General features: G+C 67.0%; 106 protein-coding genes (1 of these 106 cut by a window edge). 63 read left to right on the plus strand and 43 right to left on the minus strand.

Annotation, left to right across the window (positions count from 1 at the left end; genetic code table 11):
- The 12 genes from F2Q65_RS19895 to glmS all read left to right on the plus strand — a co-directional run.
- Nucleotides 1–694, plus strand: a 694-nt coding sequence (locus F2Q65_RS19895) for an ATP synthase subunit I (RefSeq protein ID WP_246156017.1), incomplete at its 5' end; no start/stop codon positions are given.
- Between the two features lie 10 nt (nt 695–704).
- Nucleotides 705–1571, plus strand: coding sequence for a F0F1 ATP synthase subunit A (atpB, locus tag F2Q65_RS06150; RefSeq protein ID WP_150091493.1), 867 nt, complete (start codon nt 705–707; stop codon nt 1569–1571).
- A 91-nt stretch (nt 1572–1662) separates the two neighbouring features.
- On the plus strand, nt 1663–1896 hold the full coding sequence (atpE, locus tag F2Q65_RS06155; RefSeq protein WP_150091495.1) for a F0F1 ATP synthase subunit C: 234 nt from the start codon (nt 1663–1665) through the stop codon (nt 1894–1896).
- An 87-nt stretch (nt 1897–1983) separates the two neighbouring features.
- Nucleotides 1984–2454, plus strand: coding sequence for a F0F1 ATP synthase subunit B (locus F2Q65_RS06160; protein ID WP_150091497.1), 471 nt, complete (start codon nt 1984–1986; stop codon nt 2452–2454).
- A gap of 9 nt (nt 2455–2463) precedes the next feature.
- Nucleotides 2464–3003 (plus strand): F0F1 ATP synthase subunit delta, encoded by a 540-nt coding sequence (locus F2Q65_RS06165; RefSeq protein ID WP_150091499.1) that lies wholly within the window; start codon nt 2464–2466, stop codon nt 3001–3003.
- Between the two features lie 19 nt (nt 3004–3022).
- Nucleotides 3023–4564: a F0F1 ATP synthase subunit alpha gene (atpA, locus tag F2Q65_RS06170; protein ID WP_150091501.1), complete on the plus strand. Its 1542-nt coding sequence runs from the start codon at nt 3023–3025 to the stop codon at nt 4562–4564.
- A gap of 144 nt (nt 4565–4708) precedes the next feature.
- Nucleotides 4709–5575 carry a F0F1 ATP synthase subunit gamma gene (gene atpG, locus F2Q65_RS06175; protein WP_150091503.1) on the plus strand — a complete coding sequence of 289 codons (867 nt, stop codon included), beginning with the start codon at nt 4709–4711 and terminating at the stop codon, nt 5573–5575.
- A gap of 104 nt (nt 5576–5679) precedes the next feature.
- Nucleotides 5680–7056 carry a F0F1 ATP synthase subunit beta gene (gene atpD, locus F2Q65_RS06180; protein WP_150091505.1) on the plus strand — a complete coding sequence of 459 codons (1377 nt, stop codon included), beginning with the start codon at nt 5680–5682 and terminating at the stop codon, nt 7054–7056.
- Nucleotides 7057–7084: 28 nt separating this feature from the next.
- Nucleotides 7085–7510, plus strand: coding sequence for a F0F1 ATP synthase subunit epsilon (locus F2Q65_RS06185; RefSeq protein ID WP_150091507.1), 426 nt, complete (start codon nt 7085–7087; stop codon nt 7508–7510).
- Nucleotides 7511–7703: 193 nt separating this feature from the next.
- Nucleotides 7704–8192, plus strand: a complete 489-nt coding sequence (locus F2Q65_RS06190; protein WP_150091509.1) for an FKBP-type peptidyl-prolyl cis-trans isomerase — start codon at nt 7704–7706, stop codon at nt 8190–8192.
- A 67-nt stretch (nt 8193–8259) separates the two neighbouring features.
- A complete protein-coding gene (gene glmU, locus F2Q65_RS06195; protein WP_211353969.1) occupies nt 8260–9654 on the plus strand; it encodes a bifunctional UDP-N-acetylglucosamine diphosphorylase/glucosamine-1-phosphate N-acetyltransferase GlmU in 1395 nt (464 codons plus the stop codon).
- 35 nt (nt 9655–9689) lie between these two features.
- Nucleotides 9690–11522: a glutamine--fructose-6-phosphate transaminase (isomerizing) gene (gene glmS, locus F2Q65_RS06200; RefSeq protein WP_150091511.1), complete on the plus strand. Its 1833-nt coding sequence runs from the start codon at nt 9690–9692 to the stop codon at nt 11520–11522.
- Between the two features lie 263 nt (nt 11523–11785).
- Here glmS and F2Q65_RS06205 read toward each other — a convergent pair whose 3' ends face one another.
- The 4 genes from F2Q65_RS06205 to F2Q65_RS06220 all read right to left on the minus strand — a co-directional run bounded on the left by F2Q65_RS06205 (nt 11786) and on the right by F2Q65_RS06220 (nt 13980).
- Complete coding sequence (locus F2Q65_RS06205) at nt 11786–12124, minus strand: TusE/DsrC/DsvC family sulfur relay protein (protein WP_150091513.1); 339 nt, start codon at nt 12122–12124, stop codon at nt 11786–11788.
- 117 nt (nt 12125–12241) lie between these two features.
- Nucleotides 12242–12928 carry a type I-MYXAN CRISPR-associated protein Cas6/Cmx6 gene (cas6, locus tag F2Q65_RS06210; protein ID WP_150091515.1) on the minus strand — a complete coding sequence of 229 codons (687 nt, stop codon included), beginning with the start codon at nt 12926–12928 and terminating at the stop codon, nt 12242–12244.
- Nucleotides 12929–13004: 76 nt separating this feature from the next.
- Complete coding sequence (locus F2Q65_RS06215; protein ID WP_150091517.1) at nt 13005–13736, minus strand: hypothetical protein; 732 nt, start codon at nt 13734–13736, stop codon at nt 13005–13007.
- 52 nt (nt 13737–13788) lie between these two features.
- Nucleotides 13789–13980 carry a sulfur relay protein DsrC gene (locus F2Q65_RS06220; RefSeq protein WP_150091518.1) on the minus strand — a complete coding sequence of 64 codons (192 nt, stop codon included), beginning with the start codon at nt 13978–13980 and terminating at the stop codon, nt 13789–13791.
- Nucleotides 13981–14497: 517 nt separating this feature from the next.
- On the opposite strand from F2Q65_RS06220, the gene dsrA reads away from it, so the two are divergent.
- From dsrA to F2Q65_RS06320, 20 genes are all read left to right on the plus strand, one after another.
- The gene (dsrA, locus tag F2Q65_RS06225) at nt 14498–15754 is read left to right on the plus strand and encodes a dissimilatory-type sulfite reductase subunit alpha (protein WP_150091521.1); all 1257 of its coding nucleotides are present in this window, start codon (nt 14498–14500) and stop codon (nt 15752–15754) included.
- An 89-nt stretch (nt 15755–15843) separates the two neighbouring features.
- Nucleotides 15844–16917, plus strand: coding sequence for a dissimilatory-type sulfite reductase subunit beta (dsrB, locus tag F2Q65_RS06230; RefSeq protein ID WP_150091523.1), 1074 nt, complete (start codon nt 15844–15846; stop codon nt 16915–16917).
- A gap of 80 nt (nt 16918–16997) precedes the next feature.
- On the plus strand, nt 16998–17390 hold the full coding sequence (gene tusD, locus F2Q65_RS06235) for a sulfurtransferase complex subunit TusD (RefSeq protein WP_150091525.1): 393 nt from the start codon (nt 16998–17000) through the stop codon (nt 17388–17390).
- Between the two features lie 30 nt (nt 17391–17420).
- On the plus strand, nt 17421–17831 hold the full coding sequence (gene tusC / locus F2Q65_RS06240) for a sulfurtransferase complex subunit TusC (protein ID WP_150091527.1): 411 nt from the start codon (nt 17421–17423) through the stop codon (nt 17829–17831).
- A gap of 49 nt (nt 17832–17880) precedes the next feature.
- On the plus strand, nt 17881–18189 hold the full coding sequence (gene tusB, locus F2Q65_RS06245; protein ID WP_150091529.1) for a sulfurtransferase complex subunit TusB: 309 nt from the start codon (nt 17881–17883) through the stop codon (nt 18187–18189).
- A gap of 40 nt (nt 18190–18229) precedes the next feature.
- Nucleotides 18230–18562, plus strand: coding sequence for a TusE/DsrC/DsvC family sulfur relay protein (locus tag F2Q65_RS06250; protein ID WP_150091531.1), 333 nt, complete (start codon nt 18230–18232; stop codon nt 18560–18562).
- 204 nt (nt 18563–18766) lie between these two features.
- Nucleotides 18767–19510 (plus strand): respiratory nitrate reductase subunit gamma, encoded by a 744-nt coding sequence (locus tag F2Q65_RS06255; protein ID WP_150091533.1) that lies wholly within the window; start codon nt 18767–18769, stop codon nt 19508–19510.
- Nucleotides 19511–19567: 57 nt separating this feature from the next.
- On the plus strand, nt 19568–21103 hold the full coding sequence (gene dsrK, locus F2Q65_RS06260; protein WP_150091535.1) for a sulfate reduction electron transfer complex DsrMKJOP subunit DsrK: 1536 nt from the start codon (nt 19568–19570) through the stop codon (nt 21101–21103).
- Between the two features lie 107 nt (nt 21104–21210).
- Entirely contained in the window at nt 21211–23172 is a 1962-nt protein-coding gene (locus F2Q65_RS06265) for an NAD(P)-binding protein (protein WP_150091537.1), read from the plus strand.
- 44 nt (nt 23173–23216) lie between these two features.
- The gene (locus F2Q65_RS06270; RefSeq protein ID WP_211353970.1) at nt 23217–23696 is read left to right on the plus strand and encodes a sulfur reduction protein DsrJ; all 480 of its coding nucleotides are present in this window, start codon (nt 23217–23219) and stop codon (nt 23694–23696) included.
- Nucleotides 23693–24481, plus strand: coding sequence for a sulfate reduction electron transfer complex DsrMKJOP subunit DsrO (gene dsrO, locus F2Q65_RS06275; protein ID WP_150091539.1), 789 nt, complete (start codon nt 23693–23695; stop codon nt 24479–24481). The genes F2Q65_RS06270 and dsrO overlap by 4 nt, the downstream gene beginning before the upstream one ends.
- Before the next feature lie 66 nt (nt 24482–24547).
- Entirely contained in the window at nt 24548–25780 is a 1233-nt protein-coding gene (gene nrfD, locus F2Q65_RS06280) for an NrfD/PsrC family molybdoenzyme membrane anchor subunit (protein WP_150091541.1), read from the plus strand.
- Nucleotides 25781–25922: 142 nt separating this feature from the next.
- Nucleotides 25923–26420 (plus strand): tol-pal system-associated acyl-CoA thioesterase, encoded by a 498-nt coding sequence (gene ybgC, locus F2Q65_RS06285; protein ID WP_150091543.1) that lies wholly within the window; start codon nt 25923–25925, stop codon nt 26418–26420.
- Nucleotides 26410–27102 (plus strand): protein TolQ, encoded by a 693-nt coding sequence (gene tolQ, locus F2Q65_RS06290; RefSeq protein WP_150091545.1) that lies wholly within the window; start codon nt 26410–26412, stop codon nt 27100–27102. Before ybgC ends, tolQ begins: the two co-directional genes overlap by 11 nt.
- A gap of 47 nt (nt 27103–27149) precedes the next feature.
- Nucleotides 27150–27590 (plus strand): protein TolR, encoded by a 441-nt coding sequence (gene tolR / locus F2Q65_RS06295; protein ID WP_150091547.1) that lies wholly within the window; start codon nt 27150–27152, stop codon nt 27588–27590.
- A 10-nt stretch (nt 27591–27600) separates the two neighbouring features.
- Nucleotides 27601–28824, plus strand: coding sequence for a cell envelope integrity protein TolA (gene tolA, locus F2Q65_RS06300; protein ID WP_150091549.1), 1224 nt, complete (start codon nt 27601–27603; stop codon nt 28822–28824).
- A gap of 15 nt (nt 28825–28839) precedes the next feature.
- Nucleotides 28840–30195 carry a Tol-Pal system beta propeller repeat protein TolB gene (gene tolB, locus F2Q65_RS06305; protein ID WP_150091551.1) on the plus strand — a complete coding sequence of 452 codons (1356 nt, stop codon included), beginning with the start codon at nt 28840–28842 and terminating at the stop codon, nt 30193–30195.
- A gap of 67 nt (nt 30196–30262) precedes the next feature.
- Entirely contained in the window at nt 30263–30829 is a 567-nt protein-coding gene (gene pal / locus F2Q65_RS06310; protein WP_246156019.1) for a peptidoglycan-associated lipoprotein Pal, read from the plus strand.
- 11 nt (nt 30830–30840) lie between these two features.
- Nucleotides 30841–31881 carry a tol-pal system protein YbgF gene (gene ybgF, locus F2Q65_RS06315; protein WP_150091555.1) on the plus strand — a complete coding sequence of 347 codons (1041 nt, stop codon included), beginning with the start codon at nt 30841–30843 and terminating at the stop codon, nt 31879–31881.
- A gap of 112 nt (nt 31882–31993) precedes the next feature.
- Nucleotides 31994–32332, plus strand: coding sequence for a DUF3127 domain-containing protein (locus F2Q65_RS06320; RefSeq protein WP_150091557.1), 339 nt, complete (start codon nt 31994–31996; stop codon nt 32330–32332).
- A 153-nt stretch (nt 32333–32485) separates the two neighbouring features.
- Here the strand turns inward: F2Q65_RS06320 and gatB are convergent, their stop codons facing one another.
- The 4 genes from gatB to F2Q65_RS06340 all read right to left on the minus strand — a co-directional run bounded on the left by gatB (nt 32486) and on the right by F2Q65_RS06340 (nt 36642).
- On the minus strand, nt 32486–33934 hold the full coding sequence (gene gatB / locus F2Q65_RS06325) for an Asp-tRNA(Asn)/Glu-tRNA(Gln) amidotransferase subunit GatB (RefSeq protein ID WP_150091559.1): 1449 nt from the start codon (nt 33932–33934) through the stop codon (nt 32486–32488).
- 26 nt (nt 33935–33960) lie between these two features.
- The gene (locus tag F2Q65_RS06330) at nt 33961–34386 is read right to left on the minus strand and encodes a gamma-butyrobetaine hydroxylase family protein (protein WP_150091561.1); all 426 of its coding nucleotides are present in this window, start codon (nt 34384–34386) and stop codon (nt 33961–33963) included.
- Between the two features lie 16 nt (nt 34387–34402).
- Nucleotides 34403–35494: a ferrochelatase gene (gene hemH, locus F2Q65_RS06335; RefSeq protein ID WP_150091563.1), complete on the minus strand. Its 1092-nt coding sequence runs from the start codon at nt 35492–35494 to the stop codon at nt 34403–34405.
- A gap of 218 nt (nt 35495–35712) precedes the next feature.
- Nucleotides 35713–36642: an alpha/beta fold hydrolase gene (locus tag F2Q65_RS06340; RefSeq protein WP_150091565.1), complete on the minus strand. Its 930-nt coding sequence runs from the start codon at nt 36640–36642 to the stop codon at nt 35713–35715.
- Nucleotides 36643–36729: 87 nt separating this feature from the next.
- Here F2Q65_RS06340 and F2Q65_RS06345 point away from each other — a divergent pair, with 87 nt between their 5' ends.
- The 4 genes from F2Q65_RS06345 (at nt 36730) to F2Q65_RS06360 (ending at nt 40526) form a co-directional block, all read left to right on the plus strand.
- Complete coding sequence (locus tag F2Q65_RS06345) at nt 36730–37113, plus strand: DUF6394 family protein (protein ID WP_150091567.1); 384 nt, start codon at nt 36730–36732, stop codon at nt 37111–37113.
- A gap of 41 nt (nt 37114–37154) precedes the next feature.
- Nucleotides 37155–38873 (plus strand): potassium channel family protein, encoded by a 1719-nt coding sequence (locus F2Q65_RS06350; RefSeq protein WP_150091569.1) that lies wholly within the window; start codon nt 37155–37157, stop codon nt 38871–38873.
- A gap of 103 nt (nt 38874–38976) precedes the next feature.
- Complete coding sequence (locus F2Q65_RS06355; RefSeq protein ID WP_150091570.1) at nt 38977–39528, plus strand: hemerythrin domain-containing protein; 552 nt, start codon at nt 38977–38979, stop codon at nt 39526–39528.
- Nucleotides 39525–40526, plus strand: coding sequence for a hypothetical protein (locus tag F2Q65_RS06360; protein WP_150091571.1), 1002 nt, complete (start codon nt 39525–39527; stop codon nt 40524–40526). The genes F2Q65_RS06355 and F2Q65_RS06360 overlap by 4 nt, the downstream gene beginning before the upstream one ends.
- Here F2Q65_RS06360 and F2Q65_RS06365 read toward each other — a convergent pair.
- From F2Q65_RS06365 to thrC, 3 genes are read right to left on the minus strand one after another with little or no spacing between them, the layout of a single operon-like run.
- Nucleotides 40523–40795 carry a hypothetical protein gene (locus F2Q65_RS06365; RefSeq protein WP_150091572.1) on the minus strand — a complete coding sequence of 91 codons (273 nt, stop codon included), beginning with the start codon at nt 40793–40795 and terminating at the stop codon, nt 40523–40525. The two genes, F2Q65_RS06360 and F2Q65_RS06365, sit on opposite strands and share 4 nt — an antisense overlap.
- On the minus strand, nt 40792–42381 hold the full coding sequence (locus F2Q65_RS06370) for an alpha-isopropylmalate synthase regulatory domain-containing protein (RefSeq protein WP_150091574.1): 1590 nt from the start codon (nt 42379–42381) through the stop codon (nt 40792–40794). The genes F2Q65_RS06365 and F2Q65_RS06370 overlap by 4 nt, the downstream gene beginning before the upstream one ends.
- A gap of 24 nt (nt 42382–42405) precedes the next feature.
- Complete coding sequence (gene thrC / locus F2Q65_RS06375) at nt 42406–43794, minus strand: threonine synthase (RefSeq protein ID WP_150091576.1); 1389 nt, start codon at nt 43792–43794, stop codon at nt 42406–42408.
- Nucleotides 43795–44356: 562 nt separating this feature from the next.
- On the opposite strand from thrC, the gene F2Q65_RS06380 reads away from it, so the two are divergent.
- From F2Q65_RS06380 to F2Q65_RS06395, 4 genes are all read left to right on the plus strand, one after another.
- Nucleotides 44357–44614 carry a DUF4212 domain-containing protein gene (locus F2Q65_RS06380; protein WP_150091796.1) on the plus strand — a complete coding sequence of 86 codons (258 nt, stop codon included), beginning with the start codon at nt 44357–44359 and terminating at the stop codon, nt 44612–44614.
- 12 nt (nt 44615–44626) lie between these two features.
- The gene (locus F2Q65_RS06385; protein ID WP_150091578.1) at nt 44627–46426 is read left to right on the plus strand and encodes a sodium:solute symporter family protein; all 1800 of its coding nucleotides are present in this window, start codon (nt 44627–44629) and stop codon (nt 46424–46426) included.
- Nucleotides 46427–46669: 243 nt separating this feature from the next.
- Nucleotides 46670–48535: a putative nucleotidyltransferase substrate binding domain-containing protein gene (locus F2Q65_RS06390; RefSeq protein ID WP_150091580.1), complete on the plus strand. Its 1866-nt coding sequence runs from the start codon at nt 46670–46672 to the stop codon at nt 48533–48535.
- 1 nt (nt 48536) lies between these two features.
- Nucleotides 48537–49226, plus strand: a complete 690-nt coding sequence (locus tag F2Q65_RS06395) for an exonuclease domain-containing protein (protein WP_150091582.1) — start codon at nt 48537–48539, stop codon at nt 49224–49226.
- 36 nt (nt 49227–49262) lie between these two features.
- On the opposite strand, the gene lgt is transcribed toward F2Q65_RS06395, so the two are convergent.
- The 3 genes from lgt to F2Q65_RS06410 all read right to left on the minus strand — a co-directional run bounded on the left by lgt (nt 49263) and on the right by F2Q65_RS06410 (nt 51262).
- Nucleotides 49263–50135, minus strand: coding sequence for a prolipoprotein diacylglyceryl transferase (gene lgt, locus F2Q65_RS06400; protein ID WP_150091584.1), 873 nt, complete (start codon nt 50133–50135; stop codon nt 49263–49265).
- Nucleotides 50136–50248: 113 nt separating this feature from the next.
- Nucleotides 50249–50890 (minus strand): tetratricopeptide repeat protein, encoded by a 642-nt coding sequence (locus F2Q65_RS06405; RefSeq protein ID WP_150091586.1) that lies wholly within the window; start codon nt 50888–50890, stop codon nt 50249–50251.
- A 9-nt stretch (nt 50891–50899) separates the two neighbouring features.
- Nucleotides 50900–51262, minus strand: coding sequence for a hypothetical protein (locus tag F2Q65_RS06410; RefSeq protein ID WP_150091588.1), 363 nt, complete (start codon nt 51260–51262; stop codon nt 50900–50902).
- 384 nt (nt 51263–51646) lie between these two features.
- Here F2Q65_RS06410 and F2Q65_RS06415 point away from each other — a divergent pair, with 384 nt between their 5' ends.
- The 4 genes from F2Q65_RS06415 (at nt 51647) to F2Q65_RS06430 (ending at nt 59078) form a co-directional block, all read left to right on the plus strand.
- Nucleotides 51647–53383 carry a sensor domain-containing diguanylate cyclase gene (locus F2Q65_RS06415; protein WP_150091590.1) on the plus strand — a complete coding sequence of 579 codons (1737 nt, stop codon included), beginning with the start codon at nt 51647–51649 and terminating at the stop codon, nt 53381–53383.
- A gap of 347 nt (nt 53384–53730) precedes the next feature.
- Nucleotides 53731–54822 (plus strand): efflux RND transporter periplasmic adaptor subunit, encoded by a 1092-nt coding sequence (locus F2Q65_RS06420; protein ID WP_150091798.1) that lies wholly within the window; start codon nt 53731–53733, stop codon nt 54820–54822.
- Between the two features lie 15 nt (nt 54823–54837).
- On the plus strand, nt 54838–58089 hold the full coding sequence (locus F2Q65_RS06425; protein WP_150091592.1) for an efflux RND transporter permease subunit: 3252 nt from the start codon (nt 54838–54840) through the stop codon (nt 58087–58089).
- A gap of 440 nt (nt 58090–58529) precedes the next feature.
- Nucleotides 58530–59078 (plus strand): REP-associated tyrosine transposase, encoded by a 549-nt coding sequence (locus tag F2Q65_RS06430; RefSeq protein ID WP_150091594.1) that lies wholly within the window; start codon nt 58530–58532, stop codon nt 59076–59078.
- Between the two features lie 205 nt (nt 59079–59283).
- On the opposite strand, the gene F2Q65_RS06435 is transcribed toward F2Q65_RS06430, so the two are convergent.
- The 6 genes from F2Q65_RS06435 to F2Q65_RS06460 all read right to left on the minus strand — a co-directional run bounded on the left by F2Q65_RS06435 (nt 59284) and on the right by F2Q65_RS06460 (nt 65363).
- On the minus strand, nt 59284–59526 hold the full coding sequence (locus F2Q65_RS06435; RefSeq protein WP_150091596.1) for an acyl carrier protein: 243 nt from the start codon (nt 59524–59526) through the stop codon (nt 59284–59286).
- The gene (locus F2Q65_RS06440) at nt 59523–60755 is read right to left on the minus strand and encodes a dihydrolipoamide acetyltransferase family protein (protein ID WP_150091598.1); all 1233 of its coding nucleotides are present in this window, start codon (nt 60753–60755) and stop codon (nt 59523–59525) included. The genes F2Q65_RS06435 and F2Q65_RS06440 overlap by 4 nt, the downstream gene beginning before the upstream one ends.
- A complete protein-coding gene (locus tag F2Q65_RS06445) occupies nt 60752–61741 on the minus strand; it encodes an alpha-ketoacid dehydrogenase subunit beta (RefSeq protein WP_150091600.1) in 990 nt (329 codons plus the stop codon). The genes F2Q65_RS06440 and F2Q65_RS06445 overlap by 4 nt, the downstream gene beginning before the upstream one ends.
- Nucleotides 61738–62757: a pyruvate dehydrogenase (acetyl-transferring) E1 component subunit alpha gene (gene pdhA / locus F2Q65_RS06450; RefSeq protein WP_150091602.1), complete on the minus strand. Its 1020-nt coding sequence runs from the start codon at nt 62755–62757 to the stop codon at nt 61738–61740. Before pdhA ends, F2Q65_RS06445 begins: the two co-directional genes overlap by 4 nt.
- Nucleotides 62754–64565, minus strand: a complete 1812-nt coding sequence (acsA, locus tag F2Q65_RS06455) for an acetate--CoA ligase (protein WP_150091604.1) — start codon at nt 64563–64565, stop codon at nt 62754–62756. The genes pdhA and acsA overlap by 4 nt, the downstream gene beginning before the upstream one ends.
- A gap of 219 nt (nt 64566–64784) precedes the next feature.
- A complete protein-coding gene (locus tag F2Q65_RS06460) occupies nt 64785–65363 on the minus strand; it encodes a superoxide dismutase (RefSeq protein WP_150091606.1) in 579 nt (192 codons plus the stop codon).
- A 159-nt stretch (nt 65364–65522) separates the two neighbouring features.
- On the opposite strand from F2Q65_RS06460, the gene F2Q65_RS06465 reads away from it, so the two are divergent.
- The 3 genes from F2Q65_RS06465 to grxD all read left to right on the plus strand — a co-directional run bounded on the left by F2Q65_RS06465 (nt 65523) and on the right by grxD (nt 69309).
- Entirely contained in the window at nt 65523–67106 is a 1584-nt protein-coding gene (locus F2Q65_RS06465) for a hydantoinase B/oxoprolinase family protein (protein ID WP_150091608.1), read from the plus strand.
- Between the two features lie 21 nt (nt 67107–67127).
- A complete protein-coding gene (locus tag F2Q65_RS06470; RefSeq protein WP_150091610.1) occupies nt 67128–68906 on the plus strand; it encodes an N-acetylglutaminylglutamine amidotransferase in 1779 nt (592 codons plus the stop codon).
- Between the two features lie 73 nt (nt 68907–68979).
- Nucleotides 68980–69309: a Grx4 family monothiol glutaredoxin gene (gene grxD, locus F2Q65_RS06475; protein ID WP_150091612.1), complete on the plus strand. Its 330-nt coding sequence runs from the start codon at nt 68980–68982 to the stop codon at nt 69307–69309.
- 65 nt (nt 69310–69374) lie between these two features.
- On the opposite strand, the gene rnt is transcribed toward grxD, so the two are convergent.
- Nucleotides 69375–70025, minus strand: a complete 651-nt coding sequence (gene rnt / locus F2Q65_RS06480; RefSeq protein WP_150091614.1) for a ribonuclease T — start codon at nt 70023–70025, stop codon at nt 69375–69377.
- Nucleotides 70026–70268: 243 nt separating this feature from the next.
- Between rnt and F2Q65_RS06485 the strand changes: the two genes are divergently transcribed.
- Nucleotides 70269–71147 carry a TraB/GumN family protein gene (locus F2Q65_RS06485; RefSeq protein ID WP_170265564.1) on the plus strand — a complete coding sequence of 293 codons (879 nt, stop codon included), beginning with the start codon at nt 70269–70271 and terminating at the stop codon, nt 71145–71147.
- 104 nt (nt 71148–71251) lie between these two features.
- Nucleotides 71252–72001, plus strand: a complete 750-nt coding sequence (locus F2Q65_RS06490) for an MlaA family lipoprotein (RefSeq protein WP_150091618.1) — start codon at nt 71252–71254, stop codon at nt 71999–72001.
- 24 nt (nt 72002–72025) lie between these two features.
- On the opposite strand, the gene F2Q65_RS06495 is transcribed toward F2Q65_RS06490, so the two are convergent.
- The 4 genes from F2Q65_RS06495 to F2Q65_RS06515 all read right to left on the minus strand — a co-directional run bounded on the left by F2Q65_RS06495 (nt 72026) and on the right by F2Q65_RS06515 (nt 76826).
- A complete protein-coding gene (locus F2Q65_RS06495; RefSeq protein ID WP_150091620.1) occupies nt 72026–72631 on the minus strand; it encodes a class I SAM-dependent methyltransferase in 606 nt (201 codons plus the stop codon).
- A 555-nt stretch (nt 72632–73186) separates the two neighbouring features.
- Entirely contained in the window at nt 73187–73453 is a 267-nt protein-coding gene (locus tag F2Q65_RS06500; protein ID WP_150091622.1) for a hypothetical protein, read from the minus strand.
- A gap of 618 nt (nt 73454–74071) precedes the next feature.
- Nucleotides 74072–75664: a GTPase family protein gene (locus F2Q65_RS06510; protein WP_150091624.1), complete on the minus strand. Its 1593-nt coding sequence runs from the start codon at nt 75662–75664 to the stop codon at nt 74072–74074.
- Nucleotides 75654–76826: a GTPase gene (locus F2Q65_RS06515; RefSeq protein WP_246156024.1), complete on the minus strand. Its 1173-nt coding sequence runs from the start codon at nt 76824–76826 to the stop codon at nt 75654–75656. Before F2Q65_RS06515 ends, F2Q65_RS06510 begins: the two co-directional genes overlap by 11 nt.
- Nucleotides 76827–77251: 425 nt before the next feature.
- On the opposite strand from F2Q65_RS06515, the gene F2Q65_RS06520 reads away from it, so the two are divergent.
- The 4 genes from F2Q65_RS06520 (at nt 77252) to hypE (ending at nt 81274) form a co-directional block, all read left to right on the plus strand.
- The gene (locus tag F2Q65_RS06520) at nt 77252–78544 is read left to right on the plus strand and encodes a nickel-dependent hydrogenase large subunit (RefSeq protein WP_150091626.1); all 1293 of its coding nucleotides are present in this window, start codon (nt 77252–77254) and stop codon (nt 78542–78544) included.
- A gap of 103 nt (nt 78545–78647) precedes the next feature.
- A complete protein-coding gene (locus F2Q65_RS06525) occupies nt 78648–78893 on the plus strand; it encodes a HypC/HybG/HupF family hydrogenase formation chaperone (protein ID WP_150091628.1) in 246 nt (81 codons plus the stop codon).
- Nucleotides 78894–79016: 123 nt separating this feature from the next.
- Nucleotides 79017–80219 carry a hydrogenase formation protein HypD gene (gene hypD, locus F2Q65_RS06530; protein ID WP_150091630.1) on the plus strand — a complete coding sequence of 401 codons (1203 nt, stop codon included), beginning with the start codon at nt 79017–79019 and terminating at the stop codon, nt 80217–80219.
- Entirely contained in the window at nt 80216–81274 is a 1059-nt protein-coding gene (gene hypE / locus F2Q65_RS06535) for a hydrogenase expression/formation protein HypE (protein ID WP_281291002.1), read from the plus strand. The genes hypD and hypE overlap by 4 nt, the downstream gene beginning before the upstream one ends.
- A gap of 67 nt (nt 81275–81341) precedes the next feature.
- Here the strand turns inward: hypE and F2Q65_RS06540 are convergent, their stop codons facing one another.
- The 5 genes from F2Q65_RS06540 to F2Q65_RS06560 form a co-directional block, all read right to left on the minus strand.
- Nucleotides 81342–81695: a glycosyltransferase family protein gene (locus F2Q65_RS06540; RefSeq protein ID WP_150091632.1), complete on the minus strand. Its 354-nt coding sequence runs from the start codon at nt 81693–81695 to the stop codon at nt 81342–81344.
- A gap of 35 nt (nt 81696–81730) precedes the next feature.
- Complete coding sequence (locus F2Q65_RS06545; protein ID WP_150091634.1) at nt 81731–82726, minus strand: MBL fold metallo-hydrolase; 996 nt, start codon at nt 82724–82726, stop codon at nt 81731–81733.
- Nucleotides 82727–82732: 6 nt separating this feature from the next.
- A complete protein-coding gene (locus F2Q65_RS06550; RefSeq protein ID WP_150091636.1) occupies nt 82733–83074 on the minus strand; it encodes a 4a-hydroxytetrahydrobiopterin dehydratase in 342 nt (113 codons plus the stop codon).
- Nucleotides 83075–83295: 221 nt separating this feature from the next.
- Nucleotides 83296–84180, minus strand: a complete 885-nt coding sequence (locus tag F2Q65_RS06555; RefSeq protein WP_150091638.1) for a universal stress protein — start codon at nt 84178–84180, stop codon at nt 83296–83298.
- 11 nt (nt 84181–84191) lie between these two features.
- Nucleotides 84192–85673 (minus strand): SulP family inorganic anion transporter, encoded by a 1482-nt coding sequence (locus F2Q65_RS06560; RefSeq protein ID WP_150091640.1) that lies wholly within the window; start codon nt 85671–85673, stop codon nt 84192–84194.
- A 305-nt stretch (nt 85674–85978) separates the two neighbouring features.
- Between F2Q65_RS06560 and F2Q65_RS06565 the strand changes: the two genes are divergently transcribed.
- Both F2Q65_RS06565 and F2Q65_RS06570 read left to right on the plus strand, forming a co-directional pair.
- Entirely contained in the window at nt 85979–87016 is a 1038-nt protein-coding gene (locus F2Q65_RS06565) for a type IV pilus twitching motility protein PilT (protein WP_150091642.1), read from the plus strand.
- Nucleotides 87013–88461 (plus strand): class I adenylate-forming enzyme family protein, encoded by a 1449-nt coding sequence (locus F2Q65_RS06570; protein ID WP_170265566.1) that lies wholly within the window; start codon nt 87013–87015, stop codon nt 88459–88461. The genes F2Q65_RS06565 and F2Q65_RS06570 overlap by 4 nt, the downstream gene beginning before the upstream one ends.
- Here F2Q65_RS06570 and F2Q65_RS06575 read toward each other — a convergent pair.
- The 3 genes from F2Q65_RS06575 to F2Q65_RS06585 are packed head-to-tail and all read right to left on the minus strand — an operon-like array spanning nt 88458 to nt 91039.
- Entirely contained in the window at nt 88458–88874 is a 417-nt protein-coding gene (locus tag F2Q65_RS06575) for an acyl-CoA thioesterase (protein ID WP_150091646.1), read from the minus strand. The two genes, F2Q65_RS06570 and F2Q65_RS06575, sit on opposite strands and share 4 nt — an antisense overlap.
- 4 nt (nt 88875–88878) lie before the next feature.
- Complete coding sequence (locus F2Q65_RS06580) at nt 88879–89712, minus strand: alpha/beta fold hydrolase (RefSeq protein ID WP_150091648.1); 834 nt, start codon at nt 89710–89712, stop codon at nt 88879–88881.
- A 10-nt stretch (nt 89713–89722) separates the two neighbouring features.
- A complete protein-coding gene (locus tag F2Q65_RS06585; protein ID WP_150091650.1) occupies nt 89723–91039 on the minus strand; it encodes a sigma-54 interaction domain-containing protein in 1317 nt (438 codons plus the stop codon).
- Nucleotides 91040–91307: 268 nt separating this feature from the next.
- Here F2Q65_RS06585 and F2Q65_RS06590 point away from each other — a divergent pair, with 268 nt between their 5' ends.
- The 5 genes from F2Q65_RS06590 to F2Q65_RS06610 are packed head-to-tail and all read left to right on the plus strand — an operon-like array spanning nt 91308 to nt 96913.
- Nucleotides 91308–92849 (plus strand): cytochrome c family protein, encoded by a 1542-nt coding sequence (locus tag F2Q65_RS06590; protein ID WP_211353971.1) that lies wholly within the window; start codon nt 91308–91310, stop codon nt 92847–92849.
- On the plus strand, nt 92846–94069 hold the full coding sequence (locus F2Q65_RS06595) for a hypothetical protein (protein WP_150091652.1): 1224 nt from the start codon (nt 92846–92848) through the stop codon (nt 94067–94069). The genes F2Q65_RS06590 and F2Q65_RS06595 overlap by 4 nt, the downstream gene beginning before the upstream one ends.
- A 2-nt stretch (nt 94070–94071) precedes the next feature.
- Nucleotides 94072–94791 carry a hypothetical protein gene (locus F2Q65_RS19625; RefSeq protein ID WP_211353972.1) on the plus strand — a complete coding sequence of 240 codons (720 nt, stop codon included), beginning with the start codon at nt 94072–94074 and terminating at the stop codon, nt 94789–94791.
- Nucleotides 94788–96149, plus strand: a complete 1362-nt coding sequence (locus tag F2Q65_RS06605; RefSeq protein ID WP_150091654.1) for an NAD(P)/FAD-dependent oxidoreductase — start codon at nt 94788–94790, stop codon at nt 96147–96149. The genes F2Q65_RS19625 and F2Q65_RS06605 overlap by 4 nt, the downstream gene beginning before the upstream one ends.
- 14 nt (nt 96150–96163) lie before the next feature.
- Nucleotides 96164–96913, plus strand: a complete 750-nt coding sequence (locus tag F2Q65_RS06610; RefSeq protein ID WP_150091656.1) for a c-type cytochrome — start codon at nt 96164–96166, stop codon at nt 96911–96913.
- A gap of 14 nt (nt 96914–96927) precedes the next feature.
- Here F2Q65_RS06610 and ptsP read toward each other — a convergent pair whose 3' ends face one another.
- The 10 genes from ptsP to F2Q65_RS06660 form a co-directional block, all read right to left on the minus strand.
- The gene (gene ptsP, locus F2Q65_RS06615) at nt 96928–98673 is read right to left on the minus strand and encodes a phosphoenolpyruvate--protein phosphotransferase (RefSeq protein ID WP_150091658.1); all 1746 of its coding nucleotides are present in this window, start codon (nt 98671–98673) and stop codon (nt 96928–96930) included.
- Nucleotides 98670–98939, minus strand: a complete 270-nt coding sequence (locus F2Q65_RS06620) for an HPr family phosphocarrier protein (RefSeq protein ID WP_150091660.1) — start codon at nt 98937–98939, stop codon at nt 98670–98672. Before F2Q65_RS06620 ends, ptsP begins: the two co-directional genes overlap by 4 nt.
- Nucleotides 98940–98994: 55 nt before the next feature.
- Complete coding sequence (rapZ, locus tag F2Q65_RS06625) at nt 98995–99861, minus strand: RNase adapter RapZ (protein WP_150091662.1); 867 nt, start codon at nt 99859–99861, stop codon at nt 98995–98997.
- Between the two features lie 62 nt (nt 99862–99923).
- Nucleotides 99924–100370 carry a PTS IIA-like nitrogen regulatory protein PtsN gene (ptsN, locus tag F2Q65_RS06630; protein WP_150091664.1) on the minus strand — a complete coding sequence of 149 codons (447 nt, stop codon included), beginning with the start codon at nt 100368–100370 and terminating at the stop codon, nt 99924–99926.
- A 274-nt stretch (nt 100371–100644) separates the two neighbouring features.
- Nucleotides 100645–101034 (minus strand): ribosome hibernation-promoting factor, HPF/YfiA family, encoded by a 390-nt coding sequence (gene hpf / locus F2Q65_RS06635; protein WP_150091666.1) that lies wholly within the window; start codon nt 101032–101034, stop codon nt 100645–100647.
- A gap of 53 nt (nt 101035–101087) precedes the next feature.
- A complete protein-coding gene (locus tag F2Q65_RS06640; RefSeq protein WP_150091668.1) occupies nt 101088–102581 on the minus strand; it encodes an RNA polymerase factor sigma-54 in 1494 nt (497 codons plus the stop codon).
- Between the two features lie 112 nt (nt 102582–102693).
- The gene (gene lptB, locus F2Q65_RS06645; RefSeq protein WP_150091670.1) at nt 102694–103422 is read right to left on the minus strand and encodes an LPS export ABC transporter ATP-binding protein; all 729 of its coding nucleotides are present in this window, start codon (nt 103420–103422) and stop codon (nt 102694–102696) included.
- Complete coding sequence (gene lptA / locus F2Q65_RS06650) at nt 103419–103961, minus strand: lipopolysaccharide transport periplasmic protein LptA (protein WP_246156026.1); 543 nt, start codon at nt 103959–103961, stop codon at nt 103419–103421. Before lptA ends, lptB begins: the two co-directional genes overlap by 4 nt.
- Nucleotides 103962–103985: 24 nt before the next feature.
- A complete protein-coding gene (lptC, locus tag F2Q65_RS06655) occupies nt 103986–104615 on the minus strand; it encodes an LPS export ABC transporter periplasmic protein LptC (RefSeq protein WP_150091672.1) in 630 nt (209 codons plus the stop codon).
- Nucleotides 104616–104625: 10 nt separating this feature from the next.
- Nucleotides 104626–105147: a KdsC family phosphatase gene (locus tag F2Q65_RS06660; RefSeq protein WP_150091674.1), complete on the minus strand. Its 522-nt coding sequence runs from the start codon at nt 105145–105147 to the stop codon at nt 104626–104628.
- 229 nt (nt 105148–105376) lie between these two features.
- Here F2Q65_RS06660 and F2Q65_RS06665 point away from each other — a divergent pair, with 229 nt between their 5' ends.
- The 3 genes from F2Q65_RS06665 to F2Q65_RS06675 form a co-directional block, all read left to right on the plus strand.
- A complete protein-coding gene (locus F2Q65_RS06665) occupies nt 105377–105940 on the plus strand; it encodes a hypothetical protein (RefSeq protein ID WP_150091676.1) in 564 nt (187 codons plus the stop codon).
- 36 nt (nt 105941–105976) lie between these two features.
- Nucleotides 105977–111283: a response regulator gene (locus F2Q65_RS06670; RefSeq protein ID WP_150091678.1), complete on the plus strand. Its 5307-nt coding sequence runs from the start codon at nt 105977–105979 to the stop codon at nt 111281–111283.
- A gap of 238 nt (nt 111284–111521) precedes the next feature.
- Nucleotides 111522–112258, plus strand: partial view of an ABC transporter ATP-binding protein gene (locus tag F2Q65_RS06675; protein WP_150091680.1) — the 5' portion only. 166 nt of this gene lie beyond the right edge of the window; 737 of the gene's 903 nt are visible here — the first part of the coding sequence; the start codon lies at nt 111522–111524; its stop codon lies beyond the right edge, outside the window.

The raw sequence follows: 112258 nt of genomic DNA on the forward strand, positions 1-112258 counted from the left end.
GCCAACAGTGTCGGGTGTAAACGCCACCCCCCCCCGCGGTGGGGCCGGGGGGGGGCGGGGATTCTTTAACCCGCCCTACCGTGCTTGCCAGTACCTCCACCAGGACCGCCCAACAGGACCGCCCATCGGAACCACCGATCAGCCCGGCGGCAACGGCCACCCGATCTGCGGAATCGATTGCTACGAACCGATCGACCACGGATTGACCCGGGCGCGCTGCCTCCCGTATACTCGCAGCCCTTTACAGGAGGCAGCCATTTACACCAACGCGGATTCCGTTGGTCTGCCCGACCGGGTGCAGCTCAAGCGCCTGTTGCTCTGGCAGGTCGTCTTCGCCCTGGCAGCAACCCTGGCTGCGCTGCCGTTCGGGCTGGCAGTCACCGCCTCGGCGGCCGTTGGTGCAGCGGTCTGTCTCCTGGCCAATTGGGTATTTGCGCTCCGGGTTTTCAAGCGCTATCGCGCGCAGCAACCCGGCGAGATCGTGTTGCGCATGTACGGCGCGGAGATCATCAAGATCGCGATGATTCTCGCCCTGTTCAGTGTCGCGTTCGCCACGATCGACTCGCTGAACCTTCCGGCCATGCTCGGCGCCTATTTTGCAGTGCAGGTGCTGCCTGCACTCTTTGCTTCCCGGCCAGATTCACGGCCAGACGCTCGGACGGCGAGCGACGGATCGAAACAGACACGCGAATGAGACTGGAACGATGGCCTCTGAAACCCTGACCGCGCAGCAATACATTCAGCATCACCTGACCAACCTGACGCTGGGCTTCCATCCCACCGAAGGCCTCACCATCGCCGGCAATGCCGAAGAGGCTGCGGCCATGGGCTTCTGGGCCCTGCATCTGGATAGCCTGGCCTGGTCAGTCGGCCTTGGCTACCTGTTCTACCGGCTGTTCCGCAAGGTGGCGGAAAATGCCACCGCCGGTGTCCCCGGCAAGGCGCAGAACTTTGTCGAGTGGATCATCGACTTCGTCAACGAGAACGTCCGTGGCTCCTTCAGCGGCAAGAACGATATTGTCGCCCCGCTGGCGCTGACGATGTTTGCGTGGATCTTCCTGATGAACCTGATGGACCTGGTACCGGTGGATCTGATCCCCTGGGCCTTTGGTCAGTTCATGAGCCTGTTCGGCGCCGATCCGCACCATGTCTATATGCGCGTGGTGCCCACCACCGATCCGAACATCACCTTCGGCATGGCGCTGGCCGTGTTCCTGATGGTGCTGTACTACAGCGTCAAGATGAAGGGCTTCGGCGGCTTCATCGGCGAGCTCACGCTGCATCCCTTCGGCAAGTGGGGTATGCCGGCCAATATCGTGCTCGAGGGCATCAGTCTGCTCTCCAAGCCGCTCTCGCTGTCCCTGCGACTATTCGGCAACATGTACGCCGGCGAGATGATCTTCATCCTGATTGCGCTCATGTACGGTCACAATCTGATCCTGGATCTGGGCGGCGGCGTGCTGCAGCTGGCCTGGGCCATCTTCCACATCCTGATCATCACGCTGCAGGCGTTCATCTTCATGGTGCTGACCATCGTCTATCTGGACATGGCTCATCAGACCGAACACTAGGTCAGCTGTCGACCCCGGGCCCGGTTTCGGGGTCGACCCTGTTCGCAAGCCCTTTCCTTCATTTCAACCAACGCTCCTCGAGGAGAAAACAATGGAAATCGCAGAAGCTCTGGTCATCGTTGCCGCTGGTCTGATGTTGGGTCTCGGTGCCATCGGCGCCGGCGTCGGCATCGGTGTGCTGGGTGGTCGCTTTCTGGAAGGTGCCGCTCGTCAGCCGGAGCTCATCCCGATGCTGCGCACCCAGTTCTTCATCGTCATGGGCCTGACCGACGCCCTGCCGGTCATCGCCATCGCGATGGGTCTATATGCGATGTTCGCCCTCTAGTCGAGCGCCCGATCCACTGATCACCGATCCAGATCGAGCTCGCGGACGAGCCGCCGTGGTCGGATCGTCCCAGACAGAGGCATACGGATGAACATCAATATCACTTTGATCAGCCAGATGATCGCCTTCGCGGTGTTCGTCTTGTTCTGCATGAGGTACGTCTGGCCGCCGATCACCAAGGCGCTGGACGAGCGCGCGGCCAAGATCGCCGAGGGACTGGCTGCTGCCGAACGCGGGCAGCAAGAGCAAGAGCTCGGCCAGCAGAAGGCGCTGGACATGATGCGCGAGGCCAAGACCAACGCATCGGACATCGTCTCGCAGGCGCAGAAGCGCTACAACGAGATCATGGACGAGGCGAAGCGCGATGCCCAGGCGGAGGCGCAGCGGATCAAGGCCGCAGCCCACGCCGAGATCGAGCAAGAAGCCAACCGTACCCGCGAGGAACTGCGCGAGCGCATGGCCACCCTGGCGGTGGCTGCCGCGGAAAAGATCCTCGAGAAGGAGGTCAACGCCGACGCCCACAAGGCGATCGTCGAGACCTTCGCCAAGCAGATCTAAGGCAAGTCTATGGCCGGAGACAGCACAACCATCGCTCGGCCCTACGCCGAGGCCGCGTTTGAGGTGGCCAAGTCCACCAGCGCCCTCGACGCCTGGAGTGACGCGCTCAACACCCTCGCCGGTATCGTCGATGATCCGCTCATCTCGGACCAGGTGGGCAACCCGAACGTCCCTCGCGAGACGCTGCGTGATCTCATCTTCGCCGTGGCCGGGGATGGCTTGACCGTCGAGATGCAAAATCTCGTGCGGCTGCTCGCAGACAACAAGCGTTTGGCCGTCATCCCGGAAGTTGCGCGGCTGTTCGACCAGCTCAAGACTGCCGCCGAGGGCCTTCGGCATGTCGCCATCACGTCCGCGTTCGCCGTGTCGGATGACGAGCAGAAGTCTCTGGCCAACGCCCTGCGCTCCCATTTCGGTTCCGAAGTTGAACTGACGGTCGAGCAGGATTCGGCGCTGATCGGCGGCATCAAGATACACGCCGGCGACATCGTCATCGACGGCTCGATTCGCGGCAAGCTCGAGCAGTTGTCGAACGAATTGCAATTCTGATTCTCAACGGAACACCGCCATGCAACTCAACCCCTCTGAAATCAGCGATCTGATCAAACAGAAGATCGAGCAGTTCGACCTCAAGACCGAGGCGCGGGCCGAGGGCACCATCGTCAGTCTCACCGACGGTATCGTGCGCATCTACGGCCTGTCGGATGCCCAGTACTACGAGATGCTCGAGTTCCCGAACAACACCTTCGGGCTGGCCTTGAACCTCGAGCGCGATTCCGTCGGCGCCGTGGTCCTGGGCGACTACACGCATCTGTCCGAGGGTGACTGGGTGCGCTGCACCGGTCGCGTGCTCGAGGTGCCGGTGGGTGAAGGCCTGCTGGGTCGCGTGGTCGACTCCCTGGGAGCGCCGGTGGACGGCAAGGGCCCGGTCAAGGCCACCGCCACGTCACCCATCGAGAAGATCGCCCCCGGCGTCATCGCCCGTAAGTCCGTCGACCAGCCCATGCAGACCGGCCTCAAGGCCATCGACGCCATGGTTCCGGTGGGACGTGGTCAGCGCGAGCTGATCATCGGCGACCGCCAGACCGGCAAGACCGCTGTGGCCATCGACGCCATCATCAACCAGAAGGGCACGGGTGTTAAGTGCATCTATGTGGCCGTGGGACAGAAGAACTCCTCTGTGGCCGCGGTGCAGCGCAAGCTCGAAGAGCACGGCGCCATGGAGCACACCATCATCGTGCATGCCGGGGCGTCGGACTCTGCCGCCATGCAGTACATCGCACCCTATGCCGGTTGCTCCATGGGCGAGTATTTCCGCGACAAGGGCGAAGATGCGCTCATCATCTACGACGACCTGACCAAGCAGGCCTGGGCCTATCGTCAGGTGTCGCTGCTGCTGCGCCGTCCGCCGGGTCGCGAGGCCTATCCCGGTGACGTCTTCTACCTGCACTCCCGTCTGCTCGAGCGCGCCGCGCGGGTCAACGAGGACTATGTGGAGAAGGAGACTGGTGGCAAGGTCAAGGGCAAGACCGGCTCGCTGACCGCGCTGCCGATCATCGAGACCCAGGCGGGTGACGTGTCGGCGTTCGTTCCGACCAACGTCATCTCCATCACCGACGGCCAGATCTTCCTGGAGACGGACCTGTTCAACGCTGGTATCCGCCCGGCCATCAACGCCGGTCTGTCGGTGTCCCGTGTCGGTGGTGCTGCCCAGACAAAGATCATCAAGAAGCTCGGTGGCGGTATCCGTCTGGCACTGGCCCAGTATCGCGAGCTGGCGGCCTTCTCGCAGTTCGCCTCCGATCTGGACGAGTCCACCCGCAAGCAGCTGGCCCGCGGAGAGCGTGTGACCGAACTGATGAAGCAGTTCCAGTACTCGCCGATGACCGTGGCGCAGATGGCGGTGTCGCTGTTCGCGGCCAACGAGGGTTACCTGGACGACGTCGAGGTGAAGAAGGTTGTCGACTTCGAGCGTGCACTGCAGGGCTATATGTCCAGCAGCCAGAAGGAGCTGCTCGAGAAGATCGACGCCAAGGGTGACTACAACGACGAAATCCAGCAGGGCCTGCACGCCGCGATCAAGGATTTCAAGGCCAACAACACCTGGTAGACGGCTGGCGGCCATTGCCCCTGCCGTGCGCACGCTTGCAGCCGGGCAATGGCCGTGACCTTGAACCCGAATAGATCAACCATGCCGAAATTTCCTCTGCGAGGCCCAGCGGGCCGCTCGTCGCCGGAGGCTGGGAGCTAACACATGGCAGGCGCCAAAGAGATTCGCACCAAGATCGCGAGCATCAAGAGCACGCAGAAGATCACCGGTGCCATGGAGATGGTGGCCGCGTCCAAGATGCGTCGCGCGCAGGATCGCATGAACGCATCGCGGCCCTATGCGGAGAAGATGCTGCAGGTCATCCGCCATCTGGCCAAGGCGTCGCCGGAGTACCGGCACAGCTTCATGGCCCAGTCGCGGGAGATCAAGCGTGTCGGCTACATCGTGGTGTCGTCCGATCGCGGCCTCTGCGGCGGACTCAACAGCAATCTGTTCCGCCGTCTGGTGGTCGAGATCCGAGAGAAGCAGAACGAAGGCATCGAGACCCGCTTCTGCACCATCGGCAGCAAGGCGCTGGGTTTCTTCCGCCGTTTTGGCGGCAAGGTCGAAGCCCAGGTCACACAGCTGGGTGACAAGCCGCATATCGAGGACCTGATCGGCACGGTCAGGGTCATGCTGAACCTGTTCGAGCAGGGCGAGATCGACGCCGTCTACATCGCCTACAACGAGTTCGTCAACACCATGACCCAGCGGCCGACCATCCGTCAGCTTGTGCCGCTGAAGGCGGACGATGAGATGCGCCCGTCCGGCCCGGTATGGGACTACATTTACGAGCCCGATGCACGCCTGGTACTGGATAACCTGCTGTTGCGCTACATCGAATCCCTGGTCTACCAGGCGGTGGTGGAGAACGGCGCGTGCGAGCAGGCCGCGCGCATGGTTGCCATGAAGGCCGCCTCGGACAACGCCGGCAACCTGATCGACGAGCTGCAGCTCGTCTACAACAAGGCGCGCCAGGCCGCCATCACGCAAGAGATCTCCGAGATCGTCAGTGGCGCGGCCGCGGTGTAAGCCGGCAAGTCGCGCGGGTGCCGGTAGTCCGGCCGACAGATGATCGACTCACAGTCAGCAACCAAATTTCGTTCAGCCGCAAGGCAGAAGATGAGGAAACAGTTATGAGTTCCGGTAAGGTGGTGGAAATCATCGGCGCCGTCGTCGACGTCCAGTTCCCGCGCGGCGAGATGCCCAAGGTCTATGACGCGCTCAAAATCGACTCCACCGGCCTCACCCTCGAGGTGGAGCAGCAGCTCGGTGACGGTATCGTGCGCACCATCGCCATGGGCACGACCGATGGCCTGAAGCGCGGCGTCGATGTCAGCAACACCGGCGCGCCCATCAGCGTGCCGGTCGGCAAGGCCACCCTTGGCCGCATCATGGACGTGCTCGGCAACCCGATCGACGAGATCGGCGACATCGGCAACGAGGAGGCCTGGCCGATCCACCGCGAGGCACCCAAGTTCGAGGATCAGGCCAGCTCCACCTCCATCCTGGAGACCGGCATCAAGGTGGTCGACCTGATCATGCCCATTGCCAAGGGCGGCAAGGTCGGCCTGTTCGGCGGCGCCGGCGTGGGCAAGACCGTGACCCTGATGGAGCTGATCCGTAACATCGCGGTCGAGCACTCGGGCTACTCGGTATTTGCCGGTGTCGGCGAGCGGACCCGCGAGGGTAACGACTTCTACCACGAGATGAAGGAGTCGAACGTTCTCGACAAGGTGGCCCTGGTCTACGGCCAGATGAACGAGCCCCCGGGCAACCGTCTGCGCGTGGCCCTGACCGGTCTGACCATGGCCGAGTACTTCCGCGAGGAAGGCCGCGATGTGCTGATGTTCATCGACAACATCTATCGTTACACCCTGGCCGGCACCGAGGTGTCCGCACTGCTGGGCCGCATGCCCTCCGCGGTGGGCTACCAGCCGACACTGGCTTCGGAGATGGGCGCCCTGCAGGAGCGCATCACCTCCACCAACACGGGTTCCATCACCTCGTTCCAGGCCGTGTATGTGCCCGCGGACGACCTTACCGACCCGTCGCCGGCCACCACCTTTGCGCATCTGGACGCCACCCTGGTGCTGTCGCGTCAGATCGCCGAGCTGGGCATCTACCCCGCCGTTGACCCGCTGGACTCCACCAGCCGAATCCTGGACCCGAACGTGGTCGGCCAGGAGCACTACGACACCGCTCGTGCGGTGCAGGGTACCCTGCAGCGCTACAAGGAGCTGAAGGACATCATCGCCATCCTGGGCATGGACGAGCTGTCCGAGGAAGACAAGCTGACGGTGGCCCGCGCCCGCAAGATACAGCGCTTCCTGTCGCAGCCGTTCTTCGTCGCCGAGGTCTTCACCGGTGCGCCGGGCAAGTTCGTGTCGCTGAAGGACACCCTCGCCGGCTTCCAGTCCATCGTCAATGGCGACCACGACGCCCTGCCGGAGCAGGCGTTCTACATGGTCGGCTCCATCGACGAGGCCATCGCCAAAGCCGAGAAGATGTGACGATCGCAAACAGAGGGGGGACATTGCGATGGCAATGACCGTACATGTGGATATCGTAAGCGCCGAGGGCGCCATCCACTCCGGCCTGGCAACCATGGTGTATGCCCCCGGAGAGATGGGAGAGCTCGGCATCGCGGCGCGCCATTCGCCCTTGATTACCCGTTTGCGACCCGGTGACGTCAGGGTCGAGAACGATCATGGCGAAATGGAGCACTTCTACGTCTCCGGCGGCATGCTCGAGGTGCAGCCGGACGTGGTCACGGTGCTGGCCGACACAGCCGTGCGCGCCGAGAACATCGACGAGGCCAAGGCCCTGGAGGCCAAGCGCCGCGCCGAGGATGCCCTGGCCGGCCAGACCGCGGAGTTCGAGTACGCCAAGGCTCAGGCCGAACTGGCGGAGGCCATCGCCCAGTTGCGCGCCATCGAGAAGCTGCGGAAGATGAAGGGACGCTGAGTCCGGAGCTCGCGCACCTCGGCCGAGACAGGTGGCGTACGCCACCCGTCCGGCCGCCAAGACCCTCGCCCTGGCGGGGGTTTTTTATGTTTGGCCGGCAAGATCGGTTATCCTTCGACTCCTCCGCCCTGGCGCTCATCGACAACAGCCGCGGTGCGCCATGACCCATCCACGACAGCCGTCCGAGGATCCCATGTCAGATATCGTACGTGCGGGCAAACTGGTGACCCTGACCTACAGCATTCGTGAGCTCGGTGGAGAGGTGCTGGAGCAGAGCGATCTGCCGGTGAGCTATGTGCAGGGTGGACATAATGAACTCATCGGCGGCATGGACCGCGCGGTGGAGGGCAAGCGGGCCGGCGACCAGGTGGAGCTGACCCTGACACCGGAGCAGAGCGGCTTCGGCCCACATGACCCGGCGCTGACATTCACCGACGATCTGGACAAGGTGCCGCCGCAGTTCCGCCATCTGGGGGCGGAGGTGCAGATGCAGAACGAATCCGGCGACGTGCGTACCTTCCATGTCACCCGGATCGGCGACGGCAAGCTGACGGTGGACGGCAATCACCCGCTGGCCGGCAAGGACCTGCTGGTGACCATCCGCATCAATGAGGTGCGCGATCCGACGGCGGAAGAGCGGCTGCAGGATCAGCAGAGCAAGCAAGCCCCGACCCTGCATTGAGCCAACCCGCGAAACCCGAAGTCCCGTTTGCAATGGGCATAATCCCGCGTTAGGAACCGGTGTATCAATGAAACTGGGAGTTGTCATCCTCGCCGCAGGCAAGGGCACGCGCATGCGCTCGGCGGTGCCAAAGGTGCTGCATCCGCTGGCCGGCCGGCCGCTGCTGCGGCATGTGCTGGACGCGGCAGAGGCCCTGGGCGCGGCCCGCGTCTGCGTGGTCTACGGACACGGTGGGGCACAGGTGCCAAGCACCCTGGCGGACGCCGACTGCGTCTGGGTGGAACAGGCCGAGCGCCTCGGCACCGGCCATGCGGTGCAGCAGGCGATGCCTGAAATGAACGGCATGGATCGCGTCCTGGTGTTGTACGGCGACGTGCCATTGATCGAGCCGGAAACCCTGAACCGACTGGTAAGCGATAGCGCCGCCACGTCGCTGGGGGTGCTGACCATGCAGCTGCAGGACCCCACCGGCTATGGTCGCGTGGTGCGGGACAAGCGCGGCCAGGTGTTGCGCATCGTCGAGCAGAAGGACGCCAGCGAGGCCGAATTGGCGATCACCGAGGTCAACACCGGCATCATCGTCGCCGATGGCCGGCGTCTGGCCGACTGGCTGGGCCAGATCCGCAACGACAACGTGCAGCGGGAATATTATCTGACGGATGTCATCGGCTTTGCGACCGCCGCCGGCGTCGAGGTGGTGACCACCCAGCCGGACAGCATCCAGGAGGTGGCCGGCGTCAACGATCGCATCCAGCTGGCGGAGCTGGAGCGCTACCATCAGCGCCGCGTCGCCGACGGCCTGATGCATGCCGGCGTCACCCTGATGGACCCTGCCCGGATCGATGTCCGCGGCACGCTGGAATGTGACCGGGACGTGCTGATCGATGTCAATCTGGTCTGCGAGGGCGACGTGCGCATTGGCCACGACGTGCGCATCGGCCCCAATTGCCTGCTGAAGGACTGCGAGATCGGTCCGGGCGCTCAGATCCTGGCCAACTCCATGATCGAAGGGGCCAAGGTGGGCGCCGGCGCCAGCGTCGGCCCGTTCGCGCGGTTGCGCCCGGGGGCGGACATCGGCCACGGCTGCCGCATCGGCAACTTTGTCGAGATCAAGCAGGCAAGCATCGGCACCGGCAGCAAGGTCAATCATCTGAGCTATGTCGGCGATGCCGAGGTGGGCGCCGACGTGAATGTCGGCGCCGGCACCATCACCTGCAACTACGATGGCGCCAGCAAGCACCGCACGACCATCGGCGACGGCGCCTTCATTGGCTCCAACACTGCCCTGGTGGCGCCGGTGACCATCGGTGCCGGGGCCACCCTGGGCGCCGGCTCGGTGATTGCGCAGAACGCACCGCCGGAGCGACTGACCCTGACCCGAGCGCCCCAGCGCACCATCGAACACTGGCAACGGCCCAGAAAGAAATTGTCTGACAAGGGTCCGAAGGACCAGGATCACTGAGCCCGGCACGCGGACCGGGACGAGGAACACTCATCATGTGCGGTATTGTCGGCGCCATCTCGCAACGCCCCGTGGCGGCCATCCTGCTGGAAGGCCTGCGACGGCTGGAATATCGCGGCTATGATTCCGCGGGCCTGGCAGTGCTGGATGCAAACGGCAGCCTGCAGCGCCTGCGGGTGCTGGGCAAGGTGTCGGGGCTGGCCGAGGCCCTGGACGCCACGCCAGTGAACGGCCTGCTCGGCATCGCCCACACCCGCTGGGCCACCCATGGCGAGCCGTCCACCGAGAACGCCCACCCCCATATCTCCCATGACCGCTGCGCCGTGGTGCACAACGGCATCATCGAGAACCACGAGCGATTGCGGGCCGAGCAACTGGCCGCGGGCCATCGGTTCCTGTCGCAGACGGATACCGAGGTGGTGGTGCACGCCATCCACGATGCCCTGGCCGCGGGGCAGACGCTGACCGAGGCCGTCCGCCAGACACGGCTGCATCTGCAGGGGGCCTATGCCCTGGGCGTCATCGACGGCCAGCATCCGGACTGCCTGGTGGCCGCACGGCAGGGCAGTCCGCTGGTGATCGGCGTGGGCTTTCAGGAGTACTTCATCGCGTCCGATGTCTTCGCCCTGCTGCCGGTCACCAACCGCTTCATCTTTCTGGAGGATGGTGACCTGGCAGAGCTCCGCGTCGACGGGCTCGCCATCTGGGACGCAAACGGCGATCCGGTGGAACGCCCGGTGCGGACCTCCACGGTGGCGGCGGACTCCGCCGAGCGGGGCCCCTATCGGCACTTCATGCAGAAGGAGATCTTCGAGCAGCCGCGAGCCATCGCCGACACCCTGGAGGGCCGGCTGGCCAGCCGCACCGTGCTGCCGGAGGCCTTCGGTGTCGAAGCCGAAGCGATACTGTCGGGCACCCGTGGCGTCACCATCGTTGCCTGCGGCACCAGCTACCACGCCGGTCTGGTGGCCAAATACTGGATCGAGGCCGTTGCCGGGCTGCCCTGCCAGGTGGAGGTGGCCAGCGAATACCGCTACCGCAAGCATGTGATCCCCGACGGCCACCTGTTCGTCACCATCTCCCAGTCCGGCGAGACCGCCGATACCCTGGCGGCCCTGCGCCTGGCCAGGCAAGGCGGGTACACCAGCACGCTGGCCATCTGCAATGTGCCGGAGAGCTCCCTGGTGCGGGAATCCGACCTGGTCTTGCTGACCCATGCGGGGCCGGAGATCGGCGTCGCCTCCACCAAGGCCTTCACCACCCAGTTGACGGCGCTGCTGCTGCTGACCGTCAACCTGGCCCGTCATCACGGGCTGGATGCGGAGCAGGAAGCCGCAGCCGTGCAGCTGTTGCGGTCATTGCCGTCGCAGATGGAGCAGGTGCTGTCACTGGACGCCCGCATCGCCGAGTTGGCGGAGCAGTTCGTCGACTGCCAGCATACGCTGTTCCTGGGCCGTGGAGAGCAGTACCCCATCGCCATGGAGGGCGCGTTGAAGCTCAAGGAGATCTCCTACATCCACGCAGAGGCCTATCCCGCTGGCGAGCTGAAGCACGGTCCCCTGGCGCTGATCGACGAGGACATGCCGGTGGTGGCCGTGGCGCCGAACAACGCCCTGCTGGAAAAGCTCAAGTCCAACCTCGAAGAGGTGCGCGCCCGCGGCGGCAAGCTGTTCGTGTTTGCCGACGACCAGGTGCCGATGCAGGAAGAGGCCGGCATCACCGTGGTGCGGTTGCCGCAGACCGACGACCTCATCGATCCCATCGTCTTCTCCATCCCGATGCAGCTGCTGGCCTACCATGTGGCTGTGCTGAAGGGCACCGACGTCGACCAGCCCCGCAACCTGGCCAAGTCCGTCACGGTGGAGTGACGCGCCTCAATCCAGCCGCCCCTGCCCGGGACCACGACTCCAGCAGCGCCTTCAACAAGGCGCCCCGGGCATCCTGGTAGAACTGCAGGTCCACCCAGGGCAGCGCTGATTTATTCGGCGCTTCCCGTGCGGGGCAGGAAGCCCCGCCAGATTCAGTGGCAGAAGCCACTGAGATTGAGCGGCTAAGGTGAGGTGGCCAAGGTGAGTGGCCGGGGGCGGGGGAAGGACGCGCGGCGCCAGGCGGCGCCGGCTTGCGGACGCTGTCAGTATCCGCCCTTGCGGTGGACCTCCGGCAGTCCGGCGATCTTGGTGCCCTGTTTGGTCGGTGCAAGCGGGAAGAGCTTGTAGACGTCCTTGCTGGTGGGCTTGGCGCCCCAGACCTTGCCGATGTCCTTGAGCAACTGCCGTTCCATGGGCTGGTTCTGGTTGTTGTTCAGGTATTCGTCGCGCAGGTACCGGATCACGTCCCAGTGCTTGTCGGTCAGTTCGATGCCTTCGCCGTCGGCGATCACCTTGGCGATATCCTCGTCCCACTGGTTTGCATCCACCAGATAGCCGGATTCGGTGGTCTCGATCGTCTTGCCGTTTACCTCGATGGCCATTGTGTCGGTTCCTCTTGTCGTTGTTTGGCCGGTGCTCCAGGCACCGACTCGCTTGTCAAAACTGCCGCCTGACGTATAACCGCTCGCTAATATACTGAAATGACGGGTCGGCGTCACCTACACAGATTTGTGAACGGAGTCGATGCCCTTGTGCGGGATGAACAGGCCGCAGCCCATCTCACGGTGGGGGCCAAGGCCAAGCTGCTGCAGCAGGATGGATTCCTCTGCCGTGAGGCCGGCCAGCATCAGGCTGCGGGTCTGCAACGGCCCTGACGGCGTGCTCAGCGGCGTGGCCTTGCCGCACAGGGCCTTGCGCACCTTGATGCCCAGTTCAGTCAGTTCCGCGTCGACCCATTGCAGAAAGGCGTGTTCTTCCTCTGCGGCGGCCGGCCCGGCGACGTAGCGCGCCAGCAGCGTCGTCTCCTTGCTCAGCAGCCGCTCCTTGCAGGCGCCCATGCGCAGTGCCGAGCCGCCGACGTCGAGGGTCTGGCCCTGCAGTTGCTCGCGCAGTTCCGCCACGTCCTCCCGGGGCAGGCGGATGCACAGGCGGGTGCGCCGTGACAGGTGGAGCTGTTGGTCGCCGTTGTGATCCGGGCGCTCCCAGCCGTTCTGCGAGCCGGCCACATGGATGGTGTGGATGCCGGCGCCGGGCTTGCGCAGACAGGGCGCCGCCGCCAGCAGGGCAGCGGACAGGGCGTGGGCATGGTCCACCGGTATGCTGCGGCAGTCGACGGCGAACAGCACGTCGACGATGTCGTCCGGTACCGGGGTCTCGGTCTTGGCTTCGTCTTCTTGCCAGAACATCGGCGTGGCCTTCGGGTAATGGAGCCGTTGCGACTGCGACCGGGGTGGTCGCGGGTCGGATGAGGGTTCGGCGCGACTACTGCGTCGGCCCGATGGCGTCGGGCAGTCGCGCGCGCAGGGCCTCGGGGTCGAACCACCAGTTGTCCTGCACCAGCACGTCGACGATGTTGCGCAGCCGGACCAGGAACTTCTCCGGCTCCCGCAGTTCCAGCCGGTCGCGCCACAGGTCGAAGGCGGCCTGGCTGTCGACGCCGCTGTGCCGGCGCGCCACGTCGCCCAGCAGTTGCGAAGCGAAGAAGGTCAGGTTCTCCCGCTGTACGCCCTCGCTGCGCACGTCGGCCAGAAACAGCGCTGTGGTGGCGGCCACCGCCGCGCCGTCGGAGTCGTCCGGGGTCTCGTCGATAATGTGCGACAGCAGCTCGATGGAGAGCTCCGGGTCGATGGGGTAGGTCACCGCGAGCCAGATCCCCTGGCCAAGGGCGCTGAGGGAGTCGGGCTGCTCGGTGCGGAACAGCACCTCGCAGCAGTCCGCCGCGGACTCGAACGCCTCCACCGCCATGAAGGCATCCAGGGCCTCCCGGGCCAGCGGCCAGGCCTCGTCGCCGCGGTCCAGACCCACCAGGGTGCGTGCCATCTGCAGCTTGAGCTCGGCGATGTCGGCCGAACGGCCGCCGAGCCGGGTCAGCCCCTCGAACTCCTCCTGCAGCGCCAGCAAGTGCGACTCCAGCGCGGCCTCCTCGGCGCCCTGGTGACGGATGGAGTCGGCGGCGGTGTCTGCCAGGCGGTCGGTCATCTGAAACTGTTTCATGGGCCGGGTTACCTAATCGGACGTGGCTGTAGAGCTTGGCTGCAGGGCAGGGCTAGCGGACCAGGCCGCTGAAGGCGGCCTCCAGCCGGTCCTCCCAGTTCTCCGGGGTGTCCGGATAGGGCGGCTTCACGTCCATGCGGAAGAAGCGCTCGCCGGTGCGGGCGACGTCCTGGACCGCAACGAGCAGGTCATCAAAGCTGTCGATGTCCTGTCTCGACACAAGTATTTCACTGAGTTTCAACATGACGCGCTGTTCTCTGCTGTCTGTATCGCCGCGGCCGCTTGCGGGAACGGCATTTGTTCTGTCTGGCGGAAAAGGTGAAGCCGGATATGAGGGAAAACAACGGTCGATCGGCAGGGTGTCGATCAGGGGGCGCTAATATTAGGATACGTTGACATGGCCGCTGTCCGGGGGTTAGACTCGCCAACCTTGAGGAAAACCACGATACGCGCGGCTAGCGCGTTGATCAGCAAAACAAAAAAACTCCACATCACATATCCCATTCGGGATAGAACCCAGGGGACTACCCCCCGATGGAGGAGTGTTTACACCGGCACGCGCGACGTATAGTTCGCGCATACCGGGCACCGTCGACGGCATGGCCGACGGTGAGCGGACAGTTACCGACGCGAAGCAGACCCTGCCGGGCAACGCCCGCCCCGCCTGACGATAAGGGCGTGGCGCATGGCCGGCTGCAGCCGAACGGGGTCGTTACGCGAGACGATAATCCACGTCCTTTCTCGATGGGAGAGACAGCGAAATGGCGATTGAGAAGCACCATACCCCGATGATCGACCAGTTGGAGGACGGTCCCTGGCCGAGCTTCATCTCCGGCATCAAGCGACTGCGCGACGAGCACCCCGAGCCGCGCATCAACGAGGTCACCAACGACCTGCTCGGCCAGCTCGAGCACTCCTACGAGACCCGCAAGGGTTACTGGAAGGGCGGCACCGTGTCGGTCTACGGCTATGGTGGCGGTATCATTCCGCGGTTCTCCGAGGTCGGCAACGCCTTCCCGAAGTCGAAGGAATTCCACACCCTGCGCGTGCAGCCGCCGGCGGGCAACCACTACAGTACCGCCATGCTGCGCCAGCTGGCCGACAGCTGGGAGAAGCACGGCTCGGGTCTGGTGACCTTCCACGGCCAGACCGGTAACATCATGTTCATCGGCGCCGACACCCAGTCGACGCAGCACTTCTTCGACGAGATCAACGAATACGGCTGGGATCTTGGCGGTGCCGGTCCCTGCGTGCGTACCGCCATGTCCTGTGTCGGTGCATCCCGCTGCGAGATGTCCTGCACCAACGAGCTCAAGGCGCACCGTCTGCTGGTGAACAACTTCGTCGACGATGTGCACCGCCCGGCCCTGCCGTACAAGTTCAAGTTCAAGGTGTCCGGCTGCGCCAACGACTGCCAGAACGCCATCGAGCGCGCCGACTTCGCTGTCCTCGGCACCTGGCGTGACGACATGAAGGTGGACCAGGACGAGGTCAAGGCCTACGTCAAGGCCAAGGGCCGCCAGTACATCATCGACAACGTCATCACCCGCTGTCCGACCCAGGCCTTGTCGCTGAACGACGACGACAGCCTGGCCGTCAACAACCGCGACTGCGTGCGTTGCATGCACTGCCTGAACGTCATGCCCAAGGCGCTGCATCCCGGCGACGACAAGGGCGTCACCATCCTCATCGGCGGCAAGCGCACGCTGAAGATCGGCGATCTGATGGGCACCGTGGTCGTGCCGTTCAAGAAGCTCGAGACCGAAGAAGACTACGAAGAGCTGGTCGAGCTGGCCGAGAGCATCATCGACTTCTGGGCCGAGAACGGCCTCGAGCATGAGCGTTGCGGCGAGATGATCGAGCGCATCGGCCTGGCCAACTTCCTTGATGGCATCGGCATCGAGCCTGATCCGAACATGCTGAGCCACCCGCGCCAGAGTTCCTACATCCGCATGGATGGCTGGGACGAGGCTGCGGAGGCGTGGTTCGAGCGGCAGGCCGAGAAGGCCGCCGGCTGACAACCATTCTCGACAGGGACCGCCTGCTCCGGAGCGCGCGGTCCGGTCTCCCCCTTCGGACGAACAGTTAACGACTTGGAGGATACTCGATGGCCAAAGAAATGCGCGAGCCCATCGAAAGCGGTTGCCCCGATCCGTGGCAGTACATGCACCCGGTGATGCGGAAGAACTTCGGGCAGTGGAAGTATCACGAACATCCCCGTCCGGGGGTGCTGCGCCACGTGGCCTTCAGCGGCGACGAGGTCTGGACCGTGAAGGCCGGTACCCAGCGCATCCTGGACGTCTTCACGCTGCGCAAGCTGTGCGACATCGGCGAGGAATTCGCCGACGGTTACGTGCACTTCACGCTGCGTTCCAACATCGAGTACATGGTGACTGACGAGGCCAGGGTCACGCCGCTGATCAATGCACTGGAAGACGCCGGCTTCATCGTCGGCGGCACCCAGAACTCGGTTACCATGATCTCGCACACCCAGGGCTGGCTGCACTGCGACATCCCCGGCACCGACGCCTCCGGCGTGGTCAAGGCGATGATGGACGAACTCATCGACGAGTTCCGCAACGCCAACATGCCCAACCGCGTGCACATCACCACCAGCTGCTGCCAGATCAACTGCGGCGGCCAGGGTGACATCGCCATCAACGTGCAGCACACCAAGCCGCCGAAGATCAACCATGACCTGGTCGCCAACGTCTGCGAGCGCCCGTCGGTCGTCGCCCGCTGCCCGGTGGCCGCCATCCGCCCGGCCATGGTCAACGGCAAGCCCTCGCTGGAGGTCGACGAGCGCAAGTGCATCTGCTGCGGCGCCTGCTATCCGCCCTGCCCACCCATGCAGATCAACGACGCCGAGCACACCAAGCTGGCGATCTGGGTCGGCGGCAACCACTCCAACGCCCGCGGCAAGCCCACCTTTCAGAAGCTGGTGGCCGCCGGCATCCCCAACAACCCGCCGCGCTGGCCGGAAGCGACCGCCATCGTCAAACGCATCCTCAAGGCCTACAAGGAAGGCGCGCGGGACTGGGAGCGGGTCAACGAGTGGATCGAGCGCATCGGCTGGCCGCGTTTCTTCGAGGAAGTGGAGCTGCCGTTCACCAAGTATCACATCGATACCTGGCGCGGTGCCCGGGCCAGCTTCAACAGCTCGTCCTACATCCGCTTCTGAGCCGCGCCGATCGCCGGCCCGGGGACAGCTGAGTCCCTGGGACCGGCGAAGGCGGCGGAACCATTCCAACCGAGGTCGTTATGAAGTTTGCAATCCAGATCAACGAAGGACCTTACCAGCACCAGGCGTCCGACTCGGCGTACTTCTTCACGAAGGCCGCGCTGGAGAAGGGACACGAGATCTTTCGCGTCTTCTTCTATCACGACGGCGTCAACAACTCGACGCGGCTGACCACGCCGCCCCAGGACGACCGCAACATCGTCGAGCGCTGGGCTGAACTGGCGGAGCAACACGACCTCGACATGGTCGTCTGCGTGGCAGCGGCACAGCGCCGCGGCGTCGTGGATGAGGGCGAGGCGAAGCGCAACGGCAAGGACGCGACCAACATCCATCCGCGCTTTCGCATCTCCGGGCTGGGGCAGCTGGTCGAGGCGGCCATCCAGTCGGACCGCCTGGTCGTCTTCGGCGACTGACGTCTCCCATCTCGCCCACGGAGCAAGACCATGTCCGAAACAGTCAAGAATTTCCTCTATCTCAATCGTAAGGCGCCCTATGGCACCATCTACGCCTGGGAATCCCTCGAGGTGGTGCTGATCGGTGCCGCCTTCGACCAGGACGTCAGCCTGGCCTTCGTCGATGACGGTGTCTACCAGCTGACCAAGGGCCAGGACACCAGCGAAATCGGCATGAAGAACTTCTCCCCCACCTATGCCGCCTTGGGCGACTACGAGGTGAAGAAGATCTACGTCGAGAAGGAATCCCTCGACGAGCGCGGCCTGTCACTGGACGACCTCCAGCACCTGGTGTGGGAGGACGAGGACGAGGACTATGCCGAGAAGGATTCGATCCATCTCGTTTCCCGTTCGGAGATGGCGGCCCTGATGGACGGCGCTGACGTCGTCTTCAGCTTCTGAGCCGTCCCGATCCATTTCCTGCAACGAGCGACGAGAGCGAGCACACCCGATGAGCACTCTGCATACCGTCAACAAGTCCCCCTTCGAGAAGAACTCGCTTGACGCCTGTCTGAACTACGTCACCGGCGGCGCCAGCGTGCTGCTGCTGGAGGACGGCGTCTATGCCGCGCTGAAGGGCACCGCCATCGAACAGCGCGTGACAGAAGCGCTGGATTCGGCCAAGGTCTACGTGCTGGGCCCGGACCTGAAGGCGCGCGGCTTCACCGACGAGCGCGTGATCGAAGGCATCAGCGTCGTGGACTATGCCGGCTTCGTGGATCTTGCCGCGGAGAGCGACAAGGTCCAGGCCTGGCTGTAATCCATCCATTCAACCATTCCGAAAACACGGGAGAATCACCATGGCGATCGAAGTCAACGGTAAGACCTACGAGACCGACGAAGAAGGCTACCTGGCCAACATCAACGACTGGGAGCCGGGCGTTGCCGAGGTCATGTCCAAGGAAGACGATCTGGAACTGACCGACGAGCACTGGGACATCATCAACTTTCTACGCGAGTACTACGAGGAATACCAGATCGCTCCGGCGGTGCGCGTGCTGACCAAGGCCGTCGGCAAGAAGATGGGCAAGGACAAGGGCAACAGCAAGTACCTGTACGGCCTGTTCCCCTACGGTCCGGCCAAGCAGGCCTGCCGCTACGCCGGTCTGCCGAAGCCCACGGGCTGCGTCTGATCCGACGACCAGCCGCCTCGGCGGCTGAACCGGTGGCGCGCCGGCAGGTCTCGCGCCACCCGGTCCGGTCCCGGTCGATGTCTACGGACTCGACCGGGGCAACGGCTCCGGTGCACGCTGCATCGATCAAGGGGCAAGCAGACAGTCGCACACCGGCGGCGTCCGACAGCGGCCCTCCCACGAAATCACTGAGGTAGCGGAAACATGTCGTTTCTGTCGAGTGTTTACGCCTATTTGTACTATTTCGCGGCCTTCGTGTTGATTGCCGGCCTGATCGCCAAGATCGTGCAGTACGCCCGCACCCCCGCGCCGCTCAAGATTCCGACGACCCCCGCGCCGACCACGCGCTCGGGGGTCGCCTTTCGCATCACCCGCGAGGTGGTCTTCTTCGAAAGCCTGTTCCGCGGCAACAAGTGGATCTGGATCTTCGGCTGGATGTTCCACTTTGGCCTGTTCCTGGTCACCCTGCGGCACCTGCGTTACTTCGTCGATCCGGTGCCAGCGCCGCTGCAGTTCATCCAGCCCTTCGGCGTCTACGGCGGCATCGCCATGGTCATCGGCCTGGCCGGTCTCTGGGCCCGCCGCTTGCTGGTGGACCGGGTGCGCTACATCACGTCGTTGTCGGACCACCTGATCCTGGGCCTGCTGGTGGCCATCGGCCTCAGTGGACTGATGATGCGCTTCGTGCTGCACACCGATGTGGTCCGGGTGAAGGAATTCTTCCAGGGCCTGTACGTCGGACAGATCAATCAGCTGCCGGCGGATCCATTCCTGCTGCTGCACCTGTTCCTGGTAGCCGCGCTGATGATCATCTTCCCCTACAGCAAACTGCTGCACATGCCGGGGCTCTTCTTCAGCCCGACACGCAATCAGGTGGACAACCCGCGTGAGAAGCGTCACATCGCCCCCTGGGCTCAGCGCATGGAGCAGGAGCAGGAGGCGCAGTAGCGTCCACTGCTGAACTCAGGCGCACCCCGAGACAGAGTCCATTCCGGAGTTTGATTCATGGCCAAGGCAGATTTCCAGGTTCCCGAGCTCAAGCAGTACGCCGAGATCCCCACCATCGAGCCCGGTGTGATGGCGCACTCGGCCCCGTTCAAGTCCAAGGAAGAGTTCCAGGGGGCATTGGGATTCCCGGGCACGCTGGTGGACGACTGGCAGCCGAAGGCTATCGCCAAGATGGGTGACCTGCTCAGCCGCTATCGCTCGCTGCGGGTCTACATGGATTCCTGCGTCAAGTGCGGTTCCTGCACCGACAAGTGCCATTACTATCTGGGCACCAAGGATCCAAAGAACATGCCCGTCGGGCGTCAGGACCTGATGCGCAAGGTCTACCGGCGCTATTTCACCCTGGCTGGCCGGTTCTTCCCCAAGCTGGTGGGTGCCGAGGACTTTACCGAGGAGGTGCTGGACGATTGGTACAGCTACTTCCATCAGTGCTCCCAGTGTCGCCGCTGTTCGGTGTTCTGTCCGTACGGCATCGACACCGCCGAGATCTCCATGGCCGCGCGCGAGATCATGGATTCCATCGGTGTCGGTCAGAAGTACTGCAACGAGATCATCGGCAAGGTCTACAAGATCGGCAACAACCTGGGCCTGCCCGGGCCGGCGCTGGCGGATACGCTGGAGGGCCTGGAAGAGGACGTCTTCGATGACACCGGGGTCGAGGTCAAGTACCCGCTGGACCAGGAGGGCGCCGAGATCCTGCTGGTTACGCCCTCAGCTGACTTCTTCGCCGAGCCCCATGTCGACGGCCTGATCGGCTACGGCAAGGTCTTCCACGAGGCCGGCGTGTCCTGGACCCTGAGCACCCACGCCTCCGAGGCGGCCAACTTCGGCATGTTCATCGGCTCCTACGAGAACATGCGCCGGGTGGCGATGCGCATCCGCGAGGCGGCCATCAAGCTCAAGGTCAAGCGCATCGTCTTTGGTGAGTGCGGCCATGCCTGGCGTGTGGCCTACAGCTTTCTGAACACCTTGGCCGGACCTTGGGACTTCCTGGATCCGCGCTACCCGGTGCCGCAGCACATCTGCGAGTTCACCTACGGCCTGATCCAGGAAGGCAAGCTGCGCTTCGACAAGACCCAGAACGATGACATGGTGCTGACCTACCACGACTCGTGCAACGTCGCCCGCGCCTCGCGCATGGGCGACCGGCCCGGTGGTCAATTCGACATCCCGCGCGCCATCATTCGCGCCACCTGCAACCACTTCTACGACATGGACGAGGAGACCATCCGCGATCGCACCTTCTGTTGCGGTGGCGGCGGTGGCCTGCTCACGGACGACCTGATGGAGATCCGGGTCAAGGGCGCCCAGCCCCGGGTGGAGGCGCTGAACAACGTCATGCAGGAAAAGGGCGTGACGCACATGGCCGCCATCTGCGCCATCTGCAAGAGCCAGTTCACCAAGGTGCTGCCGTACTACGGCATGGAGATGGACCAGATCGTCAGCGTGCACCAGCTGGTGTCGAACGCCCTGGTCCTGACCGGACAGGCGGACGACGACGAAGAGGACACCGTCGAGGACGAAGCGGCCTGACGCCGCCCGGCATCTCGCACGGAGCGATTAACGGCCCTGTCCGGCCCCGGCCGGCGCAGGACCATCGATAAGACCGAGCCACGGCTCGAGCGTAAGGAGCGTAATCCATGGCAACCTCCAGCGATGAAATGACCAAGCTTTCCTGGCGCCGTTACGAAGACGGCGACAATGTCTGGGACAATCTCACCGAAAAGATCTTCGTCCAGGATACCTCCCACAAGTGCCCGACCTACGTGCACAAGACGCCCCCGTGCCAGGGCAGCTGCCCGTCGGGCGAGGACATCCGCGGCTGGCTGCAGATCGTCCGCGGCATGGAGCAGCCACCCGAGGGCGTCGAGTGGGAGGAATACGCCTTCCGTCGCTCCACCGATGCAAACCCCTTCCCGTCGATGATGGGTCGTGTCTGTCCGGCGCCTTGCCAGGACGGCTGCAACCGCAACGAGGTGGAAGACTTTGTCGGCATCAACGCCGTCGAGCAATTCATCGGCGACACCGCCATCGCCAAGGGCTACAAGTTTGCGCCCGCACCGGCGGACACCGGCAAGCGCATCGCCATCATCGGCGGCGGCCCGGCGGGTCTGGCGGCGGCCTATCAGCTGCGCCGTCTGGGCCATGCGGCCACCATCTTCGAGGCCAACGATGGTCTCGGCGGCATGTTCCGCTACGGTATCCCCGGCTACCGTGTGCCGCGCGACGCCCTGGACGCCGAGATCAACCGCATCCTCGACATGGGTCAGGTCGAGGTCAAGCTGAACACCCGCATCGGTGTCGACGTGCAGGTCGAGCAGCTCGAGCAGGACTATGACGCCATCCTTTGGGCCATCGGCTGTCAGTCCGGGCGCGGCCTGCCCGTGCCCGGCTGGGAAGGTACCCCGAACTGCGTCTCTGGTGTCGCCTTCCTGAAGGCGTTCAACGAGGGCCGCATGAAGGTCACCGCGGACAAGGTGGTCTGCGTCGGTGGTGGTGACACCTCCATCGACGTGGTCTCCGTCGCCCGCCGCCTGGGTCACATCACCAAGTCCGGCAAGAGCGACCTGCCGGAGACCGTGATCCGTGACGGCTACGTCGCCCACGATGCGGCCATCACTGCCGCTGCCGAAGGCGCCGAGGTGACCCTGACCTCGCTGTTCACCCGCGACAAGATGACTGCCGCCGAGCACGAGGTGCATGATGCGCTGCACGAGGGTGTCACCATCCTGGATGGCGTGATGCCGGTGGAGGTCATCAAGAACGACGCCGGGCGCGCCATCGGCCTGAAGGTCGCCGACTGCAAGATGGAAGACGGCCGCCCGACGCCGGTGGAAGGCACCGAGCGCGTCATCGAGGCAGACCTGGTGGTGTCGGCCATCGGCCAGGGCGGTGATCTGACCGGCCTGGAGGCGTTCGACAACGGCCGTGGCCTGATGAATGCCGACAAGTTCTACCAGGTGCCGGACAAGCCGGGTCACTTCGTTGCCGGCGACATCATCCGCCCGCACCTGCTGACGACGGCCATCGGCCAGGCATGGATCGCGGTGGAGTCCATCGATGCCTATGTCAAGCAGGAGGAGAACCGCCGCCGGCCGAAGGTGGACGTGCATCACTTCGACCTGCTGGCCAAGATGACCGAGCAGCATCTGGCACCGGAGGCCTTCAAGGCGGCCGACCGCGGCGACATGCGCGGCACATCGTCCGGCAACTTTGCCATCCACAACTACGAGGACCGCTCCGGCGCGGAGATCATCCCGCACGACGAGCTGTTCCTGGCTCACTTCAAGTACGAGCCGCGCAACCTGCGCAAGGAAGAGGTGCCGAGCGCCGAGGAGGTGCTGGGACATTTCAAGGAGCGGGTGATCGGCTACAGCACGGAAGAGGCCGTCGCCGAGGCCAAGCGTTGCATGAGCTGTGGCCTGTGCTTCGAGTGCGACAACTGCGTCATCTTCTGTCCCCAGGATGCCGTGTTCCGCGTGAAGAAGGACCAGTACACCACCGGGCGGTACGTGGACACCGACTACTCCCGCTGCATCGGGTGCCATATCTGCGCCGATGTCTGCCCCACCGGCTACATCAAGATGGGGCTGGGCGAATAGTCACGTCCCGCAAGCACATGGCATCAACCAACCTGGAGGCGTCGATGGCTAGAGCCATGCATCACGGCGGCCTCGTCGTCTTCGGTCTGGCCGGGGCCCTGTGGGCCCTGGCGGCGCAGGCCGAGGTCGTCGGCGGCTTCGTCGTAGAGGGTTCCAAGGCAGCGGGCCTGGAGAACTGCGTCGAGCCCACCGAGTACATGCGGCGCAATCACATGGAGCTGATCCGGCACCAGCGGGACGCCACCGTGCATGACGGCATCCGCTCCACCAAGCACAGCCTGGCGGGCTGCGTCAGTTGCCACGCCGGCGTCGACGACCGGCAGCAGCCGATCCCGATCAACGCCGACGGTCAGTTCTGCGAGGCCTGCCACGACTACACGGCCGTGACGCTGAACTGTTTCGACTGCCACGCCACCATTCCGGAAGGCAGCGACTGGAATCAGGCCACCGCGGCGGCCCATGCGCACATGGGGCTGACCGGGCTGATCACCGAGGGCACCGGATCCGAAGGCCAGAGCAAATGACCGACACGCACAACGACAAAGAAACCGCCGTCGACAACGGACGCCGGACATTTCTCGGCGGGGCCGTCGGCGTCAGCGCCGCCGCAGTTGCGCCCGGCCTGGTGTTGCACGAGCTGGCCCAGGCCGCACCCCGCACCGAGCCGGTGACCGACCTGCATCGCTGGGGCCTGCTGATCGATACCGCCAAGTGCGCCGATGGTTGCCGCGCCTGTGTCGAGGCCTGCGAACAGGAGAATGGCCTGAACCTGCAGACCAGGCCCGAGGGCGCCGATCCGTTGAAGTGGGAGGATCAGCGCGCGGTCTGGATCCGCAAGGTCAAGGTGCAGGACAACATCAGCGGTCATGTGACCAATCTGCCGCTGATGTGCCAGCACTGCGCCAATCCGCCCTGCGTCGACGTCTGCCCCACCGGCGCCTCGTTCAAGCGCGCCGACGGCATCGTCATGGTGGACCGTCACACCTGCATCGGCTGTCGCTACTGCATGATGGCCTGTCCCTACAAGGCGCGTTCGTTCATCCATGAGAAGGTCGCCGAGAAGCTGACCCGGGCACCCCGCGGCAAGGGCTGCGTGGAGAGCTGCAATCTGTGCGTGCATCGGCTGGACGAGGGCGACCTGTCCGTCGCCTGCGCTGACGCCTGCACCGAGCAGGGCCACGGCGCGATCCTGTTCGGCGACCTGAAGGATCCGAACGGTCCCCTGCGGCAGGCGCTGCGGGCCCAGCCCAGTCGCCAGGTCCGGGAGAATCTCGGCTTGAACACGGGCGTACGTTACGCCGGCCTGTGATGCGGCGCCCGCCGCCACGCCGTCCGCGCGCCTCTGCACCATCTGGAGTCTCATAGAGAAGCCGCTATGAAAAGAATCGTCTACCGAGAATGGCGCATCGCCCCGGAGCGCTACTGGGGCATCCTTGCCATCCTGGCCGGCGTCATCGCCATCGGTGGCGCGGCCGCGCTCTACATGGAGCACGAGGGCCACTGGGTCACCGGCATGACCAACTCCGTGGTCTGGGGCATGCCGCACGTGTTTGCCGTGTTCCTGATCGTCGCCGCGTCCGGCGCCCTCAATGTGGCGTCCATCGGCACGGTGTTCGGCAAAAGGCTGTACAAGCCACTGGGTCGCTTGTCCGGTCTGCTCGCATCGGCGCTGCTGGTGGGCGGTCTGCTGGTGCTGGTGCTCGACCTGGGCCGTCCGGACCGGCTGGTGGTGGCCATGACCACCTACAACTTCAGTTCCATCTTTGCCTGGAACATCTTCCTCTACACCGGCTTCCTGATCATCACCGTGGGCTACCTGTGGACCATGGCGGAGCGCAAGGGCAACCCCTTCATGCGGCCGGTGGGCACCTTCGCCTTCCTCTGGCGACTGGCGCTCACGACCGGTACCGGCTCCATCTTCGGCTTCCTGGTGGGTCGGCAGGCGTATGACACCGCCATCCTCGCGCCGATGTTCGTGGTCATGTCCTTCGCCTACGGCCTGGCGGTCTACATCCTGGTGTTGATGTTCAGCTTCCACCTGGACGAGCGCCCCATCGGCGAGCGCATGCTCAAACGGCTGAAGAACCTGCTGGCGCTTTTCGTCGGCGCCGTGCTGTACTTTACGCTGGTTTACCACCTGACCAAGCTATACGGTGCCAAGTACAGCGACGTGGAAAGCTTCATCCTGGTCAATGGCGGCATCTACACCTTCCTGTTCTGGTTCGGCTGGGTGCTCGTCGGCGGCCTCGTGCCCCTGGGCATCCTGTACCACCCGGAGCGGAGCAAGTCCGCCAGTTGGGTGGCGGCGGCCTGCGGCTTCGTGATCGTGGGTGGTCTGGCGGCGCTGTACGTGATCATCATCGGCAGCCAGGCCTATCCGCTGGAGATGTTCCCGGGCCAGACGGTGATCGAGTTCGGCCTGCCCGGCGACATCGGCGGCACGGTGGCGGGCTATGCACCGAGCTTCCCGGAGATCCTGCTTGGCATCGGCGGCGTCGGCGTGGCCATGCTGATCACCGCCGTGGGCATCCGGGTGCTGCAGTTCCTGCCGGAATCCCTGGCGGATCAGGATGTAGACCCCCACGCCATGGCCCGCAGCGCCGGCTGACGCATATCGTCTGGACGAAGGGGCGGAACGGCCGATGCCGGCTGATCCGCCCCTTTTGCGGAAGGCATCTGCACACCCCTTGCCTTCACCCCACCTCCGGTTTTGGGTAGACTGACCGGCCTTTGCAGAGGGACAGGAGTCCATGGCGGCCGATCAGTCCATCCAGCACGCGGCCTTCCGCTGGCCCGTACGTGTCTACTACGAAGACACCGACGCCGGCGGCGTGGTCTATCACGCCAATTATCTGAACTTCCTTGAGCGGGCGCGCACCGAGTGGCTGAGCGACCTGGGTTTCGAACAGGATCGGCTGCGCGCTGAGCAGGGCGTGCTGTTCGCCGTGCGCCGGCTCGCGATCGACTACCTTCGGCCGGCGTTGTTCAACGATCGGCTCATGGTGCTGTCCGTACCGGTGCGGCTCGGGCGGGCCAGTCTGGACTTCGAGCAAAAGATCCTCCGGGACGCCGGTGGCACCTTGTGTTGCCGCGCCCGGGTTGAACTGGCCTGCGTCAGCGCCGATCGGTTGCGACCGACGCGGATCCCCGACGCGGTCGCACGGGCCATGCAGGGCGCCGTCCAGGCGGCGAGCCAGGGCCATGCCCTGTCATCGGACAAGTCACCGGAGAGCATCCATGGGATCTGAGATGTCACTGTTCGACCTGGTCTCCCAGGCCAGCTTCGTCGTGCAGCTGGTGCTGCTGGTGCTGGTGCTGGCGTCGGTGGTGTCCTGGGCCGCCATCTTCGACCGCTCGCGGGTGCTTCGGCGGGCGCGTCGCGCCGCGGACGCGTTCGAGGCCGAGTTCTGGTCCGGCGGCGATCTGAGTGCGCTGTACCGCGAACTGGGCCAGCAGGAAAAGGCGCTCGGCGGCCTGGCCGCGATCTTCCGCAACGGCTTCAAGGAATACGTGCGGCTGCGCAAGATCGAGCCGGACGACACCATGGCCGTGATCCAGGGCGCAGAGCGTTCCATGCGGGTGGCCCTGAGCCGCGAGATGGACCGACTGGAATCCAACCTGCCGTTCCTGGCCACCGTGGGTTCCACCAGCCCGTACGTGGGGCTGTTCGGCACAGTCTGGGGCATCATGCACGCCTTTCATGCCCTGGGTAACGTGCAGCAGGCCACCCTGGCGCTGGTGGCGCCGGGCATCTCCGAGGCGCTGGTGGCCACCGCCGTGGGCCTGTTCGCGGCGATCCCGGCGGTGGTGGCCTACAACCGCTACTCCAGTCAGGTGGAGCGGCTGAACAACCGCTATGAGGAGTTCATGGAGGAATTCTCCACCCTGCTGCAGCGCCAGGGTCGTCGTGCCGGTGCGGCGGTGGCCTGACTCGTGCCCAGAGCCAGTGTCCAGAGCCCGTGTCATGAGCCTGTGCCATGAGTAGGAAGGACCGGCGCAACCGCCGGCGACCGATGGCGGACATCAACGTGGTGCCCTACATCGACGTCATGCTGGTGCTGCTGGTGATCTTCATGGTCACCGCCCCGTTGATCACCCAGGGCGTCAAGGTGGACCTGCCCCAGGCCGAGGCCAAGCCCCAGCCCGACGACGGGGCGCCGCCGCTGGTGATCCACATCGACCAGTTCGGTGACACCTACCTGGACCTCGGCGACGCTGACCTGCTGCCGGTTGATCAGCAGACGCTGTACGATCAGGTGCGTGCGGTGCTGGAGCGGGCGCCGCAGACCGCGGTGATGGTCCGCGCCGATGCTGCGGTGGCCTACGGTCGGGTGATCGACGCCATGGTCGCCGCCCAGGCCGCAGGCGTCCCCAGCGTCGGGCTCGTCACGCGGCCGCCGGTGGACCGGGCGGACTGACGGGACCGCCATGTGGCAGATCCTGCGGCGCTTTCCCAAGGCCTACCTCTGGTCCGTCATCCTGCACCTGGTCCTCGCGGTGCTGCTGTTCAGCGGGATCGACTGGTCCATGCGCAACCAGCAGCTGGGCGGCGCGGACAGTGTGGTGCAGGCGCGCATGACACTGTCGCCGGATATCCAGCGTCGCGTCGAGGCGCTGCAGGCCCAGCCGGTGGCGCCGCAGCCCCAGCCGCAACTGGCGCCACGACCAGAGCCAGTAGCGGAACCGGAACCAGTACCTGAACCAGTACCGGAGCCGCCACCCACAGTCGCCGAGCCGGACGGGGAGGCCGAGCGGCAACGCCAGGCGGCATTCGACGCCATGCAGCGTCGGGCCGAGGCGGAACGGGAAGCGCAACGTCAGGCTGAACAGGAACGCCGGCGACAGGCCGAGCTCGAGGCCCGGCGTCGGGCAGAAGCGGAACGGGAAGCGCAACGCCAGGCTGAACAGGAACGCCGGCGCCAGGCCGAGCTCGAGGCCCGGCGTCGGGCAGAAGCGGAACGGGAAGCGCAACGCCAGGCCGAACTTGAGGCCCAGCGTCAGGCCGAGCGTCAGGCCGAGGCGGAACGCCAGCGGGCGGAAGAGGCGTTGCGGCGCCGAGTGGCGGAGCAGGCCGCGGAACGTGCCCGCGAAGAGGCACGCGCCCGCGCCGAGATGGAGGAACGTCGGCGTCTGGCGGCTGAGGCAGAACGCCGCGAGCGCGAGGCACGAGAGCGACGCGAGGCCGAGGAACAGGCCCGCCGTGACGAAGAAGCCGCGGCCCGGCAGGCGGAGCGTGAACGCGAATGGGCGGCCGCCGAGGCCCGGGAGCGCGAACTCGAGGCGGCGCTGGCGGCGGAGATGGCCGCCGACATGGCTGCGCAGCAGCAGGCGATGCAGGCCGTCGAGCAACAGCGGGCAGCGGCCGCCCGGGCGCGCATCGCCAGCATCTGGGTGCCGGCCATCCAGGGCCGCGTGCGCCAGTTCTGGGTCCGTCCGGCCAATGTCCAGGTGGGCGGCGAGACCGTCGTCAACCTGCGGCTGGAACCCGGCGGCCAAGTGGTCAGCGGCAGCGTGCGTGTGGTCCAGAGCAGCGGCAACGCCGCCTTCGACCAGTCCGTGGTGGTGGCCATCTATCGGGCATCGCCATTGCCGGTGCCGGAGGGCGACGAGTTCGACCTGTTCCGCGACTTCAATTTTGTCTTCAAACCCTAGCGAGGCCTCATCGCCATGACAGCCGATCGCCGCAACCGGGCCCTGCGCCCCCAAGTGTCAGGGCCGCTGCCTGCATTGCTGTCCGGGCGGCTGCTGCTCGGCCTGCTCGCGCTGGTGCTGTTCAGCACGGGTGTGCAGGCCAAGCTGACCATCGAGATCACCGGCGGCATCGAGGGCGCCCAGCCCATCGCCGTGGTGCCCTTCGGCAGTCTCGACGGCGCCCGGCCGCGGGTGGACGTGGCCGAGGTGGTGGCGGCCGATCTCGCCCGCAGCGGCCGCTTCGATCCCATGTCCCGCCGCGAGATGTTGATGACGCCGCATCGCCAGGAAGACATCGACTTCCGCGAGTGGCAACTGCTGGCCATGAACACACTGCTGGTGGGCGAGATCGCGGCCGCTGCCGGCGGCGGGTATCAGGTGCGTTATGCGCTGTTCGACGTCTTCACCGGCCGCCAGCTGCTGTCCAACTCGATGCCGTCCAGCGAGAACGGCCTGCGCCATGCGGCCCACCGCATTGCCGATGCGGTGTATGAGCAGCTCACTGGCGAGCCGGGCGTGTTCTCCACCCGCATCGCGTATGTCACCAGCAGCGGCAGCGGCAGCGAGGCGCGCGTGGCGCTGCGGGTGGCCGACGCCGATGGCTACAATCCACAGACCATCGTCGACTCGCCGGAGCCGATCATGTCACCGGCCTGGTCGCCGGACGGGCGGCGGCTGGCCTATGTGTCGTTCGAGAACCACCAGCCGGCGATCTACGTTCAGGACCTGGCCAGCGGGCGCCGCGAGCGGGTGGCGGCCTTCGAGGGCATGAACAGTGCGCCGGCCTTTTCGCCGGACGGTCGGCAACTGGCCATGAGCCTGTCCAGGGACGGCAACCCCGACATCTACGTCATGGATCTGGCCTCGGGGCAGCTGACGCGGCTGACCGAGCATTACGCCATCGACACCGAGCCCGCCTGGGCCCCCGATGGCAGACATCTGGTGTTCACGTCCGACCGAGGCGGCAAGCCCCAGATCTACCGGGTGGGCGCCGCCGGCGGCACGGCCCAGCGGGTGACCTTCGACGGGGAGTACAACGCCGCGGCGTCCTATTCCCCCGATGGCCGGTCACTGGTCATGGTACGGCGTGACGCCGGACGCTTCTTCATCGTGCTGACGGACGCCTGGGGCGGCTCCTCGCGGGCCCTGAGCAGTGGCACCCTGGACGAGTCCCCCGGTTTCGCGCCCAACGGCAGCATGATAATTTACGCCACACAGAACAACGGCCGCGGCGTGCTGGCCGTGGTTTCCATCAGTGGCGGCGCCACGCAGCGACTGTCGCAGGACTTCGGCGATGTGCGCGAGCCGGCCTGGTCGCCACTGGTGCGATGATCCGGCGCCGAGCCGTGCCTTCCGGCGACCAACCGACGTATCCGTTCCCGACCGGAGGAGTGATTCCGTGACCCTGAATCCGTCCTGTTTCCAGCGCCTGCGGGCCCGGGGCCAGCCGTCCCAGCCGTCGTTGACCGTCCGGCGCCTGCTTCCGGGCCTGCTGGTCGCCGCGGTGCTCGCTCTGACCGGCTGTGCCGGGCAACCCGTGGGCGGCGATGGCGATGCCGCGGCACCGGGTTCCGGCGGCGCCACCACGCGGCCGCTGGGAACCGGCGACGGTTCACCGCTGGATGATCCCTCCAGCCCCGTCTACCGCAAGATCGTCTATTTTGACTACGACACCGCCGCGGTGCCGGCCGAGTACGCCCCGCTGCTGCGTGCCCATGCCCGGTACCTGGCGCAGACGCCGGGCGCTTCGGTCACGCTGGAGGGCCACGCCGACGAACGCGGCACCCGCGACTATAACCTGGCCCTGGCCGAGCGCCGCAGCGAGGCGGTCAAGAGCTTCCTGATGGCCGAAGGCGTGCCCGCCGCGAAACTCAGGACACTGAGCTATGGCGAAGAGCGGCCGGCTGACCCGGGCCACCACTATCAGGCCTGGAGTCAGAACCGGCGTGTTGAACTGGTCTACTGACGGAGATCGCGATGTCCAGGCCCAGCAACCAACTCCTGCGCCGCCGGCTGTGCGCCATGCCCCCCGACGCCTCGCTTGTCGTGGCGACCGCCGCCAATGCGCCCGTCGCACGGTTGTCCGCTGCGTTGGCATCGGCACTGGCTCTGTCCCTGAGCATCGGGCTGGCGAGTCCGGCCGCCTCGGCCCAGGGCTGGTCCGGTGGGCAAATGTCCACGCCGGCGTCGGCACCGGTCTCGGCCTATGGCGGCCTCGGACAGGAGCAGACCCTGTCCGATGTAGTGCTGCAACTGCAGCGGCTGCAACAGGAGGTGCAGGAGCTGCGCGGACTGGTGGAAATGCAGCAGTTCCAGCTGCGCCGGCTCGGAGGCGACAGCCTGCAGCCGGATCCCGGGGCCGATGCGCTGCCCTGGCCACCGGCGGCGCGTGACCGCGACCCCTGGCCACGCGGGGGCGACAGCGGGGCCGAGCGTGCGCCAATGTTCGATCGCGCGGCGGTGGACTCCCTGTTTGGGCCGGCGCCCGGGCGCCTCGGCAGCAGCGGCGCTGGTTCCGGGTCTGGTTCAGGGATTGGCAGCGGCACGGGTCCCGATATCGGCCTCGATACCGGCTTCGACGATCAGGGGGCTGACGGCCGGCTGCTGGCGCTGCCGTCGCCGGAGAACATGGGCGGCGGCGAACGCGAGGCCTATCGCGCCGCGTTCGAGCGGTTGAAGGAACGCGACTACACCGGCGCCAAGGACGCGTTCGCCGACATGCTGGCGCGCTACCCGCGGGGACAGTATGCAGACAATGCCGCCTACTGGCTGGGCGAGATCGGCTACGTGACCAAGGACTACCCGGCCGCAATGACCCGTTTCAACCGGCTTGTCACCGATTACCCGGATAGCCCCAAGGTGCCCGGCGCCCTGCTCAAGCTCGGCTACGTCTACCAGGAACAGGGCGATCTGGAGCAGGCGCGGCGGGTGTTCGCCGATGTTGCCAGACGCTACCCCGGCACCAACGAGGGCCGGCTCGCCCGGGGGCGTCTGGAGCAGACCAGCAGCGGGCGCTGACCCGCAGAGTGGTACCAGGTCGACATCCTGACAGCACCCCGGGCCAGCACCCTGACGACACAGGGGCAGCGAAACCCATGGACCCACTGACCCTCAATGGAGGCAAGCAATTTTGGAACTGACAGGCAGGATCATGCAGGTGTTGCCGGAGAAATCCGGAACCTCGGCGCGGGGCCCCTGGCGCAAGCAGGAGTATGTGATCGAGATCCCGGGGGACTATCCGAAGAGCGTCTGCTTCATGGTCTGGGGCGATCGCATCGACCAGTTCGGCATCCAGCAGGGCCAGGAACTGACGGTCAGCATCGACCTGGAGAGCCGCGAGTACAACGGCCGCTGGTACACCGATGTAAAGGCCTGGCGCGTGGCGCCGGCAGGCGGCCAGGACGGTGGTGGCCAGCCCGGTCCCGAGGAGCCGCCCCCCTACGACGACGAGGGCCCGCTGCCGTTCTGACGCGATCCCCTTGACCGCACATTCCGATTCAAACCGCCAAGTCGCTGAGGGCGCAGAGAACAGGGACGGAAGTCAACGAACGCGCTTCGACTGCGCTCTGCGTCTTGGCGGCTAGATATGTCCGGTTGAGGACACTGCCCCGTCTTCGAAGCATCACTCGCCGGCAAGCTTTGCCTTCAGGATGGCGTTGACCTGCTGCGGGTTGGCCTTGCCCTGACTCTGCTTCATCACCTGCCCGACGAAGAAGCCGAACAGCTTCTCCTTGCCGGCGCGATACTGCGCCAGCTGGCCCGGGTTTGCGGCGATGATGCCGTCGATCATCGCCTCGATGGCGCCGCTGTCGGTGATCTGCTTCAGCCCCCTGGCCTCGATGACCGTGTCGGCATCGGCGCCCTCGGCCCACATGGCGTCGAACACCTGCTTGGCGATCTTGCCGGAGATGGTATCGTCCTGGATCCGCGCGATCAGGCCCGCCAGTTGCGCCGCCGACACCTGGCTGCCGGCGATGTCGCGATCGTCCTTGTTCAAGGCCGCGGCCAGCGCGCCGTTGATCCAGTTGGCGGCCAGCTTCGCGTCGCCGCACCGGTCCACCACGGCCTCGAAGTAATGCGCCATGGCCAGGCTCGCCGTCAGCAGCGACGCATCGTAGTCGCTGAGCCCGTACTGCGCCGCAAAGCGGTGGCGCATGGCGTCCGGCAGTTCCGGCAGGTCGTGGGTGGCATCGTCGATGAAGGCGTCGTCGAGTTCCAGCGGCAGCAGGTCAGGATCGGGGAAATAGCGGTAATCGTTCGCCTCCTCCTTGCTGCGCATGGAGCGGGTCTCGTCCTTGCTGGCATCGTACAGGCGCGTCTCCTGCACCACCGTGCCGCCGTCCTCCAGGATGTCCGTCTGACGCTCGATCTCGAACTCCAGCGCCTTCTGCAGGAAGCGGAAGGAGTTGATGTTCTTGATCTCGGCGCGGGTGCCGAATGCCTGCTGGCCCTTGGGCCGCAGCGAGATGTTGGCATCGACGCGGAACGAGCCCTCCTGCATGTTGCCGTCGCTGATGCCGATCCAGCGCACCAGCTGATGGATCTTGCGGGCATAGGCCACCGCCTCCTCCGGCGAGCGCATGTCCGGCTCCGAGACGATCTCCAGCAGCGGTGTACCGGCGCGGTTCAGGTCGATACCGGTCATGCCGCCACCCGAGCCGGGAAAGTCCTCGTGCAGTGACTTGCCCGCATCCTCCTCCAGATGCGCCCGAGTCACGCCGATGACCTTCACGCGGCCGTCGTCCAGCACGATCTCCACCTGGCCCCTGCCCACCACCGGCAGCTCGAACTGGCTGATCTGGTAGCCCTTGGGCAGATCGGGATAGAAGTAGTTCTTGCGTGCAAACACCGACCGAGGCGCGATCTCGGCGCCGATGGCGCGGCCGAAGCGCACCGCCCGCTGCACTGCCCCCTGGTTCAGCACCGGTAGCACCCCGGGCAGGCCCAGGTCGACGGCGCAGGCCTGGGTGTTGGGCTCGGCGCCAAAGGCCGTGGCGGCGCCGGAGAAGATCTTGGATTCAGTCGCGAGCTGGGTGTGGATCTCCAGCCCGATCACGGTTTCCCATTGCATGCGGTGGTGTCGTCCGTCGGTGGAAGTCAGTTGGGCGCCGGCAGCCGGGACGGCTGTTCGCCGCGGGCCTGCAGGGCGTCGAACGGATCCGGCGCGCTGCGCGACCGGCCGGCGTCCCGCAGGCGATCCAGGTAATCCAGCCAGAGCGGCTGCCAGGCGCGACCGAGCTTGTACAGGTAGCCCCAGTCGTACAGGCCCGAGCGGTGGCCGTCATCGAAGATGATCTTCACCGCATAGCTGCCGATCTGCTGCAGGTCGCGAATGTTCACATGCTCCTTGCCGACCTGCAACCGGGCTTCGTCCGGCGTGTGCCCGCGGACCTCGGCGGAGGGCGAGTAGACCCGCAGATATTCGCTCGGCAGCTTGAAGCGGGCGCCATCGTCGAAGGCGATCTCGAGGATGTGCGACTGCTGGTGCAGCCGGATCTCCGTGGGCAGCGGGTGTGGCTCCATGGTGACGGGCTCCGTACTAGGCCTGCGCGGCGATGGGTCCGGCTGTGGTCTCGGCGGTTGTCTGGGTGGTTGTCTGGGCGGCAGTCTCCGGCCAGCCCAGGCTGTGCTGCTCCACCAGGCCGACCATCATGTCCAGATGGGCCGGGTCGTCGTTCAGGCAGGGGATGTAGTGATACTCCTGACCGCCGGACTCCAGGAAGTAGCCGCGGTTCTCCACGTCGATCTCTTCCAGCGTCTCCAGGCAGTCGGCGGAGAAGCCGGGGGCGATGACATGCACGCTCTTCACGCCGTCGCTGCCCCACAGCTTCAGTGTCTCGTCAGTGTAGGGCTGCAGCCATTCGTCGCGGCCGACGCGGGACTGGAAGGACACCAGCCAGCGATCCTCTTCCAGACCCAGCTCGGAGACCACCATGCGGGCGGTCTTGTGACAGTGGCAGTGGTACGGGTCACCAGCCATGAAGTAGCGCTTGGGGATGCCGTGGAACGAGAACAGCAGCCGCTCGGGCTCGCCGTGTTCCGCCCAGGCGGCGCGGATGCTGGCGACAATGGCACTGATGTAGGCGGGATTGTCGTGGTATTGATTGATGAAACGCAGCTCCGGTAGCCAGCGCCAGGTGCTGAGCTCGTCGGTCACGGCGTCGAACACCGAGGCCGTGGTGGTGCCCGAGTACTGCGGATACAGCGGGAACACCAGCAGCCGGCGCACGTTGGACTCCTTCAGCCGCCCCAGCGCCTCGGCCACAGACGGATTACCGTAGCGCATGCCCAGTTCCACGCGCACGTGATCGCCGAAGCGCTGTGTCAGGCGCTCCTGCACCCCGGAGGCCTGTTTGCGCGCGACATCCAGCAGCGGCGAGCCGCGATCGGTCCAGACCGCCTGATAGGCCCGCGCCGAGCGGCTCGGCCGCACCCGCAGGATGACGCCGTGCAGCACCAGCCACCAGACCGGGCGCGGCAGCTCGATGACGCGCGGATCCTGCAGGAACTCGGCCAGGTAACGGCGGACGGCGGTTGGCGTGGGGGCATCGGGCGTCCCGAGATTCAACAACAGAACCCCGAGGGATTCGGGTGTTCCGTGCTCAAAATCGGGCACATTCTTGTATTTCATGGGGGGAAGGGGCTTTTATCCCTGAAATTTGTGGAGGAATCCCGACTGTGGCGGAAAGCGTCCGGGGTTTCAAGCAGATTGCGCAGTCGGTCGCTTGCTCCGACGTCGTGCGTTTTCAGCGAGGTGTGTGTTCAGCGTCGGGTTTTCAATTGCGCGGTTACCGTGGCGCGGGCATGGAATAGGGCGGGGCCTGAGGCCCGTCGCTGCCGAGGATCTGGTCAGCAGCCTTGCCAGAACTGCGTCAGCGCCGCCATGGTCGGCTCCGGTCGCTCCCACTGCGGCATGCCAAGATGGGGCGCCAGGGTCTCATGCTGCCAGTTCGCATGGGTCACCACGAACCCCGGCAACCGCTCGAAGGTGACGTAGGGATCTTGGTCGGCGATGACCAGCACCGGCAGGTCACCGAGCCGGGCGTACAGGGTTTCCGGCGCCTGCCGGGTGAACAGCAGTGTCGACAGGAAACGCAGCGGTGCGTGGCGCGCCCCCGGCTGGTGCGATGTGGCGTAGGCATAGTCCACCAGTTCCGCCGGGACGCCGCCATGGAACGACTTGCCGAGGAAGTGCCGAATGCTGGAGCGCGACGCCACCAGGTCGTACAGACGCTGGCGCCACAGCGGCATGCCGAGCAGCCCTCCGACCAGGCGCCCCACCGCCGGCGGCGGCAGACCGCGGGCGCTGAAGCCCGTGGGCGAGACCAGCACCAGCGACCGGATCCGCCCGGGCGCCCGCAGCGCCGCGCGGGCGGCGAACTCGGCACTGAGGGACAGGGCCAGCACGTCGGCGGGGGCTCCCGCCACCTGTTGCAGCACATCAGCGATGGCGCCGGCGAACAGGTCCGGCGTGTAGCGTCGATCATCCCGTGCGGACAGGCCGAAGCCCGGCAGGTCCAGGCTGAACACCGGTCGCTTGCCGCGCAGCCGGTCGAACACCGGCTTGACCTCGAAGCTGCTGGGAGCGGCATTGATGCTGTGCACCAGCAGCACCGGCGGTCCGCTGCCGGAGCGGTCGGCGTAGACGGCGATGCGGCCGGCATCGGCGCTGTGGATGTACTCGACCGGGGCCGCCAGCGCCGGGGGCAGGTCTGTGACGGGCCGGTCCGCTGTGGGCTGGTTGCCGTGCAGCTGCCGGCTGCGCGTGCGCGTCTTCATGGGCGGGACTCCCTGGAGCTATACTGGACGGGTCACGGTCTGCATTATACCCGGCCCGTTCCCTCGACCCGCGACCAGGAGCCTGTTGTGAATCCCGAGAAGGTGGTGTTCGGTTTCTTCATCCTGCTGGCACTGACGCTGAACGTCGGTTTCGTCTTCGGCGACATCGACAATCCCGCGCATCACCATGTGTGGGAGTTCGCCGCGGTGTTCCTGGTGAACGGCATCGCCACCATCCTCAAGCTCGGCGACCGCACGCAGATGGGTGCCGTGCTGCTTGCCACCAGCCTGGTGGCCATGCTGCAGCTGGTCGCCGCGGCGCTGGTGTGGACCATCGCCGTGCACGGCATGCAGAGCGACCTGAGCCCCGGCGCCCTGGCCGTGATCGTGTCGCTGGCCGCCGGCGCCGTGGTCGCCAACGTGGTGTCGGTGGTGCTGCTCATCATCGAGACGGTCATGCTGCGGCGTTGATCCGCCCGGGCCGCCGCCGCAACCCGCGTCGGCCAGCCGTTATGGACAGCATCTTCTTCATCGTCTTTCGTCGCATGCGGGCGCCGCTGCTGGCGCTGGTGGCGGCCTATGCCATCGCCATCCTGGGCCTGGTGCTGATCCCGGGGCACGCCGCCGACGGTGCGGTCTGGCACATGGATTTCTTCCATGCCTTCTATTTCGTCAGCTACATGGCCACCACCATCGGCTTCGGCGAGATCCCCCGCGAGTTCAGCGACGCCCAGCGCATCTGGGTCACCTTCTGCGTCTATGCGACGGTCATCGTCTGGCTGTATTCCATCGGCTCGCTGATCGCGCTGCTGCAGGACCGGACCCTGCGTCGCGCCATCGAGGAGAGCCGCTTCGAGCGTCGGGTGCGGGCCATCCGCGAGCCCTTCTACCTCATCTGCGGCTATGGCCAGACCGGCAGCGAACTGGTGCGTAGCCTCACCGACCACTCCCAGCGGGTGGTGGTGCTGGACGGCGACCCCGATCGCATCGACCTGCTCAAACTGGAGAACCTGCGGGAGTTCGTGCCGGCGCTGCATGCCGACGTGCGTCGGCCCGATGCCCTGCTGATGGGCGGTCTGCGCAACCCCCGCTGCGCCGGGGTGCTGGCGCTGACCTCGGTGAACGAGGCGAACCTCAAGGTGGCGCTGGCGGCAAAGCTGCTGCAGCCGGACGCCACTGTGATCTGCCGCGCGGACTCCCACGACGTCGAGGCCAACATGGCCTCGTTCGGCACTGACCACATCTATGACCCTTTCGATATCTTCGCGCTCTACCTGGCCACTGCGCTGCAGGCGCCCTGCCTGACCCTGCTCAGCGACTGGCTGGGCGGTGCGCCGCTCGGCCCCCTGACCGAGCCCCTCTATCCGCCGCCCCAGGGATTGTGGATCATCTGTGGCTATGGCCGCTTCGGCAAGGCCCTGTACGAGCACCTGCAGGATCAGCCGGGGATCGAGCTGGTGGTCATCGAGGCGCGGCCGGAGCTCACCGGCGCGCCGGCCGGGACCCTGATCACCGGCCGCGGCACCGAGGCCGACACGCTGGAGCAGGCCCGCATCCATCGTGCGGTGGGGCTGGTGGCCGGCACCGACGACGACAGCAACAACCTGTCCATCGTGATGACCGCACTGCAGCTCAATCCCAGGCTGTTCACGGTGGTGCGCGAGAACAAGCTGGACAACAAGGAGCTGTTCGACGCCGTCGGCGCCGACATCGTGATGCACCCGAGCTCCATCGTCGCCGGACGCATTCGCACCCTGCTCGGCGCGCCCCTGCTGAGCGAGTTCGTCAGCTATGCCCGCTACGAGGAGGACGCCTGGGCCTGCCAGCTGGTGAGCCGCATCGTCGCGCTGGTGCACGACCGGGTGCCGGATGTATGGGAGGTGCGCATCGATGCCGAGGGCGCCTATGCCCTGCTGGAGCTGCGCCGGCAGGGTGTCGTGGTGGAGCTGGGCGATCTGCTCCGTGATCCGCGCGACCGCGGCCGCACGCTGCCCATCATTGCGCTGCTGCGCCGGCGCGACGGCCAGCGCAGCCTGCTGCCGGACCCGGACGAGCGCCTGCGCGAGGGAGATCGGCTGCTGTTCTGCGGTCCGGCCCATGCGCACTCCGACATGCTCTGGACGCTGCAGAACGCCCATGCCCTCAATTACGTGCTGTTCGGCAGCAGTCCGCCCCAGGGTCTGGTCTGGCGCTGGTTGATGCGGCTGCTGTCACCGGCCCGCAGGCGCTGAGTCCTGATCCGCACGCGGCCACGTTTGAATCGCGCCGATCGCTGTCATATCGTGAGAACAGATTTTGACTAGACACCGGGCTTCGCGACCCCAAGAGGTAGCAATGAGCGCTTTACTCGATCGACTTATTGAAGACCACCGCCGGCTGGAGTATGTCATGGACCTGCTGACAGCCCTGCTGGACCGCTTCCGTGCTGGCGAGGAGCCGGATTACGGACTGATGTGCGAGGTGCTGGAGTACATGATCGACTACTCCGACCAGGTGCATCATCCCAGCGAAGAACTGATCTTCGAGCGCCTGTTCGCGGTCTCCGGCGAGAACCCGGACCTGTTGCGGCGGGTGATGCGCCAGCACGAACAGCTGTCGCAGCTCAACCGGCGCTTTCGCGAGTCGCTGGAAGGGATCATGCATGAGGAAGTGCTGCCCCGGGATGAGGTGGAACTGCAGGGCCGCGAGATGCTGAGCCTGCTGCGTGAGCACATCGAGCTGGAGAACACCCGGGCCTTCCCCTTCGCCGCGGCGCAGCTGACGGCCGAAGACTGGGCCGACATCGAGACGCGGGTGCCGCAGGCCCAGGATCCGGTCTTCGGTCAGGCGGATCCGCAGCGCTTCCGCGCCCTGTACGCCCGACTGAAGGACCAGCTCGGCGAATGAGCCGGGCGGACCCGCGTGCCCCGTTGCCACCGTCCGCCACCACGGAGACCCGCCATTACAGCCTGCGCCGGGTGAATCCCTTCCTTGGCACCGTTGCCGTGGTGCGCACCCCGGGCGGCAGGGCCCTGAGCCTGGACGGCTGCACCTGGCAGCTGCAGGTGGCCGCGCGGCCGCCCCGGGGGCTCTGGAGCGGTGGCGGTCATGCCGAAGAGCTGCGCTTCTTCCGCTTCGGCTTCTGGTCCGTGGCAGACGGGGTCACCCGCGTGCCGCTGAACCCGGTGCTGGACGTGGGGTTGATGCTGCAGGAGTGCGACCAGCTGGTGGCCGAGCTTGCCGCTGTGGCGCAGCGGTTGCCGTTCCCCCTGGCCCCGGAGCTGGAGCTCTGGCTGCTGGACCGGGACGACGCGCCGCTGGCCCTGCTGGCGACGGCCATGGAGCAGCCTGACCCGTTGCCGGAGGTGATCGGTGCGGATTGGAGCGCCGGCGCCCGCGGCGATCGGCCATTCCGCTCCGAACACCTGGCGGCCCGGGGCATTGCCGAGGCCATCGGCGCCGCCCCGGCGCAGCATGCCCGGTACCTGGAACGCCAGATCGGCGATGCGGCGGGCAACGGGCGTCGCATGCAGTGGTTCCGGCGCGATGCCGCCGGGGGACTGGGGCTTGGCCAGGTGCTCGGCCAGGGGGCGCCGGCGGGACTGGCGGATCGGCGGCTGCCCGCCGGCGCTTTCCCCGCCCTGACCTTGCGCACCCAGTGGGCCGATGCGGATGCGACCGCGCTGGTGCGGGACTATGTGCGCTGGCTGTCGCCCTACCTGCTGATGCTGCCCACCCTCGACGAGCGGCAGCGCGCCGAGCTGGAGCAGGACGCCGCCCGACACGCACGGCTGGTGGCCGGGCTGTGGCGGCTGTATCCGCGAATCATCGATCAGGCTCTGCTGCGCCGGGCACGGGTCGAGGCGGAACTGCGCCGGGCGCACGAAGGGGCGACCGAAGGTTAATCAGGTCTGCGTGGTCCTTTCTGTTTCAGTCGCTTGCGGCCGAGGTAGAGACCGGCGCCGATGAGCATGACCAGTTCCGCCGCCACCAGCCAGCTCAGGAACAGATAGCCGACGGACAACCAGCGGATCTCGCCGCTGGCCGGATCGCTGAACACGTCGCGGGCGCCGGGCAGGAAGCTGATCAGCGTCATCAGCAGGGCGATGGCGAAGGCCCAGGCGAAGGACAGGGTGAGCAGGGAGGGAGCGGTTTTCTTGGGCGCGGATGTCATGGAACGGCTGTCCTTGGTTGAGTGTCCGCCGGGGATTCCCCCTGCAGCGATCGGTGCACCACCAGGTTGAACATGCGCATGGTCGCGCCGATGGCCGCGAAGACCTGGTTTGCGTGCACGCCCCGCGTCTTGAACGCGCCCTCAAGGCCGGGCTCGGCGGAGGTCCAGGTGATGGTGCATTCGGTCAGGGCGTCGGTGCGCCCCCCCTTGGGGATGCGTACCTCGTAGTCTGCCAGCCGCGGCAGCGTCAGGCCCTGCCGCCGGGTGATCTTGGCCAGGGCGTTGTTGAATGCGTCGAAGCCGCCGTTGCCGCTGCCCACGGCGGTCAGCGGCTCGCCGTGCAGGCAGATCTTGATGCTGGCGGTGGACTCCAGGCCGATGCTGCTGGACACCGAGCACGCCAGCAGTTGCGCATGGTCGTACTCGCTGCTCTCCAGCACCTCAGCGATGATGAAGGGCAGGTCCTCGACGGTGATGCTCTTTTTCGAGTCGCCGAGTTCGACGATGCGCGCCAGCACCTTGCGCTGATTCTCGTCCGACAGACTGATGTCGAGCCGCTCCAGGTTCTTGGCCAGCGAGGCCTTGCCGCTGAGCTTGCCCAGGGCGTAGGTGCGGCGCCGGCTGAAGCGCTCCGGGCACAGCCGGGTCACGTAGAGTCCGCCCTTGTGGTCGCCGTCGGCATGGATGCCGGCGGTCTGGGTGAAGACGTCTTCGCCGACGATGGGGGCGTTGTCGGCAATGCGCTTGCCGGAGAAGTACTGCACCAGCTCGCTGAGGCGGGCCAGATGGCCCTCGTCGATGCGCAGCTCCAGGCCGAGCTGGTCGCGCAGGTTGACCGCGACCTCCGCCAGCGAGGCGTTGCCGGCGCGCTCGCCCAGGCAGTTCACCGTGCAATGCACCGCTGCGGCCCCCGCCCGGGCGGCGGCCAGCACGTTGGCGGTGGCCAGGCCGTAGTCGTTGTGCGGATGAAAGTCGAAGCGGCAGTCCGGAAAACGGCGGATCATGTCGCCCATGGCGTCGAACACCCGTTCCGGGGTCATCACTCCCAGGGTGTCCGGCAGCATGAAGTGGTCGATGCCGGCCCCCTGCAGGGCCTCCATCAGGCCGTAGACATAGTCGGGCGCGTCGGCATAGCCGTTGGACCAGTCTTCCAGGTACAGGTTGACCCGAAGACCGCGCGCCCGGGCCAGCGCTACGTTGCGCCGTACGTCCTCGGCATGCACCGCCAGGGTCTTGCGCAACTGGGTATGGCAGTGCTTCTCGCTGCCCTTCGCCAGCAGGTTGATCACGCGGCCGCCGGCCCGGTCGATCCAGTCGATGCTGCGACCGTCGTCGACGAAGCCGAGCACCTCCACCCGGTCGTCCAGCTCCTTGTCCCGTGCCCAGTCGACGATGCGCGTCAGTGCCGCCTGTTCGCCGCGGGAGACCCGCGCGGAGGCCACCTCGATGCGATCCACCCGAACCTGTTCCAGCAACACCTTGGCGATGTTGACCTTTTCGTCTGGCGCAAAGGACACGCCCTGGGTCTGCTCGCCATCGCGCAGCGTGGTGTCGAGGATGCTGATGCGGCGCTGTCGCTGGGTCATGGTGCGAGGGTCATGGTTCGGCGGTCAGGGTGCAACAGTCAGGGTCGCACGCATGTGCTCGGCCACGGCGCCCGCGTCGGCGTCCAGCTCGGCGCAGCGCGTGGCCTTGTCCATCAGCCCCTGCAGCGACGGCGGCGGCGGTGCCTCCCGGCCGATGGCCTCGCTGACCGCCTCGTTGAACTTGGCCGGATGCGCGGTGGCGAGCACCACGGCGTCGGCGTGGTCCGCGGCGGCGCGGGCGCCGACGGCGGTGTGCGGGCAGAGGATGTAGCCGCTGGCGGCATGGGTCTCGCGGATCTGCGCCAGGGTGTCGGCGTCGGAGACGGCCCGGGCGGCGAAGTCCGCCTGCACCTGCTGCAGCCGATCTGCACCCACCCGCAACCGGCCGTGCTGCTCCAGGTCCGCCAGCAGCGCGCGCACCGCGGCGGTGTCCTGGTCCATCAGGTAGTAAAGATAGCGCTCGAAATTGGACGCGATCTGGATGTCCATGGCCGGGCTCAGGGTATGGAACACCTCACCCTTGGCGTAGCTGCCGGTGTCGACGAACCGGGTCAGGATGTCGTTGCGGTTGGTGGCGATGATCAGCCGCTCCACCGGCAGTCCCATGCGCCGGGCCAGGAAGCCGGCGAATACGTCGCCGAAGTTGCCGGTGGGCACCGAGAAGCTGACCCGCCGCTCCGGGTCGCCGTGGCTGATCCGGCCCCAAGCGTAAAAATAGTAGACCGTCTGGGCCAGGATGCGCACCCAGTTGATGGAATTGACCGCGCCCAGGTGATAGCGGCGCTTGAAGTCCAGGTCGTTGAACAGTGTCTTGACGACGCGCTGGGCATCGTCGAAGGTGCCGCGCACGGCGATGTTGTGCACGTTCGCGTCCAGCACAGAGGTCATCTGCCGCTCCTGTATCGGTGACACGCGGCCCTTGGGATGCAGGATGAAGATGTTGATGCGCTGCTTGCCGCGAACGCCGTAGATGGCGGCGGAGCCGGTGTCGCCAGAGGTCGCGCCGAGGATGTTCAGCTCGCCGCCGTCGCGCTGCAGCAGATACTCGAAGAGGTTGCCGAGGAACTGCAGTGCCACGTCCTTGAACGCCGCCGTGGGGCCGTGGAACAGCTCCAGGTAGCGCCGTCCGCCGGCCTCGTGCAGGGGCGTCACCTCGGGGTGCGAAAAGCCGGCATAGGACCGCTCCACCAGGTCGACCAGGTCCGCGCGAGGGATCTCGTCGCCGACAAAGGGCGCGAACAGCTCCACCGCCAGATCCTGGAAGCGCAGGGTCGCCAGTTCCCGCAGCCGGTCTGGGCCGAACCGGGGCAGGGACTCGGGCACAAGCAGGCCGCCGTCGGTGCCGAGGCCCATCATGACCGCTTCTGCAAAGCCAATGGATGTCACGCCGCCGCGTGTGCTGAGGTACTTCATGGTGGTGTTGCCGGCCGTTGACGCGGCTCAGGGCCGCTGATTCAGGCCGCCAAGGTAGTCAAAACGCCGACGGCTCGCAAGGGAAACACTGATTTATTCGGTGTTTCCCGCGCATTCCGGGCGCCCCGCAAGCGAAACGGCCGGCGAGGCCGGACCTGGCCCGACATTCGGGGCGATCGTATTCGAAACGGGCACGATTTTTCTGCGCTGATCGCCGGCCGCCAGCACCGGCGCACCGGCGTGGTGCAGCAGCAACGCGGGGTTGCACCGGGTTTGCCGCCGCTGCAGTCACAACCACACACTGTCGCTTTAACGCATTGTGATGCACATCGGTGCCTGCGTTGACCCTGCGCATCGCATCCGGTCTGTGCGTTCGGCCGCGTTCCAGCGTTGACAGGGGCTTGTGGTGCGCAAGACAATGCGCCACCGTCCCAGGTCCGGCCGCCCGGTCGACCCGGGGCGCGAATCACAAAAACCGAGGGATTCGCTGCACAACAGCACGCATGCATTCCCGCTCTCCGCCTCCACCCTATCGCCTGTCTCAGAGGGAGGGACATCAACGGTGACACCTGACAATCGCGCTGCCTACTGGAAGTCGAACCTCCGACTTCTTGCCATCTTGTTAATTTTCTGGTTTGTCGTTCCCTTCGTGTTCGGCATCATCCTGGTCGAGCCGCTCAACACCATCCAGCTCGGCGGCTACCCGCTGGGATTCTGGTTCGCACAGCAAGGTTCGATCTACGTCTTCCTCGTTATCATCTTCGTCTACGCCCGCAGCATGAGCCGGCTGGACAAGAAATTCGATGTCGACGAGAGCTAAGGAGCAGCCATCATGACCAATCTCGATATCTGGACCTATTCGGTCGTCGGCTTTACCTTTGCCATGTACATCGGTATCGCCATCTGGGCGCGCGCCGGCAGCACCGGCGAGTTCTACGTGGCGGGTGGCGGCGTTCACCCCGTGGCCAACGGCATGGCCACCGGCGCGGACTGGATGTCCGCGGCATCCTTCATCTCCATGGCCGGCCTGATCGCCTTCAACGGCTACGGCGCGTCGGTCTTCCTGATGGGCTGGACCGGCGGCTACGTGCTGCTGGCCCTGCTGCTTGCACCTTACCTGCGCAAGTTCGGCAAGTTCACGGTGCCGGAGTTCATCGGTGACCGCTACTATTCGCAGACGGCCCGCATCGTGGCGGTCATCTGCCTGATCCTGGCCTCCATCACCTATGTCATCGGCCAGATGAAGGGCATCGGTGTCGCCTTCTCCCGCTTCCTGGAGACCTCCTACGAGATGGGTCTCTACATCGGCATGGGCATCGTCGCCATCTACGCCGTGCTCGGCGGCATGAAGGGCATCACCTACACCCAGATCGCCCAGTACGTGGTGCTGATCCTGGCCTACACCATCCCGGCCATCTTCATCTCCCTCAGCCTCACCGGCAACCCGGTCCCGCAGATCGGTCTCGGCGGTTCCTATGCCCCGGGCGGCGGCGAAATGAGCCTGCTCGCCAAGCTGGACCAGGTGGTCACCGACCTGGGCTTCAAGGAGTACACCACCCAGGTCATGGGCAGCTCGTTGAACATGTTTGCCTACACCCTGTCGCTGATGATCGGCACCGCGGGCCTGCCGCACGTCATCATCCGCTTCTTCACCGTGCCCAAGGTGCGTGACGCCCGCTACTCCGCCGGCTGGGCGCTGGTCTTCATCGCCCTGCTGTACACCACCGCCCCGGCGGTTGGCGCCATGGCGCGTCTGAACCTGATGGATACCATCCAGGTCGGCCCCATCGGTTCCGAAGAAGGCAACCTGCTGTACGCGGATCGTCCGGAGTGGTTCAAGAAGTGGGAGGCCACCGGTCTGCTGCAGTTTGAGGACAAGAACGACGACGGCCGCATCCAGTACTACAACGACCAGAACGAGGCGTTTGCCGAGAAGGCCGAATCCTTCGGCTGGAAGGGCAACGAGATGGTCAAGGTCGACCGCGACATCATGGTGCTGGCCAACCCCGAGATCGCCGGGCTGCCGAACTGGGTCATCGCGCTGGTCGTGGCTGGTGGCCTCGCCGCCGCGCTGTCCACCGCCGCCGGTCTGCTGCTGGCCATCTCCTCGGCCATCTCCCACGACCTGCTGAAGGGTGTGTTCATGCCGCGGATCTCGGAAAAGGCTGAGCTGAACGCCGGACGTCTGTCCATGGTCGGCGCCATCCTGGTGGCGGGCTACCTGGGCTTGAATCCGCCCGGGTTCGCGGCGGGTACCGTGGCCATCGCCTTCGGCCTGGCGGCCGCGAGTATCTTCCCGGCCCTGATGATGGGCATCTTCATGAAGAGGATGAACAACGCCGGCGCCATCGCGGGCATGATCGCCGGCATCGGCGTGACCCTGCTGTACGTGTTCCAGCACAAGGGCATCTTCTTCATCCCGGGCACCAGCTTCCTGGCACCTGAGATGGGCATGGGTGCGGACTGGTTCTTCGGCATCTCGCCGAACGCCTTCGGGGTGGTCGGCGCCGCGGTCAACTTCGGCGTCGCCTTCATCGTGGCAGCCGTCACCGCCCCACCGCCGGAGCACATCCAGCACCTGGTCGAGGACGTGCGCGTCCCGCGTGGTGCCGGTGAGGCCGTGGGCCACTGATCGAAGCCCTTCAAGGCGCATGGTGTTCGGCCCGTCGCGGTCCGAACACCACCGCGCCCCAGGGTCGGCCCCGACCCCAGCCTTCAGCCCCGCACCCGCGGGGCTTTTTATTGGGCCGATTGCGGCCACGACCGGCCACTCACCACAAGCTGGCCATTGTTTGCCACTTCCGGCTGCCTTGCCCCCGCGTTTGCGGTATCGTTGACTCCCAGAGCCGAGGGCCACCATTCACACGAGGTTGAGATGGACGTCGAGTTGATCGAGATACGTGACTTCCTGGCAAGTCATGCCCCTTTCGAGTTCCTGCCCGAGGAGACCCTCGACGTCCTGCCGAAAAAGCTCGCGGTGCGCTACTTGCGCCGTGGCACCGCATTCCCGCCGCGGGACGACGAACAGCCCAGTCTCTACCTGCTGCGCCGCGGCGCCGTCGACCTGCGCGACGCGGAGGGTAACCTGGTGGGCAAACTGGCAGAGGGCGACATCTGCCCGTCGGTGTGTCATCCGGACGATCCGCGGATGCAGATGGCCGGCCAGACCTCCGAGGATACCCTCGCGTACCTGCTGCCCTGCGCCGAACTGCAACGGCTGCGGGAGCGGCACCCGGAGTTTGCCGAGCATTTCGACGACTCCGTGTCCAAGCGCCTGCGCAAGGCGCTGGAAAGCATCAAGCAGGACAGCGAGGGCACCACCGCGCTGATGACCGTGCAGGTGCGCGACCTGCTGGCCCGCGATCTCGTCAGCGCAGCGCCGGACACCAGCATCCAGGAGGCCGCCGGTATCATGAGCCGGGCGGGCTGCTCGTCGCTGGTGATCCTGGACGGCGAGCGGCTGGCGGGCATCGTCACCGACCGCGATCTGCGCAACCGCTGCCTGGCAGCGGGCGTGTCGCCGACGGAACCGGTCAGCCGCATCATGACCGAAAAGCTGGAGACCATCGGCGCCGGCACCCTGGGTTTCCAGGCCCTGATCACCATGACCCGGCTCAACGTGCATCACCTGCCGGTGCTCGACGGCGGCAATGTGATGGGCATGCTGTCCACCTCTGACCTGGTGCGGGTGCAGAGCGCCAACTCCATCTACCTGGTAGGCGACGTGCGCCGGGCGGAGAACACCGAGACCCTGGCCGCCATCAGCGGCAAGGTATCGGAACTGCAGGTGCAACTGGTGGCCTCCGGTGCCACCGCGGACCAGATCGGCCAGGCAGTCAGCGCGGTGACCGACGCCATCACCCTGCGCCTGTTGCAACTGGCCGAGGCGGAACTGGGGCCGCCGCCGGTGCCCTATTGCTGGATGGCTGGCGGATCCCAGGCGCGGCGCGAGCAGTCGTCGCACTCCGACCAGGACAACGCCCTGCTCATCGCCGATCACATGAAGCCGGAGGACGATGCCTACTTTGCCGCGCTGGCGCGCAAGGTCAACGACGGCCTGCATGCCTGCGGCTACATCTACTGCCCCGGCGACGTCATGGCCAGCAACCCCAAATGGCGCCAGCCGTTGCGCATCTGGACCAAGTACTTCAACACCTGGACCAAGAAGCCGGAGCCGATGGCGCTGATGCTGTCCAGCGTGTTCTTCGATCTGCGTGCCATCCACGACCCGGAAGGCCTGTTCGACGAGCTGCAGGAGCGCGTGCTCAAACTGTCCAAGGCCGACCGGATCTTCATCGCCTACATGGCCGCCAACGCCCTCAAGCACCGCCCGCCATTGGGCTTCTTCCGCAAGTTCGTGCTGATCCATGGCGGCGACCACGACCAGACCTTCGACATCAAGCACCGCGGCGTCGTGCCCATCGTCGATCTGGCGCGGGTCTATGCCCTGTCCGCCGGCCTGAGCCAGACCAATACCCTGGAGCGCCTGAAGGCCGCGGCCGCGGAGGGGGCCCTGAGCAAGGACGGCGGCGCCAATCTGGTGGATGCGGCGGAGTTCATCGGCACCCTGCGCATGCGCCACCAGGCGCAGCAGCTCAAGCGCGGCCAGAAGGCGGACAATTTCCTGTCGCCGGATGACCTGTCGCCGCTGGAGCGCGGGCACCTGAAAGACGCCTTCTCGCTGATCAACACCATGCAGGAGTCCCTTGGTCAGCGCTATCAGGCGGGACGCTTCACCTGACATGGCCGACCTGGCGTCGGGACTGCTGCTGGACTGGCGTCGGCGCTGGCGCCTGCGCAAGCAGCCGCCGGGGCCGCTGTGCGACTACCTGTCCAGGCCCTTTCCGTCGCCGCGCACGGACTACCGCGAGGTGGAGTATGTCGCGGTGGATCTGGAGACAACGGGCCTCAACGCGCGCCGCGACCAGATCCTCAGCATCGGCTGGGTGGTGCTGAGCGGCACCCGCATCGACCTCTCCACCGCCAGCCATCGCCTGGTGCGGGTGCAGGGCGACATCCCGGCTGAGAGCGCCGTCATCCACCAGATCACCGACGATGTCGCCGCCACCGGTACGGACCTGGCAGCGGCGCTGCCGGAGTTCCTCTGCGCACTCAGCGGCCGGGTCATGATCGCCCACCATGCCCACGTGGAGCGCTGCTTTCTCGGCGCGGCCTGCAAACAGCTGTTCGGCGGCGGTCTGCTGGTGCCCACAGTGGATACCCAGGCCATTGCCCGGCGCATCCTCGAGCGTCGGCAGGTCGCCTTCAAGGCCTCGGATCTGCGGCTACATGCCCTGGGCGAGCGCTACAACCTGCCGCGCTACGGCGCCCACAATGCCCTCAGCGATGCTCTGGCTGCCGCCGAGCTGTTTCTGGCGGAGGCCGCCTATCGCGACAATGGCCGCGGCATGCCGCTGGGGGATTTCCTGTAGCGACGCCGCGTCGCCGGCTCGGGCCCGGGCGCGAACTCAGTCTCCGGCCGGGTGCCGGCGGCCGGGGGCCAGGGATTGGGTTCCGGCCCCGCGTCGTGCATAGGCGATGCCGAGCAACAGCGCCCCTGCCAGCAGCATCGGCAGCGTCAGCACCTGGCCCATGGTCAGCCAGTCGAAGGCGAGATAGCCGATGTGGGCGTCCGGCACGCGGACGAACTCCACCGCGAAGCGGAACACCCCGTAGAGCAGCAGGAACAGGCCGGTCACGGCCATCATCGGCCGCGGACGCGACGAGAACCACCACAGCACCACGAACAGCACCAGGCCCTCCAGGCCCGCTTCGTACAGTTGCGACGCATGTACCGGCGGGCTCAGCACAGCGTCCGCGGGCAGCGCGACGCAGGCCTCCGGAAAGCGCGCGCAGGGCAGGCGCATGCCCCAGGCAAGGTCGGTGACATGCCCCCAGAGTTCACCGTTGATAAAGTTGCCGATGCGTCCGGCGAACAGCCCCAGGGGCACCAGCGGCGCGACGAAGTCGCCCACCTGGAACAGGCCCAGGTGGTGTTTGCGCGCGAACAGTGCCATGGCGATGGTCACGCCGATGAGCCCGCCGTGGAAGGACATGCCCCCCTGCCAGACCTTGAGCAGGTTGAGCGGGTTGTCCAGGATCTGATCGAAGCCATAGAACAGCATGTAGCCGAGCCGGCCGCCGGCGATGACACCGATGACGCAGTAGAAGATCACGTCGTCCACCATGGCCGGGGTCCAGCCGGAGCCCGGACGCGACGCCCGCCAGCGACCCAGCAGCCAGGCGGCGGCAAAGCCGGCCAGGTACATCAGGCCGTACCAGTGGATTTGCAGCGGCCCCAGCGAGAGGGCGACGGGGTCGATGTCCGGGTAGGTCAGCATGGTGAGAATCCGCTTGCAAGATCAAGAATCGTCTGTTTCCGTGGCTTGGCTGTCGGGCCGCCGGGAGACGCCCCGGGCCAGGGTCTGCGTCAGCGCTCCGTTCAGGGCCCGGTTCAGCGCGGACGCTGTCGCAGCGCGGCCCGCCGTCCCCAGACGGAGTCGGGGGCCAGTTCCAGTACCTGCACATAGAGCGCCTGCGCCTGCTCGCGGCGACCTTCCTGCTGCAGCAAGTCCGCCAGCCGGCAGCACACCTCGGCGGCCAGCGCCGGATGGGGTGGCTGCGACGCGAAGCAGGCGTGCAGCCGCAGCAGATCCTCCCGCGCCTTGGGCGCGCGACCCATGAACGCCGGCAGCGACAGGCTGTTGGTCATGCGCACCATGCGTACCACCACGTTGTCCGGTGCCAGGCGCACCGCCTTGTCCATCAGCGCCAGCCCGCTGTTGAGCTGCAGGGCCTTGGTGGCCGGGTTCCAGGCATCCCGCGCCACCAGGGTCTGGGCAGAACCGAGAAAGGCTGTGACCTCGTGATCGGCGGGGTCGGCCTTGCGGGCCCGATGCAAGTAGCCTTCCGCCCGGGCCGAGGCCTTGGTGGCAGGATCCGTGGCCAGATTGTGCCAGGCGATGCCGAGCCGCTTGAGTATCGGGGGCTCACCGGACTGTCGTGGCGGCAGCGACTGGTGTCGGGCGATTTCGCGGCGCAACGCCACCGCATCCTGGGTGCTGGCCAGTTCCAGCAATGTCAGAGCATCGGTCATGCTTGGGCCTCAGCCAATGGCCTCACGGAGGATCCAGACGGTGATCCAGAGCGCCCACAGGGTCACACCACCGAATACCAGCGCCAGCAGCCCGTGCCAACCCCGGGCCAGACGGGCCTTGAGTCGGCGCCAGCCGCGCGCGGCCGGGTCCGGCGGCGCCGGCACCCGCTCGAAGCTGCGAATGAACAGATAGCCGAACAGGCACCAGAGCATGCCGGCGATGGCCGGCAGCAACATGACATCCGAGGCCTGCTCCTGGCGCCACAGCAGCAGACCGACGCTGGCGGCCAGCAGCAGCAGGCCGATGGTGGCAAGGGCCGGCGCAACGGGCCGCAGCCGGCGGGCGAGTCGGTGCAGGGTGTCGAGTATCATGCCCCATAGGGTACCGCATCGGCCAGGATCGGGCTTGTTGGACGCCAGACCCAGAAGCCAGCAATTCCAAATTCGAACCGCAGAGGCCCAGAGAGCGCAGAGACCATCCAGCGTGTTCGTCAGCGTCTCTGCGTGCGCTTTGCGTTCTCTGTGTCTGCGGTTGATCGCGCTGCGGCAAAGCGGCAAATTTGAAATCGCTGATTCAAAAGCGCCTCACCGCGCTGCATAGAGGCATTTGTGATAGCCTGTCCGGGCCTCTCTCCCTGCCCTGTAGACGGCCCAAGTCACACTGCGCCGGTGTAACGGGCGTCCGGCCGACTCGACCCGGACCTGAGTCTTCCGGTCGGCCGCTGTCTTGCGCTGATCACGTTCGCCAAGCCACCCGTGAGCATCAAAGTCAAACTGATCCTGGGGCTCTGCCTCCTGCTGTTGCTGCTTGCCCTTGGCGTCAGTGTCGTGTTCTACAGGTTGATTCTGCCCGGTGCGGAAGCGGTCGAACGGCGCGAGCGGGTCACCGACCTGGTGCGCGTCGAGCAGGCCATCGGGCAGGAACTCAAGCGCATCCACCAGGTCAGCCGCGAATGGGGCAACTGGGACGACACCTACCGTTTCGCGGCGACGCACGATCCGGCCTATGTCGCCAGCAATGTCACCGCCCACTGGTTACAGCAGCTGGAGATGGACCTGCTGGTGATCCTGGACACCGACGGCCGGGTGCTGGCCAGCGTGTTCTCGGCGCTGGCGCAGCCCCTGGCCGACGGGCTCATTGCCGACACCCTGGCTCCAGCTCTGGCTCCGGCCGCCCCGTCCACCACCCCGGTCGGGACCGGGCCGCTGTTGCCGGAGCGGGGCAGCGGACTGCTGAACTCGGCGGCCGGTGTGCTGCTGCTGGGCGCTGCCCGGATCCTGCCCACCGACGGTCAAGGACCTGCGAGCGGCACCCTGTACTTCGGCCGCCTGGTCAGCGATGCCTTTGCCGCTGGGCTGTCCGAGCAGTTGCAGTTGCCGGTGCAACTGGCCCTCGGACCGGCGCCGTCGTCGGCGCCGCAGGTCGAGGCGCTGTCTGCCAACCAAAGTCTGGCGCAGACGGGGCTCGCGTTACTGAACGACCCGCAACGCAGCCTGCAGATCCGTCTGCAGCAGGGCCGGCCGCACTACAAGCAGATGCTGGTCTCCGTGCGGTACCAACTGGCGGCGATCTTCCTCGCCGGGCTGGTCGCCAGCCTGGTGGCCTACTTTCTGCTGGAGTGCATCCTGGTCGAGCCGATCCTGCGGCTGGCCCGCGAGGCCGAGCGGTTCAGCCGCACCCACCGCCCCGAGGCCTTCGCTTTCACGGCTGGCCGCGATGAGATTGGCCAGCTCGCCCGTGCCTTCGCCGACATGGCCGAGCGCGTCAGCGACGGCCGCCACCTGCTGGAACGGGAGCGCGACAAGCTGGAGCGCGAAAGCCTCACGGATCCGCTGACGGGCCTCGGCAATCGCCGCTATCTGGAACAGGCCCTGGCCGCGGACCGGGCCGCAGACGGGGCCGGGAACACCGGGGTCGGCAGCAGCCGGGCTGCGCGCCTGGTAGTCTCCATCGACCTTGATTTCTTCAAGCGGGTGAATGACCACCACGGCCACGACGTCGGCGACCGGGTGTTGCAGCAGATGGCCGAGATCCTGCGCCGTTGCAGTCGCGAGCAGGACATCCTGGCCCGCTGCGGTGGCGAGGAGTTCGTCCTGGTGTGCCGTGGCGTGGATGAGAACGACGCCATGGGCATCGTCGAGCGCATCCGCCGCGAGACCGCCGGCCACCCCTTCGGCGATGCGGACAGGCAATTGCAGCTGACCTGCTCCTCCGGCTTCGTGCTTTTTCCGCCGTGGGCGCCGGATGTCAGCCCCGATGCAGGCCCCGAAGCAAGCAAGGCCGAGAGCGATGCCAGGTTGCTGAAACTCGCCGATCTGGCGTTGTATCAGGCCAAGGCGGAAGGCCGCAACGGCTGGGTCGGTTATGGGGTCGAGCCCGGCACCGCCCATGCCCGGCTGCCGGTCACCGCAGAGGCACTGCACGCCGCCGTCACCACCGGCCTGGTGCACCGTATCTCGCCCCCCGGTCCTTCCAGCCAGCAGGCGGCTTGATTTCGAACTGATCGATCGGCCTCTTGGCCAAAGATCAGCAGGGCTTCCTGCCAATGCCGAGGCTTTGCATCCCCACTCTGCGGCCGATACGCTCGGCCTGAACGACCGCTGGCGCAGGCTGTGCCTCCGGCTGCAAGGCGTCCTCATAACGCCGACAACCAACCCTCGAAAACCGAAATCGCGTTTGCATATGTATAAACCAGCGTCGCCGGAACCACAGAGCGGCGATAATGGGAACCCGCGCCAGCCCCGCGTGTCAGGATAGAACCATGAACGCCCCACATCTCCGCCTGTTGTCCGTCATGCCAGCGACCGTCACGCGCGCCATCGCCATGCGACCGCCCGCCATGTCCCTGCCCCTTGTCCGACTGCTGCCGGTCTGGCTGCTCATGCTGCCGGCCCTTGCTTTTGCGCAATCGGGTGCACAATCCGGTGCCAAATCCGGCGCGACCCCGGTCATCGTTGCCGAGGCGCGGCTGGCGCCGATGGCGGAGCGGGTCGAGGCCCTTGGGACGCTGCGCGCCAACGAGTCCGTGTCCATCACCTCCAATGTCACCGAGACCGTGTCGGCGGTGCACTTCGACGACGGCCAGCGGGTGCGCGAAGGGGATCTGCTGGTGGAGATGACCAGCGCCGAGGAGCATGCGCTGCTGGAAGAGGCCCAGGCCCGGGTCGCCGAGGCGGAGCGCCAGCATCGGCGGGTGCGCTCGCTGGTGGATCAGGGTTCGGCCTCGGAGAGCCTGCTGGACGAGCGCAAGCGTGATCTGGACACGGCGCAGGCCAACCTGGTGGCGCTGGAGTCGCGGTTGGCGGACCGTGTGGTCAGGGCCCCCTTCGACGGCATCGTCGGGCTGCGCAGCATCAGCCGCGGGGCGTTGGTGGCGCCCGGTGACCTGATCACCACGCTGGATGACGACGGCGTCATGAAGCTGGACTTCACGGTGCCGAGCCTGTACCTGGCGGAGCTGCGCCCCGGGTTGCGCATCGAGGCCCGCGCGCGGGCCTACGGCGAGCGCCTGTTCGAAGGCACGGTGCGCGGCATCGACAGCCGCATCGATCCGGTGACCCGCTCGGTGCTGGTGCGCGCCCTGCTGCCCAATCCGCAGCGGACCCTGCGACCGGGCCTGCTGATGCAGGTGGAACTGCTGCTGAACCCGCGCCAGACCCTGGTGTTGCCGGAGGCCGCGCTGCTGCATCAGGGCGCGGAGCGGTTCGTGCTGCGTCTCGTCGACACCGACCAGGGGCTGAGCGTGGAGCGGCGGGCGGTGCAGATCGGCGCGCGCCAGCCCGGGTTGGTCGAGATCCTAGACGGTCTAGCAGCAGGCGAGCAGGTGGTCACCGAGGGGCAGGACAAGGCGCGCCCGGGAAAACCGGTGCAGGTACTGGCCGTGGACGACGGCCAGTTGAGCCTGCGCGATGCCATCCGGGAAGGCGACTGAGGGGGCGCGATCGACATGAAGCTCTCGGACCTCTCCGTTACCCGGCCGGTCCTGGCCACGGTGCTGTCGCTGCTGCTGCTGGCCTTCGGCCTGGTCTCCTTCGACCGGCTGCCGCTGCGCGAGTACCCGGACATCGACCCGCCGGTGGTGTCCATCGACACCGTCTATCCGGGGGCCGCCGCCAATGTGGTGGAGACGCGCATCACGCAGCTGATCGAGGACCGCATCGCCGGTGTCGAGGGCATCCGCACCATCGAGTCCACCAGCAAGGACGGGCGCTCCGACATCAGCATCACCTTCGATATCGGCCGCGACATCGACGGCGCCGCCAACGACATCCGCGACCGCGTCTCCGGCATCCTCGACCAGTTGCCGGTAGAGGCCGAGCCGCCGGACATCCAGAAGGTGGACAGCAACGAAGACGTGATCATGTGGCTGAACCTGGCCAGCAGCGGCTCGGGTCAGGTGCCGGGCGGGGGCATGAGCGTGCCGGCGCTCACCGACTACGCCCGGCGCTATCTGGTGGATCGCTTCTCGGTGCTGGACGGCGTGGCGCGGGTGCGCGTCGGCGGCAGCCAGACCTATGCCATGCGGGTGTGGCTGGACCGCGCGGCACTGGCGGCGCGGGGCCTGACCGTGGCCGACGTGGAGGCGGCGCTGCGGGCGGAGAACCTGGAACTGCCCGCCGGCCGGGTGGAGTCCATCGACCGTGAATTCACCGTGCGCCTGGACCGCAGCTTCCGCACCGCCGAAGACTTTGCCCGGCTGGTGCTGGCCCGCGGTGCTGATGGCCATCTGGTGCGGCTGGGCGACGTGGCGCGGGTGGAACGGGGCACCGAAGAAGACCGCACCAGCTTCCGCGGCAACGGCGTGCCCATGGTGGGCCTGGGCATCATCAAGCAGTCCACCGCTAATACCATCGCCGTGGCCGAGGCCGCCAAGGCGGAGATGGCGCGGGTCAACGCCAGCCTGCCGGAGGGGCTGGCGCTGAAGCAGAGCTACGACACCTCGATCTTCGTCAAGGGGGCCATCCGCGAGGTCTACAAGACCCTGGGCATCGCCATCGGCCTGGTGGTGCTGGTGATCTTCCTGTTCCTGGGTTCGGTGCGGGCCATGCTGGTGCCGGCGGTGACGGTGCCGGTGTCGCTGGTGGCCACCTTCACGGTGCTCTACGCGCTGGGCTTTTCCATCAACATCCTGACCCTGCTGGCGCTGGTGCTGGCCATCGGGCTGGTGGTGGACGACGCCATCGTGGTGCTGGAGAACATCCACCGGCGCATGGAGCTGTACGGCGAGACGCGCCTGGTGGCGGCGGTTCGCGGCACGCGGCAGGTGGGCTTTGCGGTGATCGCCACCACCGTGGTGCTGGTGGCGGTGTTCGTGCCCATCGCCTTTCTGCAGGGCGATGTGGGCCGGCTGTTCTCGGAGTTCGCGCTGACCATGGCGGCGGCGGTGGGCTTTTCCACCTTCGTTGCGCTGTCGCTGTCGCCGATGCTGGCCTCGAAGATCCTGCCGCAATCCCATGCCGGCGGCGCCGGGCGGCTGAACCTGAGCGCAGGCGTGGACTGGGCCTTTGCCAGTGTGCGCCGCGGCTATCACTGGTCGTTGGCGCTGCTGTTGCGGCAGAAATGGCTGGTGCTGCTTGCCTTTGCGGCGACCATCGCCGCCGCCCTCTGGCTGTGGCAGCAGGTGCCCCAGGAATACGCGCCGAAAGAAGACCGCGGCGCCTTCTTCGTGCTGGTGAACGGGCCTGAAGGCGCCTCCTACAGCTACATGCAGGAGTACATGGACGAGATCGAGCGTCGCCTGCTGCCCTATGCGGAGTCCGGCGAGGCCATCCGCGTGCTGGTGCGCAATCCGCGGGGCTTTGGCGGTAGCGCCGCGTTCAATACCGCCATCGTCATCGTGGTGCTGAGCGACTTCGATCAGCGCCGCTCCGCCTGGGCCATCATGAACGAGGTGCGCGCCAAGCTCGGTGACCTGCCCGGCGTGCGCGCCTTTCCGGTGATGCGCCAGGGCTTCGGCGCGCGCATCCAGAAGCCGGTGCAGTTCGTCATCGGCGGCGGCAGCTACGAGGAACTGGCCCAGTGGCGCGACACCCTGGTGCAGGCCATCGAGGCGGACAACCCGGGCCTGCTCGGGCTGGACTGGGACTACAAGGAGACCAAGCCGCAGTTGCGGGTGCAGATCGACTACGACCGCGCCGCGGACCTGGGCGTGAAGGTCGGCACCGTCGGCCGCGCGCTGGAGACCATGCTCGGCTCGCGCAAGGTCACCACCTACATCGAGGACGGCGAGGAATACGACGTCATCCTGGAGGGCGAACGCGACACCCAGCGCACCCCCACCAGCCTGGCCAATCTGTATGTCCGCTCGGAACGCAGCGGCGAGCTGATCCCGCTGTCCAACCTGGTGGAGATCACCGAGCAGGCGGACTCCCAGAGCCTGAACCGCTACAACCGCATCCGCGCCATCACGCTGGAGGCCAACCTGGCCGATGATCTGGCCCTCGGCGACGCGCTGGGCTACCTGGAGGCCAAGGTGCGCGAGCTGCTGCCGGAGCAGGCGCAGATCGACTTCAAGGGCCAGAGCCGCGACTTCCGCGACAGCGGCGAGGGTATCCTGTTCGTCTTCGTGCTGGGGCTGGTGGTGGTGTTCCTGGTGCTGGCGGCCCAGTTCGAGAGCTGGGTGCATCCGCTGGTGATCATGCTGACGGTGCCCCTGGCCATGGCTGGTGCGCTGTTGGGGCTGTGGTGGACCGGGCAGTCGCTGAACATCTACAGCCAGATCGGCCTGATCATGCTGGTGGGGTTGTCGGCCAAGAACGGCATCCTGATCGTGGAGTTCGCCAACCAGTTGCGCGACCAGGGCAAGGCCTTCCACGAGGCCCTGCTGGAGGCCGCCGACACCCGGCTACGTCCCATCGTCATGACCGGAATCACCACCGCCGCCGGCTCGGTGCCGCTGTTGCTCAGCAGTGGTGCCGGCGCCGAGACGCGCATCGTCATCGGCACCGTGATCCTGTCCGGCGTGCTGGCCGCGACCCTGTTCACGCTGTTCGTCGTGCCGGTGGCCTATGACCTGCTGGCCCGCCGCACCGGTTCGCCCGGGGACGTTGCACGACGACTGGCGCAGGAGGAGGCACTGACGCCGCTTGCGTCGACGCCGGCATCGTTATCTGAATCGCCGTCGCCAGCGCAGTCCGTATCGTCGCCACCGACGTCCGCATCGCCGGCATCGTCATCGACATCCGCGGTCACGGATTAGGCTATTCTTTGCCCGAATAACGACCGACAGTCCCGGAGGATCCCCGAGTGTTTCTCAATCTGCCCGCCGATGTCTGGAGCATGCTGATCATCCTTGGCGTCTTCATGCTGCTGCCCGTGCTGGTCATCTACGGTGCCTATCGCGTCATCCGGTGAGCCGGCTGGCGCCACGCGCCCCAGGAAATGCGCGTGGGTACGCGGGGCGGACCGACTCCCACGGGATGTGGGTGTTCGGTGGGGGCATGCGCGTGGGTACGCGGGGCGTACCCACCCTACGGGATGCGGGTGTCCGAGTAGGGTGGGCACGGTTTCTGTGCCCACACGGTCGATGTTCGCGCCCACGCGACGGTGCCCGTGCCCACGCGGTCGATGTCCGAGCCCACGCAAACAGTGTTCGTACTCACGCGTCATGGCCGACCCGATCGGAGTGACGGGGGCTGAATGTCGCGGTATCGGCGAGTAACGGCGGCGGGCGCCTGCTATTTCTTTACGGTGGTCACCGAGCGCCGTCGTCCTTTACTGACCGATGAGGCGCCGCGGCGATGGCTGCGGGAGGCGATCGCGGCGACGCGGTCGGACTATCCGTTCGCAATCGACGCCTGGGTGTTGTTGCCGGACCATCTGCACTGCATTTGGACGCTACCGGACGGCGATGCCGACTTCTCGACGCACTGGAGGCTGATCAAGCGCCGATTCTCGCAACGGGCCAATGTGCTTCTGCATCGAGACGACTGGATGAGCCCATCGAAGCGCAAGCACCGGGAGTCGACCATCTGGCAACGCCGGTTTTGGGAGCATTGCATCCGCAATGAGGGTGATTACGGGGCGCACATGGATTACATCCACTTCAACCCGGTCAAGCACGGTCTGGTTACACGCGTGGCGGATTGGCCCTACTCAACCTTCCATCGCTTGGTGGCCGCCGGCGTCTATCCGCCGGACTGGGCTTTTGCACCTGAGGCCGCGACTGAACTCACTGTCGGTGAGTAGGGCACGGCTCGCCGTGCCCACGCGGTTGATGCGGGAGCCGGTGCGATCGGTGTCTGTGTGCTGATGTAAAGCGCGTGGGTACGCGGGGCGTACCCACCCTACGGGATGCGGGTGTCCGAGTAGGATGGGCACGGTTTCCGTACCCACGCGGTCGATGTGGGAGCCGGTGCGACCGGTGTTCGTGCCCACGCGGTTGATGCGGGTGTCACAGCCGCTCCAGCAGATAGTCCGCCGTGGCGTCCAGGCTGACGAGCCTGGGGTAGTCCAGCTCGGGGATGTCCACACCGAGTCGTTTGTGCAGGGCGCTGACCCAGTTCAGGATGTCCATCGAGTCCAGATCGAATTCGTCGCGCAGTTGCGCGTCGCCGGGGATGGTCTCGCCGGCCAGGTCGGCGGCGACGCCGATGAGTTCCTGCAAGGCGATGGTCTTGATCTCGTCGCGGGTCATAGGGTGTCCGGCTCCTGCAAGCGTTGGCCCACGCGGGCCAGGAAGAGTGCGCCGCGATGACCGTCGCTGTGGCGGTGGTCGGCGGACAGCGTGGCGGTGACGATGTTGCGCGGGACCACCTGTCCGTCCTGCACCCAGGGCCTGAGGGCCGGGGTGCCGAATCCGACGATGGCCACCTGCGGCGGATAGATGATGCCGTAGAGCCGGTCGACGCCGCGCTCGCCGAGGCTGGAGACGGTGATGGTGGGGTCCGACAGCTCCGAGGCCCGCAGCCCGCCCGAACGCACCCGACCCACCAGGTCACGCAGCCGCGTCATCAGGGTGGGCAGCTGGAGTTGGTCGGCGTCATGGAGGGCTGGCGCTACCAGACCGCCGCCGCGGATGGCGGTGGCACAGCCGATGTGAACCCCTTGCGCCGGCTCGAAATGGCCGTCGCGGTCGAAGCCGTTCAGCTCCGGGAATTTGTCCAGCGACAGGGCCACCGCCTTGATCAGCAGCGCCCCCAGCAACAGGCGCTGGTCCGGCGGCAGTTGGGCGTTGCGGGCGGTCAGCCAGTCGGTGGCAGCGGTGAGATCGATGTCGTGGCTCAGATAGTAGTGCGGGATTTCGCGCTTGGAGCGGCTCATGGCCGCGGCGATGGCCTGGCGCATGGCGGCCAGATCCAGGTGACCCCGGGGTGGTGAGGCGGCCTCGGTGGTTGGCGTCGTGCCAGTGGCCGCGTGCACATCGGCCAGGACGACGGCGCCCCGGGGGCCGCTGCCTTCGATGGCATCCAGCGCGATGCCCCTGGCGTCCGCCAGCCGACGCGCGGCGGGCGATGCACGCCGGCGTTGCGCTGCGGTTCCGGTGCCGGCCCGGTGGCCGATCCGGTGACCGGCCTGGTCGGCGATCCGCTCGCTGGTCCGGGTGCCGGCCTCGGCAACCGCTGGTCCGGGTTCAGGGGCGTGCGTCGCGGGTATCCCGGTGGCAGGCCTGAGGGCTGGTGCCGCAGAGGCGTCTTCCAGTTCGGCCATGGGGCTGCCTACCGGCACCTTGTCGCCCACCTGGATCAGCGGCCGGCCCATGACGGCGTCGTGGAACACCTCCACCTCGATGGCGCCCTTCTGGGTCTCAATCACGGCGATGACATCACCCTTGGCGAGGCGGTCGCCCGGCTGCCTGACCCATTCGATCAAGGTGCCGGCCTCCATGTCGGAGCCAAGCGACGGCATGCGGTAGAGGCGGCTCATCGGTTCAGCACCGCCCGGGCCGCGGCGACGATGTCGTCGGTCTGCGGCACCGCCGCGTCTTCCAGGTGCTTGGGATAGGGGATGGGCACCTCGGCGCTGCACACGCGGCCCACCGGGGCATCCAGCTCCCAGAAGGCCTGTTCCATGAGGCGGGCGCTGATCTCGGCGGCCAGACTGCCGGAGCGCCAGCCCTCGTCGATGATCACGGCCCGATGCGTCCTGGCCACCGAGGCCATCAGCGTGGCGTCGTCCAGCGGGCGCAGGCAGCGCAGGTCGATCACTTCCGCAGCGATGCCGTCGGCGGCCAGGGTGTCGGCGGCCTCCAGGGTCTTGAACAGGCTGCCGCCGTAGGTGATCAGGGTCACATCGCCGCCCTCACGGCGCACGGCGGCCCCTTCGATGGGCACGGCGCCGGCGTCCGCGGCCAGCTGCCCGCTGCGGTTGTACAGCATCACATGCTCGAAGATGACCACCGGGTCCGGGTCTTCGAGGGCGCTCCAGAGCATGCCGCGGGCATCTTCAAGCGTGGCCGGCGCCAGCACCTTGATGCCGGGAACATGCGCGTACCAGCCCTCCAGGCTGTGGGAATGCTGGGCGGCCAGCTGCTTGCCGGCACCGCAGGCCATGCGGATCACCAGCGGCACGCTGAACTGGCCGCCGGACATGTGCCTGAGGGTGGCGGCGTTGTTGACGATCTGGTCCAGCGCCAGCAGGCTGAAGTTGACCGTCATGACCTCCACGATGGGCCGCAGGCCACCCAGGGCGGCGCCGATGCCGGCACCGGTGAAACCGGCCTCCGACAAGGGCGCGTCGCGGATGCGCTCCGGGCCGAATTCGTCGTACAGCCCCTTGCTGACGGCGTAGCAGCCGCCATAGCGACCGACGTCCTCGCCCATCAGAAAGACCCGCGGGTCGCGGTTCAGGGCCTCGCGGATGGCCTCGCGCACTGCCTCGCGGTAGCTGATCTCGATCATCTGCGCGCTCATGCCGGCTGCTCCGTGTAGACGTCCCGGGCCAGATCCTCCACCGGCTCCCACTGCCCCGCCTCGGCAAAGGCCACTGCCGCGGCCACCTCCTCGGCCACCTCCGCCTCCAGGTGCTCGACCTCGGCGGCGCTCAGCATGCCGGCCTCCTGCAGCCACTGGCGGAAGCGCAGCAGCGGGCCTTTCTGCTTCCAGGCCTCCACCTCGGCCTTGTCGCGGTAGAGCTGGGCGTCGAACATGGAATGGGCGCGGAAGCGGTAGGTGCGGCACTCCAGAAAGCGGGGTCCGCCGCCGGCGCGGATCTCGGCCAGGGCGCGGCGGGCGGCGGCCTCGATGGCGATCACGTCCATGCCGTCCACTGCCGCCGCCGGGATGCGGTAGCTCTCGGCCTTGCGGGCGATGGCGGTCTCGGACTCCGAGCGTTCCAGTGCCGTGCCCATGGCGTACAGGTTGTTTTCGCAGACGAACAGCACTGGTAGTTGCCACAGGGCGGCCAGGTTCAGGCTCTCGTGGAAGGCGCCCTCGGCGGCAGCGCCCTCGCCGAAGAAGCAGGCGGTGACCTGCGCACGGCCGAGCAGCCTGTCCGCCAGCGCCAGGCCCACCGCCAGCGGCAGGCCGCCGCCGACGATGGCATTGCCGCCGTAGAAGCGGCTGTCGGCGTCGAAGACATGCATGGAGCCGCCGCGACCGCGGCTGACCCCTTCGCGCTTGCCGTACATCTCCGCCATCAGCCTGGTCATGGGCAGGCCGCGGGCGATGGCGTGTCCGTGCTCGCGGTAGGTGGCGACCACGGCGTCGCTGCCGGTCAGCCCCTGCATGACGCCGACGGCGATGGCCTCCTCGCCGGTGTAGAGATGCAGGAAGCCGCGGATCTTCTCCTCGGTATACAGCTCGGCGCAGCGCTCCTCGAACTGGCGGATGCGCAGCATCTCCCGCAGCAGGTGCAGCGCATGGGCGCGGTCGAGATGCAGCTTGTCGCCAAGGTGGCTGTGGTCGCCGTCAGTCTCGCGTATGCTCATCGCTCGTCACTCTCCAGGGTGGAGGTATCGCCTTCGGGCAGGCCCAGTTCCCGGGCGCGCAGCAGACGACGCATGATCTTGCCGCTGCGGGTCTTGGGCAGGTTGTCGCGCACGTCGATGACGCGCGGGGCCACCGCGGGGCCCAGGCGTTTGCGGGCATGGGCCAGCAGGGCCCTCTGCAGGGCCTCGTCCCAGGCGAAACCGGGCTTGAGCGCCACCAGGGCCTTGACGATCTCGCCGGCGGTGGGCTCGGGGATGCCGATGGCGGCGGCCTCGGCCACTGCCGGGTGCTCCATCAGCGCGCTCTCCACCTCGAACGGCCCGATGAGATGCCCGGAGGACTTGATCATGTCGTCGGCCCGACCCAGGAACCAGAAATACCCGTCGGCATCGCACTGGGCCAGGTCGCCGGTCAGATACCAGCCGTCGACGAAACATTTACGGTACCGCTCCGGCTCGTTGAGATAGCCACGGAACATCGATGGCCAGCCGGGACGCAGCGCCAGCTCACCGGCGTTGTTCGGCGCGGTGATGACCTCGACGGCGCCGGCGGTGTGACGGACGATGGCGGCCTCGACGCCGGGCAGCGGCCGGCCCATGGAGCCGGGCTTGATGGGCGCGCTGCGGTAATTGGCGATCATGATGCCGCCGGTCTCGGTCTGCCACCAGTTGTCGTGGAACGGCAGGCCGAGCACATCCCGGCCCCAGACCACGCCCTCGGGGTTCAGCGGCTCGCCCACGCTGGCCAGGAAACGCAGTCGCGACAGGTCGTAGTCGGCGAAGATGCCGCGCTCATCCCGGGTGGCCAGCTTCATCAGCATGCGGATGGCGGTGGGGGCGGTGTACCAGACGGTGACCTGCTGGTCCTGCAGGATACCCAGCCAGCGGGTGGGGTCGAGCTCGGCCTCGTCGACGATCAGGCTGGCGCCGATCACCAGCGGCGCGATGATGCCGTAACTGGTGCCGGTGACCCAGCCAGGGTCGGCGGTGCACCAGAAGACGTCGCCGGGATGCAGGTCCAGCGCATAGCGGGCCGTGAGCCGGTGCACCACCACCGCCTCGTGCACATGCACGGCGCCCTTGGGGCGGCCGGTGGTGCCGCTGGTGAAGTGCAGCAGGGCCATGTCGTCCGGCCGGGTGGCGGTCAGCCCGCCGGTGTCCGGGCAGTCCGCCAGCAGCTCCGCCAGCGACAGGGTGCCGTCCGGGGCGGTGTCGCCGTCGCGGTCGATCAGCAGCACATGGGCAAGGCCGGGCAGCTCGGCACGCCAGGGCGCCACCTTGCGCCGGTAGTAGGACTCGGTGGTGACCAGCACGCGGGCGTCGCCGATCTCCATGCGCGCCCGCACCGGCTCCGGGCCGAAGGCCGAGAACAACGGCGAGAAGACCCGGCCGGCCTTCAGTGTGCCCAGTGCGGTGACATACAGCTCCGGCACTCGGCCCAGCAGGCTGAATACCCGTTCGCCGGGGGCTACGCCGAGACGTTGCAGCAGATGGGCGAAACGGCTGGCCAGCGCCGCCAGTTGCCGGTAGCTGAAGTCGCGCACCTGGCCGTCGCGGCCGAGCCAGCGCAGGGCGAGCTGGTCCGCGCGATCGGTGTCGAGGTGGGCGTCCAGCGCCTCGAAGGCGATGTTGAGACCGCCGTCGGGCAGACCGTGCAGCGCGGCACGGGCCTGGTCCCAGTGGAAGGTGGCACGGGTCGCCGCGTAATCGGCGAGGGCGGGCGGCGGCTGAGCGGCCACCGGCTGGTGGGCCTCCGTGGGCCGTTGGAAGGGGTTGTGGACGGGCTTCTGGATGGTCTGCCAGGCCATGCTCGCCTCCGGGTCTGCGGAGTGTGCGTGTCTGCACGCGCTATGGTAAGGCTAGTTCAGGCAGGCCGATGCGTCCATGTCGGGCAAGAAAAAGCCCGACCACGGCGGGCGCGGTCGAGCCTGGACCCGGTTCGATCGGAGTCGGTCGAGCCGGGTTTGGTCGGATGGTCTGGGCCAGACGGTCCGGCTCAGACGATCCGGCTCAGACGGTTTGGGCGATCAGCCGAAGTTGCTGGCGACGAAGTCCCAGTTGACCTTTTCCCAGATGGCTTCCAGGTACTTGGGCCGCGCGTTGCGGTAGTCGACGTAGTAGGCGTGCTCCCACACATCGACGGTCAGCAGCGGGGTCTTGCCCTCGGTGAGCGGGCAGCCGGCGTTGGAGGTGTTCATGATCTCGACGCTGCCGTCGTCATTCTTCACCAGCCAGGTCCAGCCGGAGCCGAAGTTGGTGGCGGCGGACTGGGAGAATTGCTTCTTGAACTCCTCGAAAGAGCCAAACTTGGCGTTGATGGCGTCTGCCAGCGCACCGCTGGGCGCGCCGCCGCCGTTGGGGCTGAGACAGTTCCAGTAGAAGCTGTGGTTCCAGACCTGGGCGGCGTTGTTGAAGATGCCACCGGTGGCCTTGCGGACGATGTCTTCCAGCGACAGGCTTTCGAACTCGGTGCCCGGGATCAGGTTGTTGAGGTTGGTGACATAGGTCTGGTGATGCTTGCCGTAGTGGTAGTCGATGGTCTCGGCCGAGATCACCGGCTCCAGGGCGTTTTTCTCGTACGGCAGTGCGGGCAGTTCGTGGGCCATGGGCATGTCTCCAGGTCTGGGATTGATCGAAGTCGTTGTCACGTCGGCAAACTTAGGCCGCGGCACCGCGACTTCAAGGTATCGGCCGCAATCGGGCCTTGCCGATGAACTGTGGCCATGTACACTCGTGGTGATGGAACCTGGAGGAGCCCGCCGGCCATGCCCGCCGCAACCGACCTGAATGCCGTGGAGCTCAGCCTGTTCGTCAGCCGGCTTGAGGCCGTCTGCGACGAGATGGGCGTGGTGCTGCGCAATGCGGCCCTGTCGCCGAACATCCGTGACCGACTGGACTTCTCCTGTGCGGTGTTCGATGCCGACGGTGCCCTGTGCGCGCAGGCGGCCCACATCCCGGTGCATCTGGGCAGCATGGCCCACGCGATGGCGGACCTGGTGGCGCGGCTCGACTGGGCGGAGGGCGACATGGCCATCGTCAACGACCCCTATCTGGGCGGCACGCACCTGCCGGATGTGACGCTGATCGCGCCGGTGTTTGCCGACGGCGAGCGGGTAGCCTTTGTCGTCAACCGTGCGCACCATGCGGATATCGGCGCCCAATCGCCGGGATCGATGCCGATCTCGCGGACGCTGGACGAGGAGGGGGTGGTGATCGCCCCGCGCCATCTGCTGCGGCGGGGCGCGCTGGATGAGGCCGCGCTGGCCCGGATCACGGCCGCGACACGCAACCCGCGGTATGCCCGTGGCGATTTCCTGGCCCAGATCAGCGCCAATCGGGCCGGTGTCGCGCGGGTGGCCGGCTGGCTGCACCGCCTGGGTGCGGAGGCCTTTCGCGCCGGGCTTGCGGCCCTCAACGACTACGGCGAACGCCTCGCCCTGTCGGCCCTGGCGCAGATCCCCGACGGGCGCTACGCATTCACCGACCTGATGGACGACGACGGCCAGGGCAACCGGGATATCGCCATCCAGGTTGCGCTGGATGTCCGCGGCGGCCGGGTGGACTGCGACTTCAGCGGCACCGCGCCGCAGGTGGACGGCAACATCAACTGTCCGCTGGCGGTGGCCGCCGCCGCGGTGTTCTACTGCTTTCGCTGTCTGATGCCGGCGCAGACGCCGGCCTGCGCCGGCAGTCTGCGACCGATCAGGCTGTACGCGCCGGCGGGCTGCCTGGTGAATGCCCGTCGTCCGGCCGCGGTAGCCGCCGGCAATGTCGAGACCAGCACGCGCATCGTCGATGCGGTGCTCGGCGCCCTGGCGCAGACCCTGCCGGGGCGTATCCCCGCCGCCAGCCACGGCAGCATGAACAACCTGGCCATCGGTGGCCAGCTGGATGACGGCGACGGACCGGCAGCCTGGGACTACTACGAGACCGTCGGCGGCGGCATGGGCGCCGGGGCCGAGGGCGGCGGCTTGTCCGGCGTGCAGACCCACATGACCAATACCCTGAACACGCCCATCGAGGTGATCGAGTCGCGGTTTCCCCTGCGGGTGCTGCGCTACGCCCTGCGGCGCGGCTCCGGCGGGGCCGGTCGCCGTCCCGGCGGCGACGGGCTGGTGCGCGAGCTGCTGTGTCTGGCCCCCGCCCACGCCACCCTGATCGGCGAACGCCGTCGGCATGCCCCCTGGGGCCTGGCCGGTGGCGCTGCGGGCCGCCCCGGTGGACAATGGCTCGACGGCCGACCGCTGCCGGGCAAGGTGGCGCTGGACCTGGCCCCCGGCCAGCGCCTGACCATCAAGACCCCCGGCGGCGGCGGATGGGGTGCCGACGGACCCGACCCGAACGCCTGACACTATCGAGGACCCTGCAGCATGTGCGGAATCTGTGGCGAATTGCGTTTCGATGGCGTCCCCGCGGACCTGGATGCCATCGCGCGGATGATGGACCGGCTGGTGCGGCGCGGACCGGACCACGGCGGCAGCTACAGCGACGGCCCCCTCGGCCTCGGCCACCGGCGACTGTCCATCATCGACCTGTCGGTGCGCTCGAACCAGCCCATGGTGGACCAGCAGCTGGGGCTGGCGCTGGCCTTCAACGGCGCCATCTACAACTACCCCGAACTGCGGCGCGAACTGCAGGGGCTGGGCTACCACTTCTTCTCCGACGGCGACACCGAGGTCATCCTCAAGGCCTGGCATGCCTGGGGCGAGGCCTGCGTGCAGCGCCTGCATGGCATGTTCGCCTTCGGCCTGTGGGACGCCAACCGCCGCAGCCTGTTCCTGGCGCGCGACCGCTTCGGCATCAAGCCCCTGTACTGGACCGAGGACGCCGGCCGGCTGCGGTTTGCCTCCAGCACCCAGGCCCTGCTGGCCGCGGGCGGCGTGGATACGGCCATCGACCCGGTGGCGCTGCACCATCTGTTCACGCTGCATGCGGTGGTGCCGGCCCCGCGTACCGTCCTGAACGGCGTACGCAAGCTGCCGCCGGCGCACTGGCTGCGCATCGACGCCGACGGCAAGCGCACCGAGCAGGCCTACTGGCAGCTGAATGCCACCCGGCCGGCGGAACCCTTGAGCGACCAGGACTGGATCGACGCCATCCACGACGCCCTGCAGGCGGCCGTGCGCAAGCGTCGTGAGATCGCCGACGTGCCTGTCGGGGTGTTGCTGTCCGGCGGCCTGGACTCCAGCCTGCTGGTGGCCCTGCTGGCGGAGAACGGCGTCACCGATCTGCACACCTTTTCGGTGGGTTTCGAGGATACCCCGGAAGAGGCCGGCAGCGAGTTCGAATACTCCACCCCGGTGGCCGAGCGCTACCAGACCCGGCACCACCGGCTGCGGGTGCCCAATGCCGATGTACTGGCGCGGCTGCCGGAGGCGGTGGACGCCATGTCCGAGCCGATGTTCGGCCAGGACGCCATCGCCTTCTATCTGCTGGCCGAGCGGGTCTCGCGCGAGATCAAGGTGGTGCAGTCCGGGCAGGGCGCGGACGAGGTCTTCGGCGGCTACTTCTGGTATCCGCGCATCGCCGCCGAGACCGAGGGCGCGCCGGTGGAGCGGGTGCGCAAGCACTATTTCGACCGTGATCACGACGAGTATCTGCGCATGATCGGCGCCGACCACGCCGGCGCGGACCATACCGCCGCCTATGTGGCGACCCGGCTGGCGGAGCCCCTGGCGGACGAGCTCATCGACGCCGTGCTGCGGCTGGACGTGACCACGCTGATCGTCGACGACCCGGTCAAGCGCGTTGACAATATGACCATGGCCTGGGGCCTTGAGGCGCGGGTGCCGTTCCTGGATCACCAGCTGGTGGAGATCGCCGCCCGCTGTCCGCCGGCGCTGCGCCTGCGCGAGGGCGGCAAGTATCCGCTCAAGGCCATCGCCCGCGGCCGCCTGCCGGATGCGGTCATCGACCGGCCCAAGGGCTACTTTCCGATGCCGGCGCTGAAATACGTCCGCGGGCCGTTTCTGGCGTTCATGCGCGACATCCTGGACTCCGACGCCTGCCGCCAGCGGGGGCTCTACCGGCGCGACTATGTCGAGCGTCTGCTGGCTGCGCCGGACATGCACCACACCCGCATCCAGGGCAGCAAGCTCTGGCACCTGGCGCTGCTGGAGTTCTGGCTGCAGCGCCACGTGGATGGCTAAACTTGATTATCCTGGTCGGAAACCCGACGTCTGCCGGCACCAATGACATTCATCAATCAGGTTGAGGTTCCGGATGGACGTACTCGAGCGGATCGACCAGCAGGTCAAGAACAACCCCGTGGTGATCTACATGAAGGGCACGCCGCAGATGCCCCAATGCGGGTTCTCGATGCGCGCGGCCCAGGCACTCGGCGAGTCCGGCATCCCGTTCGCCTACGTCAACGTGCTGCAGGACCCCGAGATCTTCGAAAACCTGCCCCGCTATGCCGACTGGCCCACCTTTCCGCAGATCTATATCGACGGTGAACTGGTCGGCGGCTGTGACATCACGCTGGAGCTGCAGGCCAGCGGCGAGCTGAAGACCATGATGGAGACCGCTGCAGCCAAGTCTGCTGACTCCTGAGCAGTCCCGCCGGGGCGTCCGAACGGGCGCCCCCGAACGGGCCCCTGGCGCGCCGCTGCAACCACTCAGGCAATCGAGGCCGGGCAGACATCGCCCATCTCCAGCGCCCGCCAGCGATTCACGATGGTGCAGAACAACGCGGCTGTCTGTTCCGCATCGTAGATGGCGGAGTGGGCCTCGGCGTCATCCCACGCCAGGCCTGCCGCCTTGCTCGCCTTGGCCAGCACCGTCTGGCCATACATCAGCCCCGCCAGCGATACCGTATCGAACACGCTGAAGGCATGAAACGGATTGCGCTTGTAGCCGGTGCGTTCCACCGCCGCCTTGATGAAGCCAAGATCGAAATGCGCATTGTGCCCCACCAGGATGGCGCGATTGCAGCGCTGGGCGGTCATGGTCTTGCGGATCGGCGTCAGGATGCGGTTGAGGGCGTCGCGCTCGGAGACCGCGTCGCGAAACGGGTGATGCGGATCGATCTTGTTGAAGGCCAGGGCGCGGGCGTCCATCTCGGCGCCGACGAAGGGCAGCACGTGACAGGCGTGGGTGGGTCCGGGGGTGAGCCAGCCGTCGGCATCCATGCGGATGACCACGGCGGCAATCTCCAGCAATGCGTGGCGTTGCGGATCGAATCCGGCGGTCTCCACGTCGATGACGACGGGGAGAAAGCCGCGAAAGCGCGCGGCGATGGCCGGTGGTGAGGTGTCGTCTGTCTGCATGTCGCCAGCATAAGAGCGCCGGCGCGAAATGCCAAATGCGCCGGCAGTGGTTGCGGCGTGAAGCGTCCGGGGCGGAGATGGTATCGTAGGCGCGTGAACACGCCCGGGATAGCAGCCACTTTCTTGCCGCGCAGGGCGACAGCCCATCCGATGCAGCGTCGCGGATGCTGCCCTTGGCTGTCGCCGTGGGCCCTGTGCCGACGGTTGCCGGTCAGGTTGCCGAGCGGATTGTCGGCCGCGTACATGGTCGGGCTATTCCTGTTCGCAGTCCTGCTGCTGGCCCCGCTCGCCGTTCTGGGCGCCCGAGCGGCTGATGCCGATGGCTTCGATCAGGGTCTGCTGTATCGGCTGCAGCCGCCCGGTGGCGCGCCGAGCTGGCTGTTCGGCACCATTCACAGCGACGATCCGCGGGTGCTGGACGTGCCGGAAGCCGTGCTCGATGCCTTGGCCGGCGCACGCACCTTGGTGCTTGAGGTGGTGCCGGATGCCGAGGCTGCGGCCCGCTCCATGGCGGCCATGCGCTATGAAGGCGTGCAGACGCTGGAGGATGCCCTGCCGCCGGACCTGTACGCGGACACCCTGGCGGCGCTGGCCGCCCGCGGCCTGCCGGCATCGGTAGGGCGGCAGTTCTGGCCCTGGGGCGTGGTGCTGCTGCTGAGCCTGCCGGAGTCCGACAGCGGCGAAATCCTCGACTTGCATCTGTATCGACGCGCCCAGGCCGCAGAGCAGCCGGTGTCCGCGCTGGAGCGCGTGGACGAGCAGATGCAGGTGTTTGCGCAACTGGCGCCCGAACAACAGGTGACGCTGCTGCGCGAGACCCTGGCCTCGCTGGAGCAGATGCCGGCCATCTTCGATGCCCTGGTGGCGGCCTACCTGGCGCGGGACCTGGCCGCGCTGGCGGACATCGGCAAGCGCCAGATGCAGCATGGCGATCCGGCGGTGGCGGCCTACCTGCAGACGCAGTTGCTGGATGTGCGCAACCGCCGCATGGCCGAGCGGATCATGCCGCTGCTGCAGCGCGGAGGCGCCTTCATCGCAGTCGGCGCGCTGCATATGACGGGGTCTGGCGGGCTGCTGCAGCGTCTGCAGGCGGCGGGGGTGGCCGTGGAGCGGATCTATTGAGCCCGATGGATGCGATCGCGCAGACCGGTGTCTCCGGGCGCGGGGTCCTGTGTTAATATCAGCTTGCCTCTGTCCGCGGGCAGCCTGGAGTCGAGACCAAGCGCATGTCTATGAAGCTCAGCCGTCTAGTCGGTATCCTGTCGTTGGCGCTGATCGTTACCGGCTGCAGTACCGTGCCCAAGGAATACCGCGACCCGCGAGACCCCTGGCAGGCGTACAACCGGGCGATGTTCAAGTTCAACACCGACTTCGACAACGCCTTCATCAAGCCCGCCGCCAAGGGCTACCGCGCCATCACTCCCGAGCCCGTCGACCGCAGCATCACCAACTTCTTCAGCAACCTGTCGGACCTGACCTCTGCCGTCAACAACGTCCTGCAGTTCAAGCTGTCACGCGCCGGCAGCGACCTCGGCCGGTTTGCCGTTAACACAACAGCGGGCGTGCTCGGCCTGTTCGACGTGGCCTCCAACCTCGGTCTGTCCAGCTACAAGGAAGACTTCGGCCAGACCCTGGGCTACTGGGGCTTCGGTTCCGGTCCCTTCTTTGTCATCCCGGTTCTCGGCCCCAGCAGTGTGCGCGACACCTTCGGCCTGGCCGGCGACGTGGCGCTGGATCCACTGTTCAGCATCAGCGAGGACAAGGTCTACTGGGGACTGGTGTCATTGCGGCTGGTGGACCATCGCGCCGACCTGCTCGACGCCGAAGAGATCCTGGATGAGGCGGCCCTGGATCGCTATGCCTTCGTGCGCGACGCCTTCCTGCAGCGCCGCGAATACCTGGTGCACGACGGCAACCCGCCATCCGCCGCGGACGACGAGGCCTTCTTCTGGGACGACGAGCCGGCGGAAGACTGATTCCCGATCCCAATCCCGTTTGGGTCACCGCTCGGCAGTCGCCTCCCGCCGGGCCACGGCCACGGTGTAGTGGCTGCCCTGCTTGAGCTTGTCGTAGTTGCCGAACACCTCGGTCAGGTTGCGTTTCATGAACTGGCGCAGACCATTGATGGTCACCACATAAAGGTGTCCACCGGGTTTCAGCCGCGCATGGGCGTCGTGCAGCAGCAGTGACAGCAGTTCCTTGCCGACCTTGGCCGGAATGTTGCTGGCGATCAGATCGAAGCGCCGGTCCGGGTCCACCTGCTCGAAGCCGTTGCTGAGTTGGGCGTGGGCGTTGCCAAGCTGGTTCAGCGCGGCATTGCGGTTGGCGAAGTCCACGGCAACAAAGTCCTTGTCCACCAGCAGCGTCTGTCCTGCGGGCGCCAGCGCCGCCAGGGTCAGGCCGATGGGCCCGTAACCGCAGCCCAGGTCCAGACAATCCGCGTCCGCGGCAACCTCAACATGCTGCAACAGCAGCCGCGTACCCTCGTCGATCTCGCGCGGCGAGAACAGCCCCCAAGTGGATTCGAATCGCAATGGACGGCCCGCCAGGTGTGCCTCGAAGCGCAACGGGTGTCTCAGTTCGGCGAGTTGTTGGTGCGATAACATGCGTGCGTCCCGTGATGAATCGGTGGCTTATGGAGACGCTGATTGATTGGCCATCCTGGCCAGAAATCAGCACGCGATTCGCAAACGCGGTTTCCGAATCGCTACATTTTCAGCGGCGTGCGCCGCTAAAAATGGCAGGGCCTCCTGCCCCGCACGGGAAATGCTGAATAAACCAGCGTTTCCTTATCAGCGATTGTTGCCGTCGAGGAGAGTGCCAACCCGCTCAAGCTGTGGCCGAGAATTGATGATCATTGGCGATAAGCACCCCCAGGCATTGGTCGCGATCGCGCCGCTGGAGGCAAACGCCCGGTGGACCAGGGGGGAATTCTACGTGGGGGAGGACGCCGCGTCACCGCAGGTGGGAGACGTCCGCATCTTCTACGAGGTGGTGTATCCCCAGGCGCCGTATGGCCGGGCGCTGCCATGGACCGTCGACTTTTCGGCCCATGACGACGCTGTTGATCTGGCGGGACTGCGTTCGTGGCGGCTCAGGTTCCACCTCCGTTGCCCGGAGGTCGAGCCGACCTGTGCTGAGACCTGTCCGGACGCGTGCCGTCAGGCGAAGATGGTCGCACGTGCAGACAGGGGCGTACCCACCTCGCCCCCCTGGGCTGCGGCGATGGATGGACTCGGGGACTGGTTGCTGATGTCGAGCGCGCTTGGCGCGCCGCGCTGCCCGAAGCGGGTGTGTGCCTCATCGCGGTGGCGGCTGCTGTCCTCTGTCATGGCCTGAGCCTGAGCCTGGGCCGTGGCGGGGTGTGACCACGGCTGCAGCAACAGACCAGTGAGCAAGGCGCCGACGATCAGTGCGGAACGGGTCATGGTCGTTCTCCTGCGTTGTCTGGGTGGCACGAAGGCCGTCTGTCTCGCATGCGCATGGTTGGGCTCATCGCCTGGCGTGGCCAGTCGGTCATGGCCTTGCGCTCCGCGCGACGGCTGCAGCTGCGTCTGACATCGACCAGATTATTTGAACGCAGATAAGAATAAGTCGCATTTATTATTTTTGCAACCGTTCTTGTGCATCGGTGTGCGAGCCTCGCCATGCCGGAACGCGAGGCTGACGACGACTGATCGGCGTCTCCCGAAGGTGCAGCCATGCCGTGACGCATGTGGCGAAGTGCCTGGGCGTCAAGCGTTTTGTTGGGCATTGGCGCAGCCCGTCCTGTTCCTGCGGCGGGACCCATGACGGCACATTCCAGCATCGCTTGAAGGATCAGGGACTCGGTGTCTGCGCCGCGTTGCTTGCCCTGAATGGACTGGAGTTGATCAGCGTTCGTTTTCCAGCGTCTTCTTCAGTGCGAACATCAACCTAGATCGCTTTTGTGTCCGTCCACGCATGGCCGGATCGCATTCCCGGCCCGGTTCTGTCGATCTGCGGCCCTCGGTGGGGCGTTGATCGGGCGACAGTTGCGCCGGCAGCGTACTGAGCATTGGTCGAACTCAGTCGCGCGATGTCCAGCGCTTGAGCATCGCGCTGGCGCTGCCGGCCAGCGTTTTCTTCACCAATCCACGGGTCTTGTCGACCACGGCCGGTACGCTGGTGACCGTATCGGCAGCGCGCTTGAACCAGCCATCCTTGGCCATGCCGCGCTCGAGTTGCTTCTGTTGCGCTTCGGGCAGCAGTTCGCGAATCGCCTGGTAGAGCCCGTCGCGATTCCAGATCGGCTCGCCTGGACGGATCGCGATCAGCGTTGCCTGGTGCGCGGGGCATGCCAGCTGCTGGCAGGCGGCGTCGCGCGCCTGGCGCATCTGCCGCTCTTTCAGGCGCTGTCCGGTCGCCAGGTCATAGGGCGGCTGCCATTCCCGCGGCGGGTCCAGTTGATCGGCATGGGTCAGCACCAGGACCCGCGGAATCCGCCGTTGCGTCCGGTCCTGCTGCGTCAGCGCATCGAGCGCGGCCAGCGCTGCTTGGTCTGCGGCTCGATCGGCCTGATTGGCGGCCGTCACCCAGAGCACCAAGTCACTCTTCGCGGCCTGGGCGAGCCAAGGCTGGCGCCGCCCGGCCTCCGCGCTTGGATCAACCCCCGGGCAATCGACCAGTACCAAGTCGCCGGTCTGCTCTGCCTGGAAGGCGTAGGCACGACAGCCATCGGTGGCCGCGGTCAGCAGCCCAACCGGTTCGCGCGCGTCCCCCAGCAGGGCATTCAGCAACGCCGATTTGCCGGCGTTGCGGCGACCGGCAATGAGCACCGTCAGCGGCGCTGATGGCCCGTCGGCCTCGGGGATCGGGGCGGTTGCCGGCAGCTCCTCGATCCGGCGCCGATAGCCACCGGCGTAGAGCCTGATGGCGGACTCACCGACCTGTTCGACCAGGACCACCGCAATCTGCGCCTTGGCGTGAACGCTCAGTCCATCGAGCGCCTGGTCGATCACCCGCCCACGCAACTCCGTGGTCATGGCGGCGGTCGGATTCACCCATTTCAGTAGCCGAACCACGCCCATCCACTTGCCCAGCGTCCCGCTCAAGCCCAGTCCCAGCATGACCCAGGACAGCTCGAGATGGCGCAGCAGCGGAACCTCCGCGACCAGGGTCTGGCGCAACCGCCGGCTGACATCTTCCAGCATCAACAGCAGCTCGGGCAGGGTGAAACGCCACAGCGCCACCGCATCGCCTGGCGAATAGGCCTCGGCGACATCCTGCAGCGCCCCCAGCAGCAGCGTCGAGGCCGCGTTGGGCTGCCGCCAGACCTCGGCGGGCCGCGCCTCGATGTCCTCGACGCGAGCGCGCAGTCGTTGCCTCGCCTCCTGCTCGGCCTCCGAGGCGCCCGGCGAGGCGAGCGCTTCATGCCGCATCGGTGACGCGGTGCTCCGCGACAGGTGGCGCAGCAACAGCAACGCCAGCGCCAGCAACAACAGGCTTCCGCTCCACCAATACCAGGCCCAGCCCTGTTGCACGATCAGCCAGACCCCCGCCCCCATGCCGATGATCCAGGGGATCAGGATCAGCAGCGCGATCAGCCCGAGCAGCGCCAGCTGGCGGCGGTGGTGATGGCGCAGCGCGCTCCACAGGGATGGGGTTGGCTTAGTGGTCATCAGCCTGGCGTGCCTGTTGTTTGAGGGTCTTGTGGCGACCTCGCGCCTCGCGCAGCGCCTGCCGATAGCGCTCGCGCAAGGCGGCCTGGTCTGGCTCCTCGCCGGCCAGCTTGGCACTGAAGTAATAAAGGCCCACCTCACCGATCGCCCAGGTGATCGCAAAGGTCCAGGAGGCGACGATCGCGCTGCCCCAACCGAGGCCGAGCTTGAGCACCTGCTGCGCGCTCCAGCTGCCGCCAAAGGCGAGTAAGAAGCCCGAGCCAAGCGCGCCCACCAACTCTGCCCAGAGCCGTTTCCAATCCCCCGCGCAACCCAAGCGATGGGCGATGTTGGCGACCATCGCCGCCTGCATGCTGGCCGAGACCATGCCTCCGGCCACCGGCACCGGCACCGCGTTCGCGGCCGCCGCCGCCAGCGACCAGGGCAGGATGATCCTCGCCCGAATCGCACCCGTGGCCGCGGGATCGGCGCGCAAGCGCGCCGAGACGCCGGGCAAGATCTGCTCGAGCAGATCCCAGAGCCGATCGGCGCCATAGTCGGTCGGCGCCACCCCCTGCTCCGGCCGGGTGAAGTCCAGGGGTACGAAAACCGGCGGCTCGCCCTTGATGCGCGCGAACAGTTGGCGCTGGGCAACCAAGGCCTGACTGAGTTCATGCGGCACGCCCGCGCGACGGGCGTCCGCATCAGTGCCGTCAAAGGGATAGGGCTCGGCATGGCGATCATGCTTGCCGTAGCGCCGGTGCAGACCGGTTTGAGCAACGAGCAGCGGCAGTGTCTTGCGTTGTCGGCGCGCTTGCGCCGCAACCTCGATGATCTCAGCGAGATCGAGATCATCGGCGCGTACCACGATCAGCAGCAGATGTGCCTGTTCCTGGGCCTGGGCAAGTTCATTCGTCGCATCATAGCCGGCGCAATCGGCAAGTCCGCGGGTATCGAGAAAACGCAGCACGGGCTGCTGCGCAGGGAAGGCATAGAGCCGGCTCTCCTTGGTCATCGGCAGATAACCGCGACCAACCTCATCATGCCCCTGGCCGGTCAGTTCAGCGACGATGCTGGTCTTACCCGCCTGCGTCTTGCCGAGCAGCCACAGGATCGGCGCCTCGGCATCCACCCATGCCCGCGCTCGCGCGAGCCCCGTTGGTTCGTGCATCTCGATCAGCATCCCCAGTCCTACCTTATCCAGTCCCTGCTGCGGCATCTCGGTGACGCGGATCTTTTCCCATCGACCCAAGGGGCGATTTGAACACGAAAGGAATGAAAACCGAATACATTATTGATTGCCCGGGAACGCTAGCACATGTCAGCCGATCACACAACGGCGCTGTCCCTCTAGGGAGACGCTGATCTCTTGGCCTCCCTGATCCGGGCCGGGCCAAAGATCAGCATTATCCTACGAGCGTGCTTCCGGGGGGATTCGCTGTGAGCGCGCGGAGGTCATCGGGTGTTCAAGACGGGCGTGGAAAACACAGGCAGAGTAGGGGCTTGGCAGTTCGTGCAGAGCGACGATGCGATGTAGGATGCGTTGGTGACAGCAGGGGGTCCGGTTGCCGCCGAGGTGGGCTGAGGAGCAGCGCGCAGGTGAGCAGCATGACTGATTTTGGCGGCAAACTCGACATCGCCTTGACGCGCCATCGGGACAGGGTTTGGGTGGCGATCCGCTCCAGCCGCCCGGTGACCGCGGCGGGCGTCTTTGCCGACAAGACTGTGCTTGCGGCAACGGCGCAACTGCCGACCTTGTACAGCGTTTGCGCCACGGCTCAGGCCCAGGCCGGGGCCTTGGCCTGCGAGGCGGCGATGGGGCTTGCGGCGTCGGCGGGCGCGCAGCGGCGACGGCAGTGGTTGCTGGCGGCGGAGACGGCGAAGGAGCATTTCTGGCGGCTGCTGCTGGATTGGCCCGCCGCGCTGGACCTGGGGGCCGATGCGGCGTCGATGGCGCTGGTCATGCGCGCCTACCGGAGCCTGCGCGGGGCGCTGACCGCAGAGGGCGATCCCTTCAGGCCTGGCACCGATGACCGACCGGGTTCCCTGGAGGCCGGGCAGGCTTCGGCGCAGGCCGAAAACGCCTCAGCTGCGCTGGCAGCGTTGGCCTCGGGGCGCATCTTCGGCATGGACGCCCGGCGATGGCTGGAGCGAACGGACTCCGCTGCAGGGCTCATGGCCTGGTCGGGTGTGACGAACACCGGCGCGGCGGTCCTGGTACGCACGTTGCTCAAGCGCGGTCTTGCGGGGCTGGGGCGCAATGGGATCGGCGTGCTGCCGGCCTTGTCCGCCGAAGCGCTGTCGGTGCCGTTGTCCGCTGCCGATGCTGCGGCATTCGTCGCGGCACCTTGCTGGCCGCCGACGGCGGACGGGCCGGCGCTGGAGACGACGCCCTTCGCGCGCTGCCGAAAACAGCCGTTGGTGGCCGAGCTGACCACCCGTTATGGTAACGGCTTGCTGCCAAGGCTGGCTGCGTTGCTGGTGGAACTGGCGGAGGTTGCAACGACATTGGCAAACTCGGGACCGATACCGGGCTGGCTGGAGACCTCTGCCGGCGCTGCGTCGGCCGCTGAGACCGATAGCGGGCGCACTGCCGTGGGCGCTGATGCGGGTGTTGGCCCCATTTCTGACGCGAGTTCTGACATGAGTTCTGGCTTGAGCGCTGGCGTCGGAGTGGTGCAGGCCGCCCGGGGTCTGCTGGTGCATCGGGTTGCAATCGAAGAGGCCCAAGTGCGAAGCTGGCGCATCCTGGCGCCGACGGAATGGAATTTCCATCCGCGGGGCGTGGTCGCTGCCGGCCTTGCCGCCCTGGACCCGGAAGATCCGGCACTGCGGCTACAGGCGACGCTGTATTGCATCGCCGTCGATCCCTGTGTGGATTTCACGTTGTCGGTGAGCTGAACGCTCAGCCAGATACCATTGGTGTTCGACCTTAACCCGCAACAACCGAACACGCGTCTGCAATCAGGAATCGATCTCGATCGCTGCCCCGGAGCCTGCTGCCATGTGTCTTGCCATCCCTGCCCAGATCCTGGACCTCGATCCGGCCACGGACAGCGCCACCGTCTCCCTCGGCGGCGTGCGCAAATCGGTGTCCGTGGCACTGGTGGAAGACGTCGCCGTCGGCGATTATGTGCTGGTGCATGTGGGCTACGCCCTGAACCGGATCAGCCCGCAGGAGGCCGAACGCACGCTGGCGCTGATCCGCGAGGCGGGCGCGCTGGATGCCGAGGCCGCGCCCGGGGCCTGACGGTACCCGGCGCCACGCCCGACGCCGCAGGATGCCGAGGCCGCGCCTGAGGCCTGACGGTACCCGGCGCCACGCCCGACGCCGCAGGATGCCGACAACGGTGCCGATGAGGAGACGCTGGCCATGAGATACATCGACGAATTCCGCGACGGTGCGCTGGCGCGGCGGCTTGCCGCCACCATCGCCGCGGAGGTGGATCCGTCGCGGGACTACCGGCTGATGGAATTCTGCGGCGGCCACACCCATGCCATCTTCCGCTATGGCGTGCAGGACCTGATGCCGCCCAACCTGCGCTTTGCCCACGGCCCCGGCTGCCCGGTGTGCGTGCTGCCGATGGCCCGCATCGATCAGGCCATCGCCATGGCGGAACAGCACGGCGTGACCCTCTGTACCTACGGCGACCTGATGCGGGTGCCTGCGAGCGGGCGCCGGACCCTGCTGAAGGCCAAGGCGGACGGCGCCGACATCCGCATGATCTACTCCACTCAGGATGCCCTGGCCATCGCCCGCACCGAGGCGGGGCGGCAGGTGGTGCTGTTCGCCATCGGCTTCGAGACCACCACGCCGCCCACGGCGGTGGCGCTGAAGCAGGCCCGCGCCGAGGGGCTGCGCAACTTCTCGGTGTTCTGCAACCATGTGCTGACGCCGCCGGCGCTGGAGACCATCCTGGCCGCCTCCGGCAATGACGGCGGCGACGGCGACATCGGAACAGTGGCGCTGGACGGCATCCTCGGCCCCAGCCATGTCAGCACCATCATCGGCAGCCGGCCCTACGAGTTCGTGCCGGCGCGTTTCGGCACGCCGGTGGTCATCGCCGGCTTCGAGCCGCTGGACGTGATGCAGAGCGCGCTGATGCTGGTTCGCCAGATCAACGCCGGCGTCGCCCGGGTCGAAAACCAGTACACCCGCGCCGTGACCCGCGATGGCAATGCCAGGGCCCAGGCGCTGATGGCCGAGACCTTCGGTCCCAGGGACCGGTTCGAATGGCGCGGTCTGGGGCACTTGCCCCACAGCGCCCTGCGCGTGGCCGATGCCTATGCCGAGTTCGATGCGGAGCAACGCTTTCCGGTAGCCACCGGCAATGGCCGGGAGATCCGGGGCTGCGAATGCCCGAGCGTGCTGCGCGGACTGCTGGAGCCCACGGACTGCAAGCTGTTCGGCAGCGTGTGCACGCCGGAGAATCCCATGGGCGCCTGCATGGTGTCGTCCGAGGGGGCCTGCGCCGCCTACTGGAGTTATGGACGACTGCGTCACGGGCGTGCCGGCGATGCCATCAGGGGCGATGTCGACGCTGCCGCCGGCAGCAACGCGGAGGCCAGCCCGTGAGCGCAACGGACGTGACCCGCCGCCGCTTCACCGGCCAGCTCGACCTGGAGCATGGCAGCGTCGACCTGACCCACGGTAGCGGCGGTCGCGCCATGGCCCAGCTCATCGACGAGCTGTTCCGTCGCCACCTGGACAACGCGTTGCTGGCCCAGGGCAACGACCAGGCGCTGTTCCAGCCGCCGCCGGGGCGGCTGGCCATCAGCACCGATGGCCATGTGATCGCGCCGCTGTTCTTCCCCGGCGGCGACATCGGCTGCCTGGCCGTGCATGGAACCGTCAACGATGTCGCCATGTCCGGTGCGCGGCCGCTCTACCTGGCGGCGGGGTTCATCCTGGAAGAGGGGCTGCCCCTGGCGGACCTGGCGCGCATCGTCCGCAGCATGGCCCAGGCCGCCAACGAGGCCGGCGTGGCGGTGGTCACCGGCGACACCAAGGTGGTGGAGCGGGGCAAGGGCGACGGCTGTTTCATCACCACCACCGGCGTTGGCGTGGTGCCGGACGGTATCGACATCTCAGGCGACCGGGCCGTCCCCGGCGACGCCATCCTGGTCAGCGGCTGCCTGGGCGATCACGGCGTGGCCATCATGTCCCGGCGCGAGAACCTGGGCTTCGAGACCGAGATCGCGTCGGATACCGCCGCGCTGCACGACCTGGTGGCGGCCATGATCGCCGCCGTACCGGAGATCCACTGCCTGCGCGACCCCACCCGCGGCGGCCTGGCGACCACGCTGAACGAGCTGGCGTTGCAGTCAGGCGTGGGCATGCGCATCCACGAGCCGGCCATCCCCGTGCGCCCGGAGGTGGCCGCCGCCTGCGAGCTGCTGGGCCTGGACCCGCTCTACGTCGCCAACGAGGGCAAGCTGGTGGCCATCTGCCCCGCCGAGCGGGCCGACACCTTGCTGATGGCCATGCGGTCGCACCCCAAGGGCCGGGATGCCGCCATCATCGGCCAGGTGATCGAGGATCCGCACCGCTTCGTGCAGATGGAGACCGCCTTCGGCGGCAGCCGCATCGTCGACTGGCTGGCCGGGGAGCAGTTGCCGCGCATCTGCTGAGACGCTTCTCGCCCGACGAGCTCGATCAACTGCCAAAGCCGCTGTATCAGTTCCTCTCGGTCAGCGTTCACAGCAAGACCCCCGTGCGCAGTGCCTCGTCGTCGATCGGGCGCGATGGCCGATCGCGCCGTCTGGTCAGGATGTCGATGCGCTGCTCACCCAGTTCCATCTGTAGTTCGGCGTTCATTCGCAGCGTTCGGCCCAGCAAGTCATCCAGATCCTCTGTGGGCTCGATGTAGAGGTCGATGTCACCGCCGCGCCGGGATGGATCGATCCGCGAGCCGAAGAGTCGCACCCGTGCGTCAGGGCCGAAATGTCTGGCAGTCGCGCGACGAATGGCCACAATGAACTCGGGGGCAAGACGGACGCGTTGCCGCTGCTGACTGGTGCGATCACGGGCATATTTATCCTGCTCGATCATGCGATTACCCATCCGGCCACCGGCGACCCGTCGGCTCAGAAGGCCTCCGCCTCCACCTCCAGATAGACCAGGGAGATGTGCTTGCCGAGTTCGATGTCGAAGCCCGGCGTGTCCTGGAAGGCCGCCAGCTGCTCGGTGACGGCGGGCTTCATCTCGAAATCACTCAGCCCCTGGTCGTAGAGCTCGGCAACGGCCGTCTGGAGCCCGGTCAGATAGGCCAGATAAGCGTCGATGATCTCCCAGCCGCCGACCGGGCCATGGCCTGGGATCAGCACCTCTGCGGCTGGCACGCGGGTACGGATGTCTTCCAGCGCCTCGACACTGCCGCGGAAGGAGCCGTCGTCCATGCGCACGATGCGGCCGTTGTTGGCGTTGTCCGCGAGGAACAGCAGGCCCAGCTCCGGGATCTCGAACATCAGGTCCGTGGTGGAGTGGACCTTGGGGTAATGGTGGGCCTTGATGGTCAGGCCGCCGAGGGTCAATGCGTCGCCGTCGTCGAGGGACTGCGTCGGCGGCACCTGCTCGGTGCCGGCAACGGCGCCGTTGGTGGCGTTCATCATGATGTCCAGCCACTGGTCGCCGACGCCCTGGGCGATCAGTTCCAGCATCCGCGGGTGGCCGTAGATCGGCACCTCCGGGGTATCTGCCACCATCGCCTGGTTGCCCAGCCAGTGATCACCATGCACATGGGTGTTGAGCACCGCCAGCAGCGGCTTGTCGGTGCGCGCGCGGATCTGTCGCAGCAGCATCTCGCCGACCTGCACACTGGAGCCGGTGTCGATGACCACCACGCCCGCATCGGTGAGGATGAAGGTGGAATTGGCCATGAAGCCCTGGTTCTCCGGCGTCGGCGGATTGATGTCGCCGTAGAGGGTGAAGACGCCGGGCGCGATCTCGTGGGCTTCGGCGTCCGGCACGGCCGGACCGCGCTCGGCCGCCGTGGCGGTGGCGGCCGCCAGCGAGCACAGCAGGAGCACGACCAGCAGGCGGGTTGGGGAATGGAACAGGGGACGAGGATCAGGTCTGGACATGGGGTATCAGCCGTTGAAGCAGTTGTCGGTCCTGGCGGCCAGGATGAAATCGTTGCGGTGCAGGCCGCGGATCTTGTGGCTCCACCAGGTCACCACCACCGAACCCCATTCGGTCACCAGCCGGGGGTGATGGCCCGCGTCCTCGGCCAGCTGACCCACCCGTTGGGTGAAGTCCAGCGCCTGCGCGAAATCCGGGAAGACGAAGCGGCGCTCCAGTTGCATCACGCCGTCGCGGACCTCGACTGCCCAGTCCGGGATCTCCCGGATCAGCGCGGCCAGTTCCTCGTCGCTGACCTGCGGCGCGTCGGCGCGACAGGCCTCGCAGTGCTCCTGAGACAGGGCATTCATTGTGCTGAGCTCCTCCGGTGGTGCGATCCGGTCGTGGCCGGCGGCCGTCGCGAACGCGCTGCAGTGCTGATCCGGCCGGCATGCGGACCTTTCTAGTCCTGCGTAAACTGATGCCGGCATGTCGGGATTTCCAGCGACGTTGCCGTCCATGGACTGGATTCCGGCTTCCCGGCCGGAATGACGGGGGGACTCGTCAAGAACGGGAATGGGGTCCGATGGGGTCAGCGCAACAGCAGTGTCGGCACCGGTGACGAACGCAACAGATCCGTCGTCTTGCTGCCAAACAGCAGGCTGCGCAGCGGCGAGTGGCCGTAGGCCCCCATCAGCAGCATGTCGATGGACTCCTTGCGCACATACTCGGCAATGACCCGCTCGGTGTCGCCGGGGATGGAGGCCGTGATGACCTCGAAGTCGGCGTCCTCGAGCCTGGTGCGCGCCCAGGCCATCTGCTTCTCGCTGTCGCGGCGCGGCTTGCCGGCCATGAGCACATGCACCGGCAGGCCGCGAAATAGCGGGCTGCGCGCGATCATCTCGACGCCGCGCCGCGTCATGCCGCCGCCATCGAAGGCGATCATGACCCGTTCGGGTTCAGAGAAGTCATCGGTGACGGCCAGGATCGGCTTGCTCAGCGCCCGCACCATGCGCTCGACATTGCGCCCCAGATCGCGCTGGGTGCTCTCGGCGGATTCACCCCGCCGGCCCAGCACGAACAGCCGCACGCAGTCCTGCTGTTCGACCAGGGTCTCTTCCAGTTCGCCGTAGCGCTGACGCACATCCGGCGACAGCGCGCCGCGTTCCAGCGAGCGCTCACGCAGCCGGTTCAGGAACAGCCGCCCCTGCTCGCGGGCCGCGCGACTGCGGGCCGCATCCTGGTCCGAGAGTTCGGTCAGCAGGTTCTGCTCGGCATTGAAGCCGATGGCGCCGCTGTGATCCTGACCGGCGCCCAACTCGACCTGGCGGTTGAGCACATGCAGCAGTTCCAGCGGCGCGCCGAGCCGACGCGAGGCCCAGGCGGCGGTGTCGGTGACGAAATCGGCGAAATGCGACTGGTCCACACAGGCCAGTACGCGGCGTTGTTTCTGATTCGGCAGGCTTTGATCCGGCATGGGTCGCTCCTTCAATGATCCATGACATCGGTGACGGCATCGGGCTTGTCATGTACCCCGAAGCGACTGACCATGGTTTCGCTGGCGCGATTCAGACCGACGACCTCGACCTCGGTGCCCTCGCGGCGAAACTTGAGCACCACCTTGTCCAGCGCGGTCACGGCGGTGATGTCCCAGAAATGCGCGCGGCTCACATCGATGACCACCTTCTCGATCACCTCCTTGTAGTCGAAGGCGGCGGTGAACTGATCGGCGGAGGTGAAGAAGACCTGGCCGATGACGTGATAGACCCGCTCACGCCCCTCGCGGGTGCTGGTGGAGTCCACATGGAGGATGCGCGCGACCTTCTGCGCGAAGAAGAAGCCCGACAGCAAAACCCCGACCAGCACCCCCTGGGCCAGATCGTGGGTGAAGACAGTCACCGCCACGGTCGCCAGCATCACGATATTGGCGTCCATCGGGTGCTCGCGCAGGTTGCGCAGCGAGGCCCAGTTGAAGGTGCCGATGGAGACCATGATCATCACCGCCACCAGCACCGCCATCGGGATCTGCGCCACCCAGTCGTTGGCAAAGACCACCAGCAACAGCAACACGATGCCGGCGGTCAGGGTCGACAGTCGGCCGCGTCCACCGGATTTCACGTTGATCACCGTCTGGCCGATCATGGCGCAGCCGGCCATGCCGCCCATGAAGCCGGTGGCGACATTGGCCACGCCCTGCCCCACGCACTCGCGGTTCTTGTTGCTCTTGGAGTCGGTCAGATCATCGACGATGGTCGCGGTCATCATCGATTCCAGCAGCCCCACCACCGCCATGGTCGCCGAGACCGGGAAGATGATGGCCAGGGTTTCCCAGTTCAGCGGGATGTCCGGCAGCAGGAAGACCGGCAGGCTGTCCGGCATCTGGCCCATGTCGCCGACGGTGCGGATATCCAGCCCCAGCAGCATCACCACGATGGTCAGCACCACGATGGCGACCAAAGGCGAGGGCACCGCCTTGGTGATGTAGGGAAAGAGATAGATGATGCCTAGCCCGGCCGCCAGCACGGCGTAGACCTCCCAGGTCATGCGATCACCGGTGATCTCCGGCAGCTGCGCCATGAAGATCAGGATGGCCAGGGCATTGACGAAGCCGGTGATCACCGAACGCGACACGAAGCGCATCAGGCTGCCAAGACGCAGCCAGCCGGCGATGACCTGTAGCACGCCGGTCAGTACGGTCGCGGCCAGCAGGTACTGCAGCCCATGATCGGCGACCAGGTCCACCATCAACACCGCCATGGCCGCGGTCGCCGCCGAGATCATGCCCGGTCGCCCGCCGACAAAGGCGGTCACCACCGCGATACTAAAGGAGGCATAGAGCCCGACCTTGGGATCGACGCCGGCGATCAGCGAAAAGGCGATCGCCTCGGGAATCAGCGCCAGCGCGACCACCAGGCCGGCGAGCAGATCATTGCGGACGTTGGAAAACCAGTCTTGGCGGAGGCTGTTCATGGGGGAGCGAACCCTGGGTCAGGCGAACCGACAAGGCAAGGCCCGGCGGTCAGGGGAAAGGGACGGGAGCAGGCCGGGTATCGGGCCCATTGTCTGGCCAGCTGTCTGACCAGATACCGGCCCGAAGCCGGCAAGGCGCCAGCGGTCTGAGCCGGGACAGGTTACGGCGTCATAAACCCTGCCGAGGGTACAGAATCGGTGCGAAGGCGGCAACCCGCTGGCCGACAGCGGCCATGTGAATCGCGCTTCACGCTATGCTATACGGCAACGGCAATCCTCGCCGCGCATGTGATCCGGAGGCACTCATGGACATCGCCGAACTGCTGGCGTTCAGCGTCAAGAACAAATCGTCGGACCTGCATCTGTCCGCCGGTCTGCCCCCCATGATCCGGGTCGACGGGGACATTCGTCGGGTCAACGTACCGCCCATGGAACACCGCGAGGTGCTGGCGCTGGTCTACGACATCATGAACGACAAGCAGCGCAAGGACTACGAGGAGTTCCTGGAGACGGACTTCTCCTTCGAGATCCCCGGCCTTGCCCGCTTTCGCGTCAATGCGTTCAACCAGAAGCGCGGCGCCGCGGCGGTGTTCCGCACCATCCCGTCCAAGGTCTTGTCGCTGGCGGACCTGAACGCGCCGGACATCTTCACCCGGATCATCGACGTGCCCCGCGGCATGGTGCTGGTGACCGGCCCCACGGGTTCCGGCAAGTCCACCACGCTGGCGGCGATGATCGACCATCTGAACGACACCAGCTATTCGCACATCCTCACCATCGAGGACCCCATCGAATTCGTGCACACCAGCAAGCGCTCGCTGATCAACCAGCGCGAGGTGCACAAGGACACCCTGGGCTTCAGCGAGGCGCTGCGCTCGGCGCTGCGCCAGGATCCGGACATCATCCTGGTGGGCGAGATGCGCGACCTGGAGACCATTCGCCTTGCGCTCACCGCCGCCGAGACCGGCCATCTGGTGTTCGGCACCCTGCATACCAGCTCGGCGGCCAAGACCATCGACCGTATCGTCGACGTCTTCCCGGCCGCGGAGAAGACCATGGTGCGCTCCATGCTGTCGGAGTCGCTGCGCTCGGTGGTCTCGCAGTCGCTGCTGAAGAAGGTGGGCGGCGGGCGGGTGGCCGCCCACGAGATCATGGTCGGCACCCCGGCCATCCGCAACCTGATCCGCGAGGACAAGGTGGCGCAGATGTACTCCTCTATCCAGACCGGGCAGTCGTTCGGCATGCAGACACTGGATCAGTGTCTGGACGATCTGGTCAAGCGCGGTCTGGTCACCAAGGCCGACGCCCGCGCCAAGGCACAGAACAAGGACGCCTTCACGTGACGGGGGAGATAGCGGGCGTCGCCGGCCGCGGCTTTGGTCCGCAGCCGGCGCTGATCGACGCCGGCAGGCAATGGAGCTACACCGACCTGACGCAGGCTGCCGTCGCCCGTGCGCGGCGCCTGTCTCAGCAGGGCGTCAAGCCGGGGCAGGTGCTGGTCTGTCGGGCCGAGCCCGGCTACGGACTGCTGGTGCTGCAGCAGGCCCTGGCGCAGATCGGCGCGGCGCTGCTGCCGGTGCGTCCTGGGCTGTTCGAGCCGGCGCAGGCGGCCGACCTGCAGGCGCTGATCCACACCACCGGGGCCGAATGGGTCTGGTCCGAAGGCGACGACGGCGAGGGCGGCGGCGCCCCCACGGGCCGCAACACCGCCTTGCCCTGGCAGGGCGACCCGCTGGCGGTGCTGATCCAGACCAGCGGTTCCAGCGGCACGCCCAAGGTGGCGATGCTGACCCGGCGGGCGGTGCTCGCCTCCTGCCGGCGGGTGAACCGGCGCCTGGGGCTGGGGGTGGGGGACCAGTGGCTGTGCTGCCTGCAGCCGCACCATGTGGGTGGCCTGGCCATCGGCTATCGCTGCGCACTGGCGGGTGCCACGCTGCGGTTGCAGCCGAGGCTGGCACAGGGCTTCGATGCCGACGCCGTCGCCGCCGAGCTGCAACGCGAACCCATCACGCACCTGTCGCTGGTGCCGCCCATGCTGGCGCGGCTGCTGGCGATCGGTGTGCGACCGCCGGCATCGCTGCGGGTGGTGCAGCTGGGCGGGCAGGCTCTGAGCGCCGACCTCGGCCGGCGGGCCCTGGATGCCGGCTGGCCCGTGGTGGTCACCTACGGCATGTCCGAGACCTTCTCGCAGGTCGTCACGGCCCGTTATTCACCAGAACAGGATCCGGATGCGGAAACGCCCGCCCGGGGCTTCGGCGCCGACGCGCGCCTGCCCGACGTGGAACTGGACGCAGGCCGCTGCGGCGAGGCGCCACGGCCGCTGCGCATCCGCGGCCCGATGCTGATGTCCGGCTATGCCAATCCCGAGCGTCGGCCCGGCATCGGCCTGGACGGGGACTGGCTGACGACGACGGACCTGGGCTGTGTCGATGCGGCCGGCCGGCTCCGGCTGCTGGGCAGGGCCGATGATGTGCTGGTCATCGGCGGCGTAAAGGTCCTGCCGGCGGAGGTCGAGGCGCGTCTGGGGACCCTGCCGGGCATCCAGGCCCTGGCCCTGGTCGGCATCCCGCACACCGTCTGGGGGCAGACCCTGGCCTTGTGTTACGCCGGTCGCGCAGACCCGGCGGCAGTGGAGGACTGGTGCCGCGCACGCTTGCCGAGCGTGCAACGTCCGCGCCTGTTCGTGCGCTGCGAGGCGCTGCCGCTGCTGGCGTCCGGCAAGCTCGACCGCGCCGCACTGCGCGCGCTGGCGATGCAGCAGATGGAGAGGGGGCCGACCGCGCTCTAATTCACTTGGCAGGCGCGCAGCATGGCGTGCAGCGGCTCCGGCAGCGGACGCGCGCCCTTTTCGCCGGGGTGGATGCAGGCATGGACGGTGCGCGCCGTCGCCGCGGTGCCCTGCTCGGTCTGGAAGCGGTAGTCGATGCTGAAGCGCGACGTCTCCAGCGCAGCGATCGATATCTCCACCTGGACGCCGTCGCCGTGGCGCAGGGGCCGGCGATAGTCAGCCTCTGCATGTACCAGCGGCAGCGCGATGCGGCCCTCGCGGATCATCTCCGGCAACGGAAACCCCAGCGACGCCATCCAGGCCTCGTAGGCGTCATGGGCGCGGCGGAACAGGTGGGCGAAGAACAGCACGCCGGCCGCATCGGTATCGTGCAGGGCGACGCGGAAGGGGTGTTCGTAGGCAGGCTTCGACATGGTGTCAGGGTCCTCGGTGCGGTCGTGGCAGTTGATCGATTTTGGCGATTTTATAGGTCTTTATCATTGGTATTGCCAATGACATGATCAGCGTTGTCAACTGTCGTGGCGCCTCCAGCAGCGGATTGTGGCCGATGCCGGGCAGCACATGCAGCCGGGTGTCCGGGCGCCGTGTCTGCACCTCGCGGGCCAGGGTGGCGAACTTGCGGTCCGCGCCGCCGACGATCCAGTCCAGTCGTCCCGGCCAGTGCGCCAGGGCCTGCCGGGTGTCGGGCATCTCGGCCAGCCCGAAACAGGCCAGGCTGCGCGCCAGGGCGTCGGCATCCTGCGCCAGCCGGCGCTGTCGCTGGGCCCGGCGCACCGACGCGGGCAGCCGCTGCTGGGTGGCGAACAGCGCCTGCGCCTGCCAGGCATCCACGAAGGCCTCGATGCCCGCGGTCTGCAACAGCGCGATCCAGCGCCGGTCCGCCGCTCGCCGTGCGTCCCGTGCGGCGGCGTCCATCAGCCCCGGGTGTGCCGAGAGGATGATGGCAGCGCGGAAGCGCCGGGGCGCCGCGGCGATCAGCGACAGGGCCACCCGGCCCCCCAGTGAATATCCCGCCAGGTGGTCGACGCTGGCCGGCAAGGCCGACAGCAGTCGCGCGATCTCGTCGCCGAAGTCGGCCGCCGGCGCCGGACTGCCCCCATGCCCGGGCAGATCCAGCGCAAGCGCCGGCGGCGCGTCCCGGGGCCACAGCCGCCAGTCGGCGCCTTCGCCGGTCAGTCCATGCAGCAGCAGCCAGCGCGGTGCGCCGTCGCCACCGACCCGTTCGCCGCTGTAGCCCGTGGGTGGTCGCATCGCGGGGGCCTCAATCGGTCGTCAGGGTGCGCAAACGGCGATAGAGGGTGCGCTCGCTGATGCCGAGCCTGGACGCCAGTTCGCGGCGGTTGCCCTTGTGCTGCTCCAGGGCACGCCGCAGGAAGTCGCGTTGCAGCCGCGCCATGTCGAAGGCGCTTGCGTCGGTGCTGATTTCGGTGTCGGGGCGGGCGGCATCGCCGAGCTCGATGGCGAAGTGCCGCGGCTCGATCTGCGTGCCGTCGCACATCAGGCTGGCGCGCTCCAGCAGGTTGCGCAGCTCGCGCACGTTGCCGGGAAAGGCATAGTGGCCTAACAGGTCCAGCGCGTCGGCGGTGAGCCGTAGGCCGCGGTCGGGGGCGACGCGCGCGAGCAGGTCGGCGCTGAGCAGCGGCAGGTCTTCCAGGCGGTCGCGCAGTGGCGGCATGGGGATGGGAAAGGTGTTGATGCGGTAGTAGAGGTCCTGGCGAAACTGGCCCGCCTGCACCATGGCCTCCAGGGGGCGATGGGTGGCGGAGATGAGCCGGATGTCCGCATGGCGCGGCTCGCTGGCGCCGACCCGCCGATAGGCGCCGGTCTCCAGCAGCCGCAGCAGCTTGACCTGGATGCCCAGCGGGATGTCGCCCACCTCGTCCAGGAACAGCGTGCCGCCGGCGGCGGACTCCACCAAGCCGGTCTTGCGCGCGATGGCGCCGGTGAAGGCGCCGCGCTCATGGCCGAACAGTTCGCTCTCGAACAGGGTCTCGGTGAGACCCGAGCAGTCGACGGCGACGAAGGGTCCGTCCGCCCGGTGGCTGGCCTCGTGCACCGCCTGTGCGACCAGTTCCTTGCCGGTGCCGGACTCCCCCAGCAGCAGCACGCTGGCCTCGGCAGGGGCCACCCGGGCCACCAGCTCAAGCATGCGCCGGAACGCCGGCGCACGACCGATCAGCGCACGGCGGCCGGTCTCGTCCCAGGCGCCGCGCAGGCGCTCCATCTTTTCCAGGAAGGCGACGATCTCGCCGCGGTCGTCCATCACCGGCGTCAGTTCGATGTTGACGTATTTCTCGCCGTGGGGGGTGTGGTGCAGGTGCAGCACCCGCTCGCGCTGCCGCGACTTCAGGCTCGCCGCAAGGGGGCAGGATTCGCCGGCGAGGTCGCAGGGCACGTGGTAGCGATGGGAGACGTCGTAGCAGTGCCTGCCAATCAGCGAGGTGCCGCTCCCGCAGCGCCGCCGGTAGCCGGCATTGGCGGCCAGCACGCGGTAATCCCGCCCCAGCACGATGTGCGGCTCCGGCAGTTGATCGATCTGCGCGGCGAGCTCGGACAGCAGGCGGTCGTCGATGGGCATGACAGGCTCCTCGGCTGCAACCCAGGCAGTATCCGTCAATGCCGTCGACACTGCCAATGACTGCCATCAATGGCAGAGAGGTGGCGGCAAGTCTGTCACCGATGACAGTTCCGCCAAGGGCCTGGCTTCGGTTGAAACGCCAGTTGTCTGATTGCAAACAGCGAGCCGGTTGGGCAGGAATTGGCATTCCTATTGCTGTAAACCCTGACCGAGATGCCGTCCTTTCGGGAACGGTGCCAAATCGACGCAGTCAACAATAGGCTAAACGATGGAATTCATAGGTCTCTATCCCACCTGGTTCGAGCCGGGCGTGGGCAGTGGCTGGATCATCGGCATCATTGCCACGGTCCATGTCCTGTTCTCCCACACCGCCGTTGGCGCGGCCATCTTCTTCGCCTTCCTGGCCAGCTACGCCCACCGCAACGACCGACCGGACCTGCTGGAATTCATCCGCCGGTACGGCCTCTTCCTGCTGGTCTTCAGCTATGTGCTCGGTTCCATCACCGGCCCCGGCATCTGGTACTCCACCACGGTGGGTAGCCCGCGCGGCATCTCGGCGCTGATCCACAACTTTGTATGGATGTGGGCCACCGAGTGGGTCTTCTTCGTCATCGAGGTCATCGGCGTCTACATGCTGGTCTATCTGGCCAGCCGGGTGGATCGCCAGACGCATCTGCGGCTGTCCATCATCTTCGGCCTGACTTCCTACACCACCATGCTGGTCATTGTCGGCATCCTGTCGTTCATGATGTGGCCGGGCAAGGCCGACTGGTTCACCGACACCGGCGTGCTCAACGGCTTCTTCGGCGCCAACACCTTCGCCCAGCTGGCCATGCGCACGGCCTTCATGTTCACCATGACCGCCGTGGTCGGGGGCATTGTCGCCGCCGGATTCAAGGACGCCCAGTTCAAGCGCGATGTGGCCCGCAAGCTGGCCTGGCTGGGCATCGGCTCCGCCATCCTCGGCGTGCTGTTCTTCCGCTGGTATATGGCGACCTTGCCGGAGACGGCGACGTTGATCATGAGCAACCGGATGCCGGAGTGGTTCCCCATCGGCGTCATCGGCATGCTGGTGGCCGTGGCCGCCTACTTCATCATGACGCTGCTGCAGCCGCGCGCGCTGGTGGCAACGGGCGCGGTGGCCATGACCCTGGTGGTGCTGGTGTTCGGCCTGTGGCCCGGCGAGGTCACCCGCGAGTCCATCCGCAAGCCCTGGGTGGCCGGCCAGTATGTCTACTCCAATCAGGTCATCGGGCGCGACGTGCCGGGCCGCGGCATCGAGTCCGAGATCCCGCTGCTGGAGGAGCACGGCTTCCTGCGCACCATGGTGTTCCTGCCGGAGCACCTGCGTGAGGTGACCCCGGACAATGCGGTGGAGGCGGGCCATGCGTTGGCGCTGGCCGCGTGCTCCAACTGCCATTCCCTGACGCCCACCGGCATGCGGCCGCTGCAGGACTATTTCACCGCCGACAGCGACATCGACGCCATCGTCGACTATCTGCATGCCGGCCTGGCCTCCGGCAACACGCTGTACATGCCGCAGATCCCCTTCACCGATGACGAGGCCTTCGCGCTGGCGAGCTTCATCAGCACCCTGACCCTGCCGGTAACCGACACCGGCGCGACGGTGGATGCGACCGAGCCGATGGCGCCGACGGCTCTGGTGCGTAGCGGTGTCGAGGCCAATGCCGGTGCCGACTCCGCTGCCGGCAGCGATACGGCCGGTGAAGCCCCATCCGTCGAGACCTCGGGGCAGCCCCTGGCCGCTCTGGTCTCCAGTCCAGTCGCCCCGCGGGAGATGAACCCATGAGCCCGGAAATCCTCTATGCCTTGCGCGACCCTGCTGGGGTCCCCACCCAACCCTGGCTGTTCCTGATCCTCGGCGCCCTGACCCTGGCGCTGCATCTGGCGGCGGTCCAGGTCATGCTGGGCACCGGTGCCCTGACCCTGCGCGGTGCCTACAGCCAGAGCAGCCACTGGCGCCGGCTGGCAGCGCACATGCTGACCACCTCTAAGATCGCCGTCTCTGTGGCCATCGTCATCGGCGTGGCGCCACTGCTGTTCGTGCAGGTGGTCTATGACCCCTTCTGGTACACGTCGAACGTGCTCTCGGGCTGGTGGGTGATCGGCTTCATCCTGATCCTCATCGTCGGCTACATCGCGCTTTACGCCTTCTACTGGAAGAATCACCACCTGGCGTCCGAGGGCGGGCGTTCCGGGCACTGGATGGTGCTCTCGCTGGCCCTGCTGTTGCTGGTGGGCTACATCGTGCATGCGCTCACCAACCAGATGCTGTTTCCCGAGCAATGGATGGCCTGGTATGCGCCGGACGGCAACATCGAGCCCACCGGGCGGCAGCTGCATTACTCCCACCCGCTGCGGTTCGCCTTCTTCATCGCGCTGTCGCTGCCGGTGACCGGGGCCTGGCTGCTGGGCTATCGTCGTTATCAGCAGGCCCGGCCGGATGCCGACGCGGACTACATCGCCTGGCTCAAGCCGCTGGCCATGCGCCTGCTGACCCTGGGCGGCGTTGTTTCCGTGATCCTGGGCGTGCTCTGGATGCTGACCCTGCCGGAGAAGATGGCCTGGTTCGCGCTGTCGCCCTGGTCCGTGCTGGCGCTGGCCGCGCTGCTGGTCACGGTCGCCTTCCCGCTGCTGCTCGGCGCGCGCATCGACCGCGGCTACTGGGGCTACGCCACCTTCGGCGTCGGCGCGGTGGCCCTGATCGTGGTCTGCGCGGTGCGCGAGGTGCTGCGCTACGTCACCCTGGTGGGCAGCCATGGCTACGACGCCCTGGACTACACCGTGCACATGGACTGGTACAGCCTGCTGCTGTTCCTGCTGACCTTCGCCGTGCTCGGCGGCGTGACCCTGGTGTACATGCTCACGGTGGCCTGGCAGGCGGGTCAGACCACGGGCCGCTACAGCCCGAGCCCGGCACTGTCGTGGATGGGCAACCTGTCCATCGGCCTGCTGGGACTCTGGATCCTGGCCTACTTCGCCATCGGTTTCTACGTCTGGGCGAGCTGACGATGAGGAACATCATCAAGCAAGTATCGACAACCCTGGGGCTGTGCCTGGCCGCGCTGGCCGGCACGGCCCAGGCAGCTGACGAGGCCTTGCCCAGCGCACCGAGCGGCGCGGACATGGCCAACACCTGCGCGGCCTGTCACGGCACCAACGGCGCGCTGGGGGACGAGTACTTCGTGCCCCTGGCGGGCATGCCGCTGGAGCAGTTCGTGAGCAGCATGCTGGAGTTCCGCAACGGTGCACGTCCGGCCACCCTGATGGGCTTCGTGGCCAGCGGCTTCTCGGATGACGAGATCCGCGCCATGGGCGCGTTCTACGCCGCCATGCCCCTGTCGGTATCGGAACCGGCATCGGAATTGGCGTCGGCATCGGAGCCGGTCTCGGCTTCGGCATCGGAACCGGAACCTGCACCGACCGCGCAGCCGGCGCCGGTCGCGGCGCTGCCAACGGACCCCTCGGGCGCGGACATGGCCAACACCTGCGCGGCCTGTCACGGCACCAACGGCGTGCTGGGGGACGAGTACTTCGTGCCCCTGGCGGGCATGCCGCTGGAGCAGTTCGTGAGCAGCATGCTGGAGTTCCGCAACGGTGCGCGTCCGGCCACCCTGATGGGCTTCGTGGCCAGCGGCTTCTCGGACGCCGAGATCCGCGCCATGGGTGAATTCTTCGCGGCCATCCAGCCGTCGGTGCCGCCCCGGGTGGCGCTAGGAGTGAAACAATGAATCTGACCAATCCTGAACGTCGCCGCTTTCTCGCGGCCTCCCTCGGCCTGGCCTCGCTGGCCGCGCTGCCGGCCTGGGCGCGGCCCAGCGCCAGCGTCGGCAGCGCGCATATCGTCGTTGTCGGCGGCGGCGTCGGCGGCTGCACCGCGGCCAAGTACCTGAAACTTTTCGACCCCGGGCTGCGCGTCACCGTGGTGGAGCGCAATCCGGTCTATCTGCGGCCCTACGGCTCCAGCGAGGTGCTGAACGAGCACGTCACCATGCAGGACCTGGAGGTCAGCTACGACACGCTGAAGAACAACTACGGCGTCGAGTTCGTCATCGACAACGTGGTCGGCTTCGATCCGCAGGCGCGGGTCCTGCGCACCGCCGGCGGCCAGTCCATCGGCTACGACCGCCTGATCGTGTCGCCGGGCATCCAGCTGATGTATGACAGTTACGAGGGCCTGAACGCCGCCGTGGCCCACCAGAGCCTGCCGGCGGCCTGGATCCCCGGTCCGCAGACAGCGCTGCTGGCCCGCCAGCTGCGGGGTATGCGCGACGGCGGCACCTTCGTCATCGGCGCGCCGCCGAATCCCTACCGCTGCCCGCCCGGGCCCTACGAGCGGGCGGCGCTGATGGTGGAGTGGTTCGGCCGGCACAACCCCAGGGCCAAGGTCATCCTGCTGGATCCCAAGGACAAGTTCGTCACCGACGAGACCATGCTGCTGGGCTGGAACCGGCTGTACAAGTTCAACATCCCGGCGGATTACCGCGAGCGGCTGGAGTCGAAGGTGGAGGTGCTCGAGCACAGCCGGCCCAGCATGCTGAGCTGGGTGCGCGGCCAGGATGGCGGCCGCATCCTCGGTGTGGACGTTGCCGGCAATCGGGTGGAGACCGAGGCCGGCATGGTCGAGGCGGACGTGATCAACATCATCCCGCCGATGAAGGCCGGCATGATCGCCATGGACCTGGGGCTGGCGGATGAGAGCGGCTGGTGCCCGGTGGGTCGGCGTGACTTCGCCTCCACGCTGCAGCCGGACGTGCATGTCATCGGCGACGCCTGCATCGCCGACGCCATGCCCAAGTCCGGCTTTGCCGCCAACACCCAGGCCAAGACCGTGGCCCGCGCCATTGTCGAGGAGCTGGCCGGTCGTCCGAGTCCGGAGCCGATCTGGGAGAACACCTGCTATGCCTTGGCGGGGACTGACTACGGCTTGTTCGTCGCCGATGTCTTCCGGCTGATCGACGGCCGGATCACGCGGGTCAATCAGGCCGGCCGTTACCTGCCGCTGGATGCATCGCCGATGCAGATCCGCCTGGCGGCGCGCTACCAGCAGAGCTGGCTGCGCACCTTTACCGAGGACTGCTTCGCGTGACCGGAGACCCGATGATGATCAAGCCCACTGTGAAAACCAGCCTCTGCGCCGCCCTGCTCCTGGCGGGCCTGGGCAGCGGTACCTCGACCCTGGCCGCCGGCCATGGCGGGATCGGTGAGCCGGCGCCGGAAAACTGGACCGCGGCCACCCTGCGCGAGACCCTGGCGGCCATGCCGGCGGGCGATGCCGAGCGCGGCAAGGAACTCAACCAAAGTCTGTTCTGCGCCTCCTGCCATGGCAACGCGGGCGTGTCACCGTCGATGAACTGGCCGCACCTGGCCGGCCAGAAGGCGGACTACACCGTGAAGATGATGCTGGATTACCAGTCGGGGCTGCGCCTGGAGGGCCTGCGCGGGCGACTGATGCACCATGTGGCGGTGCTGGTCTCGGAGCAGGAGATCACCGATCTGGCGGCCTTCTACGCCACCCTGCCGGCCCCGGAGGACGCCGTCACGCCACGCCCGGAGGTGGCGCTGGCCGCCAGCGACCTGCCGGCGGAGGTGCTGGTGCGCAAGGGTGATCCCAGGCGCCTGATCACGCCCTGCGCCAGTTGCCACGGCGACTCCGGTCAGGGCGGCCGGCGCGAGGCCCCGGAACTGGCTGGTCAAAACCCGCTGTACTTCGTGCGTACCATGCACCACTACCACGACGGGGTCCGGGCCAATGACGGCAAAAAGACCATGCGCGCCTTCGCCTACCGGCTGACGCCCACCGAGATCGACGACCTCGCGGCCTACTACGCCGATCTGCCGCTGAGCAACTGAGCGGCTAACAGCGGTTACCCTGCCAGCGACTCGAGCGCATCCGCCAGCGCGGGTGGCTCGAGTTCGTCCAGGCGGTCCATCAGGGCATCGACGCTGGGTGTCAGCGCGGCGATGTCGCAACTACGCACCCGTTCCTTCACGGCCAGCAAGGCGCCAGGCTGCATGCTGAGTTCACGCAGCCCCAGCCCCAGCAGCAAGGGCGTGCAGTCGGGGTCACCGGCCATCTCGCCGCACATGCCGACCTGGGTGCGGGCGCGTGCGCCGGCCTCGGCGGTGTACCTGATCAGACGCAGCACCGCCGGGTGCAACGGCTCGTAGAGATGGCCGACGGCATCGTCACCCCGGTCGATCGCCAGGGTGTACTGGATCAGGTCGTTGGTGCCGATGGACAGGAAGTCCAGCCGGCGGGCCAGGGCGCCAGCGATGAGCGCCGCGGCCGGCACCTCGATCATGCCGCCCACCGGCATCAGCGGGTCGAAGGCCAGTCCGTCGCGACGCAGTGCCCGCCGCGTCTCGGCGATCAGCTGCAGCACCTTGTCCACCTCGGTCAGGCTGGTGATCATCGGCAGCATGAGCCGCACGGGCCCGTCTGCCGAGGCCCGCAGAATGGCCCGCAACTGGGGCACGAACAGGGACGGCTCCTGCAGGCAGAGCCGGATCGCGCGCAGTCCCAGGGCCGGATTGGCGTGCCTGGGCAGGGCGTCTCCCAGGCAAGGCAGCGGCTTGTCGGCGCCGAGGTCCAGGGTACGGATGGTCAGCGGGATGCCATCGAGGCCGCGCACCAGTTCCAGGTAGGCCGCCAGGTGCGCTTCCTCGTCCGGCGGCTGGTCGCGGTTCATGTACAGAAACTCGGTGCGGAACAGGCCGACGCCGACCGCGCCCTGCCGCCGGCTGGCGGTCACATCGCCGGGCAGTTCCAGGTTGGCCAGCAGGATCACCGGGACGCCGTCGCGGGTCACCGACGGCTTGTCGGCCAGTTGCTGCAACGCGTGCCGGCGGGCATCGGCGACGGCCAGCCGTCGGGCATAGTGCGCGCGGATGGCGTCGTCCGCGCCGGTCAGCACGCTGCCGAGTTCGGCGTTGAGCAGCAGCTCCTCGCCATGGCGCAGGTAGCGGGTGGCGTTGCGCAGCCCGAGCACCGCGGGGATGCCCAGGCTGCGCGCCAGGATGGCGGTGTGCGACATGACGCCGCCGTGCTCGGTGACGAAGGCGGCAACGCCGCGCCGACCCAGCAGGATCAGGTCCGCCGGGCCCAGGTCCTCGGCCACCAGGATGCGGCCCGACAGATCCGCGCTTGCCAGTCCCTCCGCCGGCGGCCGGCCAGCCAGGAACACCTGCAACTGGCGCACCACGTGGTCGATGTCGTCGCGCCGGGCGCGCAGGTAGACATCGTCCATGCGCTCGAACACCTCGACCAGCGCATCGCGCTGCAACTGCAGCGCCCAGGCGGCGTTGATCTTCTGCTCGCGGATCAGTGCACGCACCGACTCGATCAGCGCCGAATCCGTGAGCATCAGCAGATGCGCATCGATGACCTCGGCGATGTGCAACGGCGTAGCGTCCGGGATCTGCGCCCGCACCTGCTCCAGGTGCCGGCGGGTGCGGCCCAGGGCCTGGTCGAGACGGCCCAGCTCGGCGTCGATCTGGTCCCGGGCGATGGTCTCCGCGGCCAGCACCGGATCGCACGCCAGCACGTAGGCGGCGCCGATGGCGATGGGGTGGTCACCGCCGATGCCGATGCCGTGGAAGGCGGTGGTCACTCCCCCTCTCCGAAGCGGTCCGCCACCAGCGCCTCCAGCGCTTGCATGGCATCGGCTTCGTCATCGCCCTCGATCTCCACCAGGATGCGGGTGCCGCAGGCCGCCGCCAGCATCATCAGGCCCATGATGCTCTTGCCGTTCACCCGGCGGCCCGCACGCTCAACCTGGACCACGCTGCCGAAGCCGGTGGCACAGGTGACGAACTTGGCCGCGGCGCGCGCATGCAGGCCCAGGCGGTTGATGATCTCGAGTTCTTTGCGAATCATGGGGCAAGTATAGCCAAGGCCGGCAAATGTTCCGCGGCGGCGCAGGTCGGTGAGGTCAGGCCAGTTCGCGATGGCGCACGAGCACCCGATGGCCGCCTTCGGCCAGATGTTGCCTCAGGGACTCCACCATGTAGACGGAGCGATGCTGTCCCCCGGTGCAGCCGATGGCGATGGTCAGGTAGCTGCGGCCGTCGGTCTCGAAGCGGGGGATCCAGCGGTCGAGGAAGCCGCTCAGGTCGGCGCGCATCTGCGCGGTCTCGGCGGACTTGTCGAGAAAGGCGATGACCGGCTCGTCCCGCCCGGTCAGCGGGCGCAGCGCGGCCTGCCAATGGGGGTTGGGCAGACAACGCACGTCGAAGACGAAGTCCACGCCCTCGGGCACGCCGTGCTTGAAGCCGAACGACTGCAGCAGCACCGAGGCGCGTGCGCTGCGGGCGTTGCTGAGCCGCTCGCGTACCAGGTCGCGCAGCTCGTGCACGTTGGTGTGGGTGGTGTCGATGCGTGATTCCGCCACGTCGCGCAGGGGCGCGAGCAGGTCGCGCTCGTCGCGGATGGCCTCCTCCAGCGAGCGGTCGTCGCGCGTGAGCGGATGCTTGCGGCGGGTCTCGCTGAAACGCTGCATCAGGGTTTCGCCATCGGCGGTCAGGAACAGCACCCGGCAGCGGATGTCGTGCTGTTGCAGCTCTGCCATCAGCCCCGGCAGATCCGCCAGGTGTTCGGGCTGCGTGCGGGCGTCGATGCCCACCGCGGTGCCGATGGAGTCTCCGGGCGGGCCACCGCTGCTGCGCTTCAGGCCCAGGGCCAGTTCCCGCAGCAGGAACAGGGGCAGGTTGTCGATGCAGTAGTAGCCGATGTCTTCGAGGGTGTGCAGCGCCACGCTCTTGCCGGCGCCGGACAGTCCGCTGACGATGATAAGGTCCATGGCAGGTGATCCGGGGCTTGGGGGCTTCGGCTGGAACCGGTCGGCACAGGGGCGGTCGCGCATCACTCCATCAGGATGCGCAGCACCTGGGTGTCGCTGGTACAGGCGCGCAGCTGCTCGCGCACCGCGGGCTGGTCAAAGCGCGCCGCGAGCCCGGACAGCAGTTGCAGATGTCGCTCGTCGGCGGCCTCGGGTACCAGCAGCGCGAATGCCAGGTCCACCGGGCGGTCGTCGATGGCATCGAACTCCACCGGCTGCTGCAGCTGGATGAACGCGCCCACCGGCGTCACCACCTCCCGCACGCGCGCATGGGGCAGGGCAACGCCGTGGCCGAGGCCGGTGCTGCCGAGGCGCTCGCGTTCCAGCAGTCGCTCGAACACCGTCTCCGGGGTCAGTTCCGGAATCGCCGCGGACAGCAGTTCGCCCAGCGACTCCAGCAGGCGTTTCTTGCTGATGATCTCGCTGCCGCAGCGGATCCGGGCCTCGGTAATCAGGTTGGGGGGAAACATCGACCAGGGCTCCCGAGTGAGTTGCGTCTTGATAACGATAGACCGGCGTGGGTCCGCTTGGCATGCGCCGGATATGGACAGTGCGCGCGGCGGCGCGTTCCGCAAAATTGAAATGCCGGAGTCGGGCGGGGCCGACTCCGGCACGGACAGGGCGGCGGCCATTGCCGGGCCAGCTGCTTCCTATTCTACAAAAAGGCCTTTGCTAACCGAGACATCGGTCTGCGCCGGTTGTGGCCAACAACCGACGGTCGCTGAGTACACAGGCGCCTCGAGCTCAGGACGGCTGCCCCTCGGCCAGTGCCCCGGCCGCAAGGGCGGCCTCTGCGTCGGCGCCTTCCGCCAGCTGTGCCTCGGCGGCGGCCTTCTGTCCGGCGCCGCGATGATTCTGTCGCTTCTCCTTGTACTTGATGACCTGGCGATCGAGCTTGTCGATCAGTCCATCGATGGCGGCGTACATGTCCTCATGCACCGCATCGGCAAATACCTTGGCGCCGTTGATGTGGATGGTCGCCTCTGCCTTCTGACGCAGCTTTTCCACGCTGAGGATGACATGCACGTTGATCACATGGTCGAAATGCCGGGCCAGGCGATCGAACTTGGTGTCGACGTAGCCCTTCAACGCCTCTGTGATATCGACATGATGGCCGGTCAGATTGATTTGCATAGTGTCACTCCAGTGTTTGCAGGCGTCTGGTGCTGCGCCGACAGGCCGTCGGCTCAGGCCAGACGCTTGCGCTCGTTCGAGGGTGGGATGCCCATTGCCTCGCGGTACTTGGCGACGGTGCGCCGCGCCACATTGATGCCCCGATCCGTGAGAATGCCGGCGATCTTGTTGTCGCTCAAGGGTTTGCTCGGCGTCTCTGCGGCAACCAGCTTGCGGATCAAGGCACGGATGGCGGTGGACGAACACTCGCCGCCGGATGCGGTGTTGACATGGCTGGAGAAGAAGTACTTGAACTCCAGGGTGCCGCGCGGGGTGTGCATGTACTTCTGTGTCGTTACCCGGGACACGGTGGACTCGTGCAGCTCCAGGGATTCGGCGACATCGCGCAACACCAGGGGTCGCATGGCCTCTTCGCCATGTTCGAAGAACTCGCGCTGCAGTTCGACGATCTTGCGCGCCACCCGCAGCACGGTGTCGTTGCGGCTGGCCAGACTCTTGATGAACCAGCGGGCCTCCTGCAGATGGGTCTTCAGGCAGGTGTTGTCCGGGGCGTCGTCGGCGCGGCGGATCAGGCTGGCGTAGCTGTCGTTGACTCGCAGCCGCGGCGTGATGTCCGGGTTCAGCTCCACCCGCCATTCACCGTTGTGCTTGCGCACCATCACGTCCGGAACGATGTACTCCGGCTGCATGTCCGAGATCAGCGAGCCGGGGCGTGGCTGCAGCGAGCGGATCAGCAGCAGCGCCTGCTTGAGCGTCTCCGGCGTCATGCGGCAGTGACGCCTGAGCTCGTCCAGATCGTTGCGCGCCAGGGTGGTGAAGTGCCGGTCGCAGATGGTGATGGCCTGATCGCGGAAGGGCTGCTCCGGCGGCAGCTGGCGCAACTGCAGCAGCAGGCATTCCTGCAGCGAGCGAGCGCCGACGCCGGCGGGCTCGAAGGTCTGGATGCGGTGCAGCACAGCGGCGACCTCGTCCACGTCCACCGTCGGATCGCCCAGGGCCTCGGGCACCTCTTCGATGTCGATCCGCAGGTAGCCGTCGTCGTCGATGGCGTCGATCAGCGCCTCGGCGATGACATGGTCGCGTAGCCCAAGGCGGGCGAGATTTAGCTGCCATTGCAGGTGGTCGTGCAGGCTGCGCGGGCGCGCCCGCTGGGCGAAGGGGTCGATGTCCGGGCTGGCCTCGCCGTTGCCCCCGGTGGCACCGGGATAGCGCTCCATGGCGCTGGACTCGGCGGCGCGGCCGTCGCCGGCGTCGGCATCGAAGGTGTCGCTCCAGCTGCTGTCCACCGGCAGCTCGTCGGGCATGTCGGTGCGCTCCGGCCGCAGGGTGTCGTCCACCGCCGCATCGTGGCTCGGCCGCCAGTCCTCGGCCGGCTCGCTGGTCGACGCCGTCTCCTCGGCCTGCTCCAGCATCAGGTTGGATTCCAGCGCCTCCTGGATCTCGCGTTGCAGGTCGAGTGTCGACATCTGCAGCAGCTTGATGGCCTGCTGCAGTTGCGGCGTCATCGTCAGCTGCTGACCGAGACGAAGGTTGAGGCTCTGTTTCATCGAAGGCGTGATGGTGAATACGGCGTCAAGCGTGGGGCCCCGCTGAAATTCTAGCCCATAACGGGCTCGGAGAAACCATCGCCGGCAATGTCGCGGTTGGCGCCGCGCAGCTTCACAGCCGGAAGTGCTCGCCCAGGTACACTGAGCGCACCCGGGTGTTCTGCAGCAGGTGTGATGGCGAGCCGTCGGCAATTACCCGGCCTTCACTGATGATATATGCGCGGTCGCAGATATCCAGGGTCTCGCGCACGTTGTGATCGGTGATCAGCACGCCGATGCCGCGTGCGCGCAGATGGCCGATGATGGCCTTGATCTCGCCGATGGCGATGGGGTCGACGCCGGCGAAGGGCTCGTCCAGCAGCATCACCCGGGGCTCCACCGCCAGCGCCCTGGCGATCTCCAGCCGGCGGCGTTCGCCGCCGGACAGGCTCAGCGCCAGCGAATCGGCCACATGGGCAATGCCGAGTTCGTCCAGCAGTTCGTCGCAGCGTTGCCGCTGCTCGGCGCGGCCGATGTCCCGGCGCATCTCCAGCACCGCCATCAGGTTGTCCCGCGCCTTCAGCTTGCGGAACACCGACGGCTCCTGCGCCAGATAGCTCAGGCCGCGACGGGCGCGGGCATGCATCGGCCGCAGCGTGATGTCCTCGCCGTTCAGGGCGATGCGGCCGGCGTCGGCGGCGACCAGGCCAACGATCATGTAGAAGCTGGTGGTCTTGCCGGCGCCGTTCGGGCCCAGCAGACCCACCACGTCACCGGCATCCACCCCCAGGGTCACCCCGTCGACGACCCGGCGCCGACGATAGGACTTGACCAGGCCCTCGGCGATCAGCATCGCGGTCATTCCTGGTCGGGCTCGATGCGGATGCGCACGCGCTCGCTGCCCTGGGCGCTGGTTCCGGCCACCACGCGGCCGGTGGTGCGGTTGTAGACGATGCGGTCGCTGGCGAAACGGTCGGCGCCTTGGGTCAGTTCCGCCTCGTCGATCAGGGTGATCTCGTCGCGATCGGTCTCGTATTCCATGCGCAGCGCGCGGCCGTGCACCTCGTCCGGGTCGTCGTCGAACAGCTGCCGGTAGCGGGCCGGCTGGCCGATGGCGATGATCTTCTGCGGCTTGCGATTGGGCTTGTGCTGCACCAGGGCCTCGTCGGCGTAGATGTGCATGCTGCCCTGGCGGACCTCGACATTGCCGATGTAGAGGCTGATGGACTGCTTCTCGTCGAGCTCGGCGGCATCCGCCTCGATGTACAGCGGCTGCTCGTCGTCCCCTTCCAGCGCCGCCAGCGGTGCGGCGCCGGTCAGGGCCGCCAGCAGCAGAGCGCCGGTCAGGCGCCTGGCGGCGGGCCGCGGTGGACGACGGAGCGTTGCGAGGATGTGCATCATGGGGGCGTTCATCTGGTCTGAATGTCAGGGTGGTACGGCGGCGTCCGCCGGCGTGGTGGCGGATTCGGCCACATGCATCAGCGCGCGGGCGCGACCGAACAACTGCGTGCGCATGGGCTCGGCAAACCACAGCCGCATGCCCTCGCTGGCGTCGATCCAGTCGCGTCCGCTTTCCAGCCGCACGGGCTGGTCGCTTTCGGCATAGTGGACATCCGGCAGGATGAGCAGCTCGCTGGTAGTCAGGGTGACGGCCTCGTTGCTGCCGAAGGCCGCTCGTTCGGCCCGCACGGCGCCCTGCAGCACCACCTCGTCGCCGTTGTCCAGCACCCGGCCGCGCTCCGAGCGGACGATCCAGGGCGGTGCGCCCTCTTCCAGCAGCACCAGCTGCGGCGTGTCCAGTTCGCTGCTGTCGGCCTCGGCATAATGCCGCAGCCGCGGGGTGGTCAGGCGCCGTTGCGGCCGGCCGAATTCATCCATGGTCACCGCGGTCAGCCCCTCGACCACATAGTCCGGCGTCGTCCCGGCCGTTGCCGTTGCGGTATCGGGCGCTGGTCCTGGTTGCCGATACCACCAGGCCGCCAGTCCTGCCGCTGCCAGCAGCAGGCCGACGAGCCATGGCCGTCGGCCGGATAGGGCATGGGTGGAGCCGTCCATGTCCGCCGCGTCAGAGGAAGGCCGACAATGCGCCGTCGAGCTTGCCCTGGGCGCGCAGGAGCAGCTCGCAGACCTCTCGCGCGGCACCGCGGCCGCCGGGGCTAGGCGTCTGCCAGTGGGCGTGCTCCAGCACCAGCGGATGCGCGTCCGCCACGGCCACGGCGAAGCCAACCCGGCGCATCACCGACAGGTCTACCACGTCGTCGCCGACATAGGCCATCTGCCGGTGTTCCAGCCCCAGCGACGTGCGCAGTTGATCGTAGGCGGGCAGTTTTTCCCGGCAGCCCTGGTACACCGACGTGATGCCCAGGCTCTCCATGCGGATGCGCACAACCTCCGAGCGGCGGGCCGTGATGATGGCGATGTGCGTGCCGCTCTCGCGCAGCATCACCATGCCCAGGCCGTCGCGGGAGTGGAAGGCCTTGTACTCCTGGCCGTCGTCGCCCAGGTACAGTGAGCCGTCGGTGAGCACGCCATCGACGTCGAAGACGATGGCTCGCACCGCGCTGGCAAGTTCCATCGGGTCCTGCATCGCTCCCCCTGGTAGTCGTTTGCTTATAGGAGATGCTGAGTGATTGGCCACCCCAATCTCAAGGCCAACAATCAGCATGCGCTTCGAAAACGCGGTTTCCGAATCGCGCGGGAAATGCGCATATAGATTCAGCATCGCCCTCACGCCCGTCACGTACTGAGGCGACTTGCGGCTACTGTAGCATCCGACGCGGTAAGATACCGCATCCTGGCCAGCATCCCACGCACCCATGACAATCACGATCGACGTGGCCCCCGCCGACGGCTGTTCGCTGGGCGCGCCGGAGACCTTCTTTCCGCCCGACCTGCCGGAGGACTGGCGGCTGACCTTCTATGCCAACGCCTTCAGCGCGGCCTACCTGCCGGCGGCGCGCTGGATGTCCGCGCCGGTGCAGACGCTGGCCGACTGGCGGACGGACGTGCATGCGAGGTTTCGCTTCTACCTGCAACGGCCGGCGCCGCTTGACGATCAGGCCTGGCTGCAGGCTGCCGCGGGCGCCGTTGCGGCCCTGGCCCCGGGGCCGGCGGCATTCGTCACCGACCCGGAGGACGACCACGGGCCCGGAGTCCTGTTGGATCCGGCATCCGTCGCCGGGCATCGGTACATCGGCGGCGTGCTGCGCAGCCCGCGGGCTCTCAACGACGATCCGCGCGGCGCCCGTCACTGGGTACAGCGGCAACTGGAGGCGAGGCCCGGCACGGACCGGTGGCTGATCCTGCTCGAGCGCCCCACCGCCACGCAGCTTCAGCGCTGGCGGGATCTGCTGGACCTCCTGGGTCATGGCTTCTGCTAGGCTTGTCCATAGCCATCTCAACGGAGATCAGCGCACATGCCAGCGAGGCGGCGCGCAACATTCGTACTCCCGGGTCTACTGCTGGCCCTTCTCCTGCTGATCGTACCTGGCCAGGACGCACGGGGTGAGGCAGCGGACCCCCGTGCGCAGGGGCCGCTGCACCCGGTCTCGGTACAGCTGATCTGGAAGCACCAGTTCGAGTTCGCCGGCTTCTATGCCGCCATCGATCAGGGGTTCTATCGCGCGCGCGGCCTGGAGGTGGAACTGCGCGAGTACCAGCCCGGCCTGGACGTACGTGACGAGGTGCTGTCCGGGCGGGCTACCTATGGCGTCACCAACGGCAGCGTCATCGGCTGGCGCCTGGCCGGCGAGCCGGTGGTGTTGCTGGCCAACTACTTCAAGAAGGCGGCCCTGCTGCTGCTTGCTCACCTGGACATTCGCACGGTTGATGACCTGCGCGGCAAGCGGTTGATGATTGCCGACAAGGACCTGCAAGGCCCGCTGATGCAGGCCGCCCTGCGCGAGACCGGTCTGGTACCCGGCGAGAGCCTGCAGATACACCAGCACAGCTTCGACACCGGACCGTTCGAGCTCGGCGAGGTCGATGCGATGGCCGCGTTCGCCAGCAACGAGCCGTACATCCTGCAGGAGCGAGCGGTCCCCTTCCAGCAGATCGAGCTGGATGCCTACCTGCCCGGTCTGGGCGATGTCTACCTGTTCACCGCCGAGTCCGAGGCGGCCGCCCATCCCGAGCGGACCCGCGCCTTCGTCGAGGCGACCAACGCCGGCTGGCGCTATGCGCTGGAGCATCCGGATGCGGTCATCGACCTGATCCTGGAGCGCTACTCGCAGCGCAAAAGCCGTGCTGCGCTGCGCTATGAGGCCGAGAAGACACGCCAGTTGATGCTGCCGCGCATGCAGCCGGTGGGCGCCCTGTCCACCACGCGAATCGAGCTGGTGGCGCGGACCCTGCTGAACAACGGCCATGAAGGGGACCTGAGCCGACTCGATGGCTTTGTGTTTGGACAGGCCGGCAGTGTGTCCGGTCTCGACCTTACCCCGGCGCAGCAGGCCTGGCGCGAACGCCACCCCCGGATCCGGCTGCAGGCCGACAACAACCTCGCCCCTTACACCTTCGCCGATGCGAATGGCCGGGTCGAAGGGATTGTCGCGGACATGGTGCGCGCCATGGCTGCGAGCGCGGGGCTGGAGATCGAGTTGATCCCGGTGCCGTTCAAGGCCATGGTCGAGGCCGACCCACCGCCCGATGTCTTCGGCTACGTCAACTTCGACACGGCCCTGTCGCGCAGCCCGGATGCCTTCCTGCGCATCGAAAGCCCACTGCGACCGATGCAGGCGCTGTTCACGCCCAGGCCGGAGGCCTTCACCGCCGACAACGTGGCCGGCATTCGCGGCAAACGGCTCCTGTTCTACGAGGGTATCGATCCGGAGGAGTTCGGCTTTCCGGCCAGCGGCAACGAATATGCCTTCGTGCGCGAGCCCGAAGTGGCCTTCCAGCGCCTGCTGGATGGCGAGTTTGACGGCTATTTCGACAATTTTGCCTATGTGAAATGGCATCAGCGCAAGCACTTCAGCGAGTTCCTGACGCCGCTTTACATCGAGACCCGCTTCCCGGATCCCCTGCTCGCGGTGTTCAAGGATCAGCCCGAGTTGTACGGCATCCTGCAGCAGGCCTATGCGGAGGTAGCGCCGCAGCTGCCTGCGCTGATGGAGCGCTGGCAGATCGAGCCGCCCGAGGGCGAGCGCCTCGCGCTGAGCGCTGCCCAGCGTGCCTGGATGGCGCTGCATCCGGTCATCCGCTACAGCGTCGATCCGGACTGGATGCCGGTGGAGGCCATGGACAAGGATGCCCTGCCCATCGGCATCACACCGGACTATCTTGCGCGCATCGGCCAACTGCTCGGCGTCCGCTTCGAGCCGGTTCGGGCCGACAGTTGGGATCAGGCGCTGGGCTGGCTGGATCGCGGCGACATCGACCTGATGCCGGCGGTGGCGCGCACGCCCGAGCGCCTGCAGCGGTTCCGCTTCACCGAGCCCTATCTGGACTTTCCGCTGGCCATCTTCGCCCGCGTGGATGCGCCGTTTATCGGTGATCTCGACGCCCTGGCCGGTCAGTCCGTGGCGGTGGTGGAGGGCTATGTGCTGGAGGAATGGCTGCGCCGGGATCATCCGCGGATCGAGCTGGTGCCCCAGCCGAGCCCGGGTGCGGCGCTGACGGCGGTGGCCGAGGGGCGCGCCTCCGCCTTCGTCGGCAATCTGGTCACCACCAGCCATGCCATCGCTGGGCTCGGGCTGGTGCAGGTGCGCATGGCCGGCACCACCGAGTACCGGTTCTCGCTCGGCATGGCGGTGCGCAACGACTGGCCGGAACTGGCCGCGATCCTCGACACGGCCCTGGCGGCCATCCCCGAGCACGAGCGCCGCCGGATCGAGAGCCGCTGGGTGCAGGCGCCACCGCCGCCGCAGATGGACTACCGCCTGGCCTGGCAGATCGCCGCCGCCGCGCTGCTGGTGCTGGCCATCGTCGCCGTCGCTTGGAGCCGTCGATCCGCGCGACTGCGCCGGGCCCTGCGCGAGAGCGAGAAACAGTTGCGTCTGATCACGGATAACATCGCCGAGTGTTTCTGGCTGCGCGACACGGCGCTCACCCGCTTCGACTATGTCAGCCCCGCCTACGAACAGATCTGGCAGCGCCCCGCGCGGCAGCTGAAACAGAATCCGGGCGCCTTCCTGGAGTCGATCCATCCGGATGACCTGCCGGCGCTGCGCGCAAAAATCCGGCATCGTGCCGAGGACCAGCCCTACGAGTTGGAGTATCGCATCCAGCGCCCGGACGGCGGCCTGCGCTGGATCCTGGATCGCGGCTTCCCGATTCGCGACCCGGATGGCGAGATCCGCCAGGTCGCCGGTCTGGCCGAGGATATCACCGAGCGCAAGCGCTCGGAGCTGGCCCTGCAGGCCGCCAAGACCGAGGCCGAGGCGGCCAATCGGTCGAAGTCGGAATTCCTGGCCAACATGAGCCACGAGATCCGAACGCCGATGAACGCCATCATCGGCATGACCCATCTCGCGCTGCAGACCGACCTCGACCCAAGGCAGCGCAGCTACATCGACAAGGTACGTCGCTCGGCGGACGCCTTGCTGCGCATCCTCAACGACATCCTGGACTTCTCCAAGATCGAGGCCGGCAAGCTGCAGATCGAGAAGACGCCGTTCCGGCTGGAGGACATCTTCGACAACCTGGCCGCGGTGATCGGCCTGCAGGCCGAGCAAAAGGGCCTGGAACTGCTGTTCGACCTGCCGCAGGAGGTGCCCGGGGCACTCGTCGGCGATCCGCTGCGACTGGGCCAGATCCTGATCAATCTGGGCAACAATGCGGCCAAGTTCACCGAGAGCGGCGAGATCGTCATCGGCGCCAGGGTGGCCGAGCAGACCGAGCGCGAGGTCGTGCTGCACTTTTTCGTCCGCGACACCGGGGTTGGTCTGAGCGCCGAGGAGCAGGGCCGGCTGTTCCAGGCCTTTACCCAGGCCGATACCTCCACCACGCGCAAGTTCGGCGGCACGGGGCTTGGCCTGATCATCTGCAAGCGCCTCACCGAGATGATGGGCGGCCGGATCTGGCTGGAGAGCGAGCGGGGCGTCGGCAGCTGCTTCCAGTTCAGGGTACGGCTGGAGAAGCAGCCCGCCGGGGCCGACGGGCAGCGGCAGCTTCTCGATGCCGGCGCACTCCAGGGGCTGCGGGTGCTGATGGTGGACGACAATGACACGGCACGGCAGATCCTGGCCGCCATGCTGATGCGCCTGGGCCTGCGCGTGGATCAGGCCGACAGCGGCCCGGCGGCGCTGGCATTGTTGCAGGCGGCGCGGGACGCGGATCCCTATCAGCTGGTGCTGCTGGACTGGCGCATGCCCGGTCAGGACGGTGTGGCCACCGCCCGCGCCATCGAGCAGGCTGCCACCCGGCAGCAGGCTGTCATCGAGCCGGGCGCCGCTGAACAAGGCGCCGGTCTCGGCAAGCCGCCGACCCTGGTCATGGTCACCGCCTATGGGCGCGAGGAGGCGATGGCCGCCGCCGAGGGGGTGGGCATCCGCGGCTTCCTGACCAAGCCGGTGACCCCTTCGGACCTGCTGGACGCCATCCTGGGCGCCCTGGGGCGGGCGGTGCCCGGCGCACCTCTCGCGGGCCGCGAGCAAGGTGCCGCCCGGGCGGATCTCGCCCGGCTGCGGGGGGCAAAGGTACTGCTGGTGGAAGACAACGAGATCAACCAGGAACTGGCGCTGGAACTGTTGCGCAGCAACGGCCTCTCGGTCGAGGTGGCCGGCAATGGTGCCGAGGCCCTGGAACTGCTGGACAAGGAATCCTTCGACGGCGTGCTGATGGATTGTCAAATGCCGGTGATGGACGGCTACGAGGCCACGCGCGCCCTGCGTCGGCAGGCCCGCTTCAGGCACCTGCCGATCCTGGCCATGACCGCCAACGCCATGGTCGGTGATCGCGAAAAGGTGCTCGAGGCCGGCATGAACGACCATATCGCCAAGCCGGTCAACGTCAACGAGCTGTTCCGCACCATGGCGCGCTGGATCAGGCCCGCGACATCGATCACGCCGCTGTCGGCATCGGCAGCGACACCCGTTTCGGCACCGGCATCAGGCGTCGTGCCAGCGCCGCCTGCGGCCGAAGCCGGTTTGTCCGGGCTCGACGGCATCGACACCGCTGCGGGCCTACGCCGGGTACAGGGCAACCGGGCGCTCTACGTCAAGCTGTTGCGCAAGACGGCGCAGACCCAGGCCGACACCGTGGAACAGTACGACAATGCCGTGGCCGCTGGCGACTGGACCTTGGCGCAGCGGCTGATCCACAGTCTCAAGGGTGTGGCCGGCACCCTCGGCGCCCGGGAACTGCAGGCGGCCAGTGCCCGGCTGGAGACCTCGGTCAAGGCCAGGCAGCCGGATGCTGCGGCCAGGACTCAGGTGCAGCAGGCCCTCGGACGGGTGCTGGCCGCCATCGCAGGCTTGCCCGGGGCGTCGCCGCAAGCCGCTGCCACGGCGGTCTCCGACGATGCGGAGCGGGCCGGCCTGGCTTCAGCCGAGCCGTCGATCGAAGCGTCGGTCGAGCGGTCGACCGAACTGCTGACCGAGCTGCGGGCGCTGATCGCAGCGTCGAGCTTTGCGGCTGTGGAGCGGCTCGAGGTAGCACGTGACGTCCTCATCGCCGCCGGGCTGGCGACGTCGGTGGAGCAGCTGCAGGCGGCGCTATACGAGTACGATTTCGATGCGGCCCAGGCCATCATCGACCGGGTCATGCGCCAGCGTGGCCCCTGACAGCCGACGCCTTCACGCCCCTACCGAAGCTCGGCCTGATTGACCGCCGGCGTGGGACCCGTCGAAAACGCCGGCGCACAGTTGCTGGCGGCTGGCCGACTTGACGCACGGCCGGCGGCACTCGACAATGTTCCGTCGTTTTTCCATCGCGCGGGCCCATCACGCGGAAAGTATCGCTGGGCATTCGCCTGACCACCACCGACGGATGCCGCATGCCCCGGCGACAGCCCCAGACGCCATGACGAGCGCCAAGACAAGCGCGACCCCGACCTCCGCTGACACGCGGGCGGACGCCCCGCCGCTGGTGGAGATCCGCGGCCTCAGCTATTCCCGCAATGGGCGCCCCATCCTCGACGGCGTGGACCTGCGCATCCCTCGGGGCAAGGTCACCGCGATCATGGGCCCGTCCGGCACCGGCAAGACCACGCTGCTGAAGCTGATCAGCGGCCAGCTCGAGCCGGACGCCGGCACCGTTCTGGTGGACGGCCAGGACGTGAACCGGCTCGGGCGCAAGGAACTGTACCGGTTGCGCACGCGCATGGGCATGTTGTTCCAGAGCGGGGCACTGCTGACGGACCTGGACGTGTTCGAGAATGTCGCCTTTCCGCTGCGCGAGCACACGCGCCTGCCCGAGCCGCTGTTGCGCAAACTGGTGCTGATGAAGCTGGAGGCAGTCGGGCTGCGCGGTGCTGCCCGCCTGATGCCCAGTCAGCTCTCCGGCGGCATGGCGCGACGGGTGGCGCTGGCGCGCGCGGTGGCGCTCGATCCCATGATGATCATGTATGACGAGCCCTTCACCGGGCAGGATCCCATTTCCATGGGCGTACTGGTGGCGCTGATCCGCCAGTTGAACGATGCCAGCGGCCTGACCAGCATCGTCGTATCGCACGACGTGGACGAGACGGCCAGCATCGCCGACTACATCTATATCATTGCCAACGGCAAGGTGATGTGCCAAGGCGCGCCCGGGGCCAT

The organism is Thiohalocapsa marina (genome assembly GCF_008632335.1).
Taxonomy (GTDB): domain Bacteria; phylum Pseudomonadota; class Gammaproteobacteria; order Chromatiales; family Chromatiaceae; genus Thiohalocapsa; species Thiohalocapsa marina.

Excerpts from the sequence above, each read along its gene's own strand:
- atpB (WP_150091493.1), top strand. The coding sequence starts at position 705 with ATGGCCTCTGAAACCCTGACCGCGCAGCAATACATTCAGCATCACCTG.
- atpE (WP_150091495.1), top strand. The coding sequence starts at position 1,663 with ATGGAAATCGCAGAAGCTCTGGTCATCGTTGCCGCTGGTCTGATGTTG.
- F2Q65_RS06160 (WP_150091497.1), top strand. The coding sequence starts at position 1,984 with ATGAACATCAATATCACTTTGATCAGCCAGATGATCGCCTTCGCGGTG.
- F2Q65_RS06165 (WP_150091499.1), top strand. The coding sequence starts at position 2,464 with ATGGCCGGAGACAGCACAACCATCGCTCGGCCCTACGCCGAGGCCGCG.
- atpA (WP_150091501.1), top strand. The coding sequence starts at position 3,023 with ATGCAACTCAACCCCTCTGAAATCAGCGATCTGATCAAACAGAAGATC.
- atpG (WP_150091503.1), top strand. The coding sequence starts at position 4,709 with ATGGCAGGCGCCAAAGAGATTCGCACCAAGATCGCGAGCATCAAGAGC.
- atpD (WP_150091505.1), top strand. The coding sequence starts at position 5,680 with ATGAGTTCCGGTAAGGTGGTGGAAATCATCGGCGCCGTCGTCGACGTC.
- F2Q65_RS06185 (WP_150091507.1), top strand. The coding sequence starts at position 7,085 with ATGGCAATGACCGTACATGTGGATATCGTAAGCGCCGAGGGCGCCATC.
- F2Q65_RS06190 (WP_150091509.1), top strand. The coding sequence starts at position 7,704 with ATGTCAGATATCGTACGTGCGGGCAAACTGGTGACCCTGACCTACAGC.
- glmU (WP_211353969.1), top strand. The coding sequence starts at position 8,260 with ATGAAACTGGGAGTTGTCATCCTCGCCGCAGGCAAGGGCACGCGCATG.
- glmS (WP_150091511.1), top strand. The coding sequence starts at position 9,690 with ATGTGCGGTATTGTCGGCGCCATCTCGCAACGCCCCGTGGCGGCCATC.
- F2Q65_RS06205 (WP_150091513.1), bottom strand. The coding sequence starts at position 12,124 with ATGGCCATCGAGGTAAACGGCAAGACGATCGAGACCACCGAATCCGGC.
- cas6 (WP_150091515.1), bottom strand. The coding sequence starts at position 12,928 with ATGTTCTGGCAAGAAGACGAAGCCAAGACCGAGACCCCGGTACCGGAC.
- F2Q65_RS06215 (WP_150091517.1), bottom strand. The coding sequence starts at position 13,736 with ATGAAACAGTTTCAGATGACCGACCGCCTGGCAGACACCGCCGCCGAC.
- F2Q65_RS06220 (WP_150091518.1), bottom strand. The coding sequence starts at position 13,980 with ATGTTGAAACTCAGTGAAATACTTGTGTCGAGACAGGACATCGACAGC.
- dsrA (WP_150091521.1), top strand. The coding sequence starts at position 14,498 with ATGGCGATTGAGAAGCACCATACCCCGATGATCGACCAGTTGGAGGAC.
- dsrB (WP_150091523.1), top strand. The coding sequence starts at position 15,844 with ATGGCCAAAGAAATGCGCGAGCCCATCGAAAGCGGTTGCCCCGATCCG.
- tusD (WP_150091525.1), top strand. The coding sequence starts at position 16,998 with ATGAAGTTTGCAATCCAGATCAACGAAGGACCTTACCAGCACCAGGCG.
- tusC (WP_150091527.1), top strand. The coding sequence starts at position 17,421 with ATGTCCGAAACAGTCAAGAATTTCCTCTATCTCAATCGTAAGGCGCCC.
- tusB (WP_150091529.1), top strand. The coding sequence starts at position 17,881 with ATGAGCACTCTGCATACCGTCAACAAGTCCCCCTTCGAGAAGAACTCG.
- F2Q65_RS06250 (WP_150091531.1), top strand. The coding sequence starts at position 18,230 with ATGGCGATCGAAGTCAACGGTAAGACCTACGAGACCGACGAAGAAGGC.
- F2Q65_RS06255 (WP_150091533.1), top strand. The coding sequence starts at position 18,767 with ATGTCGTTTCTGTCGAGTGTTTACGCCTATTTGTACTATTTCGCGGCC.
- dsrK (WP_150091535.1), top strand. The coding sequence starts at position 19,568 with ATGGCCAAGGCAGATTTCCAGGTTCCCGAGCTCAAGCAGTACGCCGAG.
- F2Q65_RS06265 (WP_150091537.1), top strand. The coding sequence starts at position 21,211 with ATGGCAACCTCCAGCGATGAAATGACCAAGCTTTCCTGGCGCCGTTAC.
- F2Q65_RS06270 (WP_211353970.1), top strand. The coding sequence starts at position 23,217 with ATGGCTAGAGCCATGCATCACGGCGGCCTCGTCGTCTTCGGTCTGGCC.
- dsrO (WP_150091539.1), top strand. The coding sequence starts at position 23,693 with ATGACCGACACGCACAACGACAAAGAAACCGCCGTCGACAACGGACGC.
- nrfD (WP_150091541.1), top strand. The coding sequence starts at position 24,548 with ATGAAAAGAATCGTCTACCGAGAATGGCGCATCGCCCCGGAGCGCTAC.
- ybgC (WP_150091543.1), top strand. The coding sequence starts at position 25,923 with ATGGCGGCCGATCAGTCCATCCAGCACGCGGCCTTCCGCTGGCCCGTA.
- tolQ (WP_150091545.1), top strand. The coding sequence starts at position 26,410 with ATGGGATCTGAGATGTCACTGTTCGACCTGGTCTCCCAGGCCAGCTTC.
- tolR (WP_150091547.1), top strand. The coding sequence starts at position 27,150 with ATGAGTAGGAAGGACCGGCGCAACCGCCGGCGACCGATGGCGGACATC.
- tolA (WP_150091549.1), top strand. The coding sequence starts at position 27,601 with ATGTGGCAGATCCTGCGGCGCTTTCCCAAGGCCTACCTCTGGTCCGTC.
- tolB (WP_150091551.1), top strand. The coding sequence starts at position 28,840 with ATGACAGCCGATCGCCGCAACCGGGCCCTGCGCCCCCAAGTGTCAGGG.
- ybgF (WP_150091555.1), top strand. The coding sequence starts at position 30,841 with ATGTCCAGGCCCAGCAACCAACTCCTGCGCCGCCGGCTGTGCGCCATG.
- gatB (WP_150091559.1), bottom strand. The coding sequence starts at position 33,934 with ATGCAATGGGAAACCGTGATCGGGCTGGAGATCCACACCCAGCTCGCG.
- F2Q65_RS06330 (WP_150091561.1), bottom strand. The coding sequence starts at position 34,386 with ATGGAGCCACACCCGCTGCCCACGGAGATCCGGCTGCACCAGCAGTCG.
- hemH (WP_150091563.1), bottom strand. The coding sequence starts at position 35,494 with ATGAAATACAAGAATGTGCCCGATTTTGAGCACGGAACACCCGAATCC.
- F2Q65_RS06340 (WP_150091565.1), bottom strand. The coding sequence starts at position 36,642 with ATGAAGACGCGCACGCGCAGCCGGCAGCTGCACGGCAACCAGCCCACA.
- F2Q65_RS06350 (WP_150091569.1), top strand. The coding sequence starts at position 37,155 with ATGGACAGCATCTTCTTCATCGTCTTTCGTCGCATGCGGGCGCCGCTG.
- F2Q65_RS06355 (WP_150091570.1), top strand. The coding sequence starts at position 38,977 with ATGAGCGCTTTACTCGATCGACTTATTGAAGACCACCGCCGGCTGGAG.
- F2Q65_RS06360 (WP_150091571.1), top strand. The coding sequence starts at position 39,525 with ATGAGCCGGGCGGACCCGCGTGCCCCGTTGCCACCGTCCGCCACCACG.
- F2Q65_RS06365 (WP_150091572.1), bottom strand. The coding sequence starts at position 40,795 with ATGACATCCGCGCCCAAGAAAACCGCTCCCTCCCTGCTCACCCTGTCC.
- F2Q65_RS06370 (WP_150091574.1), bottom strand. The coding sequence starts at position 42,381 with ATGACCCAGCGACAGCGCCGCATCAGCATCCTCGACACCACGCTGCGC.
- thrC (WP_150091576.1), bottom strand. The coding sequence starts at position 43,794 with ATGAAGTACCTCAGCACACGCGGCGGCGTGACATCCATTGGCTTTGCA.
- F2Q65_RS06385 (WP_150091578.1), top strand. The coding sequence starts at position 44,627 with ATGACCAATCTCGATATCTGGACCTATTCGGTCGTCGGCTTTACCTTT.
- F2Q65_RS06390 (WP_150091580.1), top strand. The coding sequence starts at position 46,670 with ATGGACGTCGAGTTGATCGAGATACGTGACTTCCTGGCAAGTCATGCC.
- F2Q65_RS06395 (WP_150091582.1), top strand. The coding sequence starts at position 48,537 with ATGGCCGACCTGGCGTCGGGACTGCTGCTGGACTGGCGTCGGCGCTGG.
- lgt (WP_150091584.1), bottom strand. The coding sequence starts at position 50,135 with ATGCTGACCTACCCGGACATCGACCCCGTCGCCCTCTCGCTGGGGCCG.
- F2Q65_RS06405 (WP_150091586.1), bottom strand. The coding sequence starts at position 50,890 with ATGACCGATGCTCTGACATTGCTGGAACTGGCCAGCACCCAGGATGCG.
- F2Q65_RS06410 (WP_150091588.1), bottom strand. The coding sequence starts at position 51,262 with ATGATACTCGACACCCTGCACCGACTCGCCCGCCGGCTGCGGCCCGTT.
- F2Q65_RS06420 (WP_150091798.1), top strand. The coding sequence starts at position 53,731 with ATGTCCCTGCCCCTTGTCCGACTGCTGCCGGTCTGGCTGCTCATGCTG.
- F2Q65_RS06425 (WP_150091592.1), top strand. The coding sequence starts at position 54,838 with ATGAAGCTCTCGGACCTCTCCGTTACCCGGCCGGTCCTGGCCACGGTG.
- F2Q65_RS06430 (WP_150091594.1), top strand. The coding sequence starts at position 58,530 with ATGTCGCGGTATCGGCGAGTAACGGCGGCGGGCGCCTGCTATTTCTTT.
- F2Q65_RS06435 (WP_150091596.1), bottom strand. The coding sequence starts at position 59,526 with ATGACCCGCGACGAGATCAAGACCATCGCCTTGCAGGAACTCATCGGC.
- F2Q65_RS06440 (WP_150091598.1), bottom strand. The coding sequence starts at position 60,755 with ATGAGCCGCCTCTACCGCATGCCGTCGCTTGGCTCCGACATGGAGGCC.
- F2Q65_RS06445 (WP_150091600.1), bottom strand. The coding sequence starts at position 61,741 with ATGAGCGCGCAGATGATCGAGATCAGCTACCGCGAGGCAGTGCGCGAG.
- pdhA (WP_150091602.1), bottom strand. The coding sequence starts at position 62,757 with ATGAGCATACGCGAGACTGACGGCGACCACAGCCACCTTGGCGACAAG.
- acsA (WP_150091604.1), bottom strand. The coding sequence starts at position 64,565 with ATGGCCTGGCAGACCATCCAGAAGCCCGTCCACAACCCCTTCCAACGG.
- F2Q65_RS06460 (WP_150091606.1), bottom strand. The coding sequence starts at position 65,363 with ATGGCCCACGAACTGCCCGCACTGCCGTACGAGAAAAACGCCCTGGAG.
- F2Q65_RS06465 (WP_150091608.1), top strand. The coding sequence starts at position 65,523 with ATGCCCGCCGCAACCGACCTGAATGCCGTGGAGCTCAGCCTGTTCGTC.
- F2Q65_RS06470 (WP_150091610.1), top strand. The coding sequence starts at position 67,128 with ATGTGCGGAATCTGTGGCGAATTGCGTTTCGATGGCGTCCCCGCGGAC.
- grxD (WP_150091612.1), top strand. The coding sequence starts at position 68,980 with ATGGACGTACTCGAGCGGATCGACCAGCAGGTCAAGAACAACCCCGTG.
- rnt (WP_150091614.1), bottom strand. The coding sequence starts at position 70,025 with ATGCAGACAGACGACACCTCACCACCGGCCATCGCCGCGCGCTTTCGC.
- F2Q65_RS06485 (WP_170265564.1), top strand. The coding sequence starts at position 70,269 with ATGGTCGGGCTATTCCTGTTCGCAGTCCTGCTGCTGGCCCCGCTCGCC.
- F2Q65_RS06490 (WP_150091618.1), top strand. The coding sequence starts at position 71,252 with ATGTCTATGAAGCTCAGCCGTCTAGTCGGTATCCTGTCGTTGGCGCTG.
- F2Q65_RS06495 (WP_150091620.1), bottom strand. The coding sequence starts at position 72,631 with ATGTTATCGCACCAACAACTCGCCGAACTGAGACACCCGTTGCGCTTC.
- F2Q65_RS06500 (WP_150091622.1), bottom strand. The coding sequence starts at position 73,453 with ATGACCCGTTCCGCACTGATCGTCGGCGCCTTGCTCACTGGTCTGTTG.
- F2Q65_RS06510 (WP_150091624.1), bottom strand. The coding sequence starts at position 75,664 with ATGACCACTAAGCCAACCCCATCCCTGTGGAGCGCGCTGCGCCATCAC.
- F2Q65_RS06515 (WP_246156024.1), bottom strand. The coding sequence starts at position 76,826 with ATGCTGATCGAGATGCACGAACCAACGGGGCTCGCGCGAGCGCGGGCA.
- F2Q65_RS06520 (WP_150091626.1), top strand. The coding sequence starts at position 77,252 with ATGACTGATTTTGGCGGCAAACTCGACATCGCCTTGACGCGCCATCGG.
- F2Q65_RS06525 (WP_150091628.1), top strand. The coding sequence starts at position 78,648 with ATGTGTCTTGCCATCCCTGCCCAGATCCTGGACCTCGATCCGGCCACG.
- hypD (WP_150091630.1), top strand. The coding sequence starts at position 79,017 with ATGAGATACATCGACGAATTCCGCGACGGTGCGCTGGCGCGGCGGCTT.
- F2Q65_RS06540 (WP_150091632.1), bottom strand. The coding sequence starts at position 81,695 with ATGATCGAGCAGGATAAATATGCCCGTGATCGCACCAGTCAGCAGCGG.
- F2Q65_RS06545 (WP_150091634.1), bottom strand. The coding sequence starts at position 82,726 with ATGTCCAGACCTGATCCTCGTCCCCTGTTCCATTCCCCAACCCGCCTG.
- F2Q65_RS06550 (WP_150091636.1), bottom strand. The coding sequence starts at position 83,074 with ATGAATGCCCTGTCTCAGGAGCACTGCGAGGCCTGTCGCGCCGACGCG.
- F2Q65_RS06555 (WP_150091638.1), bottom strand. The coding sequence starts at position 84,180 with ATGCCGGATCAAAGCCTGCCGAATCAGAAACAACGCCGCGTACTGGCC.
- F2Q65_RS06560 (WP_150091640.1), bottom strand. The coding sequence starts at position 85,673 with ATGAACAGCCTCCGCCAAGACTGGTTTTCCAACGTCCGCAATGATCTG.
- F2Q65_RS06565 (WP_150091642.1), top strand. The coding sequence starts at position 85,979 with ATGGACATCGCCGAACTGCTGGCGTTCAGCGTCAAGAACAAATCGTCG.
- F2Q65_RS06575 (WP_150091646.1), bottom strand. The coding sequence starts at position 88,874 with ATGTCGAAGCCTGCCTACGAACACCCCTTCCGCGTCGCCCTGCACGAT.
- F2Q65_RS06580 (WP_150091648.1), bottom strand. The coding sequence starts at position 89,712 with ATGCGACCACCCACGGGCTACAGCGGCGAACGGGTCGGTGGCGACGGC.
- F2Q65_RS06585 (WP_150091650.1), bottom strand. The coding sequence starts at position 91,039 with ATGCCCATCGACGACCGCCTGCTGTCCGAGCTCGCCGCGCAGATCGAT.
- F2Q65_RS06590 (WP_211353971.1), top strand. The coding sequence starts at position 91,308 with ATGGAATTCATAGGTCTCTATCCCACCTGGTTCGAGCCGGGCGTGGGC.
- F2Q65_RS06595 (WP_150091652.1), top strand. The coding sequence starts at position 92,846 with ATGAGCCCGGAAATCCTCTATGCCTTGCGCGACCCTGCTGGGGTCCCC.
- F2Q65_RS19625 (WP_211353972.1), top strand. The coding sequence starts at position 94,072 with ATGAGGAACATCATCAAGCAAGTATCGACAACCCTGGGGCTGTGCCTG.
- F2Q65_RS06605 (WP_150091654.1), top strand. The coding sequence starts at position 94,788 with ATGAATCTGACCAATCCTGAACGTCGCCGCTTTCTCGCGGCCTCCCTC.
- F2Q65_RS06610 (WP_150091656.1), top strand. The coding sequence starts at position 96,164 with ATGATCAAGCCCACTGTGAAAACCAGCCTCTGCGCCGCCCTGCTCCTG.
- F2Q65_RS06620 (WP_150091660.1), bottom strand. The coding sequence starts at position 98,939 with ATGATTCGCAAAGAACTCGAGATCATCAACCGCCTGGGCCTGCATGCG.
- rapZ (WP_150091662.1), bottom strand. The coding sequence starts at position 99,861 with ATGGACCTTATCATCGTCAGCGGACTGTCCGGCGCCGGCAAGAGCGTG.
- ptsN (WP_150091664.1), bottom strand. The coding sequence starts at position 100,370 with ATGTTTCCCCCCAACCTGATTACCGAGGCCCGGATCCGCTGCGGCAGC.
- hpf (WP_150091666.1), bottom strand. The coding sequence starts at position 101,034 with ATGCAAATCAATCTGACCGGCCATCATGTCGATATCACAGAGGCGTTG.
- F2Q65_RS06640 (WP_150091668.1), bottom strand. The coding sequence starts at position 102,581 with ATGAAACAGAGCCTCAACCTTCGTCTCGGTCAGCAGCTGACGATGACG.
- lptB (WP_150091670.1), bottom strand. The coding sequence starts at position 103,422 with ATGACCGCGATGCTGATCGCCGAGGGCCTGGTCAAGTCCTATCGTCGG.
- lptA (WP_246156026.1), bottom strand. The coding sequence starts at position 103,961 with ATGATGCACATCCTCGCAACGCTCCGTCGTCCACCGCGGCCCGCCGCC.
- lptC (WP_150091672.1), bottom strand. The coding sequence starts at position 104,615 with ATGGACGGCTCCACCCATGCCCTATCCGGCCGACGGCCATGGCTCGTC.
- F2Q65_RS06660 (WP_150091674.1), bottom strand. The coding sequence starts at position 105,147 with ATGCAGGACCCGATGGAACTTGCCAGCGCGGTGCGAGCCATCGTCTTC.
- F2Q65_RS06665 (WP_150091676.1), top strand. The coding sequence starts at position 105,377 with ATGACAATCACGATCGACGTGGCCCCCGCCGACGGCTGTTCGCTGGGC.
- F2Q65_RS06670 (WP_150091678.1), top strand. The coding sequence starts at position 105,977 with ATGCCAGCGAGGCGGCGCGCAACATTCGTACTCCCGGGTCTACTGCTG.